94 protein-coding genes and 1 riboswitch (2 of these 95 running past the window's edge) are annotated in these 115,343 nt (G+C 56.6%); of the genes, 63 read left to right on the top strand and 31 right to left on the bottom strand.

The window, feature by feature from the left end:
• Positions 1-935, bottom strand: partial view of a 1-hydroxycarotenoid 3,4-desaturase CrtD gene (gene crtD, locus BLR44_RS08315; RefSeq protein ID WP_089681233.1) — the 5' portion only. The gene continues 574 nt to the left of window position 1, outside the view; 935 of the gene's 1,509 nt are visible here — the first part of the coding sequence; it begins with the start codon at positions 933-935; the stop codon falls past the left edge of the window.
• Between the two features lie 72 nt (positions 936-1,007).
• Here crtD and BLR44_RS08310 point away from each other — a divergent pair, with 72 nt between their 5' ends.
• On the top strand, positions 1,008-1,736 hold the full coding sequence (locus BLR44_RS08310; RefSeq protein WP_089681231.1) for a class I SAM-dependent methyltransferase: 729 nt from the start codon (positions 1,008-1,010) through the stop codon (positions 1,734-1,736).
• A gap of 36 nt (positions 1,737-1,772) precedes the next feature.
• Here the strand turns inward: BLR44_RS08310 and BLR44_RS08305 are convergent, their stop codons facing one another.
• Both BLR44_RS08305 and BLR44_RS08300 read right to left on the bottom strand, forming a co-directional pair.
• Positions 1,773-2,321: a hypothetical protein gene (locus tag BLR44_RS08305; protein WP_245706007.1), complete on the bottom strand. Its 549-nt coding sequence runs from the start codon at positions 2,319-2,321 to the stop codon at positions 1,773-1,775.
• Positions 2,322-2,338: 17 nt separating this feature from the next.
• On the bottom strand, positions 2,339-3,661 hold the full coding sequence (locus BLR44_RS08300; RefSeq protein WP_089681748.1) for an FAD-dependent oxidoreductase: 1,323 nt from the start codon (positions 3,659-3,661) through the stop codon (positions 2,339-2,341).
• A gap of 251 nt (positions 3,662-3,912) precedes the next feature.
• A riboswitch (SAM riboswitch) is annotated at positions 3,913-4,020 on the top strand.
• Between the two features lie 228 nt (positions 4,021-4,248).
• Between BLR44_RS08300 and BLR44_RS08295 the strand changes: the two genes are divergently transcribed.
• The 6 genes from BLR44_RS08295 (at position 4,249) to BLR44_RS08270 (ending at position 12,464) form a co-directional block, all read left to right on the top strand.
• Positions 4,249-5,574 carry an O-acetylhomoserine aminocarboxypropyltransferase/cysteine synthase family protein gene (locus tag BLR44_RS08295; protein ID WP_089681229.1) on the top strand — a complete coding sequence of 442 codons (1,326 nt, stop codon included), beginning with the start codon at positions 4,249-4,251 and terminating at the stop codon, positions 5,572-5,574.
• 134 nt (positions 5,575-5,708) lie between these two features.
• Complete coding sequence (gene metX, locus BLR44_RS08290) at positions 5,709-6,731, top strand: homoserine O-acetyltransferase family protein (RefSeq protein WP_089681227.1); 1,023 nt, start codon at positions 5,709-5,711, stop codon at positions 6,729-6,731.
• A gap of 65 nt (positions 6,732-6,796) precedes the next feature.
• Complete coding sequence (locus tag BLR44_RS08285) at positions 6,797-8,038, top strand: homoserine dehydrogenase (protein WP_089681225.1); 1,242 nt, start codon at positions 6,797-6,799, stop codon at positions 8,036-8,038.
• A 242-nt stretch (positions 8,039-8,280) separates the two neighbouring features.
• Positions 8,281-11,298 carry an AsmA family protein gene (locus tag BLR44_RS08280; RefSeq protein ID WP_089681223.1) on the top strand — a complete coding sequence of 1,006 codons (3,018 nt, stop codon included), beginning with the start codon at positions 8,281-8,283 and terminating at the stop codon, positions 11,296-11,298.
• A gap of 205 nt (positions 11,299-11,503) precedes the next feature.
• Positions 11,504-11,941 (top strand): GNAT family N-acetyltransferase, encoded by a 438-nt coding sequence (locus tag BLR44_RS08275; protein ID WP_245706006.1) that lies wholly within the window; start codon positions 11,504-11,506, stop codon positions 11,939-11,941.
• Positions 11,942-11,978: 37 nt separating this feature from the next.
• Entirely contained in the window at positions 11,979-12,464 is a 486-nt protein-coding gene (locus BLR44_RS08270; protein WP_143017188.1) for a hypothetical protein, read from the top strand.
• 101 nt (positions 12,465-12,565) lie between these two features.
• Here the strand turns inward: BLR44_RS08270 and BLR44_RS08265 are convergent, their stop codons facing one another.
• Together BLR44_RS08265 and BLR44_RS08260 are read right to left on the bottom strand one after the other, a co-directional pair.
• Positions 12,566-12,811, bottom strand: coding sequence for a 4a-hydroxytetrahydrobiopterin dehydratase (locus BLR44_RS08265; protein WP_089681219.1), 246 nt, complete (start codon positions 12,809-12,811; stop codon positions 12,566-12,568).
• A gap of 31 nt (positions 12,812-12,842) precedes the next feature.
• Positions 12,843-13,850, bottom strand: a complete 1,008-nt coding sequence (locus BLR44_RS08260; RefSeq protein WP_089681217.1) for an SMP-30/gluconolactonase/LRE family protein — start codon at positions 13,848-13,850, stop codon at positions 12,843-12,845.
• 125 nt (positions 13,851-13,975) lie between these two features.
• Here BLR44_RS08260 and BLR44_RS08255 point away from each other — a divergent pair, with 125 nt between their 5' ends.
• The 9 genes from BLR44_RS08255 to BLR44_RS08215 all read left to right on the top strand — a co-directional run bounded on the left by BLR44_RS08255 (position 13,976) and on the right by BLR44_RS08215 (position 24,913).
• Positions 13,976-14,563, top strand: a complete 588-nt coding sequence (locus BLR44_RS08255) for a non-canonical purine NTP diphosphatase (protein WP_089681215.1) — start codon at positions 13,976-13,978, stop codon at positions 14,561-14,563.
• Between the two features lie 37 nt (positions 14,564-14,600).
• Positions 14,601-15,236, top strand: a complete 636-nt coding sequence (locus BLR44_RS08250; RefSeq protein WP_089681212.1) for a uridine kinase family protein — start codon at positions 14,601-14,603, stop codon at positions 15,234-15,236.
• A complete protein-coding gene (locus BLR44_RS08245) occupies positions 15,226-15,918 on the top strand; it encodes a potassium channel family protein (RefSeq protein ID WP_089681210.1) in 693 nt (230 codons plus the stop codon). Before BLR44_RS08250 ends, BLR44_RS08245 begins: the two co-directional genes overlap by 11 nt.
• Before the next feature lie 132 nt (positions 15,919-16,050).
• The gene (locus BLR44_RS08240) at positions 16,051-16,410 is read left to right on the top strand and encodes a hypothetical protein (protein WP_143017187.1); all 360 of its coding nucleotides are present in this window, start codon (positions 16,051-16,053) and stop codon (positions 16,408-16,410) included.
• A 180-nt stretch (positions 16,411-16,590) separates the two neighbouring features.
• A complete protein-coding gene (gene secDF / locus BLR44_RS08235; RefSeq protein ID WP_089681207.1) occupies positions 16,591-19,629 on the top strand; it encodes a protein translocase subunit SecDF in 3,039 nt (1,012 codons plus the stop codon).
• A gap of 102 nt (positions 19,630-19,731) precedes the next feature.
• A complete protein-coding gene (locus BLR44_RS08230) occupies positions 19,732-22,353 on the top strand; it encodes a DUF5686 and carboxypeptidase regulatory-like domain-containing protein (RefSeq protein ID WP_089681205.1) in 2,622 nt (873 codons plus the stop codon).
• 145 nt (positions 22,354-22,498) lie between these two features.
• Positions 22,499-22,801 carry a hypothetical protein gene (locus tag BLR44_RS08225; RefSeq protein WP_089681203.1) on the top strand — a complete coding sequence of 101 codons (303 nt, stop codon included), beginning with the start codon at positions 22,499-22,501 and terminating at the stop codon, positions 22,799-22,801.
• A gap of 197 nt (positions 22,802-22,998) precedes the next feature.
• Entirely contained in the window at positions 22,999-23,715 is a 717-nt protein-coding gene (locus tag BLR44_RS08220) for a head GIN domain-containing protein (RefSeq protein ID WP_089681201.1), read from the top strand.
• Positions 23,716-23,830: 115 nt separating this feature from the next.
• Positions 23,831-24,913, top strand: a complete 1,083-nt coding sequence (locus tag BLR44_RS08215) for an anhydro-N-acetylmuramic acid kinase (RefSeq protein ID WP_089681199.1) — start codon at positions 23,831-23,833, stop codon at positions 24,911-24,913.
• Here the strand turns inward: BLR44_RS08215 and BLR44_RS08210 are convergent.
• The 10 genes from BLR44_RS08210 to BLR44_RS08170 form a co-directional block, all read right to left on the bottom strand.
• Positions 24,910-25,407 carry an FKBP-type peptidyl-prolyl cis-trans isomerase gene (locus BLR44_RS08210; RefSeq protein ID WP_176955949.1) on the bottom strand — a complete coding sequence of 166 codons (498 nt, stop codon included), beginning with the start codon at positions 25,405-25,407 and terminating at the stop codon, positions 24,910-24,912. The genes BLR44_RS08215 and BLR44_RS08210 overlap by 4 nt on opposite strands.
• 38 nt (positions 25,408-25,445) lie before the next feature.
• Positions 25,446-26,303 (bottom strand): FKBP-type peptidyl-prolyl cis-trans isomerase, encoded by an 858-nt coding sequence (locus BLR44_RS08205; RefSeq protein WP_176955948.1) that lies wholly within the window; start codon positions 26,301-26,303, stop codon positions 25,446-25,448.
• A 58-nt stretch (positions 26,304-26,361) separates the two neighbouring features.
• Positions 26,362-27,384 (bottom strand): DHH family phosphoesterase, encoded by a 1,023-nt coding sequence (locus tag BLR44_RS08200; RefSeq protein ID WP_089681192.1) that lies wholly within the window; start codon positions 27,382-27,384, stop codon positions 26,362-26,364.
• A 443-nt stretch (positions 27,385-27,827) separates the two neighbouring features.
• Positions 27,828-28,430: a DUF2179 domain-containing protein gene (locus BLR44_RS08195; protein WP_089681190.1), complete on the bottom strand. Its 603-nt coding sequence runs from the start codon at positions 28,428-28,430 to the stop codon at positions 27,828-27,830.
• A 40-nt stretch (positions 28,431-28,470) separates the two neighbouring features.
• Entirely contained in the window at positions 28,471-29,841 is a 1,371-nt protein-coding gene (gene radA / locus BLR44_RS08190) for a DNA repair protein RadA (RefSeq protein ID WP_089681188.1), read from the bottom strand.
• Between the two features lie 156 nt (positions 29,842-29,997).
• Entirely contained in the window at positions 29,998-30,840 is an 843-nt protein-coding gene (gene accD, locus BLR44_RS08185; RefSeq protein ID WP_089681186.1) for an acetyl-CoA carboxylase, carboxyltransferase subunit beta, read from the bottom strand.
• Positions 30,841-30,900: 60 nt separating this feature from the next.
• Positions 30,901-31,188, bottom strand: a complete 288-nt coding sequence (locus BLR44_RS08180; RefSeq protein WP_143017186.1) for a DUF4834 family protein — start codon at positions 31,186-31,188, stop codon at positions 30,901-30,903.
• 186 nt (positions 31,189-31,374) lie between these two features.
• Complete coding sequence (gene carB, locus BLR44_RS08175) at positions 31,375-34,203, bottom strand: carbamoyl-phosphate synthase large subunit (protein WP_089681182.1); 2,829 nt, start codon at positions 34,201-34,203, stop codon at positions 31,375-31,377.
• A 237-nt stretch (positions 34,204-34,440) separates the two neighbouring features.
• Entirely contained in the window at positions 34,441-34,596 is a 156-nt protein-coding gene (locus BLR44_RS28585) for a lmo0937 family membrane protein (RefSeq protein ID WP_143017185.1), read from the bottom strand.
• 39 nt (positions 34,597-34,635) lie between these two features.
• Positions 34,636-34,821, bottom strand: a complete 186-nt coding sequence (locus BLR44_RS08170; RefSeq protein ID WP_089681180.1) for a CsbD family protein — start codon at positions 34,819-34,821, stop codon at positions 34,636-34,638.
• Between the two features lie 186 nt (positions 34,822-35,007).
• On the opposite strand from BLR44_RS08170, the gene BLR44_RS08165 reads away from it, so the two are divergent.
• Positions 35,008-36,015 (top strand): AAA family ATPase, encoded by a 1,008-nt coding sequence (locus BLR44_RS08165; RefSeq protein WP_089681178.1) that lies wholly within the window; start codon positions 35,008-35,010, stop codon positions 36,013-36,015.
• 102 nt (positions 36,016-36,117) lie between these two features.
• On the opposite strand, the gene BLR44_RS08160 is transcribed toward BLR44_RS08165, so the two are convergent.
• Both BLR44_RS08160 and BLR44_RS08155 read right to left on the bottom strand, forming a co-directional pair.
• Positions 36,118-37,743, bottom strand: coding sequence for a T9SS type A sorting domain-containing protein (locus BLR44_RS08160; protein ID WP_143017184.1), 1,626 nt, complete (start codon positions 37,741-37,743; stop codon positions 36,118-36,120).
• A gap of 188 nt (positions 37,744-37,931) precedes the next feature.
• Positions 37,932-40,805 (bottom strand): TonB-dependent receptor, encoded by a 2,874-nt coding sequence (locus tag BLR44_RS08155; protein WP_089681173.1) that lies wholly within the window; start codon positions 40,803-40,805, stop codon positions 37,932-37,934.
• Between the two features lie 359 nt (positions 40,806-41,164).
• Here BLR44_RS08155 and BLR44_RS08150 point away from each other — a divergent pair, with 359 nt between their 5' ends.
• Both BLR44_RS08150 and BLR44_RS08145 read left to right on the top strand, forming a co-directional pair.
• Positions 41,165-44,128 carry a M1 family metallopeptidase gene (locus BLR44_RS08150; RefSeq protein ID WP_089681171.1) on the top strand — a complete coding sequence of 988 codons (2,964 nt, stop codon included), beginning with the start codon at positions 41,165-41,167 and terminating at the stop codon, positions 44,126-44,128.
• Between the two features lie 135 nt (positions 44,129-44,263).
• Complete coding sequence (locus BLR44_RS08145; protein WP_089681169.1) at positions 44,264-45,262, top strand: sugar phosphate nucleotidyltransferase; 999 nt, start codon at positions 44,264-44,266, stop codon at positions 45,260-45,262.
• Positions 45,263-45,264: 2 nt separating this feature from the next.
• Here the strand turns inward: BLR44_RS08145 and BLR44_RS08140 are convergent, their stop codons facing one another.
• Positions 45,265-45,567, bottom strand: a complete 303-nt coding sequence (locus BLR44_RS08140) for a DUF4286 family protein (RefSeq protein ID WP_089681167.1) — start codon at positions 45,565-45,567, stop codon at positions 45,265-45,267.
• Between the two features lie 124 nt (positions 45,568-45,691).
• Here BLR44_RS08140 and BLR44_RS08135 point away from each other — a divergent pair, with 124 nt between their 5' ends.
• The 4 genes from BLR44_RS08135 to polA all read left to right on the top strand — a co-directional run bounded on the left by BLR44_RS08135 (position 45,692) and on the right by polA (position 50,737).
• Positions 45,692-46,354 carry a carotenoid biosynthesis protein gene (locus tag BLR44_RS08135; protein ID WP_218127038.1) on the top strand — a complete coding sequence of 221 codons (663 nt, stop codon included), beginning with the start codon at positions 45,692-45,694 and terminating at the stop codon, positions 46,352-46,354.
• A 104-nt stretch (positions 46,355-46,458) separates the two neighbouring features.
• On the top strand, positions 46,459-46,923 hold the full coding sequence (locus BLR44_RS08130) for a sterol desaturase family protein (protein WP_089681163.1): 465 nt from the start codon (positions 46,459-46,461) through the stop codon (positions 46,921-46,923).
• A gap of 29 nt (positions 46,924-46,952) precedes the next feature.
• Positions 46,953-47,840 (top strand): MerR family transcriptional regulator, encoded by an 888-nt coding sequence (locus tag BLR44_RS08125; protein WP_089681162.1) that lies wholly within the window; start codon positions 46,953-46,955, stop codon positions 47,838-47,840.
• Between the two features lie 71 nt (positions 47,841-47,911).
• Complete coding sequence (gene polA / locus BLR44_RS08120; RefSeq protein WP_089681160.1) at positions 47,912-50,737, top strand: DNA polymerase I; 2,826 nt, start codon at positions 47,912-47,914, stop codon at positions 50,735-50,737.
• A gap of 95 nt (positions 50,738-50,832) precedes the next feature.
• On the opposite strand, the gene BLR44_RS08115 is transcribed toward polA, so the two are convergent.
• The gene (locus BLR44_RS08115; RefSeq protein ID WP_089681159.1) at positions 50,833-54,099 is read right to left on the bottom strand and encodes a TonB-dependent receptor; all 3,267 of its coding nucleotides are present in this window, start codon (positions 54,097-54,099) and stop codon (positions 50,833-50,835) included.
• 669 nt (positions 54,100-54,768) lie between these two features.
• On the opposite strand from BLR44_RS08115, the gene BLR44_RS08105 reads away from it, so the two are divergent.
• Positions 54,769-58,107 (top strand): TonB-dependent receptor, encoded by a 3,339-nt coding sequence (locus BLR44_RS08105; protein WP_089681154.1) that lies wholly within the window; start codon positions 54,769-54,771, stop codon positions 58,105-58,107.
• Positions 58,108-58,184: 77 nt separating this feature from the next.
• Here BLR44_RS08105 and BLR44_RS08100 read toward each other — a convergent pair whose 3' ends face one another.
• Genes BLR44_RS08100 through BLR44_RS08085 form a run of 4 tightly spaced genes read right to left on the bottom strand, consistent with a single transcriptional unit; the run spans position 58,185 to position 61,517 of the window.
• Positions 58,185-58,556 carry a MerC domain-containing protein gene (locus BLR44_RS08100; protein WP_089681152.1) on the bottom strand — a complete coding sequence of 124 codons (372 nt, stop codon included), beginning with the start codon at positions 58,554-58,556 and terminating at the stop codon, positions 58,185-58,187.
• A complete protein-coding gene (locus BLR44_RS08095; RefSeq protein WP_143017183.1) occupies positions 58,556-59,308 on the bottom strand; it encodes a hypothetical protein in 753 nt (250 codons plus the stop codon). Before BLR44_RS08095 ends, BLR44_RS08100 begins: the two co-directional genes overlap by 1 nt.
• 59 nt (positions 59,309-59,367) lie before the next feature.
• A complete protein-coding gene (locus tag BLR44_RS08090) occupies positions 59,368-60,678 on the bottom strand; it encodes a peptidoglycan DD-metalloendopeptidase family protein (protein ID WP_089681148.1) in 1,311 nt (436 codons plus the stop codon).
• Between the two features lie 44 nt (positions 60,679-60,722).
• Complete coding sequence (locus BLR44_RS08085; RefSeq protein ID WP_143017182.1) at positions 60,723-61,517, bottom strand: hypothetical protein; 795 nt, start codon at positions 61,515-61,517, stop codon at positions 60,723-60,725.
• 207 nt (positions 61,518-61,724) lie between these two features.
• Here BLR44_RS08085 and BLR44_RS08080 point away from each other — a divergent pair, with 207 nt between their 5' ends.
• The 12 genes from BLR44_RS08080 to BLR44_RS08025 all read left to right on the top strand — a co-directional run bounded on the left by BLR44_RS08080 (position 61,725) and on the right by BLR44_RS08025 (position 75,384).
• Positions 61,725-62,150: a DUF2141 domain-containing protein gene (locus BLR44_RS08080; RefSeq protein WP_089681144.1), complete on the top strand. Its 426-nt coding sequence runs from the start codon at positions 61,725-61,727 to the stop codon at positions 62,148-62,150.
• Complete coding sequence (locus BLR44_RS08075) at positions 62,147-63,208, top strand: sensor histidine kinase (RefSeq protein WP_176955946.1); 1,062 nt, start codon at positions 62,147-62,149, stop codon at positions 63,206-63,208. The genes BLR44_RS08080 and BLR44_RS08075 overlap by 4 nt, the downstream gene beginning before the upstream one ends.
• Complete coding sequence (locus tag BLR44_RS08070; RefSeq protein ID WP_089681140.1) at positions 63,205-63,972, top strand: LytR/AlgR family response regulator transcription factor; 768 nt, start codon at positions 63,205-63,207, stop codon at positions 63,970-63,972. The genes BLR44_RS08075 and BLR44_RS08070 overlap by 4 nt, the downstream gene beginning before the upstream one ends.
• Before the next feature lie 131 nt (positions 63,973-64,103).
• Positions 64,104-65,840, top strand: coding sequence for a M14 family zinc carboxypeptidase (locus BLR44_RS08065; RefSeq protein WP_089681138.1), 1,737 nt, complete (start codon positions 64,104-64,106; stop codon positions 65,838-65,840).
• A gap of 339 nt (positions 65,841-66,179) precedes the next feature.
• Positions 66,180-68,219: a right-handed parallel beta-helix repeat-containing protein gene (locus BLR44_RS08060; protein WP_143017181.1), complete on the top strand. Its 2,040-nt coding sequence runs from the start codon at positions 66,180-66,182 to the stop codon at positions 68,217-68,219.
• A 182-nt stretch (positions 68,220-68,401) separates the two neighbouring features.
• The gene (locus BLR44_RS08055) at positions 68,402-68,782 is read left to right on the top strand and encodes a RidA family protein (protein WP_089681134.1); all 381 of its coding nucleotides are present in this window, start codon (positions 68,402-68,404) and stop codon (positions 68,780-68,782) included.
• A 6-nt stretch (positions 68,783-68,788) separates the two neighbouring features.
• On the top strand, positions 68,789-69,343 hold the full coding sequence (locus tag BLR44_RS08050; RefSeq protein ID WP_089681132.1) for a hypothetical protein: 555 nt from the start codon (positions 68,789-68,791) through the stop codon (positions 69,341-69,343).
• A 99-nt stretch (positions 69,344-69,442) separates the two neighbouring features.
• A complete protein-coding gene (gene gltX / locus BLR44_RS08045) occupies positions 69,443-70,987 on the top strand; it encodes a glutamate--tRNA ligase (protein ID WP_089681129.1) in 1,545 nt (514 codons plus the stop codon).
• A 53-nt stretch (positions 70,988-71,040) separates the two neighbouring features.
• Complete coding sequence (locus tag BLR44_RS08040) at positions 71,041-71,328, top strand: hypothetical protein (RefSeq protein WP_089681127.1); 288 nt, start codon at positions 71,041-71,043, stop codon at positions 71,326-71,328.
• Between the two features lie 48 nt (positions 71,329-71,376).
• Positions 71,377-72,159 carry a TIGR00266 family protein gene (locus BLR44_RS08035; RefSeq protein ID WP_089681126.1) on the top strand — a complete coding sequence of 261 codons (783 nt, stop codon included), beginning with the start codon at positions 71,377-71,379 and terminating at the stop codon, positions 72,157-72,159.
• Between the two features lie 338 nt (positions 72,160-72,497).
• Entirely contained in the window at positions 72,498-73,214 is a 717-nt protein-coding gene (locus BLR44_RS08030; protein ID WP_089681124.1) for an OmpA family protein, read from the top strand.
• Positions 73,215-73,362: 148 nt separating this feature from the next.
• Positions 73,363-75,384: an OmpA family protein gene (locus BLR44_RS08025; RefSeq protein WP_089681123.1), complete on the top strand. Its 2,022-nt coding sequence runs from the start codon at positions 73,363-73,365 to the stop codon at positions 75,382-75,384.
• An 82-nt stretch (positions 75,385-75,466) separates the two neighbouring features.
• On the opposite strand, the gene BLR44_RS08020 is transcribed toward BLR44_RS08025, so the two are convergent.
• Entirely contained in the window at positions 75,467-76,012 is a 546-nt protein-coding gene (locus BLR44_RS08020) for a hypothetical protein (protein WP_143017180.1), read from the bottom strand.
• Positions 76,013-76,126: 114 nt separating this feature from the next.
• On the opposite strand from BLR44_RS08020, the gene BLR44_RS08015 reads away from it, so the two are divergent.
• From BLR44_RS08015 to BLR44_RS07950, 14 genes are all read left to right on the top strand, one after another.
• Positions 76,127-77,347, top strand: coding sequence for an NAD(P)-dependent oxidoreductase (locus tag BLR44_RS08015; RefSeq protein ID WP_089681119.1), 1,221 nt, complete (start codon positions 76,127-76,129; stop codon positions 77,345-77,347).
• A gap of 140 nt (positions 77,348-77,487) precedes the next feature.
• Complete coding sequence (locus BLR44_RS08010) at positions 77,488-80,301, top strand: 2-oxoglutarate dehydrogenase E1 component (RefSeq protein WP_089681117.1); 2,814 nt, start codon at positions 77,488-77,490, stop codon at positions 80,299-80,301.
• 44 nt (positions 80,302-80,345) lie between these two features.
• On the top strand, positions 80,346-81,929 hold the full coding sequence (odhB, locus tag BLR44_RS08005; protein ID WP_089681115.1) for a 2-oxoglutarate dehydrogenase complex dihydrolipoyllysine-residue succinyltransferase: 1,584 nt from the start codon (positions 80,346-80,348) through the stop codon (positions 81,927-81,929).
• Positions 81,930-81,972: 43 nt separating this feature from the next.
• Positions 81,973-82,335 carry a four helix bundle protein gene (locus BLR44_RS08000; RefSeq protein WP_089681113.1) on the top strand — a complete coding sequence of 121 codons (363 nt, stop codon included), beginning with the start codon at positions 81,973-81,975 and terminating at the stop codon, positions 82,333-82,335.
• Positions 82,336-82,359: 24 nt separating this feature from the next.
• Complete coding sequence (lpdA, locus tag BLR44_RS07995) at positions 82,360-83,757, top strand: dihydrolipoyl dehydrogenase (protein ID WP_089681110.1); 1,398 nt, start codon at positions 82,360-82,362, stop codon at positions 83,755-83,757.
• A gap of 587 nt (positions 83,758-84,344) precedes the next feature.
• Positions 84,345-84,791: a hypothetical protein gene (locus BLR44_RS07990; RefSeq protein WP_089681109.1), complete on the top strand. Its 447-nt coding sequence runs from the start codon at positions 84,345-84,347 to the stop codon at positions 84,789-84,791.
• 109 nt (positions 84,792-84,900) lie between these two features.
• Positions 84,901-85,593: a hypothetical protein gene (locus tag BLR44_RS07985; RefSeq protein WP_089681105.1), complete on the top strand. Its 693-nt coding sequence runs from the start codon at positions 84,901-84,903 to the stop codon at positions 85,591-85,593.
• Positions 85,544-85,945 (top strand): membrane protein insertion efficiency factor YidD, encoded by a 402-nt coding sequence (gene yidD, locus BLR44_RS29060; RefSeq protein ID WP_218127037.1) that lies wholly within the window; start codon positions 85,544-85,546, stop codon positions 85,943-85,945. The genes BLR44_RS07985 and yidD overlap by 50 nt, the downstream gene beginning before the upstream one ends.
• Positions 85,942-86,754, top strand: a complete 813-nt coding sequence (locus BLR44_RS07975) for a hypothetical protein (protein WP_089681103.1) — start codon at positions 85,942-85,944, stop codon at positions 86,752-86,754. The genes yidD and BLR44_RS07975 overlap by 4 nt, the downstream gene beginning before the upstream one ends.
• Positions 86,711-87,574 carry a tetratricopeptide repeat protein gene (locus BLR44_RS07970; protein ID WP_089681102.1) on the top strand — a complete coding sequence of 288 codons (864 nt, stop codon included), beginning with the start codon at positions 86,711-86,713 and terminating at the stop codon, positions 87,572-87,574. The genes BLR44_RS07975 and BLR44_RS07970 overlap by 44 nt, the downstream gene beginning before the upstream one ends.
• A 54-nt stretch (positions 87,575-87,628) precedes the next feature.
• Positions 87,629-88,456 carry a GNAT family N-acetyltransferase gene (locus BLR44_RS07965; RefSeq protein WP_089681100.1) on the top strand — a complete coding sequence of 276 codons (828 nt, stop codon included), beginning with the start codon at positions 87,629-87,631 and terminating at the stop codon, positions 88,454-88,456.
• A gap of 157 nt (positions 88,457-88,613) precedes the next feature.
• On the top strand, positions 88,614-89,633 hold the full coding sequence (locus BLR44_RS07960) for an alpha/beta hydrolase (RefSeq protein ID WP_089681098.1): 1,020 nt from the start codon (positions 88,614-88,616) through the stop codon (positions 89,631-89,633).
• A 77-nt stretch (positions 89,634-89,710) separates the two neighbouring features.
• A complete protein-coding gene (locus BLR44_RS07955) occupies positions 89,711-90,247 on the top strand; it encodes a cupin domain-containing protein (RefSeq protein ID WP_089681096.1) in 537 nt (178 codons plus the stop codon).
• A 46-nt stretch (positions 90,248-90,293) separates the two neighbouring features.
• Positions 90,294-90,749, top strand: a complete 456-nt coding sequence (locus BLR44_RS07950) for an MgtC/SapB family protein (protein ID WP_218127036.1) — start codon at positions 90,294-90,296, stop codon at positions 90,747-90,749.
• A 27-nt stretch (positions 90,750-90,776) separates the two neighbouring features.
• Here BLR44_RS07950 and BLR44_RS07945 read toward each other — a convergent pair whose 3' ends face one another.
• The 3 genes from BLR44_RS07945 to BLR44_RS07935 all read right to left on the bottom strand — a co-directional run bounded on the left by BLR44_RS07945 (position 90,777) and on the right by BLR44_RS07935 (position 94,009).
• Positions 90,777-92,513 carry a GAF domain-containing protein gene (locus BLR44_RS07945; RefSeq protein WP_089681092.1) on the bottom strand — a complete coding sequence of 579 codons (1,737 nt, stop codon included), beginning with the start codon at positions 92,511-92,513 and terminating at the stop codon, positions 90,777-90,779.
• A gap of 267 nt (positions 92,514-92,780) precedes the next feature.
• On the bottom strand, positions 92,781-93,083 hold the full coding sequence (locus BLR44_RS07940; protein WP_089681090.1) for an antibiotic biosynthesis monooxygenase: 303 nt from the start codon (positions 93,081-93,083) through the stop codon (positions 92,781-92,783).
• Entirely contained in the window at positions 93,080-94,009 is a 930-nt protein-coding gene (locus tag BLR44_RS07935; protein ID WP_089681088.1) for an EamA family transporter, read from the bottom strand. The genes BLR44_RS07940 and BLR44_RS07935 overlap by 4 nt, the downstream gene beginning before the upstream one ends.
• Before the next feature lie 97 nt (positions 94,010-94,106).
• Between BLR44_RS07935 and BLR44_RS07930 the strand changes: the two genes are divergently transcribed.
• From BLR44_RS07930 to BLR44_RS07920, 3 genes are all read left to right on the top strand, one after another.
• A complete protein-coding gene (locus tag BLR44_RS07930; protein ID WP_089681086.1) occupies positions 94,107-94,730 on the top strand; it encodes a CGNR zinc finger domain-containing protein in 624 nt (207 codons plus the stop codon).
• A 161-nt stretch (positions 94,731-94,891) separates the two neighbouring features.
• On the top strand, positions 94,892-95,287 hold the full coding sequence (locus tag BLR44_RS07925; RefSeq protein WP_218127035.1) for a Dabb family protein: 396 nt from the start codon (positions 94,892-94,894) through the stop codon (positions 95,285-95,287).
• Positions 95,288-95,365: 78 nt separating this feature from the next.
• Positions 95,366-97,486 (top strand): hypothetical protein, encoded by a 2,121-nt coding sequence (locus BLR44_RS07920; RefSeq protein WP_245706005.1) that lies wholly within the window; start codon positions 95,366-95,368, stop codon positions 97,484-97,486.
• 84 nt (positions 97,487-97,570) lie between these two features.
• On the opposite strand, the gene BLR44_RS07915 is transcribed toward BLR44_RS07920, so the two are convergent.
• A complete protein-coding gene (locus BLR44_RS07915; RefSeq protein ID WP_089681079.1) occupies positions 97,571-98,632 on the bottom strand; it encodes a LacI family DNA-binding transcriptional regulator in 1,062 nt (353 codons plus the stop codon).
• Positions 98,633-98,916: 284 nt separating this feature from the next.
• Between BLR44_RS07915 and BLR44_RS07910 the strand changes: the two genes are divergently transcribed.
• From BLR44_RS07910 to BLR44_RS07890, 6 genes are all read left to right on the top strand, one after another.
• The gene (locus tag BLR44_RS07910) at positions 98,917-101,265 is read left to right on the top strand and encodes a glycosyl hydrolase family 28 protein (protein ID WP_089681076.1); all 2,349 of its coding nucleotides are present in this window, start codon (positions 98,917-98,919) and stop codon (positions 101,263-101,265) included.
• A gap of 12 nt (positions 101,266-101,277) precedes the next feature.
• Positions 101,278-101,457 carry a hypothetical protein gene (locus BLR44_RS07905; protein ID WP_089681075.1) on the top strand — a complete coding sequence of 60 codons (180 nt, stop codon included), beginning with the start codon at positions 101,278-101,280 and terminating at the stop codon, positions 101,455-101,457.
• A gap of 30 nt (positions 101,458-101,487) precedes the next feature.
• Positions 101,488-101,700, top strand: a complete 213-nt coding sequence (locus BLR44_RS28580; protein WP_143017178.1) for a hypothetical protein — start codon at positions 101,488-101,490, stop codon at positions 101,698-101,700.
• Between the two features lie 35 nt (positions 101,701-101,735).
• Positions 101,736-103,658, top strand: coding sequence for a glycoside hydrolase family 88/105 protein (locus BLR44_RS07900; RefSeq protein ID WP_245706004.1), 1,923 nt, complete (start codon positions 101,736-101,738; stop codon positions 103,656-103,658).
• Positions 103,659-103,747: 89 nt separating this feature from the next.
• Positions 103,748-105,448 (top strand): glycoside hydrolase family 28 protein, encoded by a 1,701-nt coding sequence (locus tag BLR44_RS07895; protein WP_089681073.1) that lies wholly within the window; start codon positions 103,748-103,750, stop codon positions 105,446-105,448.
• Positions 105,449-105,823: 375 nt separating this feature from the next.
• On the top strand, positions 105,824-106,363 hold the full coding sequence (locus BLR44_RS07890; protein ID WP_089681071.1) for a metal-dependent hydrolase: 540 nt from the start codon (positions 105,824-105,826) through the stop codon (positions 106,361-106,363).
• Positions 106,364-106,369: 6 nt separating this feature from the next.
• Here the strand turns inward: BLR44_RS07890 and BLR44_RS07885 are convergent, their stop codons facing one another.
• The 3 genes from BLR44_RS07885 to BLR44_RS07875 all read right to left on the bottom strand — a co-directional run bounded on the left by BLR44_RS07885 (position 106,370) and on the right by BLR44_RS07875 (position 111,656).
• Positions 106,370-106,732 (bottom strand): DUF4260 domain-containing protein, encoded by a 363-nt coding sequence (locus BLR44_RS07885; protein ID WP_089681069.1) that lies wholly within the window; start codon positions 106,730-106,732, stop codon positions 106,370-106,372.
• A 139-nt stretch (positions 106,733-106,871) separates the two neighbouring features.
• Positions 106,872-108,539 carry a RagB/SusD family nutrient uptake outer membrane protein gene (locus tag BLR44_RS07880; RefSeq protein ID WP_089681067.1) on the bottom strand — a complete coding sequence of 556 codons (1,668 nt, stop codon included), beginning with the start codon at positions 108,537-108,539 and terminating at the stop codon, positions 106,872-106,874.
• A gap of 27 nt (positions 108,540-108,566) precedes the next feature.
• A complete protein-coding gene (locus BLR44_RS07875) occupies positions 108,567-111,656 on the bottom strand; it encodes a SusC/RagA family TonB-linked outer membrane protein (RefSeq protein ID WP_089681065.1) in 3,090 nt (1,029 codons plus the stop codon).
• Positions 111,657-112,044: 388 nt separating this feature from the next.
• On the opposite strand from BLR44_RS07875, the gene BLR44_RS07870 reads away from it, so the two are divergent.
• The 4 genes from BLR44_RS07870 to BLR44_RS07855 form a co-directional block, all read left to right on the top strand.
• Positions 112,045-112,467, top strand: a complete 423-nt coding sequence (locus BLR44_RS07870) for a hypothetical protein (protein ID WP_089681063.1) — start codon at positions 112,045-112,047, stop codon at positions 112,465-112,467.
• Between the two features lie 4 nt (positions 112,468-112,471).
• Complete coding sequence (locus tag BLR44_RS07865; protein ID WP_089681062.1) at positions 112,472-112,945, top strand: YybH family protein; 474 nt, start codon at positions 112,472-112,474, stop codon at positions 112,943-112,945.
• A 544-nt stretch (positions 112,946-113,489) separates the two neighbouring features.
• Entirely contained in the window at positions 113,490-114,011 is a 522-nt protein-coding gene (locus BLR44_RS07860; protein ID WP_089681060.1) for a YfiR family protein, read from the top strand.
• Between the two features lie 50 nt (positions 114,012-114,061).
• Positions 114,062-115,343: the 5' portion of a TonB-dependent receptor plug domain-containing protein gene (locus BLR44_RS07855; RefSeq protein ID WP_176955944.1), read on the top strand. It continues 869 nt past the right edge of the window; the window shows 1,282 of its 2,151 coding nt (coding positions 1-1,282); its start codon is at positions 114,062-114,064; its stop codon lies beyond the right edge, outside the window.

Genomic DNA, 115,343 nt, shown 5'->3' with positions numbered 1-115,343 from the left:
TAGAAAATCAGCGCCGAACTCGACTTGGGCTGGCGCAGAATCCGGTGCGGATGGCGGCGTTCGGGCAGCAGCCTGCGGTAGGTGCTGACCACGTCGGCATTCGAGACGATCACGCGGAACGGCAGGGGCTTGCCTGCCACCTGTAGCCCGATGGCTTTCCCCCGGTGGGTGAGAATGCGCTCGACCGGCGTGCCTAGCCTGAAGGTTACGCCCTGGCGGCGCGCCAGTGCTACCAGCGACGTGGTGATGGAATGCATGCCCTGGCGTGGGAAAAACGCCCCGATGTTGTGTTCCAGGTGCGGGATGATGTTCAGCAACGCCGGCGTCTGGTAGGGGTCGGAACCGTTGTAGGTCGCAAAGCGGTTGAACAGCTGCACCAGGCGCGGGTCAAGGAAGAAGTCGGCATTCGCGCCGTGCATGGTGGAAAAAAGTCCCAGTTTGGGCAGTTGCCTAATGGCCCGCAGCGCGGTACGGTTCAGAAACGTAGACGGTTTGTGGAGCGACCGAAAAAGGAACAATTCGCCGACCAGCTCAAAGTACGTCCGGCTGCGCCGCAAAAACTGCAACACCCGCTCGGCCGGTTCGCCGAGTTGTGCTTCCACCTCCTGCGCAAAGCGGACCGGATCGGCCCAGGCTGTCAGGCACGTGCCGTCTTCCCAGAAATAGCGGCAGATTTCGTCGAGGCGTTCGTAATCGAAATGGTCGCGAGGCTCTTCGCCGACGAGCCGGAAGAGCGCATCGACCTGGTCGGGCAACGTGAACAGCGACGGACCCGCATCGAACCGGTAGCCATCGCTCGTAATTTCCGATAGTTTGCCGCCGGGATAGGGATTGGCCTCAAACACCGTCACGGCGTAGCCCTGGTGCGCTAGGCGAATTGCCGCCGCTAGGCCGCCGATGCCCGCGCCGATTACGGCCGCTCTAGGGTTTTTCATTGTTGATGCCTCTGATTCATTTCGATACTAACCGCTAAACCTGGCGTAAGTTTGCGCAATTCTACCTGATTGATGAAATCCTCTCTGTTACTCGCCCCGCACCAGGACCCGATGGGGCAGGCCATTCGTGACTTCTGGCAGGGCCAGGCGGACGATGCCATTGTGGTGACTTCCGACCGCGCCGACGACGACGAAATTCCGGTGGCGTATTTGTTCCGGACGTGGGACGAGATGCCTCCGCTGGAACAGGAAGCGCTCCGGGCCTGCCGGGGGCGGGTGCTCGACGTGGGGGCGGCCGCCGGGAGTCATGCGTTGTGGTGGCAGGCACAGGGAGGAGCGGTAACCGCGCTGGACTACTCACCGCTGGCGGTGGAGGTGATGCAGCAGCGGGGCGTGCACGATGCGCGCGCCATGCGGTTTGAGGACCTGCACGACGAAACCTACGATACCGTGCTGATGCTGATGAACGGCGCCGGCCTGGCCGGTACCCTCGGCAGACTTCCGGCCTTTTTGCAACACGCGGCTACCCTGCTGCAGCCAGGGGGACAGATTCTGCTCGACTCTGCCGACATCCTTTACCTGTACGAAGAAGAAGACGGCAGCTACTACCTGGACCTAAACGACCGCTATTACGGCGAGATGCGCTACCAGATGCAGTACAAGGACGCGCGTAGCAAACCTTTCTCCTGGCTGTTTGTCAGCTACGATCTGCTGGAGGATGCGGCCCACGCGGCGGGGCTCCACTGCGAATGTCTCGCGGAAGGCGATACCGACAATTACCTGGCGCGGTTAACAAACTAGTAATGCCTCATTACAAGGCCCATACTGGCTTTACACTCAGTCTAGGTTTATGACTTCTAGTTTTCCTTGTATTACTTGTGTAGCGGTTCTTTTCTCGTGTTCCTTGAGTCCAAACACAGAACTTAGCTTGTCAATCATGTTGCCTTCTTCCTGTTGTGTTACAATCAGCTGGAAATTTGAACGAGATGTATTTGGCTGCTCTTGATAGTAAGATTTGCTGAAGTAGTCCCTCAAGATTTCTATTTTCCAGCGCTCCTCCATTTCCCCAAATTCTTCGATCACGATCAAAATGCTATGGGTGTGGTCAGTCCAGTCTAAGTGGAAGTCCCATATTTGATTCAACGTCCATTTTTTGGGGTTTTGCTCTTTCCAATTGATAGGAACAAATGGGAACAATCTCCTCATGTGCTCTAGGTATTCATCGAAGCGCTCGATGTTGGCTGGAAATCTATAAACCTGTCTATTTGAAGTTTCTACCAAGCTGTTTACTAACTCATGCCTCGCTTCTGCTGATTTGCCTACGATAAGAAGGTGTTTCTTCTCAGTAATTTTTGCCATTGCTTCTACCATACTTTCCCATTCCATCTACTCGATATTTACATCTACCGAAACAGACGCATCGCTTTTTCCAGCGTTTCGGGATGATCCCAGCGGGCTTCCAGGTCGGGTTCTCGCAAGAGTTGTTTCATTACGTCGTCCTGCTTGCGGCCCAGCCGCAAGGCTTCTGCGTAGGGACGGTGGCTGAACGTGACCATCGTATAAAGCGGCACCCACTCGTCGGGATACTGCTGGTGAAGCTGGGCTTCGATCTTTTTGCGGAGCTGAAACTGCGGATCGACCACGCGGTCGCGCATCTCCACGAAGTTTTGCAGCGCCAGTTGGGCGATGGCGTCGGCGTTGGGTTTGCGCTGGCGTTGGTACTGTTCCAGGAAGTGCGGCCAGTCGTCCGGATGGGCTACCATCAACTCGTTCAACACACGGCAGTCTTCGAACCCGGCGTTCATCCCTTGTCCGTAAAACGGCACGAGCGCGTGGGCCGCATCCCCGATCAGGGCCACGTTGCCCCGCACCCACGGGTGACAGCGAACCGTCACCATCGACGAAGTCGGGTTCTGAACAAACTCCTCCTGCAAGTCGGGCATCAGCGGCACCACGTCCGGAAAGTGCTCCTGAAAAAAGGCCGCCACGCGGTCGGGCGAATCCAGCTTGTCGAACTCGTCAAACGGTAAAAACAACGTGCAGGTAAAACTTCCGTCCAGGTTGGGCAGGGCAATCAGCATGAAACTGTGGCGCGGCCAGATGTGCAGCGCGCCGTTGTCGAGTCGCCACTGTCCGTCGGCCGTCGGAGGAATGGACAATTCTTTGTAGCCGTGCGCCAGGTACGACTGCTCGTAGTCAAAGCGATCAGTTTTTTGCAACGAACTGCGCACCGCCGAAAAGGCCCCGTCCGCCCCGAAGATAAAATCGGTTTCCAACGTGTAAGCCGCCGGGTGGCCGGGCGATACCAGCGTAGCCGTCGGTTGCTCGAAATTTACGTCCAGACAGCGTTCGTTGAAGCGCAACTCGGCACCTTCCTGTTCGGCCAGGTCGAGTAGTTTTTCGTTCAGCAACGCGCGCGATACGGAATAAATGCACTGCCCGGTGGTGCCGTAAGGTTGCAGCGCCTGGCGACCGTCGAGGTCGTGGATCATTCGCCCGCGCATCGGCAGGGCGATTTCCCGAATCTGCTCCGCCATGCCGACGCCTTCCAGGGCCCGCCAGCCCCGGTCGCTCAGCGCGAGGTTGATGGAACGGCCCCCCACGACACCCGCGCGGCGCGGATCAGCCCGGCGTTCGCAGACCGTTACGCGGTAGCCACGTTGTTTGAGGTAAATCGCGAGGAGCGAGCCTACCAGCCCCGCCCCGAAAACGGTGATGTGTTTCATAGTCAGCAAGTCGTACGCAAACACGCCGGCGAAGATGCCCGCGTGGTAGCGGTTCTAACTTTTTTGTGGGGACAAAGTAAAGCCATTTTGCAGGGAAATGTAGTGCACAAGGCCGCAGACGCGCCGACTTCGCGTGAAATGACGTCGGCCGGACAAAAGCCCCGGAAGCGTGTGGAAAAGTTTGGCGCTTCCAAACCAGACCCGTAATATTGCAATCACAAGTCAATTCCGCCCGCTACGCTGGTGACATTGGTTTATAAAGAAGAGGGGAGAGACCAGGCTCAACGAACCTCTAGCAACCTCCGCAACCGTGGAAAGGTGCTAATTCCTGGCCTAAAGCAATTTAGGACATATAAGTTAATCGCCATGCCTTTCAACGCCATCTTCACGTTAGTCGCTACGCCACAACCTTCCTGCACAGGCTGTTGTTGTCGCTGATGCTTGTCCGCTGAACCGCCGACCGTTTCCCTCGCCTCCGGCCGGAAACGAAACGCCTACCAAGCGGATTGCAGGGGAACCGTCCGATTCCACCGTGCCTTCTTACGCCTCAATTCCTAGTATTCACCATCAAACACTCCCAACGCATTATGGCTGATCAATTGCATTTCGAAACGCTCCAACTCCACGCCGGCCAGGAAGCCGACCCCACCACGGGTGCGCGTGCCGTGCCCATTTACCAGACCACGTCGTACAACTTTAAAAACTCTGCGCACGGTGCGGCGCTTTTTGCGCTACAGGAGTTCGGCAACATCTACACCCGGATTATGAACCCCACCACCGACGTGTTCGAGAAGCGCGTCGCGGCCCTGGAAGGGGGCGTAGCCGCCTTGGCCACGGCCTCGGGGCAGGCGGCTCAAATGGTGGCCCTGACCAACATTCTGGAAGCCGGCGAGAATTTCATCTCGACGTCGTTCCTCTACGGCGGCACCTACAATCAGTTCAAAGTGGCCTTCAAACGGCTGGGCATCGAGGCCCGCTTCGCCAAAGGCGACAAGGCTGAGGACTTCGAGAAACTGATCGACGAAAAAACCAAGGCGATTTATCTGGAAACCATCGGCAACCCCGAGTTCAACATTCCTGATTTCGAGAAAATCGCTGCCCTCGCAAAACAGTACGATTTGCCACTGGTGGTCGATAATACCTTCGGTGCGGCGGGGTACCTGTTCCGTCCGCTGGAGCACGGCGCCAACATCGTTACCGCTTCGGCTACGAAGTGGATCGGTGGGCACGGCAACTCGATCGGCGGCGTTATCGTCGACGGCGGCAATTACAACTGGGGCAACGGCAAGTATCCGCAGTTTACCGAGCCTTCGGAAGGCTACCACGGCATGAAATTCTGGGAAATTTTCGGTGCAGACGGGCCGTTCGGCAACATCGCGTTCATCATCCGGGCGCGGGTGGAAGGGCTGCGCGATCTGGGACCGGCGCTGAGTCCGTTCAACTCGTTCCTGTTGTTGCAAGGCCTCGAAACGCTTTCGCTGCGGATGGAGCGCCACGTTGAAAACGCCCTGACGCTGGCCAAATGGCTCGAAGCGCACGACGAGGTCGAAGAGGTAAAATACCCCGGCCTGGAAAGCAGTCCGTACCACGCCTTGGCGAAAAAGTACCTGAAACGCGGCTTCGGCGGGGTGTTGTCGTTCAAGATCAAAGGCGGACGCGAGGCAGCCGAGCAGTTTGTAAACAGCCTGAAACTGGTGAGCCATCTGGCCAACGTGGGCGATGCGAAAACGCTGATCATCCACCCAGCCTCGACGACGCACCAGCAGTTGTCCGAACAGGAACAAGCTGCCGCCGGCGTGCATCCCAACGCGCTCCGCATTTCGGTGGGCATCGAACACATCGAAGACATCAAGGCCGATCTGGCGCAGGCGTTTGCAAAAGTGAAGCAAAACCAACCCGAACCGGTCGAATAATTCATAAGCTTATTATGTTGTAATCCTTCGCGTTACCTTTGCTGCCTTCTTTAGAGACGGGCCGGAAGCAACTGAACCAATTTCGAGACGTTGCCGGACGCAGGGCTGCCGGAACGCGAAGGATTACCTTTTACATGGACGCACACATCTACGAACACTCGCAGGAATTGCCGCTCGAACTGGGCGGAACATTGCCAGGCTTTCAACTGGCGTACTGTACGGTGGGGACGCTCAACGCGACCCGCTCCAACGTTATTTGGATTTGCCACGCGCTGACGGCCAACGCCGATCCGGCCGAATGGTGGCCGGGCATGATCGGAGAAGGCAAACTGTTCGACCCGACTACGCACTTCATCGTTTGCGCCAACATCCTGGGTTCCTGCTATGGCTCCACCGGGCCTCTGTCGGTCGATCCGCGTACCGGCCAGCCGTTTTACCATACCTTTCCCCGCATCACCGTGCGCGATATTGTGCAGGCCCACATCCGGCTGCGCGATCACCTGGGCATCGACACCATCGAGCTGTGCATCGGCGGGTCGCTGGGCGGTCAACAGGCCGTCGAGTGGGCCATTATGGAGCCCGAGCGGATCAAAACCCTGATTTTGTTGGCGACCAACGCATTTCATTCGCCCTGGGGGGTGGCCTTCAACGAGTCGCAGCGGATGGCCATCGAGACCGATCCCACCTGGCAGGACAGTACGCCCGAAGCGGGGCTGAACGGCATGAAAACCGCCCGCTCCATCGCGCTGCTGTCGTATCGGAATTACACGACCTACTGGAACGGCCAGATGGAATCCAACTGTGATACGTTCGAAAAATTCCGGGCCAGTTCATATCAGCGGTACCAGGGCGAAAAGCTGGCGAAGCGCTTCAACGCGTACTCGTACTATGCGCTCTCGCTGACGATGGACAGCCACCACGTGGGCCGCGGACGGGGCAGCGCCGAAAAAGCACTGTCGCAGATCCAGGCAAATACGCTTTCGATCGGCATTTCGAGCGATGTGCTGTTTCCCACCAACGAACAATTGTTCCTGTTCGAAAACATTCCGACCGGAACGTTCCTGGAAATCGACTCCGACTACGGGCACGACGGCTTCCTGATCGAAACCGAGCAGCTCACGCGCTGCATCCAGTCCTGGCAGAAGATGCACGAGTGACCGGACCTCGGGAGGCGTGTGCGCACCATATGCAATGTGTAATTTGAAATTTGGATGAGAATCCTATGAAGAAAGAGATTCGAATTGGTTTGTTTGGCTTCGGCTGTGTCGGGCAGGGCCTGTACGACGTGTTGAACGAGAGCCGCGGCATCCGGGCCGAAATCCGGAAAATCGCGGTGAAACATGCGGACAAGCCGCGCAAATTGCCCGCCCATTTCTTCACGACCGACGCTGACGAGATTCTGGACGACCCGGAAATCAACCTGATCGTCGAGTTGATCAACGATCCGGACGCCGCGTTCGACATCGTCAGCCGCGCCCTCCGGAGCGGAAAAGACGTGGTGTCAGCCAACAAAAAGATGATTGCCGAGCACCTGCCCGAGCTCTACGAATTACAAAAGCAATACGGCACGTCGCTCCTCTACGAAGCGTCGAGCTGCGGCAGCATTCCGATCATCCGCACGCTGGAAGAATACTACGACAACGAACTGCTGTTCGGCGTGAGTGGTATTTTCAACGGTTCGTCCAATTACATTCTGACCAAGGTCTATCAGGAAGGCAGCACCTACGAGGCAGCTTTGCGGCAAGCGCAGGAACTCGGTTTTGCCGAAACCGACCCGACGCTCGACGTGGGCGGCTTCGATCCGCTCTACAAACTCTGCATCATTACGGCGCATTCGTACGGCACGTTCATCAAGCCGGAAGAGGTCTTCAACTTCGGGATTCAGTCGCTGGCTGCGCAAGACATCCGCTACGCCAAAGAGAAAGGGTGCAAAATCAAGCTGGTCTGCACCGTGCGGAAGCTGAACGGTTCGTGCTTTACGCTGTTCGTGATGCCCCAACTGGTGCGGTCCGATGACCCACTTTTCCTCGTGGACCGGGAAAACAACGGCGTGGTGGTGGAAGCGGCGTTTTCCGACAAGCAATTTTTCCAGGGAAAAGGCGCGGGTGGCCACCCCACCGGCTCGGCGGTGCTGTCCGACATTTCTGCCAGCACGTACGAGTACCGCTACGAATACAAGAAAATCGCCCAGAACGAAGGGCTGGAATACACCCGCGACGTGAACCTGGAAGTGTACGTCAGCTACGAACGCGAAGAAGACCTGGAAGGGCTGGAGTTTGTCGAGGTGCTGGAACGTTACCAGGGGCGTCAGTCCCACTACGTGATCGGGACCGTGACGCTCGCCTCGCTCTACCGGCACAAGGAAGACCTCCGTACCCGCAACATTTTTATTGCGCTGAACCAACCCAAAGTCACGCTGGCCGAGACCCAACCTGCCGAAGCCAACGCCGTCGCAGTTTCGTGACGAAACCGGCACGCGCCTGACGTACCACGTTTGCCTGACTTACGTTCCGGTAAACGTGGTATGTTTTTTTAGGGGGCACCGGCCGTAAAATTTGTAGAATGGCCCACGATTTGCACACGAAGCGGCGTTAAAAAGCGTAGATAAACATACATGGCATTTTGACGTAAATACTTCAACGCCAACGCATCACCAAAGGAGGGCTTCCGCTTTCTCCTATCTTTATTCCGAAATTTTCTTTTCACATGAAAAAGATCCTTTATATCGTGGGCGGGATCGTGGCATTCCTGCTCCTGGCCGCCGCGCTGATTCCGGTGCTGTTCAAAGACCAGATCAAAGCCCAGGTCGACAAGGCGCTGGCCGAATCGCTCAAGGCCGACGTGTATTACAGCGCCGACGATTTCCAACTGAGCCTGTTCCGCCATTTCCCGAATGCCTCTGTGGGGCTGAAAAACTTTGGCGTGGTGGGCCGCGACCAGTTTGCGGGCGATACGCTCGTCAACGTCGGCGAATTTGAACTGGTCCTGAACCTGATGAGCCTGTTCGGCGATCAGATCACGGTCAACTCGGTCGTGCTGGACCAGCCGCGTATCCTGGCAAAGGTGCTGTCGGACGGCAGCGCGAACTGGGACATCGCCGTCGAAGACACCACGGCCGTCACGACCGATACCGCTTCGTCCGAATTTGCCATCCGCATCAAAGAGTGGAACGTGAACAACGGCGAGGTGATTTACATCGACAACCAGTCGGCCATGTACGCGCACCTGATGGGCCTGAATCACCGGGGCAGCGGCGACATTTCGCAGGATGTGTACGACCTGCAAACCTCGACGCAAGTCGACTACCTGACGTTCGAGTTCGATACGGTCGAGTACCTCAGCAACGACCGGTTGCAGGCCGACGTGACCCTCAACATGAACATGCCGGAGTCGAAGTATACGTTCAAAGACAATACGATTCGCCTGAACGACTTCGCTTTTGGTTTCGATGGCTTTGTACAGATGCCCGATACCAGTGCGGTGGGCGTAGACCTGACGTTCCAGACCCGCGAAACCGACTTTAAAAACATTCTGTCGCTGGTGCCGGGAATTTACACCGACCAGTACGACGACCTCAAAACCGAGGGCACGCTGGCCTTTGACGGCTTCGCGAAAGGTACGTACCGTTACGACGGCACGAGCATGCCTGCCTTTGCGATCAACCTGAACGTGAACAACGGTCGCCTGCAATACCCCGATCTGCCCACGCCGGTCGAGAACGTAAAAGTGGACCTGAAGGTGAACAGCCCGTCGAACGATCTGGAAGAGATGCAGGTCAATCTGAACGAGTTTCACCTCGACATGGGTAAAAATCCGGTCGACATGAAGGCACAGGTCAAAGGCCTGACCAACATGAATGTAGACGCTAACGTGAAGGCCAACGTGAACCTGGCGCAGGTGAGCGAGATCTTCCCGCTGGAGGGCATGTCGTTGCGAGGATTATTTAACCTGAACGCCACCGCCAAAGGTGTGTATAACGACGGTCTGGGTCGCATGCCGCAAATTCAGGCCGACATGAAACTCAGCGATGGCTACGTGAAAACGACCGATTTCCCGGCACCGGTAGAAAACATGGCCGTCGAAGCGACGGTGACCAATACCACGGGCGAAACAGCCGATACCAAAGTGAGTGTGCCGCAGTTTGCCTTCGCACTCGACGGGCAGCCGTTCCGCGGCACGGCCTACCTGGAAAATCCCGACGATCTGTTCTACGACGTAACGGCCAAAGGCACGATCAATCTGACGAAAATCGACCAGATGTTCAAGCTGGAGGAGATGATGGAAATGCCGGGGCTGAAAATCGCCGGGGAGATCAATGCGGATATCGAAACGAAAGGACGGATGTCGGACGTGGAGGCGGAGCGCTACGGCGACCTGCCGACCAGCGGCACCATGCAGGTCAGCAACTTTACTTACGCCGATGCGGATCTGCCTCAGGGCGTCACCATCAAGAACGCGGCCCTGCAGTTCAACCCCGACCGCATGGAAATTACGGAGTATCAGGGTGCACTGGGCAAAAGCGACGTGAGCCTGACGGGCTACGTGTCGAACTACATCGGCTACCTGTTCGGCGAGAACCAAACCATTCGTGGCAAGATGGACTTTCGTTCCAACCAGTTCGACGTCAACGAGTGGATGTCTGACGAGGAAACGAGCGAGACGGATACGGCGGCGGTTACCGAGCCGTTCGAAGTGCCGCAGGACGTGGACTTTACCCTGACAACCGCGATTCAGAAAGTGCTGTACGACAACATGGAGCTGACCAACGTGAAGGGCGACGTAATTGTCCGCGATGGCACGGTACGGATGCAAGGGCTTTCGTTCGGGACCCTGGGCGGCACCATCGTGATGAACGGTACGTACGACAGCCGCAACCTCAGCATGCCGTCGTTCGATTTCGACATGGACATCAATCAGGTATCCATTCCGCAGGCCTATCAGACGTTCAATACCGTGCAGGCCCTGGCGCCGGTTGCCAAAGCAATGTCGGGAAATTTCAACACCAAGTTTAAGCTGGCCGGGAACCTCGACAGTGGCATGAATCCGATGTACAACACGCTGGACGGCGGCGGGCTGATTTCCCTTGTGGGCGCGTCTGTAAAAGACCTGGGCCTGTTGCAAAAAATCAATTCTGTGACCAAGCTGAACGCCCCGACCAACGTCGACCTGCGTGACGTGAAGATCCAGGCCGAAGTCGAGGATGGAAAGGCCGTCTTCAACCCCTTCGATGTGAAAGTCGGCGACTTCAAAATGACCATCGGCGGCAGCAACAGCTTCACCGGGGCCATCGATTACCTCACGCAGGTGGAAGTGCCGGCGGGCAAAGTGGGCGGTGCGGTAACGTCTACGCTTTCGTCGCTGATCGGACAGGAAATCAACGCTCCCGAGAAATTGCTGATGAATTTTAACGTCGGCGGCACCTACGACGATCCGAAGGTGAGCCTGGCCGGCGTAAACGGCGTGGGCGGCAGCGGCACCACCACCAAAGAAGCCGTCACCGAAGCCGTAAAAGAGAAAGTCGACGACCTGAAAGAACAGGCCCAGGCGAAAGCCGACAGTGCCCGGAAAGCTGCCGAAGCCCGGGCACAACAGGAGCTGGAAAAGGCCAAACAGGAAGCGGAGCAGAAAGCCCAGGCCGAGGCCGACCGCCTGAAAAAAGAAGCCGAAGAGCGCGCCAAAAAAGAAGCGCAGAAGTTAAAAGACCGCTTTGGCCTGCCCAAGTAAAGAGGCTGCAAGTCACAGGACGCAAGTTGCATGTTACGGAGGCGCAGGTCATAAGTCCTATTGATCCGAACATTATTTTGTCATTTGGAACGGAGTGAGAAATCTTCCAACTTTTGGAACAAGATTTCTCACTCCGTTCCAAATGACAAGTATTTTTAAGCAAAATAGCTGCTCATCCTTCTCTAATTAGACCGACTTCTCTTTCATGATTCGCATCATTCAGCCCCAGACGCCGGACGAATTACGGCGCTATTACCGGTTGCGCTACGAAGTATTACGAAAGCCGTGGGGCCAGCCGGAAGGCAGCGAGCAGGATAACCCAGATGAGCACACAAGCCAACACTTTGCCGCTCTCGACGAAGATGGTGAGACAGTGGCCGTTTGCCGGCTGCACCTGAACAACGCCGACGAGGCACAGGTCCGCTACATGGGGGTGTCGGAAAAGGTGCGGGGGCAGGGCGTCGGCAAGCAGCTGCTAAGCGCCGCCGAAATGGCAGCGAAAGCGCAAGGCGCGAAGTACGTCATGCTCCACGCGCGCGAAAATGCGGTGCCGTTCTACAAAAGCGCGGGCTACCACATCATCGCCGACAGTTACCTTTTGTTTGGTACCATCCAGCATTACCAGATGCGGAAGGAATTGTGAAGAACATCAATCAGCTTAAAGTTAAAATTTGCAAGCGGTGAACTCACTTGAGGCGAATGGCAAAATAGTCGAAAAGATTTTCAGATTCAATTACCTAATCGACGGTGAGGAGGAGGAGGACGCTGGAATCGTGCAAATTGAGTTTAGCGATGGTTCTGTGCTTGAACTGGATCTGGTTTCTGATGGAGAATCTATTGCAATCAAATGGAAAAATCGCCAGTCTTCGATAGAAGAAAGTCAACTAGATAAAGGGTTCAAGATTCTTTTAACGGAACGAAGTCCGTACTGCCAGCTGAAAGGTAGGAAGGTGGTGCATACTGACGAATTACTGTTTGGGGCTATTGAGCAGGAACTGGATGAAATGGTAATTGCCGGAGTCGGGTTACTGGCTGATGATGGAAGCTTACTGGTTTATTACAATGGAGGCAATTACGCGAAACTCTATTTTAATCAACATCCCCCCTCCCTTGGTAATCCATTCAAGCTGCAATGGCGGCACGGCGGATTTATTGGGGTATCGTAGCTATTTCTCTTTTTCGTAAACGGTGCCATAAAAAACTCATATGTGGCGGAGAAAGATGATTTTACCACGGAGACACGAAGGGCACAAAGAAACAAGGAGTGCTACTGTCCAAACTGTGCGGCGAGTTCGTCGATTTTCTTCGCCAACTTTCGGTCGCGGTCGGTGACTTTGTTGCCGGCATCGTGGGTATTGAGTTCGAAACTGACGGTGTTGTATACGTTGCTCCACCAAGGGTGATGGTCCATTTTTTCGGCGACCAACGCCACGCCCGTCATGAAACGGAACGCTTGGTTAAAGTCCTTGAACTCAAACGTTTTCTTGAGTTTGTCGTCTTCTTCTTTCCACATATTGTTTCTAGCGTAAACGGGCGGGGAAAGGTTACCAGCCGTTGCCCTTTGTTTTGGTCCGGATGCGGCAGAGGTAGTGTTCGGCGGTGATGTAGAGCACGGAGCCGTCGTCGCCCCAGTTGCAGTTGGCCGTGGGGCGGCCCGTATCGATGCGGCCCAGCAGCTTGCCTTTCGGGGAGAAAATGTAGATGCCGCCCGGACCGGTCGCAAACAGATTGCCTTGTGCGTCGACTTTCATGCCGTCGGGCGCGCCGGGGAGTCGGCCCATCTGGTCGGACACGTCGTAAAAGAGTTGGCCTTCGCCCAGCGTGCCGTCCTTTTTGACCGGGAAGGCTTTCCAGATGGCCACCCGGTCGGATTGTGCGACGTAGAGCGTCTTTTCATCGGGCGAGAACGCAATGCCATTCGGACGCGCAAATTCTTTCGTCAGGAGCGTTACCGTTCCGTCGGTCGAGAGGCGGAACACCCCGCAGTAGTCCATCTCCCGGCGCGGATCGTCCTGTTTTTGCGGTAGTCCGTAGATCGGATCGGTGAAATACAGATCGCCGTTCGACTTCCTCACCACATCGTTCGGACTGTTGAACCGCTTTCCCTGGTAGTTATCGGCAAGCGTCTTTTTGCCGCCGTTCGGTTCCAGCCGGGCAATGCGCCGGTCGCCGTGCTCGCACAAAATCAGCCGTCCCTCCGGATCGAGGATCAGGCCATTGCTTCCCGGTTCGTCGCCGTAGTCGCCTATGCCGGTATAGCCCGCCGGTTTCATGAACAGGCTCACGCCCTCGTCGGGGTCCCATTTCATCACGGAGTTGCGCGGGGCGTCGGAGAAAAGCAGGTAGCTGCTGTCGCGCACCCAAACGGGGCCTTCCGTCCAGACGAAACCCGACGCCAGTACTTCGATCTGGGCATCGGCCTCCAGCAAAGCGTCCAGGGCAGGGTCTTCGCGGACAATGTGCCCAAACGTAGGATAGGGGGGCGTGGCCTGTCCGGAGGAGGCTGCCGGATGCAGACAAAGAAGCAGGCAGGAGAGAAACAGAAAGCGCATAGGGTGATGGGGATGAAGCAAGTAAACTTACAAAATTGTAGGACGCGCGACAGAGCCAAACCACGAAGACCCGGAGAACACGTAGAAGCAACAGGGATGGCGGTTCAGTTTGGTAAGTTTGCGGGATGAATCTCCCTCAACTCTGTTTCGCGACCAACAACGCGCACAAACTTTCGGAAGTACGGCAACTACTGGCTGGTCAGTACGACGTGGTGAGCCTCGCTGACATCGGCTGTTTCGACGAACTGCCCGAGACCCAGAAGACGCTGGAAGGCAACGCCCTGCAAAAGGCCCGCTACGTGAAAGATCACTTTGGTGTCGACTGCTTTGCCGACGATACAGGACTGGAAGTGGAAGCGCTCGGTGGAGCGCCCGGCGTCTACTCGGCGCGGTACGCCGGTCCGGCCCGCGATAGCCAGCAGAACATGGCGAAGCTGTTGCAGGAACTCGAAGGCAAGCCGAACCGCCGCGCGCGTTTCCGGACGTGCATCGCGCTGATCCAGGGAAACCAGGAGTTGCTGTTCGACGGAATTGTGGCCGGAGAGATTTTGCGGGCGCAGCGTGGGGCTGCCGGCTTCGGGTACGATCCGGTCTTTCGGCCCGAGCACAAAACCCGGTCGTTTGCCGAAATGCCGGCGGACGAAAAGAACCGGATCAGCCACCGGGGGCGAGCCGTGGCGGCGTTGATCACGCACCTGAAAGCCGAAAAGTAGTTGCAAAACCGCACCCTTTGGGTTTAGCTTTGAACCGATGGCATACCAACCCTACATCGTGGGCATCACGGGCGGAAGCGCCAGCGGCAAGACGCGCCTCCTGCGTCGGCTGCTCGACGTCTTCCCAAAAGAAGACATGTGCCTCATCTCGCAGGACAACTACTACCGGCCGCAGGAAGAACAACCGCTCGACATCAACGGGGTGATCAACTACGATATGCCGGAGTCGATCGACCACGAAGCCTACAGCCGCGACATTGCGGCCCTGCGGCGGGGCGAGACGGTGACGCGCCCGGAGTATACCTTCAACAATCCTGAACTGGTGCCCAGCGTGCTGACCTACCACCCGGCCCCGCTCATTCTGGTGGAGGGGATTTTTGTGTTTTACTACCCGGACGTCTCCCGCCTGATCGACCTCAAGGTGTTTGTGGATGCGCGCGAGCACGTAAAACTGAAGCGCCGGATTATGCGCGACCTGGAAGAACGCGGCTACGGCCTGGAAGACATTCTGTATCAGTACGAACATCACGTAGTGCCGACGTACGAACAGTACATCAAACCGTTTAAATACGACGCCGACCTGATCCTCCCGAACAACGATACCTTTGACAAGGGGCTGGACGTGGTGATCTCTTACCTGAAGCAAAAGATTCAAGCAACGCATGATCAATAAATTCGCGGTGATTGGCCTGGGCCAGTTCGGTTACTCCATCGCCCGTACGCTGGCGCAACGCGGGGCGGAGGTGCTGGCCATCGACATCGATGCCGAGAAAGTAGAGCGCATCAAAGACGAAGTGGCCTACGCCGTTAGTCTCGACGCGACCGACATTCGCTCCCTGCGGGCGCAAAACGTGCAGGACGTCGATGCGGTGGTCGTGGCCATCGGCGAAAACTTTGAGGGACTGTTGCTGACCACCGTGCTGATGCAGGAACTGAAGGTAAAGCGCGTGATTGCCCGGGCGGCTAACGCCCAGCAGCGCATGATTCTGGAAAAGATGGGCATCGAAGAGATTCTTTCGCCGGAAGACGAGGTCGGGAAAACGGTGGCCGAAATGCTGCTGCACCCCAACATGCGCTCGTTCATTCCGCTGCCCGATGAATACGAAATCGTCGAGATCAACACCCCCCGGCGTGCGGCCAACCACACCATTAGCCAGATTGGCCTGCGCGAGCGCTACAACCTGAACCTGATCACCATCAAGCGCACGTTCGAAGAAAAACACGAAGGCGAAACCGTGCTGGTCGAACACATCATTGGCGTACCGAAAGGCGACACCGTCCTCTACGAATCGGACATCATCATTCTGCTGGGCAAAACGCAGGACGTCGACAAGTTTATCGAGGTGAACCGCTAAACGTGGCCTCACGCTCGGCAAAGCTCAACGCTTGATTTTTTCTGAAAATCTTACCTCTACCTGCAACCCCGCCAAAAAAACTTACGTAGCCTTTGGGCTTTCTCTGTCGGGTTTTTGATAGCTTTGCAAACTGTGAAGCCTGAAAAGCAAACAATTATCAGGAAATGGGCCGGGTGGCTGTTGGTGATCCTGGCACTGGTGCGCGTCGGAAGCATCGCGACCGATGGGCTGCTGGTGCATGAGCCGACTGCCAACACCGCGCATGCGTCTGCCCAGGACGATGCGCAGGATGTGCCCGTGCTGAAGGCCGCCATTGAGTCTGAGGCAGTTGTGCCGCTAATTCCGGTGTTGGTTCCGGTGCTGTTGGTCATCCTGGTCATCCAGTTTGTGTTATTGCAGGCGCCGCGCCCCTTTTTCCCTTCGGTCCCGCGGTTTGCCTTATCGTATTTCCGAAATTTATTCCCGCACGCCATCACGGCACAGGCTCCCTAGCCGCCGGTCGGCGTTCCTCACCGGGGCGCCCTACGCGGGGCAGTTTTACTTCCCTTTTGCGTTTTTTCTTGCCTGGCCGACCGTGCCGGAACTCCGCTAGGTCTAGTCGGGTTTACGCTCGAAAGAAGAGCGGGCTTTACACTATCTACTTGATTATCAAACCTTTTATTCCCAATTGACATGCAAAACCGAGCGGTAGTTATTACCCTGGCAGTGGTAGTAGCGCTTCTTTGCAGCTATTATCTTTCATTTACACTCGTGTCGCGGGGCATCCAAAAAGATGCGACCGAATACGCACGGAAAGCCGATGGCGAGGTGGACTTCCGGAAACGGCAATCATACCTCGATTCGATCTGGCGCGAGCCGGTTTACAACTTCTTAGGTGCCGAGTTCACGTACCAGGAAGTGAAGAACAACGAGTTGAAGTTGGGTCTTGACCTGCAGGGTGGGATGCAGGTGACACTGGAAGTGTCGCCGGTCGAAATTCTTCGCGCCATGTCGGGCAATAGCCGCGATCCGCAGTTTTTGCAGGCCCTGCAGCGCGCCCGCGAAATGCAGCAGAACAGCCAGGACCCTTTTGTGACGCTGTTTGTACAGGCTTACGAAGAGATCAACCCGCAGGGGCAGCTGCGCGATATTTTCGCTACCAGCGCCAACCGCGAGCGGATCACTTTCGAATCGAGCAACGACGAGGTAGCACAGGTGTTGCAGAGCGAAGTTGATGATGCCATCGATCGTTCGTTCCAGATCCTGCGGACGCGTATCGACCGCTTCGGAACCACGCAGCCCAACATCCAACGCCTCCCGGGAACGGGTCGTATTCAGGTGGAACTGCCCGGTGCCGATGACGTAGACCGCATCCACAAAAACCTGACGAGCGTCGCGAAACTGGAGTTTCTGGAAGTAGCTGAAGGCGATGAGTTCTTCCCTTCGCTGCAAAACTTCATTGCGTACCTGAGCGAACATGAGGACGACCCCGCCATTGTTTCGATTGTGGGTCAGCGCCAGCGCCCGGCCACCCCGGCCACGGACGGCAATAATCCCTTCGGTGAAGGACAGGAAAACGAAGCCGATCCGTTTGGCGATAGTGCCGCCGATGCCACTACAACTACCGTAGGACCTGCCGACAGCGCAAGTGCCGCCGCCGGCGATACGGCCGATCTGGCCAACCAGCTCGCCACTGCCGATACCATGGCAACCGATTCGCTGCCGCAAGGCTCGCTTTTCTTCGATCTTTTCCAGGTGACGCAACGCGGCGACCTGTTCGTAAACGTTCGCGATACGGCCAAAGTCAACGATCTGCTGGCGCTTCCGCAGGTGCGTAGCATGTTCCCCAGCAACATTGCGTTTGCGTATGATGTGAAGCCTTTCGGCGATACTGAAGAGTTTGTGACGCTGTATCCGGTGAAGCGTACCCGTGGTGGTGTTGCTTCCCTCGAAGGGGACGTGATCACCGACGCGCGCCAGGATTTTGGCGAGAACGGTCAGCCGGAAGTAACCATGCAGATGAACGCTACCGGCGCGAAGAAGTGGAAAAAGCTGACCGGCGAAAACATCGGCCAGCGTGTCGCCATTGCCCTGGACAACCAGGTCTATTCAGCGCCGGTTGTAAACGGCGAAATTCCGAACGGAAGCTCTTCCATCTCGGGGAACTTCGAGTTGCAGGAAGCCAAAGACCTGGCTAACATCTTGAAAGCTGGTAAGCTGCCCGCGCCGACACGTATCGTCGAAGAAGCAATCGTGGGTCCTTCGCTGGGACGCGAGGCCATCAACCAGGGGCTGGTGTCCGTGGCGGCTGGTCTGGGTCTGGTGGTGCTGTTCATGGTGCTCTACTACAGCACCGGCGGTATCGTATCGGATGTCGCGTTGCTAGCCAACGTATTCTTCATCCTGGGCATCATGGCGCAGCCCCAACTGGGTACGGCGCTCACCCTGCCGGGGATCGCGGGTATTGTACTGACCATCGGGATGGCGGTCGACGCCAACGTACTGATTTTCGAGCGGATCAAGGAAGAAATCGCGCGGGGCAACTCGCCTGCCGCGGCCATCAAGCTTGGCTACCAAAAAGCTTTGAGTTCGATCATCGATGGTAACATGACTACGTTGCTGACGGCCATCATTCTGTTCCTGTTGGGAACGGGGCCGATCAAAGGTTTTGCTGTTACGCTGATCATCGGTATTCTCTGTTCGTTCTTCACGGCCGTCTTCCTGACTCGTGTGATCGTAGAGTGGTCGGTGAAGCGTGGACGCGTGCCGAGCTTTGAGACGTCGATCTCTCGTAAAATCTTCAACAACGTACACCTGAACGTAGTAGCCAACCGGAAGAAGGCTTACATCTTCTCAGGATCACTCATCGTAGTCGGGTTGATTCTGATGTTCACCATGGGCCTGAACTTCGGGGTAGACTTCACAGGAGGTCGCTCGTACGTAGTCGATTTCAACGCACCGGTGGTAGCTTCTGATCTGAAAGCCACCCTGACCGACGATTTTGAAAATGCCGGTACAGAAGTGAAAACCTACAATGGGAACTCACAGCTGAAAGTAACGACCAGCTACCTGGCGAACGACGAATCGGAAGAAGCCGACAACCAGGTGCGCGCCGCCCTGCAAAAGGGGTTGAGCGAATACAGCGATCTCAATCCGCAAGTGGTAAGCTCCAGCAAAGTAGGGGCGACCATCGCCGACGACATCAAAAACTCGGCCTTGGAATCAGTCTTCCTGGCCCTGGCCGTGATCTTCATTTACGTCTACGTGCGGTTTAACCGCAGCTGGCAGTTCGGTCTGGGTGCTGTGGTAGCGTTGTTCCACGACGTGCTGACGGTGCTGAGTGCCGTGGCAATTGCACGCGTGCTGGGCTTGCAACTGGAAGTTGACCAGGTGTTTGTGGCGGCGATGCTGACGGTGGTAGGGTACTCGATCAACGATACGGTAGTTATCTTCGACCGCATTCGTGAGTACATCCAGGACAACCCACGACTGCGGGTAATCGACCTGCTGGACGAAGCGGTCAGCAGCACGCTGAGCCGTACCATGATGACGGCCGTTACCACCTTGTTCGTGGTACTGGTGCTGTTCCTGTTCGGTGGAGCGGTGCTGAAAGGCTTCTCGTTCTCGCTGATCATGGGCGTATTGCTGGGTACGTTCTCGTCCCTGTTCATTGCGCCCGGTCTGATCGTCGACACGACCAAGTCAGAAACCAAGACCGCAGTGAAGGCCTAACCTTCCCAATGCATACATTTGAAAAGCAGTCCTCCGGGGCTGCTTTTTCTTTTTCATTAAACCAGAAACGAGTGCACGTTCGTTACCTCTGAAAACTTGCCTATGCCGTTACGCTACGCGCTCCTGGGATTGGGATGGTTGATTAGCCTGGCATCGTGGGCCGGGGGAATTCGGGGGACGCTCTACGATCAGTCCGGTCAGCCCTTGCCCTTCGCCACCGTGTACGTGGCCGGTACTTCGCAGGGCGCTACCAGCAACGCCCAGGGCGACTACGAGCTGAGCCTGCCTCCCGGTACGTATCCGATCGTGTTCCAGTACGTCGGGTATGTAGCGAAAACCCAGGAGGTGACGATTGAGGGGGACGAGTGGGTGGAGCTGAACCTCCGCCTGGCTGCCGAAGTGCTGACCCTGCCGGAAGTGGTTGTCAACGCACGCGATGAAGATCCGGCCTACCCCATCATGCGGCAAGCCATTGCGTGGCGAAAGTACTTTCGTCAGGAGGTTGCTTCGTATAGCGGGAAGACGTATGTAAAGGGCAAAGGCGAGCTAATCGATTATCCCAAACTGCCGATCGTTACGAAAAAACTGCGTGAAAACGGCATTGACACCGGTGTGGTGTTTCTCACGGAATCGGTGGCAGAGGTGACGTTTCGTCAGCCCGATCAGTACCAGGAAAACGTAATCGCGCTGAAAGTGACGGGTAGCGACGAACTGACACCGATCAACCGCACCACCCGCATCAACTTCTACGAACCGCTGGTGGCACGTGCCGTTTCGCCGCTGGCCGACAACGCCTTTGCACACTACACGTTTGCGTTGCAAGGGTCGTTTCAGGACGGAGACCACACGATTCATAAAATTCAGGTGACGCCCAAACGCCGGAAGGCCCGTGCGTTTCGCGGAACGCTTTACATCGTCGAGGGCCGCTGGAATCTCCACAGCCTCGACCTGACCTTGCCCGCCCCGACGATGACGCATCATTTGCGGCAGGTGTTTGCCCCGGTGCAAGAGGGCGTCTGGATGCCGCTGAACCATCAGCTCACGACCCAAGGCTACGCGCTGGTGATGGATCTGTTCCGGGTCGATTTTAAGTTTCAGTACGCTTCCGTGCAGTCCGAATACCGGTTGACGCTCAACCCTGATCGCTTCCGCTACCAACCGAGCGAAGCCGTTGTGGTTTCAATCCCGGACGATAGCACCGCAGTGGCCGATACCGTCGCCGACGCCCCCACCACCCGAAAAGCCTCTGCCAAAGAACTGATGGCCAAAGCGCGGGCGTTGCAGCGACTAAAGGAAGAAGCTGAGCGCGAAACCCGCGAGGAGCGCGCGCGTCCCCCGCAGGATCTGACCATTCAACTCGACTCCGTCGCTACAAAACGGGATTCGACGTTTTGGGAGACCTACCGGCCGGTACCGCTCACGTTGCCCGAACAGAAGGGCTACCGGGTACAGGATAGCATTCAGGCCGTACGTGAGGACCCTTTCTTTCGCGATTCGGTAGAAGCCCAGCGGAACCGCTGGCGGTGGGCCAGCCCCCTGACCGGGTATCAGTACCGTAAACACGGCAGCCCGTGGACGGTCTCCTTCTCGGGCCTGGCGAGTGGTCTACAGTTCAATACGGTGGAAGGTTGGGTCCTGGAACCCTCGCTGACGCTTCGGCGCGAACTCTCACGGCAACGCCAGTTGACCTTCAGCCCGCAGGCGCGGTACGGGTTTGCTGCGCAACGCGGGTATGGACAGGCTGACCTCTCTTACGCGTTTCGTCCGCAGCGGCCCGCCTCGCTGGCCCTGGCCGGAGGGCGCTATGTTGCGCAGCTGAACCCCGCGGGAGCCATTGCGCCCTGGCTGAATACGCTGACAACGTTGCTACAAGAGCGGAACTGGATGCGGCTCTACGCGCACACTTTTGCAGAAGCTCGTTACGCCACCGAATGGGTGAACGGTGTGTACATGGAGGCGACGGCCCGGTGGGAGGCACGAGAAACCCTGATGAATCAGGCCGCATTTCGACTGATCGATTCGCCGCGGCGGGCTTACACCAGCAATGCCCCCACGAACCTGGAGATCGGGGAAGCTACCTTTACGGACCATCGGGCGCTGGTTGGCCACCTGAGCGTGCGTTACGTTCCTAACCAGAAATACATGATCCGCAACGGACGGAAACGCGTGCTGGACACGGACCAGCCGACGTTTCAGGTAGAGTATCGACGGGGTATGTCCGGTTGGCTGGGTAGTGCGGTCGATTACGATTTTCTGTCGGCCAGTGTCGCTCAGACCTTTCCGTTTCGGCGGGCCGGCCTCACGCGCTACTTGGTGCGGGGTGGGGCATTTCTGTCGCACGAGGCCGTCTACTTCCCGGACTTTTACCATTTTCAGGGAAACCAGACGCTTCTCCGGCTGCGCGAGCGTATCGACAACTTCCACCTGTTGCCCTATTATGCTTACAGCACGCGTGACCGGTTCGTAGAGGCGCATGTGGAGCATCGTTTTTCGCGCCTGCTGCTGGCGCGCGTGCCGCTGATCGGTTTGCTCGACTGGCGGGAAGTAGCGCTGGTCAATTACCTGTATACGCCCACCGCGGGACATTACACCGAAATCGGTTTGGGAATCGACGACCTGTTTCAGCTGCTTCGAATCGACTTCGTGGCCGGGTTTCGAGGGACTGCGTATCAGCAGTTTGGCGTACGGCTGGGGCTGGCCTTCCGCATCAGCACCGGCAACTAGCAACCGTTGGGAAAAGGGCGGAGCCATTTTTTTGAAAGCCGTGGCAAAAGAATGCCAGACAAGTCGCTTTAATTTTTTAGGATTTTCCTGATCTTCGTGGCTAAAACGTTCGTAGTATTCATATACTTTATAACCTAGTAGCATTATGTCACAGAAAAGCACGAGTACCTTTGCCAAAGTTTTGTACGGAGTAGGAGCGGCTGGTATAGCGGCCGTCGTTGGCAAGTTGGCCTATGATAAATACAACGAGTACCTGAACAAAGCCTACACCACCGGCAAAATCACCGATGTTTCAGGGAATACCGCATCGTACACGTACGAAGTGGATGGAATCAAATACCGCGGTAGCGTAAGCTTCACGACGGAGCTGAATCCTCAAAACGGCGAGTCCTACATGGTTGAGTATTCGTCCGAAGATCCCAACACCAGCAAAATGCTTTTGGTCTAACCTTCTTCTCCAATCCGTTGGAGGCACCGGTTCCGCTAGGGGACCGGTGTTTTTTTATGCGCAGACCGGCGCCTCCTTTCATCTGCCGGATTTTCGCCTTCGACCGTTACGATTGCCAGTTGAACCGTTCGCGTTTCGCGAAGGCTGTAGGGCCTGTTACTTTCGTAGCATAGAACCTTTACCACCAGTCACCAGCCATGAAAAAGTTTAATTACCTCGCCATACTTCTTGTGAGCATCAGCCTGTCTTCGTGCTACTTCGACTCTCCATTCCCGTGCGTGCGGGGCGAAGGCGAGCGGGTGACAGAAGTCTTCAGCATTGCCAACTTCGAGCGTGTGAGCAACAACATCGACGCGAACGTGTACATCACGCAGGGCGCGGAGTACCACATCGAAGTGGTGGCGCAAGCCAACATCATCGACGAACTGGAGTTCCGGATCAGCGGCGGCGAATTGCGCATCAAGGCCGACCGTTGCCTGCGCAGCCACGATGACATCGACATCTACATCACCATGCCGGAAGTCGAGGCGCTAACGGTCAGTGGTTCGGGGGGGATTTTTACCGAAAATGTCCTCAACGTCTCTGACGTCGACCTGTCCATTTCGGGGTCAGGGGCCATTCGGGCCGATGTGGAGGGAAACTCAGTCGGCAGTCACATCTCAGGTTCGGGCGACATCTACCTGACGGGCGAAGTCGTCGACCAGGAGATCCGCATCTCAGGCTCGGGAAAGGTGCACGCCTTCGATCTGTTCAGTGAGCGCGCCAACGTGCGCATCAGCGGTAGCGGCGATGCCGACGTGAACGTAAGCGAGTACCTAGAAGTCAACATCAGCGGATCGGGCAATGTCCGTTACCGCGGAACGCCACAGCTCGACGTTAAGACCTCGGGTTCGGGCAAAGTAACAAGCGATTAATACTCATATACCTGTTATGTTCCTCTGTAAAAGGCACGTCTTCTGGGCGTGCCTTTTTGCTGATCGCCTTCGGACCGTGCGGTAAGGACCTTCTTTTGTTTATCTTGCGCCCGTTATGAAAAGCTACCGCGTGATTGGCGTAATGTCGGGCACTTCGCTGGACGGCCTCGACATTGCCTTTTGCCTTTTCGAGAAAAAAGGCTCGACCTGGGAGTTCTATATCGATGTGGCCGAGACCATTCCTTACGGGATCAAATGGCGCGAGCGTCTGTTGCAGTTGCCACAGGCCAATGCACTGACGTTTTGCCAAGCCCACCGCGACTTCGGCAATTTTGCCGGCGAGCAGATTCGTTACTTCATGCAGCGCCATCGTGTCGAAGCGGACTTTATCGCGTCGCACGGCCATACCATTTTTCACCAGCCTGACACCGAGCTGACAGCACAAATCGGGCACGGCGCCGCGCTGTATGCGTCGACCGGGCTGCCGGTCATCTGCGATTTTCGGAGTGTCGACGTGGCACTCGGCGGCCAAGGCGCGCCCCTGGTGCCCATCGGCGACCAACTACTTTTTCAGGACTACGGCGGTTGCCTGAACCTGGGGGGCATTGCCAACCTGTCGTTCGACCGGAACGGCAAGCGGATGGCTTACGACATTTGTCCCGTCAACATTGTGTTCAACGAGCTAGCCGAAGCGCTGGGCGAGAAGTACGACGAGGGCGGGCAGATTGCTGCCAGTGGCTCGATCGATGCGAGTTTGCTGCGCAAGCTGGACAACCTGGAGTTTTACTTGCGCGGTTTCCCGAAATCGCTGGGGCGGGAGTGGATCGAAGAGCAGGTGTTTCCACTCTTGCAGGAATCGGGGCTTTCGTGGGCCGACCAGATGGCTACCTTCAGCCGTCATGTCGCCGGGCAGATCGCCTCGGCCATTGCCCAATGGGTGGACGATCCGGAACCGCGCGTGCTGGTGACGGGCGGTGGGGCCTTTAATGCCTACCTGTTGAGCCAGATCGAAATGGAGTTGCAGGGAAAGGTGCAGTTGGTCGTGCCTGACGACAAACTGGTGAGCTTCAAAGAAGCGCTGGTCTTTGCGTTTCTGGGCGTATTGCGCGCCCGCAACGAAGCCAATTGTCTGGCCTCCGTCACGGGCGCGTCAGTAGATAACATCGGAGGGGCCGTTTACGGGCCTCTGCCGTATTAGTTGATTTCGCGGAGATAGATGTCGAAACGGAGGGGCGTGTTGCCGGGGATGGACCCCCGCCCCGACGAGCCATAGCCCAAGCGGGAAGGGATGATCAGCGTTCCTCGTTCGCCTTCACGGAAATAGCGAATGCCGATGTCGAGGCCATCAATCACCTGATTCCGTCCCAAAATAAACTCCAGGTAAGGACGCGTGCCGTTGCCGGTGCTGTCAGCGTTGGTGCTGTCAAAAACCGTTTTGGCCTCGTCCAGAAAATACCCCTTGTACTCTATCTTCAGAATCTCGTCTTCGTCGGGATAAGCGCCCTGCGTCGAATCGGTGATAAGGTAATATACGCCCGATTCGGTCCGGATCGCATCTGCAAACAGTCCCTGATCCTGCAGGTACTTCACAATTTGCTGCGCCTCCTTCTCTTCGGGTGTCTGTTGCGGTGTGCAGGCGGCAATCGCAACAAGCCAAAGCAAAAGCCACCAACCGCGGGTCACGTTCTTCATACTTCTATCAACGTAGTACGCGGTAAAAGTGCGGCGCATTAAGGATTGACTTTCAACAATTCTACATCGAAGACCAGCACCGAGAACGGAGGCGCCAGGTTGCCCAGCGGACGCTCGTTGTAGGCCAGTCGTGACGGAACAATGAGTTTGGCTTTGCTGCCTTCTTTCAGCAGTCCGATGCCTTCATCCCAACCCGGAATGACCTGACCTTGCCCCAATGTGAAGGAGAACGGGCGGCCCCGGTCGTACGAACTGTCGATCTTATCGCCGTTCAGGGTTTTCAGCTCGTAATTCACCTGTACGGTATCGCCCGCTTGCGGCTGGGCGCCGCTTCCGGCTTTTTCGATGACGTAGGCCAGCCCCGATTCGGTCATCTGGGCGTTCAGGTTATTTTTCGCGATGTAATCACTTACCAGACTGTCGTCGATCGGAATGTGCTCTTCGCGCTGACGGTTCATTTCTGCCATTTGTTCTTCTTGTTCAGCTTGCATTTCTGCCTGTGCCTCTTCGGCCGTTTGAACCTTGATCAGGGAAACGGTATAGGCCAGGCGGCTATTGGAATCGATAAAATCAGGCCGGGGCATGCCCTGAAACGCGAACAGCGAATCGGCCTGTACGTAAAATGTTGCGCTATCGCCGGGGCTCATCATGAACAACCCTTCTTCGAGCGAACCAGGGAAGCTCGGCGGCTGCAGCGGAATTTGCAAAGGAGCGGGGTCGTTGTGCGTATCGCGCAGCACGGAATCGCGGCTGTTGGCCAGACGGAAATGAAGCGTCAGGATGTCGCCGGTATCGGCGGGTTCCCCTTCTTCATCTTTGTGAAACGTATATTCCAGACCCGACGTGGTCGTGCCTTTGCGCTCGCCCTTGCAGGACGCCAGCAGAGAAAGTGCCACAAGTGGCAACAACAAATGCTTATACATTAGAAAATAAGTGAATAAACTAATTAAGAGATTAAGGAACTACGTTTTGTAGTTCTTCCTGATGGGCAGGCAGGAGGTTGATGAACTTCTGCACGGTGTCTTCGATCGAAAGATTCGATTTGCCGCCGGCTGCGTTCTTATGGCCACCTCCTTCAAAATGTTCGCGCGCCAATACGTTTACGGCGAAATCGCCGATGGAGCGGAACGAAATTTTAATGGCGTCTTCACGTTCGATGAACACGGCACCTACCACAATTCCTTCAATCGAAAGGGCAAAGTTAACGAAGCCTTCGGTATCGCCGGTGCTGTAGCGGAAGCGCTGCAACTCTTCGGACGTGATCGAGATGTATGCCGTGCGGTACTCGGGCAGCACCACCAGTTTCTCGGAAAGGGCATAGCCCAAAAAGCGTAGACGATTTTCGGAATAGTTGTCGTAAATCAGTTTGTGAATGCGCGCCGGCTCCACGCCCGCCCGAATCAGCTCGGCCACAATGATGTGCACCCGGGCCGACGTAGTCGGATGGCGGAACGAGCCCGTATCGGTCAGAATACCCGCGTAGATGCATTCGGCAATGCCCTTGTCGATCAACTCGCTATCGTCGAGCATGTCGAACAGATCGTACACCAGTTCGCAGGTAGCCGAGGCTTTGTTGTTCCACAACACAAAGTCGGCAAACTCTTCGGGTTCCAGGTGATGGTCGATCTGCACAATGGTTGCCTGGGCCGCGCGGAGCAGGGGCTCGAGATCTTGGGTGCGGGCTAAGCTGGAAAAGTCAAGGCAGAAAATAATGTCTGCTTCGTTGACGAGGCCTTCCACTTGCTCGTGGTTGGTCGCGGCGTCGTACACAATCACCTCCTCGTTGCCCTGCATCCAGTGAAGGAAACGCGGGTAATCGGAAGAGGTAATGACCTGTACGTCGTGGTATTTTTTCTTCAGGAAGTTAGCCAGCGCCAGCGACGATCCGAGAGCATCAGCGTCCGGCTTGTGGTGGGTCGTAATGACCACCCGCTTCGGCGCGCTGATCAGCGCCCTGAAAGCTTCGAAGTTTCGCATGTAGTGTATTAATCGCCTCCGGTAAGAAAACCTCCGTTTAGGGGATTGACAAAAGACAAAATTGCGGATTATTTCACGGAAAAGCAAAGTGTCGCCCGCTTCGCCCCGAACTCGCACCTGATGCTTAGATTTTGAGCGCTCATGGAAACGATTGGGGTACTGGTCCCTTTTCTTGACGTTATTTTACTCCTAAGCGGCATGTAAGTTTTAGCATCTCCAGGTTACGAACTTGTTACCCATTAGTATAATAACAGGCAATCGATGTGTAAAAGTATGTGGATAACCTCTCTTATTCAGGGAGTTATCCACAGGTTGGGTTTTTGTTAAGCTACAATGAAGTCAGTTTTACCTGTACCTTTTGCTATGTTAAGCGAAAGTTATCCTGGAAAAAAGGAAGCAAACTGAGGGTCTAACCCCAAGGATCGAATTGAACTTTGACGTTATTATTTCCGCCAGGCCTTTTCCCAGAAGTAAAAAGCGGGCCGTTCGGCCAGCGGTGGTGGCAGGGGTTCGGATACGTAGCGGATGTTCTCGACGGTGTAAAATGCGTTGGGATTGAAACGACGGATGATTTCCGTCAGCTCGCCCAGTTGCTTGCGGTTGACGACCGCAAAAATCAGGCTGACTGCCCCGCGACTGCCCTCGGCCGCTACGGTCGTCAGGCGGTATCCCGACTCCTGCATCTGTTTAATCAGGGCATCGGCGTCGCGCTGGGTAATGACCCGGACAATGACGTTGCCCAGGGCAAGGCGTTCTTCGATGGACATGCCCACCAGAATGCCGGTGGCAAATCCGCCCGCATACGCCACGTAAGACGCAATGCTGCTGACGTTCTGCAAGATCTGGCTGATGGCGATGAGCCAGATCAGCGCTTCGCAAAACCCCAGCACCGGGGCTAGTCCTTTGCGGCCCGCCATCATGAACATGATGCGGATGGTAGAGACGGAAACATCGCCGATGCGCGCCAGAAAGATGAACATCGGGACAAGCACCCAGTGAAACAGATCCGGATCGATGCCGAGCGTTTCGGCAATTGAACTTTGCATTCCTAAATCAGTTGACGAAGTGCAAAGGTAAGAAGCGTACCTACATGACCCGGTCGAATACCTCGTCGATTTTGCTGACGGCGTGCACCCGAATCGGAAATTGGTCCAGGTTAAGACCTTTGGTGCTGTAACGCGATATGAAGATTTCCTTGAAACCGAGCTTGGCCGCTTCGCGGATGCGGTTTTCGACGCGCGAGACGGCCCGCACTTCTCCCCCCAAACCCACCTCGCCGGCAAAGCAGGTGCTTCCCGAGACTTCACGATCCTCGTACGAGGAGATGATGGACGTGCAGACGGCCAGGTCAATGGCTGGGTCTTCTACCTTCAGTCCCCCTGCGATGTTCAGAAATACGTCCTGAACGCCCAGACGGAAGCCGCCGCGCTTTTCCAGCACGGCCAGCAGCATTTGCAGTCGTTTGTTGTCGAAGCCGGTAGAAGAACGCTGCGGCGTTCCGTAGGTGGCGGCGCTGACGAGCGACTGGATTTCGATCAGCAGCGGGCGGTTGCCTTCCAGCATAGCGCCGATGGTGACGCCGCTCAGGTCTTCTTCACGTTGGGTGATCAGAATCTCGGAGGGGTTGTTGACCTGCCGCAGGCCGTCGCTGACCATCTCGTAAATGCCCAGTTCGGACGTAGAGCCAAATCGGTTTTTGGTGGTGCGTAAAATGCGGTAGCTGCCGTGCCGCTCACCTTCGAACTGCAACACGGTGTCGACCATGTGTTCCAGCACTTTCGGGCCAGCCAGACTGCCTTCCTTGTTGATGTGGCCGATCAGAAATACCGGTACTCCTGTCTCCTTGGCGAACTTCATCAGCTCGGCGGTGCATTCGCGCACCTGCGATACGCTCCCCGCGCCCGATTCCACCAGGCTGGACTGCAACGTCTGGATCGAGTCGATTACCATCAGGTCCGGCTTCAGGGCGTCGGCCTGCTGGAAAATGTTTTGCGTAGCCGTCTCGGTCAGAATGTAACATTCGTCGCCGGACGGGGCAATGCGCTCCGCCCGCATCTTGATCTGTTGCTCGCTTTCCTCGCCCGAGACATACAAAACCTTTTTTCCTTGCAGACTCACGGCGATTTGCAGCATTAGCGTCGATTTGCCGATGCCCGGCTCCCCGCCGATCAGCACCAGCGAGCCGGGCACGATGCCGCCGCCCAACACACGGTTCAATTCCTGGTCGTACGTGGCGGTGCGGTGCTCCTGCTGATACGTGATGTCGCGGATGGCCCGGGGCTTGGCCGCTACCGTGCGGTCAGGCTTACCGGCGGGGCGCCAGTTGCCTTTCTCTTCTTTCTGGACTACCTCTTCCACGTAGGTATTCCACTCTCCGCAGGCGGGACAACGGCCCAACCACTTGGGCGACTGTGCGCCACAGTTTTGACAAAAATAGACGGTCTTGGCTTTGGCCATCCGGGATAAAAGCGTTTTTAGAATGACAGAACAGGAGCAGACGGCTGATGACCAGAACTGCGGACATCGGCCGTCCGAAGGACGCATTGGCCCTGTTGGTTGTAACAAAAAAAACGCTCCGAAAAATCCGGAGCGTTGGTAAGTTCTTGAGGAAAGTTAGCGCAACATGTGGAATAGCGTTGCGAGCCGATCTTTCATTTCTTTACGATGGACGATAAAGTCCAGGAAGCCGTGTTCTAATACAAATTCGGCGCTTTGGAAACCGGCCGGCAGGTCTTTACCGATGGTTTCGCGAATCACACGCGGCCCGGCAAAGCCAATCAGCGCGTTGGGTTCGGCGATATTGAAATCGCCCAGCATGGCAAACGAAGCGGTAACCCCACCGGTAGTAGGATCGGTCAGCAACGATACATAAGGCAGTTTGGCTTCGTGCAGCAGCGCCAGCTTGGCCGAGGTTTTGGCCATTTGCATCAGCGAGTAACCAGCTTCCATCATCCGCGCACCACCCGACTTAGAAATCATCAGGAAAGGCACTTTGCGCTCCAGTGCGCAGTCGATCGCGCGGGCGATCTTCTCGCCAACCACGGAACCCATCGAGCCACCGATGAACTGAAAGTCCATACAGCCGATCACGATGTCGATGCCCGACATTTTGCCGTAGCCCGTCCGCACAGCATCTTTCAGCCCTTTCTTCTGCTGGGCAGTTGCAATGCGTTCCGGATAAGGCTTGGAGTCGACGAAGTGCAGCGGATCGGCCGACGACAGTTCGGCGCTCAGTTCCTCGAACTGATTCTGATCGAACAGCAGTTCGAAGTATTCGGCCGAGCCGATCTGGGTGTGGTAACTACAGTTGTGGCACGTCCAGGCGTTTTCCTTGTGGGCCTGGGCCAGCATCACCGTTTTGCAGGAAGGGCATTTGTACCAAAGACCGTCGGGAGCTTCTTTTTTGTGCTCCGTGGGAGTGACAATCCCTTTCTCCTTTCTTACAAACCAACTCATAGTAAGGGTGAATGGTAAACAACCGACCGAATCGTCGGTGAATTACCGCCAAAGGTACACTTATTTTACTTCTTCGTAATCGACGTAATCGCCTCCCTGGAAAGAGTCGGGTTTTTGTCGCTGCCGCGCTTCGTCCGGAATGTAATCAATGCGGATGTCGCCTTCCGGACGGCTTTGGGGCGGGGGGGGCGTCTGGCCCCGGCGTGTATACGTGCGCTGATAGGTATGAGCCTGCGAGCGGTCGACCGGGCGCTGGCCCGTCAGCCGGGCTACCATCCGGACAACGTAGCCGCTCAGCACGTAAAACATGTATAAGAAGAAAAGAAAGAGAATGACGGTCTTTAGCACGATAATTCAGAGTTTAACGGGAACGTAAGTACCTATCCAAACCAACTACCCGGTAAGATACCGGTTTCGCTTCGGTCTGCGAAGTCGAAAACGTACCAATGGTTACCTACCGGGAACAGCGGAAGGGAAGCCTGCGACGTCTGACGCCCTCGGCTACCCTTCTGCTGCACAGTATAGTTTTATGTATTAACGGCTTAAGTACAAGTTCCGTTCGGCGTAGACCTTCACAAAAAAGTCATCCTCCAGATTTTCGATGAAGTAGATGGCCTCTCCGGTCGATTTCATCTCCGGCCCCAGTTCTTTGTTCACGTTCTTGAATTTGTTGAACGAGAAGACGGGGATCTTGATGGCGTACCCGTCCAGGTGAGGCTGGAAGTTGAAATCTTTCAGCTTGGCTTCACCCAACATGATTTTCGCCGCGTAGTTGACGTAGTTTTCGCCGTAGGCTTTGCAGATAAACGGCACCGTCCGCGAGGCGCGTGGGTTCGCTTCGATCACGTACACCACTTCGTCTTTGATGGCGAACTGAATATTGAGCAACCCGACCGTGTTCATTGCCAGTGCAATGCGACGCGTGTAGTCACGGATCTGGTTCAGCACGTTCTCGCTCAGGTCGAAGGCCGGCAGCACCGCGTACGAGTCGCCGGAGTGGATGCCCGCCGGTTCGATGTGCTCCATGATGCCGATGATGTAAACATCTTCTCCGTCGCTGATGGCATCGGCTTCCGCCTCGATGGCGTTTTCCAGGAAGTGGTCGAGCAGGATTTTGTTGTCGGGCAGATCGCGCAGGATGTCGATTACGTGGTGCTCCAGTTCCTGCTTGTTGATGACGATCTTCATGCTCTGTCCACCCAGTACGTATGAGGGACGCACCAGAAGCGGGAAGCCCAGTTCGTCGGCCAGATCGAGGGCACGTTCAGCGTCTTCGATCACCCCGAATTTGGGATAAGGAATGCCGTTGTCGCGCAACAAGGACGAGAAGCTACCGCGGTCTTCGGCCAGATCGAGGGCTTCGAAGCTGGTTCCGAAAATCTTGATGCCGTAGCGATTCAGTTTTTCGGCCAGTTTCAGGGCCGTCTGTCCGCCCAGCTGTACAATAACGCCTTCGGGCTTCTCGTGCAGGATGATGTCGTAGATGTGCTCCCAGAACACCGGCTCGAAGTACAGCTTGTCGGCCACGTCGAAGTCGGTCGAAACCGTTTCGGGGTTGCAGTTGATCATGATGGTTTCGTAGCCGAGTTCTTTCGCGGCCAGCACCCCGTGCACACACGAATAGTCGAACTCGATGCCCTGCCCGATGCGGTTAGGGCCTGAGCCCAGCACGATGACCTTTTTCCGATCCGAAACCGCCGACTCGTTTTCATCGGCGAAGGTGGAGTAGTAATACGGTGTTTTGGCTTCGAACTCGGCGGCGCAGGTGTCCACCAGTTTGTAGACCCGGCGAATGCCGATATCGTTACGTTTCTTATAAACCTCGCTTTCGAGGCAACGCAACAGGTGCGCAATCTGCCGGTCGGCATAGCCTTTTTGCTTGGCTTCCATCAACAGCTCTTTCGGCAGGGTGTCGAGCGTGAAGTGCTCTATCTCCCGCTCCAGCGCAATCAGCTCTTCGATCTGAGTCAGGAACCAGCGGTCGATTTTGGTCAGTTCCTGGATCGTCTTCATCGGAATGCCCAGCTTGATGGCATCGTAGATGTGGAAGAGCCGGTTCCAGCTCGGGTGCTTCAGGCTGTAGAGAATCTTGTCCTGATCGCGCAGTTCGCGTCCGTCGGCACCCAGGCCGTTGCGCTTGATTTCCAGCGACTGACAGGCCTTTTGTAGAGCTTCCTGGAAGTTCTTCCCGATGCCCATTACTTCGCCTACCGAACGCATCTGCAGACCGAGTTCGCGGTCGGCGCCGACAAATTTGTCGAAGTTCCAGCGCGGAATCTTCACGATGACGTAGTCGAGCGCAGGCTCGAAGAAGGCCGACGTGGTTTTGGTGATCTGGTTTTTCAGTTCGTCCAGGTTGTAGCCGATGGCGAGCTTCGCCGCCACTTTGGCGATGGGGTACCCCGTCGCCTTGGAGGCCAGTGCCGACGAGCGCGATACCCGGGGGTTGATCTCGATCCCCACGATATCGTCGGTTTCAGGATCGACCGCAAACTGTACGTTACAGCCGCCGGCAAACTGCCCGATGCCGTTCATCATCCGGATGGCCAGGTTGCGCATCTCCTGATAAACCGTATCGGGAAGGGTCATGGCCGGGGCCACCGTGATGGAGTCGCCCGTGTGGACGCCCATCGGATCGAAGTTTTCGATCGAACAGATGATGATAACGTTGCCAGCGCCGTCGCGCAGCAGTTCCAGCTCATATTCTTTCCAGCCCAAGATGCTCTGCTCTACCAACACTTCGTGGATAGGCGAGGCGTGCAGGCCGTAGTCGAGCGCCTTGTCGAAATCCTCAGGTTTCTCGACAAAGCCCCCTCCGGTACCACCCAGCGTAAACGACGGGCGGATGACCAGCGGAAAGCCGATGCGCTGCGCAATTTCTTTTCCTTCCAGAAACGAGCGCGCGGTGGCTCCTTCGCAGACGTTGACGTTGAGTTCCTTCATTTTCAGGCGGAACTGCTCGCGGTCTTCGGTCGTCTGGATGGCACGGATGTCGACACCGATAATTTTCACATTATACTTCTTCCAGATGCCGGCCTTATCGCACTCGATGGCGAGGTTCAGGGCCGTCTGGCCGCCCATGGTGGGCAACACCGCGTCGATGGGGTTACCCATCGCCTGGTGTTTTTCCAGAATCTCGACGATGTACTTCTTCTCCAGAGGCCGGAGGTAGATGTGATCGGCCGTGACCGGGTCGGTCATGATAGTGGCCGGGTTCGAGTTGATCAGCGCGACCTCGATTCCCTCTTCGCGAAGAGAGCGAGACGCCTGAGAGCCGGAGTAGTCAAATTCGCAGGCCTGGCCGATGATGATAGGGCCGCTGCCGATGATGAGAACGGATTGGATGCTGTGATCGCGGGGCATGGGCAATAGGTTTCACGAAAGTGGAGGGCTTATTCGCAACGAAACCTGTAGAAGACCGAAGCCCTTCCACAGGTTCATGATATGTGCGATGATCGATAGCCCATTAAAATCCGGCACCAAATGTAAAGCGATTTTGCGTAACAGCCCAAGAAAAGATCGGATTTTCCACAAACAAAAGGCTCCCGTTGCAGGAGCCTTCTGTTAAGATCATCAGAATAAAAAATAACGTCGACGTAGTTACACGGCCCCTCGGATGACGCGGACCAGAATAACGATGACGGCGATGACGAGTAAAATGTGGATGAAGCTACCTACCGCTTCTCCGAAGCCGAGATAACCGACCAGCCACAGAACGATCAGAATGACCGCGATCCATACCAGAATGTTTCCCATGAGGTTTTGGTTTAAGTGTATAGCGTAGGAAGGGAAAAATTAGAGATCGGCAATTACCTTGCGGATTTCATCTTTGGTTTTTCCGGTTTTCTTTTGCAGCCGGCCCAGGAGCTCGTCTTCTTTGCCTTCTTCAAACACCAGATCGTCGTCGGTGAGTTGGCCGTATTTCTGTTTTAGCTTTCCTTTGGTTTCGTTCCAGGAACCTTTTATGCTCAGATTGTTCATCGTGCGTATGCGGGTTAACGTGAAATATAATTACTGTTATTAGTGTACGTACGGCCCTGCAAAGGGTTGCAGCCCGTTGCGGAGCCCGCTGCCGGGGCGATTGCCCCGCGCGGGTATTTGCGTATGTAGGGTGATCCTCGTTACTTTGAGGGTCGTAGTACTGCTATTTTTCAGACTTGCCATTATATGGAGCATTCGTCAATTCCACCGACCGCGGGGACGCCGGCCAACGGCCTTTATCAGGAGAAAATTCAACAGATCTTTCAGGAGGTCGGCAAAGTAGTGGTGGGGCAGCAGTACATGGTCAATCGCCTGCTGATCGGCCTGTTTACCAACGGACACGTGCTGCTGGAAGGCGTGCCGGGACTAGCCAAGACGCTGACGATTAATACGCTGGCGAAGGTGTTGCACCTCGATTTTCAGCGCATTCAGTTCACGCCCGACCTGCTGCCTGCCGATTTGGTCGGCACGATGATCTATAACCAGAAAGTGGGCAACTTCGAAGTGAAGAAAGGGCCGGTGTTTGCCAACTTGATCCTGGCCGATGAGGTGAACCGCTCGCCTGCCAAGGTGCAGTCGGCGCTGCTGGAAGCCATGCAGGAGAAACAGGTGACCATTGGCGAAACCACGTTTCCGCTCGACCGGCCGTTTCTGGTGCTGGCGACGCAAAACCCGGTGGAACAGGAGGGAACCTACCCGCTGCCCGAAGCACAGGTCGACCGGTTTATGATGAAGATTTACGTGAGCTATCCGAGCAAAACCGACGAGTTGGAAGTAATGCGCCGGATGTCGAACATGAGCTTTTCGGCCAATGTGCAACCGCTTCTGACCAAAGAAGACGTGTTTGCGATCCGTGACGCCATCAACCGGGTAACCCTTTCCGAATCGCTCGAGCACTACATCATCGACCTGATCTTTGCGACCCGCAATCCGCGCGACTACGGACTGAACGAAGAAGCGACGTACTTGCAATTTGGGGCTTCGCCGCGTGGAAGCATCAACCTGAACCTGGCCGCCAAAGCCATTGCGTTCTTCCAGGGCCGCGACTACGTGTTGCCCGAAGACATCAAGGAAGTGGCCCCCGATGTGCTGAACCACCGCATCCTACTCAACTACGAAGCCGAAGCCGACGGCATCTCGTCCCGGCAAATCATCGAGCGGGTGCTTAACAAGGTGTCCGTCCACAAGAAATAATCGATTCTAACGCGCGCGTTGCCTTCCGCAGCGCGTGGCAGCCAGATAAAACAAAAAAGCCCGGTTTTGCCGGGCTTTTTCTGTAATAAGGCGTTCGCTCGTTTAGCGAGCCACAATCAGGCGTTTGGTCACAGCGCCTTCTTCCGTTACGATCTGTACCATGTACAGTCCGTTAGAAAGATTGGCGGTGTTGAGTTTCACCACTTCTTGCGTGGCACCCATGTGTTTGTTCACTGCTTGAGTCAACTGACGTCCCGTTACGTCCAGGATGTTGACCTGGATCTGACCCGCTTTTTTCAGTTCAAGTGTCAACAGAACGTTGTCGGCCGTCGGGTTAGGGAACAGTTTCAGCGACGAAGTCGTGATGACGTCTTCGATGGAAGTGATGACCAGACCTGCGAACAAATCGCTTGTGAAATCTGCACCTGTGGCAGCCGGAGAGGTGGCAGCCAGGCGGAAATCAGGGTTGACCAGCGGCAGCGCTTCGTCGTCACCGTACGGGCTGACCATGTCCAGGGCGGCTGTGCCGTCCAGCGAGTCGTTCATGGCCATCAGAATGTCTTTGGTCTCAGCGTTACCAAATACACTGTAATCTGCGTTAGAACCATCGACCGCAACAAACAAGTTGTTGGAAATCAGCGACGTGTCGCCAACGTTGTCGCGCGTAGCAGCATCATCCAAACGGATGGTAGTGCCCCAGTCTGTAACGATCGAGTTGAAAAGAGAAAGGGCCGAGTTACGACGGATGCGAGCACCGCGGCCGAAGTACTGAGAGGCAGAACCACCGCCCAGGCCGTAAGGACCGATCAGGGTCACGTTCGAGAAGATCACCGACGTTTGAGGCTTGGCGTTTGAGCCATTGCCGTCGTTGTCTGATTCGAAACCATTCGAGTCACCCGCTGCATCGGCGTTATCGGGGTCGCGTACACCCAGCGCAAATTGCACGTAGCCACTGTAGCCGTAGTCGGTATCGAAGTCGTCGTCAATGCCGCCGTAAGCGATCAGGTATTTACAGTTGACGGTGCCACCAAACCACTCGAACGAGTCGTCGTTGATGTAAGAACACTGGATGTGGTCGATGGTGGTGCCGGAACCGATACCACCCATGGTCAGGCCGTTGATCTCGTTGTCGGTCGTGTAGATAGCGCCGCCAAATTCGATGCGAACGTAGCTCAGAACACCGCTGTTGTCGGCAGCGTTGGTGCCACCGTAGCTGGAGTACTGGGCATCCAGACCTCCTTCGATGATCGCGCTCGGACGGTTGACCGGTGCATCTCCAAGCAGGATGATCCCGCCCCAGTCGCCCACGTTACGCGAGCCTACGTCGGCTTTCGAGGTGAAAACGATGGGCGATTCTGCCGTTCCTTGCGCGTCGATGAACGAACCTTTGGTGATGATCAGCGAGCCTTTGGTAGCGGCATCTCCACGAATAATACAACCTGGTTCAATGGTCAGCGTAGCACCATTGGTTACATAAACGAATCCTTGCAGGTCTACCACATCTGTGCTGGCCCACGTCTCGTCAGCACTGATGGTGCCCGATTTTACCACGGTAGGCGCAGGATATTCCACGTTTTGGGGGTCCCATTCGGTCCAGCCTGCGGTCCAGTCTTCTGTGCCGACTGGTCCGAAAGCGCCGCGATACGAGGTCTCCGTGAAGAATGGCGTCTGGCTCATGGCCATTCCGGGGAGAAGGGCAGCCATGAGAAGAAGATAAATCTTTTTCATGAAAAAGGTTTGTTAGGTATTCGTGATTGTATTGAGTACGCGCAAAAGTAGATCTTCGTCGCACGTTTGGTGTTAAGGGGCTGTTAAGAATACATTACTGCCATGTTGCGTAACGGTATCTTAAATAAATGCAAAGAGGCATGTACGTAGCGCACATGCCTCTTTGCTTATACTTTTCTGCTACAGAATCAGAAGTTGTAGGACGCTGTGAAGGTAACGCCCGTCCCGACCGTCCGTTCGATGAACGCGTCGTCGTAGCTGTCGTACTTTTCGTTGGCGTTGTTATCGTAATAGAAGATAAACTTGTTGGCCAGGACGTCGCGTACGTTCAGGCGCAGGTTCAGCTTTTCGAAGAAGGTACGCGAGACTTGCAGATCGAGCACGTTACGAGGGTTCTCCAGAATGGTAGGATCTTCGAACGTACCGGCAATGAAGATGCGAGGACCAACGCGGTTGTACGAAGCGCTGACGGACAGATTCAACGTAGGCTCGTCGAAGACCACGCTGGCATTGAACACATAAGGCGACTGGCCTTGCAGCGGTCGTTTCTGAATCACGAGCTCCTTGATGGAAGGATCGGCGTCTTCGAAACTCACCTCCGATTTGATCAACGCCAGGTTGGCGCTAACCGTGAAGTACGAGAGCAACTGAGACTGAGGCAGGAACAAAAACTTGTTGAGGCGGGTACGCAGCTCAACCTCACCACCGTAGTTGATGGCCTGGGTGGCGTTGACGAAGGTTACTTCGTTGGGAAGCAACTGTACGCGCTCAATCGGGCCGTTGAAGTGCTTGTAGAAACCCGATATCGAAATAACCTCGCCGCTGCGGGGGAACAGTTCGTAACGCACGTCACCATTGGTGATTTTGGTCCGCTCTAGCGCCGGGTTCCCGTTGGTAGTGAAGTTGTCCGTGTAATCGTAGAAGCTAAACGGAGCCAACTCACGATACTCGGGACGTGACACGGTTTGCGAGAAAGAAAGCCGCACGTTGGACTTGGAAGTCAACGAGAAAATCAGGTTGGCCGAAGGCAGCCAGTCGATCACGGTAGAATCGACCGTAACGGGCTGTGAATTACGTCCGAAGCCCGAAAGCGTCTGGTTGTAGCTTTCCATGCGCACTCCCCAAATGAGCCGCAGGCGCTCGGTAATCTGGTTGTTCAGCATGGCATACGACGCCTTAGTAACCGAGCCGGCATCGTAACTGTTGTTGGGCAGTGTCGCGTCAAAAATCCGGAAACCGCCGGCTACCGTGTCGCCCTCGGCACTGATCTGGTACCCCAGGTTCGCTGGGTCGAAAATCTGGTCTACCGGCAAGTTCAGCAAGTCGCTGTTGAAGCGCAGTGTGCCGGGCGGGTCAAACTGCGTAAAGCCGAGTTCGCGTGCGGCGAATGCGCGCTGACGGTCTACGTAAAAAGCGCCTACTTTCACTTCGGTGCGCAGTTGATCGAACTTACGGCTGAGGTCCAGTTTCAGCGTGTAGGCCGTCTCGTCCGTGTTGGAACTGAAGAAGTTACCACCCGACGTAGTCGAGGTACCGTTCCGCTGAATGGCGGCTACAAACGTCCGTCCGTCGTCCGAAGGATCGTCGGGTCGGTTGGTCCGGGTATACACCTGGCGACGCAGACTAGGAACGGTGCGGTAGATCGAACTAACGCCTCCGAGCCAATCGATTTTAAGTTTCGAACCCGGCAGAAAATGCTCTCCGGTAAACTGGCTCGTGAACAGGCGGTTGTTGGTATACCAGCGAATGGAAGACTCTTGCTCCTGCGAAATCTGCAAGTCACGGTAGCCACCCCGGCGTACCACAAGGTCGTCTGTGGTGTAATTGAGTGAGTTCTTCAAGCCAAACTTGTGGTTGTCACCGAGTTTGTAGGCCAAGTTGAGCAAGAAACCGGTGGTTACGTTATGGCTGTAGCGATCGTCCAGGAAGCGCTGGCGCAGCACGTAGCGCTCGCCGGGGGCAGACGGGTTCAGGAAGCGTTGCTGAGGCGATTGCGAGTAAGAATAGTCGTTGTTGTTGGTAATCGAGAAGATCGCGCCGAAGTCGTTTCCAAAAACAGGTTTGGAAAACCCGCCGTTGATCTGTGCCGAATAGCCGGGAGCAATGGAAGGAATGCGCGTCAGTGCCCAGTCGTTCCGGAACTGGGTTGCGTACTGAGCCGCCTGAATGGGGTTGGAATTCAGGTTTTCCTGACGCCACGTGTCGCTGGACGGCAGGTTCGAGGGCAGGTCGCGCGAACCGTCGTTCATACCCAGAAAATCCAGACTCCCTTGGGGCGACTTATAAAATTCTTTGAACGTCGTGATGGTGTTAAAACGCGGGCCCGCCGAAATGGAGAAAAAGTTCTCCGTAGGAATGTCCCGGGTCTTAAGCTGAATAACCCCGCCTGCGAAGTCGGCTGGTAGGTCGGGTGTGGCCGTCTTGACGATGTTAATGTTGTCCAGCAGGTTGGAAGGGAACAAATCGAACGAAAACGCCTTCCGGTCCGATTCTGTGCTGGGCAGCGGGGCGCCGTTCAGAAACGCAGTGTTGTACCGGTCGTTGAGGCCGCGCACAATCGCAAATTTATTGTCCTGAATGCTGGCGCCACTGACCCGCTTGATCACGTCGCTCGACAAACGGTCCGGCGTTTTGGCAATGAACTCACGTGCCAGACCGTCCGATACCTGGAGTGCGTTTTTCCGCTCGACCAGCAGAGCATCGGTCGATTCGCGCTCGTATTCGGCGACCACCACGACCTCGTTCAGGGTTTGCGTTTCTTCGGCCAGCGTGATGTTGAGGGGTGTCGTCTCGCCGGCTTTGATGACGACATTATTGAATTTCTTGCTTTGGAACGAAACGTAACTAACGGTAACGTTGTACGTGCCCGGTTCAGCACTGATGACGTAAGAGCCGTCGAGGTCGGTACTGGCGCCGTTGGTCGTGCCGTCGATTACCACACTTACCCCGATCAGTTCTTCGCCCGTGTTTTGGTCAATCACTTTGCCGGCGATTTTCCCGTTCTGCGCCAGCGCGCTCCAGGAAATCCCGAGGGTAAGTAGGATTAAAACAACTTTATTCATGAATTTGTAAGTGTGTTGCAGTGCTTTTACGGTTGGAGGCAGCAATTTTTATACGACCCCCTAAACTCGCCGCAAAGGTACATTGCCTTTCAGGGGGACTGCTTAAATGAATATTATCCTACTGTTAAGCAATTGTTATCAGGACTCGCTGCGGAACAGTACAGTTGGACAAAGGCGTGAAGCGGCTTGCTACTCATGTGCTCCCTCGGCCACCAGTTGGAGCAGGTAACCCGTTTAGCTTCACAGAGTTAGGGACAGGAAATGGAGCCTTTCCTTACAAAGTGTTCTGAAGACAGAATTTTGCAGGGCAAATCAGCGGAGATCCACCTTTCTTTGTGATTGTAACAATATGTAGTCTAATGAGTTGGTTTACCTCCGCCCCGTGGTACGGTCTGGTGATCGGTTGTTTGGTAGGAAGTGCAGCGCAGGCCACCGAGGCGCCCGAGCGTACCTGGCAACAGGAAGCGAATTACCGGATCAGCGCGACGCTCGACGATCAAAAGCATCTCCTCACCGCCGAGGCGACCATCGAATACGTGAACCATTCGCCGCAGACGCTTATGTTTCTGTGGATAGAAGTCTGGCCGAACGCCTACCAGGGGCGAACCACGCCTTTTGCCAGCCAGCAACTGGCCCTCGGTCGGCAGGAGTTCTGGTACGCCCGCCCCGAAGAACTGGGATGGATGGAGGCGCTGGATTTCCGTGTGGGAGAACAGCCCCTGAAGTGGGAATACGAACCCCGTCATCCCGATCTGGTCAAGGTAAACCTGGCCACTCCGCTGAAACCCGGCGAGCGCGTCGTGCTCCAGACCCCCTTCCGGGTGGTGCTGCCCGGTGATTTTTCGCGGATGGGCCATCGCGACCAGGCCTATCAGCTGACCGATTGGTATCCGCAGGTGGCTGCCTACGATGCGCAGGGGTGGCACCAGCGCTCGTACCTGGAGCAAGACAACCGCTATGCGGAATTTGGTTCGGCCGACGTCACATTGACCTTGCCCAAAAACTACGTGGTTGCTGCCACGGGGCGTCTGACCAGCGAGGAAGAGTGGGCGTGGTTGTTGGCGCGTTCCACGCAGAAACTACGCACAGACCGGTTCCCGCTGGAAGACGAATCGCCCGTTTCTGCCGGTGCCACCAAAACCATTCGATTCGTCAGCGATCATACCCATGGTTTTGCGTGGGTAGCCGATAAACGCTTCAACGTGCGGCACGGCGAAGTCACTTTGCCATCCGGGCAGAAGGTAGACACGTGGGCTATGTTTACGAACCGGCGGGCGTTTGCCTGGGAGAATGCTCTCGACGAAGCCGCACAGATGCTGACGACTTACTCGGTCGGGAACGGTGCATACGCTTATCCTTCGCTAGCGATGGTCGAGTTGCCCCTACGCCGAAGTGGAACCATCAACTATCCGGGTCTGGTGGGCATTCCGGCCGCCACCCGAGAAGCCGCTGTTACGACCGCGCTGGCGCATCAGGTCGCCCGGCAATGGTACGGCGGCATGATCGGGCTTGACGGACACACTTCGCCCTGGCTGGTCGATGGACTGGCCGCGGCCGCGCAGGATCGCTACCTCGCCGAGCGGCATCCGAACCAGACCTTGAACGACCTTGCGCCGCAACCGTGGGGCGCTCTGAGTGGGCTGAACGCCTTTCCGCAGGCACGTCGCCACGAGATCGACTACCTCGCGGCTGCGCGTGGCGGTACCGAACAAACGTTACAGACGAATGCTGCCGGTTACCTCCCCGGCAATTACCAGGCCTTTGCCGAAGCAAAAGCCGCCCTGGCGTTTCGCTACGCCCGCCAGTACCTGGGAAACGAAAAGTACGATGCACTGATGCGTCAGTACACAACCGCGTGGCAGTTCCGCCATCCGAAACCAGCCGATGTACAGGCGTTGTTCGAAGAACAGACGGGTGAGACCTGGGATTGGCTGTTTCGCGATCTGTTGCAGACCGATAAAAAACTGGACTACGCCGTGCGCCGTTCGTCCGTGAGCGAGAAGACGGCAACGCTTTATGTAGAAAACGTAGGAAGCATCGCGGGGCCCATCACCGTTTCGGCCGTGCGGGGCGGCAAGGTCGTCCAGACAAAATGGTATCCGGGTTTTACGGGCGTACAAAAAATTGAACTGGCGAACGAAGGGTGGGAGCATCTGGTGATTGACCCTGAGCATCACATGCCCGAGTACAACCGGCAGAACAATACGATCGAGCTGGTTACCGACCGGCGCGTGGAACCCATCCGGGTGCGCCTGTTGCCCACGCTGGAAGACAACCGCTACACGCAACTGTTTATCACCCCCGTAGGGGGCTACAACGCCACCGACAAGGTCATGCTCGGTGCCGCCTTTTACAACAGCATCTTGCCCCGGAAGCCCCTCCGCTACTTGGTAATGCCGATGTGGAGTTCAGGGCAGCGGGGACTGACCGGCTCGTTCCAGGTAGCGGGCGAGGTTCCTTCCATCACCACGTTAGGGCGGATCGATGCGGCTCTCCGGACCGACATTTACGCGGGCTACATTCGCACTCAGCCGCACGTGCGGTTGGCGTTTGGCGATGGATTGGACCTGCAGCAGCCGCAGAAGGAACTGAGCCTGCGCCTGGTGAACATGCGCTTCGGGTTGCAGCAACTGCCCGCCTATCAGGACGGTGCGCCGATTCCGGGCCAGAGCTGGCAACGCTACAACGTCCTGACCACGACTTACCGGATACACCAGCAGAACGCCCTGGAACGGTGGGAGCTGCGCGGGGAGCTGCAGAACAAAGGCGCTGACTTCGCGTTGCTTTCGGCCACCGCCGAGTGGAACTTTCACTACCGGCGGAAAAGCCAGGTGCGCCTGCGCGGCTTTGCCGGAGGCTTCCTGTTGGCACGAAACCTGACCAATGGCTTCCGACTGGGCATGAGCGGCAGTACTGACTACCTGGGGGACCAGATTCTGCTGGACCGCCGCGGTGTTACCGAAACCGTCCCGGCATTTCTGCGCCAGCGTATCGACGACCAGGGGGGATTCCGGGGACTGACTTCCGCGTATTCCCGCAAAGGATTGGTGGCACTGAACGGCGCTGTCGATGTGCCTTACCTGCCGATTAGTGTCTTTGGCGACGTGGGTTACACCCCCGACGGCGGCGGTTTGCTGACCGGCACGGGCTTGTCGCTGCGTCTTCTGCCCGAGATCCTGACGATCGATGTACCGCTGGCCGGTAGCAGTTACGCCGATCGGTTCCCGACAGGCATCGATGACGTGACCAAACAAATCCGGTTTACACTTCACCTGAAGCAACTGACACCGTCCACGATGCTGCGCCGTGCCCTGACGCTGTAACGAACCGAACAAGGCCTTGGCCTTTGAGCATACTAACGCGAACCTCGAATCAAAAGCCGTCCGTTTCTCGAAAGCGGGCGGCTTTGTTTAGTTTTGGGCGTATCCCTCCCCGGAGGTATCATCTTTTTTCTCCCTATGAAAGCAATCATCCCCGTGGCCGGCATCGGCGTACGGCTTCGCCCTCATACCCACACCCAACCGAAAGCGCTGTTGCCGGTCGCCGGAAAAGCCATTCTGGCGCACATCATCGACAGCCTGCACAGCCGGGGCATCACGCAGTTTGTGATCATCATCGGGTACCTGGGCGACAAGATCGAAGAATACGTACGGACGCGCTATCCTCATCTGCACCTGGAGTTTGTGACCCAGGAGCCACGTCTGGGGTCGGCGCATGCGCTGTGGGTAGCCCGCGAGGCCATGCAGAACGAAAAAGAGATTCTGATTCAGTTGGGCGATACCATCGTGGGGTTCGATCTGGAAAAGATGCTGACTACCCCTGGCACCGTTCTGGGCGTGAAGAAAGTGGAGCGACCCGGTTTGTTCGGCGTGGCCGAACAGGACGAAGACGAGGTAGTCACGCGGCTGGTCGAAAAACCCCGCATTCCAAAGTCGAATCTGGCGTTGGTCGGGGTTTATAAGATTGCATCGGCAGAGCGGCTATTGCAGGCCATTGCGTACTTGATTGACAACGACATTCGTACGCAGGGCGAGTACCACCTGACCGACGCGCTGATGCGTCTGGTGGAAGCGGGCGAACGGATGACCACCCAGACGGTCGATAACTGGTTCGACTGCGGGCGGAAGGAAAAGTTGCTGGAAGCCAATGCCATTTTGCTGAACCGGAGAGGACCGGAGACCGAAACGCTACCTTCGTTTCCGAATACCATCCTGATTCCACCGGTGAGCATCGGGGAAAACTGCCAGATCAGCAACTCGATCATCGGGCCGAACGTGGCCATCGCCGACCATACCGTCGTCCATCGGTCGATCATCCGCGATACCATCGTGGGGCACTACAGCGAGTTGGTCCACACCGTGTTGCACCATTCCATCATCGGGAACGATACTTCGCTGAAGGGACTCAGCCAGAGCCTCAACATCGGCGACGACACGGAGATCGACTTCAGTTTGTGAGGCTACTTGCGTTCCATCAGGGTCTGGAACTGCACAAACTGCCCGCCAAAATGGGCTTCGTGTTCCTGTTGAAAGCGGGCGGCGTACAGTTGCTCAAACACGTTGACCTTATCGAAGCTTTCGGCAAAGAGCTGTACGCTGTACGTCACCCCTTCGCTTGCGTAGGCGCCGTGCAGCAGGTAGACGGCCGAGTCGTGGAACAGACCCGTGGACAGAACCGCCGGCAGGTAAGAGGCCTTGAGCCACGCCAGCCACTCTTGTTCTATGCTTTCGTCGACATTATACGTAACGTTGTAAAGAATCATACCGCAAAGATGGGCGATCTGGCGGGAATCCGTCGTCAGATTTTAGGGAGAGGCCCCCGCTGCTAGCCGGGCGTCCGGTTCCAAACATTTGTGCTTTTGCGGAGTTGGTAAAACCATGTCGCTTTTGACTACATCAAATCCTCAGAAAACACTCTCTGGTCTGTATGGCGGGGCCGTAGCGCTCCTCATGGCCACGCACATGGCTGGCCTGATCGGCATGCAGGTGGCTTGGTCACGTCCGTGGTTCCTGCTGCTGACACCGCTGAACCTGCTGCTGACGGCCGGGCTGCTCATCGCCTTTCAGCCGGAACGCAACGCGGCATTTGTACGCTTTACGGCGCTGACGGTGTTCGTCGGTTTTGTGGCCGAACTGATTGGGGTGCAAACGGGCTGGCTGTTTGGGGCGTATGCCTACGGGGCTACGCTGGGACCTAAACTGTGGGGCGTGCCGTTCGTCATTGGTATCAATTGGTTCGTGTTGGTGTACAGCATCGGCGTCTGGCTGTCGTCGTACAACTGGCCCCGGTGGCGGCTGGTGCTGGTCGGGAGTGTACTCATGGTGCTGCTCGACGTGCTAATCGAGCCGGTCGCCATTCGGTTCGATTTCTGGGCCTGGCACGAAGGAGCTGTCCCCTGGCGCAATTACGGCGGCTGGTTTCTCGTTTCTGTGCTGCTGTTCGGGGTGTTTACGGGTAGCGCCTTCCGAAAACAGAATCCGCTGGCGCGCGTGGTGGTGGCCGTACAGGCGGCTTTCTTCCTGGGGCATGCGTTGCTGGCGTGGGTGTGAGCTGCCTACCGGTAAGCGACTAGTTCTGACCACCGGTCGAGTTCCTGCCCGCACACGTGGGAAATCAAACAATTTATAGCGCGGCGTGTTATAGCTTTAAAGATATGTGGCTTGCTTTTGTTACCGTACTCCTCAGCTTTGGTCTGATGGAAGTGGCCTCGTGGGCCATTCATAAATACGTGATGCATGGACCGTTGTGGTTCATTCATAAGACGCATCACGGTGCCGGTCATCACTGGCTGGAACTGAACGACGTGTTCACGATTTTCTTCGGTGGTGTGGCGGTGGTGCTGATGATCCTGGGAGCAGCCACCTTGGACGTGCGCTTCTGGATTGGGATTGGCATTTCGCTCTACGGTCTCGTCTATTTTCTGGTGCACGACTTGTTTATCCACCGTCGCATGAACGTGTTCGGACGCTCGGGGAACCGTTTCCTGAACCGTCTGTACCGTGCTCATCAAATTCACCATCGTTCGCGCGACCGCGACCGCAGCAAAGCCTTCGGACTGCTTTGGGTGAACGATAGCGTTTTTGACGAGGAGCCGCCCCGGTCGGCCCGAAGACCTTAACGATCAACTACTACTTAAACGACAGTCACGTGGGGACGTATTCGATTCGCGATCTGGAGCACCTGTCGGGCATCAAAGCCCACACGCTGCGGATCTGGGAGCAGCGATACAACATCATCCGTCCCAAACGGACGGATACCAACATTCGCTATTACGATGCCGAGGACCTGAAACTGGTACTGAACATCTCGGTCTTGAACGGCCACGGCTACAAGATCTCGAAGATCGCACAGATGTCGCCGGAGGCTATGCAACAGGAAGTGCTGCAACTGGCGCGGCAGGCAACAGGCTACATCGACCAGGTACAGTCGCTGACCATCAGCATGATCGACCTGGACGAAGACCGCTTCGAGCGCATCATGTCGACCAACATCCTGCAGTTCGGGTTTGAAAAAACGATGCTCAACGTCGTCTATCCCTTTCTGCACAAAATCGGCGTCCTCTGGCAGACGGGGGCCATCAATCCCGCTCACGAGCATTTCATCACCAACCTGATTCGCCAGAAGCTCATCGTCGCGATCGACGCACAGGTGGTGCCGCGCCAGGGGCCGGTCAAAACCTTCGTGCTGTTTTTGCCCGAGGGCGAGTTGCACGAGCTCAGTCTGTTGTTTGCCAATTACCTGATTCGCTCCCGGCACCACCGCGTGGTTTATCTGGGGCAGAGTCTGCCGTTCGACGATCTGGTCGGCGCTTGCCGGATGCACGAGCCCGACTTCCTGTTTTCCATCATCACCACCCTGCCCGATGCCGACGGCATTCAGCGGTACGTCACGCGCCTCGGCGAAGCGTTTCCGCAGACGAAAGTGCTGCTGACCGGCTATCAGGTACTGGCGCAACCGCTCGACCTGCCCGCCAACGTGCAGCTCCTGTCGCAGATCGACGAACTGATCCGAATGCTCGAAAACAAACCGCTGTAAATTAGCGCCTACACCCCCGTTTTTTCGCGGAAAGCGATGTCGTCCTTCGCAAAATCCGCTACCTTCGGTACATGAGTCAACCTCCCAAATTATTCCTGTTGGATGCGATGGCGCTGATCTATCGTGCGCATTTCGCCTTCAGCAAATCACCCCGTGTCAACTCCAAAGGCCTGAACACCGGGGCCGTTTTCGGCTTTACCAATGCCTTGCTCGAAATCCTGGAAAAAGAGCGCCCGACCCACATCGGGGTGGCGTTCGAAAGTTCGACCCCGACCTTCCGCCACGAGCAGTTCGAGGCGTACAAAGCGCAGCGCGATGCACAGCCCGAAGACATTTCGGCCGGGATGCCCTACATCAAAAAGATCATCCAGGGATTCGACATTCCCATCCTGAAAGTAGACGGATTCGAGGCCGACGACGTGATTGGCACCCTGGCGCACAAGGCCGCGCAGGAAGGGTTCGAAGTCTACATGATGACCCCCGACAAAGACTACAGCCAGTTGGTGCAGAAGGGCGTCTACCTCTACAAGCCTTCGTACATGGGCAAAGGCGTGGAAATTTGGGGCGTACCCGAGGTGCTGGCGCGGTGGAATATCGAGCGCGTTGAGCAGGTAACCGACATTCTGGGGTTGCAGGGCGATGCGGTCGACAACATTCCGGGGATTCCGGGGGTGGGCGAGAAGACCGCCATCAAGCTCATCGGCGAATACGGCTCGGTCGAGAACATCATCGCCAACGCCGGCGAACTGAAAGGGAAGCTGAAAGAGCGCGTCACCGAATTTGCCGACCAGGCCATTTTGTCGAAACAGTTGGCAACGATCGACATCGACGTACCGATCGCGTTTCAGGCCGATGCGTTCTGCTGTTCGGAGCTGAACCGTGACGCGTTGGCCGAAGTGTTTGAAGAACTGGAGTTCCGCTCGCTGGCACGTCGGGTGCTGGGAGTGGTCGCGCCCGATCCGCCGACCAAAACCCGAAAAAAAGGAAAAAGCGCCGGACAGATGGATCTGTTCTCGGCGTCTTCGGCGGCGGAGGTTGACGTGGCCGAAGAAGACGGCCCCGACACCCTACAACTCACCGGCCGCGACACCATCGAGTCGGTGCGGCACCATTATTACCTGATGGACACGCCCGAACTGCGGCGTACGCTGGTCGAGCACCTGAAAAAACAGAAAGAGTTTTGCTTCGATACCGAAACGTCCGGCATCGATCCGATTGATGCCGAACTGGTGGGGATGTCGTTCTCGTGGCACCCGCGCGAGGCCTACTACGTGCCGCTTCCGGCCGACCAGGCCGAAGCCCGGGCCATTGCCGACGAGTTTCGGGAAGTACTGGAAGACGAACGCATCCTGAAAATCGGGCAGAATTTAAAATTCGACATTACGGTGCTGAACTGTTACAGCATCGACGTGAAAGGCCCGCTGTTCGATACCATGCTGGCCCACTACCTGCTGGAACCCGAAATGCGGCACAACATGGACGTGCTGGCCGAAAATTACCTGAACTACCAACCCGTTTCGATCGAATCGCTGATCGGGAAGCGTGGGAAGGACCAGAAGACGATGCGCGAAGTGCCGGTGAAAGAGGTGGTGGAGTACGCCGGAGAAGATGCCGACGTCACGCTGCAACTCAAAACGGTGTTTGCGCCCCGGCTCAAAGAACAAGGCTACGAAAAGCTGATGTACGAAGTGGAGTGCCCGCTCGTACCGGTGCTGTCCGACATGGAGGCGGCGGGGGTGAAGATCGACCCGAATGCGCTGGCCGAACTTTCGCAACTGCTGAGCGAAAACGCCGCCCAGATCGAAAAACGCATTTACGAAGAAGCCGGCGAGACGTTCAACATCGGGTCGCCCAAACAACTCGGCGAAATTTTGTTCGACAAGCTCAAAATTGCCGATAAGCCCAAAAAAACCAAGTCGGGGCAGTACGCCACCAACGAAAAGGTGCTTTCGTCGTTTGTGTCCGAGCACGCCATTGTGCGCGACATCCTCGACTACCGGGAGTTGCAGAAACTCCGTTCGACCTACGTGGATGCGTTGCCGCAACTAATTCATACCAGCACGGGGCGGGTGCACACGTCGTTCAACCAGGCGGTCACGGCCACGGGGCGTCTGTCGTCGACCAACCCGAACCTGCAAAACATCCCGATCCGGACGGAACAGGGCCGCGAAATCCGCAAGGCGTTTGTGCCCCGCGACCAGGACCACGTCATCTTCGCGGCCGACTATTCTCAGATCGAACTTCGGATTATGGCCGACTTCAGTGGCGACGAAAGCATGATCGAGGCGTTTCGCAAGGGGCTGGACATCCACACCAACACCGCCGCCAAAGTCTACGGCGTAGCGCTCGACGAAGTAACGCCTGAAATGCGGCGCAACGCGAAGACGGTCAACTTTGCCATCATCTACGGAGTGTCGGCCTTCGGACTGGCACAGCGGCTGTACCTGTCGCGGCAGGAGGCCAGCGACATTATCAAATCGTACTTCAAGGAATTTGCGGCGGTGAAAGCCTACATGGACAGCGCCATCGAAAAGGCGCGGCAGGACGAATACGTTTCGACGCTGTTGGGCCGCCGGCGCTACCTGCCCGACATCAACTCCCGTAACCAGACCATGCGCGGCTTCGCCGAGCGCAACGCCATCAACGCCCCCATTCAGGGAACGGCCGCCGACATGATCAAGATCGCCATGATCCGCATTCACGACTGGATGAAGAAAGAAAAGCTACAGTCGCGGATGATCCTCCAGGTACACGACGAACTGGTGTTCGATGCGCACCGCGACGAGATCGACGTCCTGAAAACCCATGTGACGGAGTTCATGAAAAACGCGCTGCCCCTGTCCGTCCCGATGGAAATCGGCGTGGGTGTGGGCGACAACTGGCTGGAAGCCCATTAAGGGCAAACCGAAAACAGACAGACAATACAGACTACAAACCAACAAAAAAGGCGATCCGCAAACCGGATCGCCTTTTTTATGAAGTAAACTACATGTTAGTTGAATAGGTAGCGCAGGCCTAGCTGAGCACTCCAGGTTTGTGACAGGCCGTAGATCGGCTGGAACGTTTGCGTAAGCGGCTGGTTGGTGCCCGGGCGCAGCGCCAGGGTGTAGACAGGCTCGCCTTCCGCGTTGGTGCCACGGTAGTTCAAAATGTTGCTCTGGATCGGCGTCATGGTCACGCCCCAGCTGTTGTTGATCAGGTTCCCGATGTTGAGGATGTCCAGCGAAACCTGAAGCTTGTGCTTGCCATTTTTCGTGATCGGCAGATCGTTCAGGAGACGGAAATCGAAGCGGTGCAGCCAAGGCAGTTTTGCGCCGTTGCGATCAACCACCTCACCGCGCTTCTGGCTGAGGTAATCGTCCTGATCAACGTAGTTGAAGAACAAATCGGCTTGCTCTTGCGGCGTATACGTTTCGTCGCCGCTGGTGAACTCCTGGAAGTTGATTTCACTGGCATCGCGCGGCACGTAGATCAGACGCTGGGCATTGTCGCCAAAGTCGCCCGAATACGTGTAGCTGAAACGACCGGCTTCGCCGCCGTTGTAGAACAGCGAGATGGTGGTGTTGTTCTTTTGGTACGACAGCACACCCACAAAGCGGTTCGGCTGATCGAAGCGTGTGAAGCTGATCTCCGGATCGTTGCGGTTTTCTTTCACCACTGCCGACCAGAGTGAAATCGCCTGCGAACCGCCATCCAGGCCGTAATCGCGTGAGCGGCTGCGGGTATACGCCAGGCTGACGTAGAAGCCACTGTTGAACTGCTTTTGCAACTGTGCGGTCAGCGAGTAATAATCGCCTTGCTTGTCGGCGTTGGTCAGGTAAAACACGTTGCGGAACTGCTCGCTATTCGAGTACTGCGAGTAGGTAGGACGCTGGTCGGCGCCATTCAGGGTAGCATCCGGCTCGGCCAGCACCGGGTTAACGGCGATCGGCGTAGAGACGTCGCGGCTGTAGATCCCTTCGAGCGTACCCGTAATGCCGAACGGCAGCTGCTGGTCTACGGCCAGGTTGCTCCGCCAGGTCTGGGGCAGTCTGAAATCGCGGTCCGTAATGTTCAGTTCGTTGCTGAGTTGTGCTTCGCCCGGCTGCGGCCGGTTGGCGTTGATGTCAGGGTTGAACAGAATACCTTGGTCGATCACCTCCTGGCCTTCGTACCCTACGCCGCCGCGGATCACGCCGCTGCCGTTCACCTGGTTCGAGAGCCACACAAACGGAATACGACCCGAGAAGATACCCGTACCGCCGCGTACTTGCGTCGTACGGTCGCCGTTCACGTCCCAGTTAAACCCGACACGTGGCGAGAACAACGGCTTCACTTTCGGGAACTCAGCAACGTTCGGAACGATGGTTGAACCGTCGATCGGATTGGTAAACGTTACATTCAGCGCATCCAAAGCCTGGTTGCGCGGCAGGTTCATCGGGTACGAAGGCAGGTCGATGCGCAGACCACCCGTCAGCTTGAGGTTGGGCGTAACCTGAAATTCGTCTTGCGCATAGACACCGATCTGGCTGAAACGCGTCTGGTCGGTAGGAGGCGTCGTGCTGCCGTCGAAAGCGTACGACTGTGCAAACGCATCGGGGTACACGTTAGGGTTGCGGTTAATCACCGACTCCACAAAGGAATCGTAGCTGTTGAAGCGGTAGAAACCGTTGAAAACCGGGTTGAACGCGTTGTCGAACGTCATGTATTCGTAGTTCACCCCGAACGTCATCGTGTGCGCTCCCGAGAATACCGTCAGGTTGTCGGTAATGTTGAAGATCTTGTTCTCCAGGAGGTTACCTACCGAATACAGTTCGTTCCCGATCGAGAAGTAGTACTGAAGTTGTCCGGCGTCGTTCGGTTCCATCACTTCCACAAACGGGAAATCCTGCTCGCCGGGGATGCCGCGTCTAGGGTCAGTCGTTGACGTGTACCCTACGTTCAATTGGTTGGCGATTTTGTTGCTCAGGCGAGAGTTCAGTTCGCCCGTAATCGAAGAAACCTGAACGTCGTTCGTATAGTTGGTATTCCGGAAATTCATCGCCTCAATGCCCGTCCGGTCCGTATTGCGGTAGCGGGTGCTGATGAAGCGTACGGAGTTGCCGTTGGTCGGTATGTCACGGAAGGCCGTATAGATGTTGTACCGGACCGACGCTTTGTGGTTCTCGTTAATGTTCATGTCCAGACGCGCGTTGAAACGCTTGCCTTCGGAAGCGAACGAGTAGCCTTCGTAAGCACCGGTGTTGTATCCATACAGGCTTTGCAACTGCTGGCTTACGAAATCGAGGCGCTCGGCCGGTACGCGCGAGATGGTAATGCCGTCGGGCGTTTCGCCGGGGCGCAGCGCACGTTTCTGGAAGCTCGGTACCTGTTCTTTCTCCTGCTCGTAGCTCACAAAGAAGAATAGTTTGTTCTTCAGGATGGGGCCACCAAGACGCACACCGTAGATGGTGTTACGCGACTCGCCTTTGCTCAGCAACTGGTCGTCGACCTTGTCGCCTACCAACTGGTCGTTGCGGAAAAAGACATAAGCCGATCCTTCAAATTCGTTGGTTCCCGAACGGGTAATGGCGTTGACGTTGGCTCCGGTAAAGCCACCCTGACGCACGTCGTAAGGCGCCAGGTTCACCTGTACCTCCTGAATGGCATCGAGCGAAATGGGATTTCCTCCGGCAAACTGCGACGAACCCAACCCGAAGTTGTTGTTGTAGATGTTACCGTCGATGGTGTAGTTATTGAAACGATTATCGCGGCCGGCGAAGCTGGTTCCGTTGCTCTGCGGTGTCAGGCGCGTAAAATCGTTGATGTCGCGCGAGATAGTCGGCAATGCCTGAATGCGCTCCTGGTCGATGTTCAGCGCGGCGCCTGTCCGCTCCGAGTTGAAAACATCGCTTCCTTCGGCCGTGATGACGACCTCCTCAAGCTGCATGTTATCTTCTCCTAGCGTAATGTCCAACGTGACTGCGTTACCTAAGCCCAGGTTGATGCCTGTGCGCACTTCGGGCTGGTACCCGACAAACGAAATCTCCACCCGGTAAGGGCCGCCCACCCGCATGCCGGGGATCGAAAAGCGGCCGTCGGTCTGCGTAGCGGCTCCGTAGCGTGTGCCCGAGGGCTCGTGCACGGCAACGATCGTAGCTCCGGGAAGTCCCTCGCCACTGGCGTCGGTCACCTGCCCCACCAACGAGGAGGTTGTGACACCTTGTGCCCAACCCGTCTGAGTGCTGAAAAAGATCAGCGAAAGCGTCAGAAGCCTGACAACTGCGTAAACATTTTTCATTAAATGATAAGCTTGTAAAAGGATAAAATTGACCCCGCTGCATGGAGCCAAAAAACCACCAATTTTTCTGCCGCAAAGGTAGCTCATGCGTAAGATAAAGGGGGGAAGGTTTATTATTTTTTTGTTAACAATAAGCAGCAGCAATCCCTGTGTTCTCTTTATCAGGGCCAAGCCTCATAAAATGGTCTTTTTAAAAAGTAATAAGATCGTAAAAAAAGAGTTGTTCGTGTGGTTTTTTTTACAGGAAAAAAGATTCATAACAACATACGTTGGGACTGGATTTTGCACCGGATCGCACGCGGGTCACCTATGATCGGCCCATCCATCATCAATTCTTCTGAATTGAAATAGTTATATTTTGGATGTGTTTGGAAAAGCGCTGCGGATCGGGTTCGTCGCCGCATGCTTCCGGCCTTGCTGTTGTAATCTTCGCATGATCCGTTTACTTTTATAAAGTCCTTCTCGTGGCGTATAGCGTCCGTTTTACTCTCTTCCACCACGCTACCGATTTAACAATTGCTTCATCTGCGGATGACGTTACTTTCCGGACAATCGTCTACTTTCGCGGCGAAATTGCAATGTGTGCAACGTTAGAATATTGCAATAACCATTTTTTTATATCTCGTTCTAGTTAAAGTATCATTCACTTTCCCTTTCCTTGTTTTTTGCATGAAAAAACAATTATTCATTCTAATCCTGATCTGTCTAGGGTTCGGGATGGGTCTCCCGCGTGGCGTATGGGCACAGGGGGTAACCACCGCCAGCATCAGTGGCACCGTGGCAGATCAAACGGGCGAATCGCTGCCGGGGGCAACCATCCTGGCCCGGCACCAGCCCACCGGTACGGAGTACGGCACCATTACCGACGCCAGTGGTCGGTTCACCCTCCAGAACATGCGGATTGGAGGCCCTTACCTGATTCAGGTATCGTTTGTCGGGTATGCGCCGCTCGAAGAAAATAACGTAAACCTCTCGCTGGGCGAAAACCGTCGCTTTGCTTTTACGCTGAGCGAAGAGAGCACGCAACTGGCAGAGATCGTCGTGACCGGCCAGGCCGACGACGTGTTCAACTCCGGCCGGACGGGGGCGGGCAGTAACTTCTCGAACGAGGAGATTACCCAATTGCCCACCATCAGCCGCAGCCTGAGCGATTACACGCGCCTCACGCCGCAAGCGGGCGCCAACAACACGTTCGGCGGACGCAACGCGGGCTACAACAACATTACGATCAACGGTGCGCTGTTCAACAACGTGTTTGGCCTGGCCGGAACCATCGGGGGACAAACCAACTCGGAGCCGATTTCGCTCGACGCCATCGAAGAAATTCAGGTCAACCTTTCGCCTTACGACGTAACGCAGGGCACGTTTACCGGCGCGGGCATCAACGCCGTGACGCGCAGCGGTACCAACGAGTTCTCGGGCTCGCTCTACTACTTCACGCGGAACTTTGGCGACTCGCCGTTTATCGGCAAGAAACTCGATGGCAGCGACAGTCCGCTGCCTAGCTTCACGCTGAACAACAAGGGCTTCCGGGTGGGCGGCCCCATCCTGAAAAACAAACTGTTTTTCTTCGTAAACGGTGAGATGCAGCGCCGCGGCGATCCGCCTTCGCCCAACTACGTGGCGTCGCGGCCCGGCCTGTCCGGTAGCGATGTGTCGGCGGTGTCGGCGGCCGATCTGGACCAGTTGAGCACCTTTTTGCGGGAGAAATACGGGTACGATCCCGGTCCTTATGAAAACTACACGCTCCGTTCCGACAGCGATAAGCTGACGGCGCGGCTGGACTTCAACGTATCGAAGAATCACGTCCTGACGCTCAACTATTACTACCTGAAGTCGTACCGCGACGTGAACCCCAGTTCGAGCGGCGCGCTAAGCAACGGGCGGGGGCCTTCCAACACGAACCTGCCCTTCCTGGCGGCGTTCTACCGGATCAACAACAACATGAATTCGATCATCGGGGAGCTGAACAGCAACCTGGGGAACAAACTGTCGAACAAGTTTCAGGCGGGCTTTACGGCCATGCGCGATTTCCGCGAAAGCAGCGGGGGAATTTTTCCGCTGGTGGACATCGGCAACGGCAGCGGTCTGCAATCGACGGCGTTCGGCTACGAGCCTTTTTCGGCAAACAACATCCTGAATACCAACACGTTCCAGATTTCGGACAACGTGACCTATTTCGCCGGCAAGCACACGCTGACGCTGGGCACATACAACGAGTTCTACAAGTTTGAAAACGGGTTTGCGCCGACCTACTACGGTCAGTTTCAGTTCAACACGTTCGAGGACTTTTACAACAGTGCCAATGGCGTGACCAACCCGGATTCCATTTCGGCCACTAACCCGAACGGCTACGTTTCCGGCCCGCTGCGCTATCAGTTGCGGTGGTCGACCAATCCGGACGGCTCGTTCCCGCTGGTAGAAACCAAAGCCAGTCAATTGGCTTTTTATGCACAAGACGAATTTCAGGCCACGCCTACGCTGCGCATCACGGGCGGCTTGCGCGTCGACATTCCCATCATCAACCAGGAAATTGCGCGGAACGAATCGGCCGCTGCGCTTTCTTTCCGGGATGGCTATCAGATCCTGACCGATCGCGTGCAGAAGTCGCAGTTGTTGTGGTCGCCGCGCCTGGGCTTTAACTGGGACGTGAAAGGAGACAAATCAACGCAGATCCGGGGTGGTACGGGCATTTTCACCGGTCGTGTGCCGTACGTGTGGATCTCGAACCAGGCCAGCAACAACGGCGTGCTGTTCGGCTCGCTTGATGCCCGCGGTACGGTCGATGCACCGCTCTATCAGTACCAGTTCAATCCTGACGTGAATGCCTACATTCCGCCCGACCGTCTGCCGAACAGCAGCTACAACCTGGCGGTTACGGACCGGAACTTCAAGTTCCCGCAGGTGTGGCGCAGCAACCTGGCGATCGACCAGCGCCTGCCCGGTGGCCTTGCCATCACGGTAGAGGGGGCCATCACCAAAGACCTGAATTCTGTGTACCACCAGAACATTAACCTGCCGGAGTCGAGCCTGCGTTTGCAAGGGCCGGACAACCGCTACATTTATTATACGGTAGATTCGTTGGGAAATCCGGCGCGTGCCAACTCGCGCATCAACAGCGCGGTGACGGACGCCATCCTGATGCGGAATACCAACAAAGGGTATTCGTGGTTTACCACGGTGCAGGTGCAGAAAACGTTTATGAGCGGGTTCTTCGCCAGCCTGGCGTATACCTACACCGATTCGCGTTCGGTGAACGACGGGGGGTCGATTGCCCAGTCGATCTGGCGCGATCGGCAGATTTCCGGCGACCCGAACGACAACGCGGTGAGCTACTCCAACTTCCTGCGCAAGCATTATGTCGTGGGCAGTGTGTCGTACAAAAAAGAGTACCTGAATTCGATGGCGACGACCGTTTCGCTGGTCTACACGGGTGCGCCGGGCCTGAGCGCACCGTTTGGCGCGCGCTACTCTTACACGTACTCGCGTGACCTGAACGGCGACGGACAAACCAGCAACGACCTGATTTACGTACCGGCCAACCAAGGGGAAATCAACCTGGTGGACATCCGGAACAGCAGCGGCGACGTGACCTATTCGGCCGCGCAACAGTGGGCCGATCTGGATGCCTTCATCAGCCAGGACCCCTACCTGCAAAACCGCCGTGGGCAGTATGCCGAGCGGAACGGAGCGCAATATCCGTGGCAGAGTCAGTTCGACTTCCGCGTGTTGCAGGACTTCTACGTGAACGCCGGAGGCAAACGCAACACGTTACAGTTGAGCCTGGACATTTTCAACGTGGCGAACCTGCTCAGTTCGCAATGGGGGCTGCTGCGCACGCCGACCCGCTCGGGCCTGATCGATTTTACCGGCTTCGATGCAGAGGGCAACCCCACATATCAGTTCCCGATGTTACGGGGCGAGCCGTTGCGTGAGTCTTTCCAGGTCGATCCCGGTCTGCAGTCGCGTTGGGCCATGCAAGTCGGGCTGCGCTACATCTTCAATTAAGCTTCGAACCTTTCTTCATACAAAAAGGCCGCTCCTGAAAAGAAGCGGCCTTTTTCGGTTTATCACGAAGATCTATTTTATTTTTCCACGGCACAGTGGGGGCGGTAGCGCCAGTTCAGCCAGAAGGCCACGGCCACCAGCAAACCGCCGAGGCCCGCGACCACGTGTGTGAACGCATGGTGTTGCAACAGAAGGTGCCCGCCCAGAATGCCCAGAAAGCCCAATCCTGCTAGCCAGAGTGCCCCCGGCCGGTGGTGCTGCTGAAAATCTTTACCAAGGGTATAGGCGGCAATCGGGAGGCTGATGAGCATCAGACCCCATTCAAGGCGCTGGTCGGCGGCCCATTCACTGCCTACCAGCGGCAGGACCGTCAGCAGAAGCGGTAGCGTGATGCAGTGTACGGCGCACAACAGCGATACAGAAAAGCCAAGTTTATGGTGGTGATCCATCAGGGATGCGAGATTTTGAGTCGGGTCCAACGTTTAATTTCCTGTTGTTGCAGGTCGCGTACCGTTACTTCCAGCGTGTACAAACTGTCGGCAGTAAGCGAATCGGCCTGTAGAAACAGGCTGTCGACAAAGTCGTACGTCGTGAGGTTTTCGACGGGGAAGGTGTGGTGATAAGCGGCCACCGGCGTCGAGTCGCGCGTAACGAACAGGCGAAGCGCCAGGCTGCTGAGTCCTTCCTGATCGGAAACGGTGCCACGCGCCACCAGCGTATCGCCAACCGAAGTCGACAACTGCGTCCGGCTGTTGATGGGCGCCCGGAGCGTCAGGACAGGGAACCGCGGATTTTCCAGCGTCAGCGTATGCGTCAGCGAGTCGGAACGAGCCCCTTCCGCATCGATGCCCACCACACTTAGCTGATACGTACCGGGAATTTCGTCGGTGCTAAACACCAGCGAATCCTGCTGATCGACAATCTGCCCGGCCAGCGGCACCTGAAAGGTGTAAGCGGGGTAACCGTACGGCGAACTGCGAAACAGCAGCGTATCGAACACCGGCTGGACCGCCCAGTCGTAGGACGCCAGGCCCTGGTCGTCCACAAACTTTAGAGACAACCGGAGCGTGTTCGGCACACTCAGCGTAGTAGGCAACGTGCCGGTCTGTAAAATCAGGGGCCGGTCGCTCGGGCCATTGCCCGGCTGGCAGGCGCTCAGCACCATGCACAAAAGCCCGATTCCTAAAGCGGATAAACGCATACAGCAAAGGTAACTACTTGCAACGTGGTTGCAAATACGTAAGCGAAAGAAAAAGGGTTTCAGCTTTTGGGTTGCTGCACCCATCCCCATTGCCCGGCGACGTCGGCCAGGGCGAAATCATTGAATTCTGCCAGGATGGCGACCGAAGTTTCGGTCGGGAGGTATTGGATCAGCGGCGCGTCCGGTCGCGGCGTATCCAGCAACGGCCGGGAAGCGTCGGACGTAACCCATTGCCGGATGGGGCGGGTGAGGGGTTCAACCAGCGTGTGAAAAAGATAGCCTTCGGTGCCGTCGGGCAGGCGAATGCGTTCCCAGTCGCCGGTCGCTGCCAGCACTTGCAGGGGCGTGTGCGGTGTGCAGGTACGGATCACGGTATGGTCGGTGCCGGGGCCGGTGCGAAGGTTGACCGACTGGCGACCGGTGCGTTGCCACGCGAGCGGCACGGTGGGCGTCGTGGCAGGGGCGATGGTCTCCTGCGGAAACTGCTGGACAAAGGCGTACGGATCAATCGCGCCCTGCCCGAACCGGTAGATGCCGAAATGCAGGTGTGGCGGTGTGGTGCGCGCGTTGCCGGTGTTGCCGACGAGCCCTACCGTATCGCCGGGCGTGACGCGCTGCCCTATCTGCACCAGCTGGCTGTCGAGGTGCGCGTAATAAAGGCTTTGTCCCCGTTCCAGGTCGGTGATCCAGACCACTTTGCCGCCCAGCCGCGTTGTGCCGACGCGACTTACCCGGCCGTTGACGGCCGCCAGTGCCGGCGTGCCCCGTTTGGCAAAAATATCGATGCCTTCGTGGCGCCGTCCGCCGCCGTCGCGCGCCGCACCCCAAAAGCTCTGCACACTGCGGTTCGAGCCGCCTTCGACCGGAAAAGACAAGACCGGTTGTTGCGTGATGTAGATGTCGTAGCGACCGCTGCGCAGCAGCTCGGGCTGCACGCGGATCAGGTACGCACCGGTTTCGTCGACTTCGTATTCGAAGGTCAGCGAGGAGTCGGCCGAGACGAGGGGCTTCGCCTTCTGGTCCTCCTGCCGGAAAAGGTCGACAAACACGTCCAGCGGTTGATTTGCTTCGGTTTCTACTTTTACCCGCAGCTTTTGGCCTTCGGGTAGCGCCACCCGGTAGCTGAGTGCCACGGCTTCGTTGGCCGGAAAGTAACCCGACTCCCGGTAAGGAAGGTCGATTTCCAGCGAGTCCCGCAAGGCACGTTCGCCGGCCGCTAGCCAGGCTTGTCCCAGGGCGGTTTCGTCGAGCTGCACCTGTTGCAGGGCGCGGGCGTATTTTTCGTAAGGGGTGGCGGGTTGCAAAACCCGGCGGAGCGGAGCGCCTCCACACCCCGCGAGCCAGAGGGTCAGGAAGCAAAAAAATACCATTCGTTTCACGGAAGTAGTACCGTAAAAACGGGGCTAAAGTTCCCTTAATTGCCTGAGCGCGAGCGGATGTCGATCAATTGCAGCTTGGCCCGTTGCAGTTCCTCTTCGTACACTTCGGCTTCGTTTTCCAGGGTACTGCGGAGTTCGCGCAGGCGCTCGATCTCGCGCAGGTTGCCTTCCGTTTTGGCGAGCGACTCCGGATTGCGCTCGGCGTTGGGGTCTTTTTTCAGCGCTTTGGCAAAGGTGCGTTCACTTTTGCGGTTGTCTTTTTCCAGCGACCGGGCTCCCTGTTCGGCTTTGCGGATCTGTTTGCGGGTGTCTTTCAGCAAACTCGTCTTTTCTTTCACCAGATTCTCGTAATACTGCCGGTAATAGACGTCGAGGAAACGGTTGACGACCTCTTCGAACTGAAAAAATTCCTGCGGATACTCGCGGCTGTTCAGGAAAATGTCGTACCCGATGGCGTAAGCCACGGCCAGTTGCGCCTGCCCTTCGTCATTGTACACCACGCTGAGCAGATCGCCCCGCTTGTCGGTGACGGCGTAGAGGTTGATCTTTTCGGCTTGCAACAGATTGCCCTTCTTCTGCAATTTGATGTCCAGCTTCTTACGGGTGTAATCCGACCAGATTTTGCGCAGTTGATCGTAATCGCCCTCCACCCGCGCCACGAGGGCCGTGGTCGGCTTGCCGTCCATCATGAAGTCTTGTTCAATGGCGCGGCGCTCCAGCTGCAACTCCTGGGCGCGTAATGGGCCGAGGGCGCACCCCACCAGGAGACACCACAGCAACAAAGTCCTGACAAACAGACGGAAGGCGTAGGGAGTAGAGAGCCGGAGCATGACAGAAAGGCGAGTGATTTGAGAAGGTAAAATAAGAAAAATGTGGGAAGTGATGTGTTAAATTTCCGCAAAGCCCCACCGTTCGGCCTTCGCTTCCGACCTTTGGGTAAGGAAATCGGACGGTTGAGCAGGCGGGTGGCCGGGGCGCTCGTCCTAAAAAATCAAGTTTGTTTGTCAACCAACTACGCGTGTGCGGGTTTTAGCTTCATGAACTATTGGAAATACCTCCTCCTGACCGGCATTGTGTTGCAGGTCGGCATGGCGCGGGCGCAAGGCACCCTGACGCTGGAAGTGAAAGGATTGAAACAGGAAACGGGTGCGCTCTACATCGCCCTGTACAATAAACCAGAAGGCTTTCGCGAGGCCGACGCGGCCTACAAAAAGCTGATTGCTCCCGTTAAGGGAAACCCGGCTGTGGTGGACCTGGGCGGGTTACCAGCCGGCACCTACGCCGTCACGCTCTTCCACGACGAAAACGACAACGGCGAATTGGATACCAACATGATGGGCATCCCCAAAGAGGGGTACGGCTTCTCGAACAATCCGAAGATCCGCTTCGGGCCGCCCGATTTCGGGGAATGTACCTTTACGCATGGCGACGCCGCACAAACCGTCTCCGTGCAAATTCAATGATTGCATCGAAACGTCGCACGTCCCAGGACCGGCGGGTCGAGTGGATCGGTATTCCGGTGCTGGGCATGGTGCTGTCGCTGATTTTCGGCGGGCGGTCGCTGTCCTGGTCGAGCATGCTGTCCATGATGGTGATCTTCACGCTGTTCACCGCCTTTGGCTGGATCGGCAACGGCCGGATCGTCGACGCCCTGCGTGCACGTTTTCCTTCCATTCAACAGACACCGCAGCGGCTGCTGTTTCAGATCCTGGCCTGCACCGCCTACACGGTGGGTGGCTACGTGCTGCTCTACCCGATTCTGGTCCGGGTCGTGTTTCAGGTACCGCCCGAGCTGCCCGGCCTCGAGAGTGTGGTCTTTACGCTCATCATCACGACGGCCGTTACGTCCATTTTCGAGGCGACGTATTTTTTTCAACGCTGGAAACTGTCGGTGGTGGAAAGCGAGCAGTTGAAACGGCAGACGGTTCAGTCGCAACTGGAATCGCTCAAGACCCAGGTCAGCCCCCATTTTCTGTTCAACAGCCTGAACACCCTGGCTACGCTCATTCCCGAAGATCCGGCCTTGTCCGTGCAGTTTGTCGAGAAGCTCTCGGAAGTATACCGCTATCTGTTGCAAAACCGGACGCAGGAAGTGGTGCTGCTGGCTACCGAACTGAATTTTGTCAACGCTTACCTGTTTCTGTTGCGCATTCGCTTCGCCGAGAGCCTGCGGGTCGACGTGGCGGTGCCTGACGAAGAACAGCGCGCGGCTTCGGTGCCGCCCATCGTGGTGCAGATGCTGGTCGAAAATGCCGTCAAGCACAACATCGTCTCCCGGCAGCGTCCGCTCTACTTGCACATCGGCGTGGAAGGCGACGCCTTGGTGGTGCGCAACACGCTTCAGCGGAAACCCGTGCGCCCCGAAGAGTCGACCGGCGTAGGGCTGGCCAACATCCGCACACGCTACCGCTTTTTAACGAATCAGGAACTAATCCTTCAGGAGACCGACCGGGAATTTATCGTGCGCCTGCCGTTGCTGCGGGTGGTGCAACCGGCCGAACGCGCTCATCCTTACGCATGAAACTGTTGATCGTCGAAGACGAGGCCCCGGCGGCCCGTCGCTTGCAAACGCTGCTGTCGGAAGTGGCGTCCTCGGCCGAAGTGGTGGAGGTGCTCGACAGCGTCGAGGGAACTGTAGCGTGGCTGAAGCATCCGCAGCATCCGCCAGTCGATCTGCTGTTGTTCGACATTCAGCTGGCCGACGGACTTTCGTTCGAGATTTTCGAACAGGTGCCGGTGCCTTATCCGGTGATTTTCACCACGGCCTTCGACGAATACGCCCTCCGCGCGTTTCAGGTCCACAGCGTCGACTACTTGCTCAAGCCCGTGTCGGCCGAAGCCTTGGCGCGGAGCCTGGAAAAGTTTCGGCAGCACTACGCCGCCGCGCCCTCGTTCGATGTGAAGGCGCTGTTGCAAACGTTGCAGACCGGGGCCGGGCAGACTACGTACAAAAATCGCTTCCTGGTCAAGCTGGGCGAGCGTCTGCTGTCGGTGAGTCAGGAGGAAATCGCCTACTTCACGTCCGAAGAAAAAGTGGTGGTGCTCTACACGAATACCGGCCGCAAATACGCCATCGACTACACCCTCGACGACCTGGAAAAGTTCCTGGACCCTAACCTCTTTTTCCGGCTGAACCGGCAGTTTATGGCCCGCGTCAATGCCCTGGAGAGCATTCACACTTACTTCAACGGCAAGCTGAAAGTTTACCTGACGCCCGCCACCGACCGCGAGGTGATGGTAAGTCGCGACAAAGCGCCGCTGTTCCGCGAATGGCTGGATCGGTAAATCGTGAAGGGAAGAGGTTGTGATGTCGCGGTGGGGGGATTCATCAGGCGTTTCCTCCGGTGGGCCGTTGAATCGGCAACTTTCTCACCTGCAAGGCGATAACTCACGTGAGGTGCGTTATCTTCGCTCTTATGATCCTGCGTACGTTCCTCTTCGGTTTCCTGCTCTTTTCTACGGCCATGGCACAATCCCTGCAAACGCCCTACGAACGGGGCAACGGCAACCAGACGGCAACCTACGAGGAAGCGATTCAATTTGCCCGGACGCTGGCCGACGCGTCGCCGCGTATTCAGGTACTGGAATACGGCACGACCGACATCGGCAAGCCGCTGCACCTGATTGTGTACTCGCAGAGCGGCGAGTTCGACCCCGCGCGCCTGAAAGACCAGGGAAAGGTAATCTGGCTGATCAACAACGGCATCCATCCGGGCGAACCCGACGGCATCGACGCCAGCTTGATGTTGATGCGTGACTTCATCCGGCAGAAATCGTTGCGTCGCCTGCTCGACAACGTCGTCGTGGCTGTCATTCCCGTCTATAACGTGGATGGTGCGCTGAACCGGGGTAGCTACAGCCGCGCCAACCAGAATGGCCCGGAAGCGTACGGCTTTCGGGGAAATGCCCGCAACCTGGACCTAAACCGCGATTTCATCAAAACCGATTCGCGGAACGCGCGCACGTTTCATGAAATCTATCACGCCTGGCAACCCGACGTTTACCTGGAAAACCACGTGAGCAACGGCGCCGACTATCCGTACGTGATGACCTACATCGCGACGCAGAAAGACAAGCTGGGGGGCGCGATGGGCCAGTACCTCGACGAGGTATTCGAGCCGGACCTGAACCGGTCGATGACCGACCGGGGCTTTCCGCTGACGCCCTACGTCAACCACTTCGGCCCGGGACCTGTTGACCAGATCGTGCAGTTTCCGGACCTGCCGCGTTACTCGACCGGCTATACGGCCCTGTTCGGGACGCTGAGTTTCATGACCGAGTCGCACATGCTGAAGCCCTACGCCCAACGGGTGACAGGGACGTACGAGTACATGGTAGCGACGCTGGAACTGGTGCACCGCGATGCCCGTCGTATCCGGCAGATCCGGCAGGAAACCGACGCGCGTGTCCAGCAACAGTCCGAGTTTGCGTTGCGCTGGGAACCCGATACGTCGCAGTACCGACCGCTGCGTTTTCAGGGTTACGTGGGCGAGATGGTCACGAGTCGCATCAGCGGCCTGCCGCGCCTGACGTACGACCGCAACCGCCCCTACGAAGACACCATTCCGTTTTACAACTACTACGTGCCGAGCGTGATGGTACAAAAGCCCTACGCGTACGTAATTCCGCAGGCTTGGTGGGACGTGGTGGAACGCCTGGAACGCAACCAGATCCGCCTGCAACGGTTCGAGCGGGACACAACGCTGGCGGTGGACGTGTACTACCTCGACGCGTTCGAGACGTTGCCGCGCCCGTTCGAGGGACATTACCTGCATCACAACACGGAAGTGCGCACCGAAACACAAACGTTGCCCGTGTACGCAGGCGACTACCTGTTGGTGCTGGACCAGCCGGGCAACCGCTTTGCGGTAGAAACCCTCGAACCGCAAGGTCCTGACTCGTTCTTTAGCTGGAATTTTTTCGACAGCGTGTTGCAGCAGAAAGAGGGCTTTTCGGATTATGTGTTCGAAGAGATTGCCGAACAATTGCTGGCCGACGACCCGGCACTCCGGCGTGCGTACGAAGCGAAAAAAGAGGCGGACGCTGCCTTTGCACAAGACCACCGTGCACAACTGGATTTTTTCTATCGCGCCTCGCCCTACTTTGAGCCCTCGTACCGGCGTTACCCGGTCTACCGGCTGTTGCATCCATAGCGCCGCTTTTGGGGATGCGTAGTTCTACGCCTTTTCGCCCGAAAAGAGGAATTTTCCGTGTAAATGTTTTTGCTTTCTAAGTGGTGTTGTTACTTTCGCAACGTACGGCGCAGTGAATTGCAGTCCACTACCCGTCCACTCATCGCCCTATACTCACTCGACGCCTTCTTCAGAAGGCAGTTCACTCCTTTCTAGCGAGTGAGTAAGGCCCTAAAGGGGTCTGTAAATAATGTTTAATCGCTGGATTACGGCTCTCGCAGAGTCGATTCTCCCGACACGTTCGTCGCGTGCCGATCCAGTCATTTTCTATTTACTTATTCCAACTTCCAACCCCCTCTTATGATGAGACAGCTAACGCTATGTGGACTGTTGATCGGCCTGGTGCTGTTCAACGCGTGCGAAAAGAAAACAACCGAAGAACCCAAGCCGGGTCGCCCGCCGGTGGCCGATGCAGGCGACGATTTTACCGCGCCGATCAGCGCCGACATTGTGCTGGACGGCAGCGGCTCTTACGATCCCGACACCAATCAGCTGACCTACCAGTGGACCGTGAAATCGTCTCCGTCGGGCAGTAACCCCACCCTCAGCGATGCCACCAAAGTGAAGGCGAAACTGGTGGCCGACGCTACCGGCGACTACACCATTCAACTGGCCGTGAGCGACGGGGTTCACCCGGAAGTGACCGATGACGTCGTTGTTACGGTGACCGACGTGGAAGCGTTGTTGATTGACCAGCGCATCGAAAGCGACCTGGTCATCAAAGACTTATTTTCCGATCCCAACACGCCTGACTGCATTGTAGACGGCGATATTTACGTGTCGGCCGCCCTGACCGTCGAGCCGGGGGTGGTCATTCAGTTCCAGCCCGAGTCAGGTTTCGCCACCAAAGAGACCGGATCGCTATCGGCCGTGGGCAATGCCACCAAGCCCATCGTGTTCAAAGGAACGTCGGCGAGCCCCGGAAGCTGGTCGTCGATCCTGTTCGACTCTAACAATCCGGCCAACAAGCTGGAGTACGTCACCCTCGAGTACGGCGGGTTCCAGGAATATTACCTGGGCAACCAGGAAGCAATGGTGATTGTGGGTGACGCGGCCCGCGCCGACATCAAACACTGCACCTTCCTCAACAGCCAAAATTATGGCCTCTACCTCTACGATGAGGCGGTCAGCGTCATGCTGGAAGACAATCAATTCCTGGGCAACGAAGGCCCGGCAGCTTACCTGCACGCCAGCCAGATGGCGTGGATGGACAAAGCCTCGGATTACGCCGGCGAAGGCAATGCCAACGGCAAGCAGTTTTTGCAAGTGGCCGCCAGCAACGTGGAAAAATCGGCGACGTGGCCGGCGCTCAACGTGCCGTTTCGTATTGCAGGCACTGCGAAAACGACCGATGCGTCGGTGGTGGTGACCGTAGAGGCGGGTGCCCGCATCCAGTTCGAAGGCGACGACGCGGGAATCTGGGTAGACAAAGGCGCCCTGAAAGCAGTGGGCACTGCCGCCGCACCGATCGTCTTTACCGGAGCTGTCGAAAGCCCCGGCGCCTGGTCGGCGCTGTACTTCAGCACAAGCAACGCCAACAACGAATTAAGCTACGTAACCGTAGCCTACGGCGGATCGGGGTATTACTACACGGGCAACCGGGAATCCAGTGTAACGGTCGACAAAGACGCTCGGCTGACGATCACGAACTCGACCATCGGCTACAGCAAAAATTACGGCCTGTACGTTTTTGAAGAAGGCGAACTGGAGGCGTTTGGCAATAATACCTTCGAAGGCAACGAGGGCGCGCCCCTCTACCTCAACTCCAACAGCCTGGGCATGCTCGATGCGGCCAGCGACTACAGCGGCGACAGCGCACCCAACGGGCTACAGTTTGTGGAAGCCGACAACCGGGAAGACATCGACAAAAGCGCTACCTGGCAAAAGCTCGACGTGCCGTTCCGCATGGTGGGCACGCACAAGATCAACGCCACCGATGTGGTGATTGAAGTGCGCCCCGGCGCCATCCTGAGTTTTGCTGACGAAAATTCGGGCATATGGGTCGAAAAAGGAGCCTTTAAAGCAATTGGTACTGCCCAGGAGAAAATTCAGTTTGTGGGCGTGAGTCCCGCCAAAGGGGCCTGGTCGGCGCTTTACTTCGACACCAACAATACCCATAACGAGTTGCAGCACATTGTGGCGGAATACGGTGGCTCCGGCTATTACTATACCGGTAACAAAGAGTCGATCATCACGGTCAGCGGCAACGGGCGGTTAAAGCTGACCAACAGCACCATCCGCAACAGCCGCAACTACGGCGTGTACGTTTACAGCGGCGGCACCCTGACCGAAAGCGGCAATGCTTTTTCGGGCAATGCCGTCAACGTAGAAAGCAAGTAACGTCGCCCGCCCTGCCATCGTGCGACGAAAGAAGCGCAGCCGCTCTACGGTTGCGCTTCTTTGTTTTTAAAGTGCGGACACTTTTGTAGTTTTCCGCTCATCTCGATATTCTTTGTACTTTTGATTTACCTGTTGTCGCGTCGCTCAACCGCGCGGCGATGGCAGTCCGTCCGCATGTGTCTATGAGTAAAAAAGTGATTCGTACCGAGCAGGCGCCCGCGCCGATCGGCCCCTACAGCCAGGCCATTGCCGCTCAGGGATTTTTGTTTGTGTCCGGGCAAATTGCCCTGAACCCCCGCACGGGCGAACTGGTGGGGGGCACCATTCCCGAAGAGACGCATCAGGTCATGAAGAACCTGGAGCAGATCCTGCAGAAAGCCGGGAGCAGTTTCGAGAAGGTGGTAAAATGCACCATCTTCGTCAAAGACATGAATCACTTCAGCACCGTCAACGAGGTGTACGGCCAGTATTTTCAGCAGCAACCGCCCGCCCGCGAAACGGTGGAAGTGAGCCGCTTGCCGAAAGATGTCAACGTGGAGATTTCCTGTATCGCGATGATGTAACGAACCATGGCGCGCCGACCTGTCGAAAAAACCGATGCTTTTACTGCGGGTGAAGCTCCTCACGCCGGCTGGTTTCTGATTGACGATTGGATGAATTTTTTACCTCGACAGACGCGCACGATTGTTCTTCCTCATCCGGCCGAACACGTGATGGCCAGCATCCGGCGGGTGGTGCGTCCGCCCCATACCGCCGTCGACGCCTCGTCCGACTGGCTGTTCAACGGTGTGGTGTCGAACCGCAGTTTCAGCGTGTCGCGTAAGCTCAGCGCGTACCAGAACTTTCTGCCCATGATGAACGGCCACCTGGAAGATACCTCGCTGGGCAGTATTTTGTTCGTGCGCTACCGGATGTTCGGCAGCTCATTGATGTTCCTGATTTTTTCTTCGTGCCTGATCATGGCCGTGGGGTTGTTCTTCCTGATAATGGATTCCAACCTGCCCTATTTTCTGTTTTCGCTGGCGCTGCTGGCCATCAACTACGTGGTCGCCATTGCCAGTTTCAACCGCCAGGTCAGCATCAGCCAGCGCCTCCTCGAAGGCGCCCTGAATCACTTTTTGTAAGCAAGGTCCGCCCGGCCCGCCCAGCCTTCCTGCCGCCGAAAATCCCCGACTTCCCGACGTAATCCTTACTTTTGCGTCCGTTCGAAAAGCTACATTTTTATGGATCAACCTGTACGAGTGCGTTTTGCCCCCAGCCCTACCGGGCCCTTGCACATTGGAGGCGTGCGCACGGCATTATATAATTACCTGCTGGCCCGCAAAACGGGGGGCACGTTCATTTTACGCCTGGAAGACACTGACCAGAATCGCTTTGTGCCGGGCGCGGAAGCGTACATTCTGGAGGCGCTGCAATGGTGCGGCATCATGCCGGACGAAGGTCTGTCGGTGGGTGGCCCCTACGCGCCTTATCGTCAGTCCGAGCGTAAAGACATGTACCGTCAATACGCCGAGCAATTGGTGGACGCCGGGCACGCATACTACGCGTTCGATACGCCGGAAGAGCTGGAAGCGATGCGCGAGCGGTTGCGCGAGGCGAAGGTCGACAATCCGCAGTACAACGCCATCTCGCGAATGCAGATGAAGAATTCGCTGACGCTTTCGGCCGAAGAGGTCAAGGCCAAACAAGAAGCGGGCGAGCCGTACGTAGTTCGCCTGAAAATTCCCCGCAAGGAAGAAGTCCGGCTTTACGACATGATTCGCGGCTGGGTGCTGGTGCATTCGAGCACGATGGACGACAAAGTGCTGCTGAAAGCCGACGGTATGCCGACCTACCACCTGGCCAATGTGGTGGACGATTACCTGATGAAGATCACGCACGTGATCCGGGGTGAAGAGTGGCTGCCCTCTGCGCCGTTGCACGTGTTGCTGTATCGCTATTTGGGCTGGGAGGACGTGATGCCGCAGTTTGCGCACTTGCCCCTGCTGCTGAAGCCCGACGGCAACGGCAAGCTCAGCAAGCGCGACGCCGAAAAGCACGGGTTCCCGATTTTCCCGCTGGCGTGGACCGACCCCAACACCGACGAACAGGCCGCCGGCTTTCGCGAAGAAGGTTACCTGCCCGAGGCGCTCATCAACTTCCTAGCGCTGTTGGGGTGGAATCCAGGTACCGAACAGGAGCTGTTCACGATGGAAGAACTCGTCGAGGTATTTTCGCTGGAGCGTATCAACAAAGCCGGGACTCGTTTCGACATCGAAAAAGCCAAGTGGTTCAACCAGCACTACCTGCGGCAGCGGTCAGTGCCCGAACTGGCCGCGTGGCTGCGCGACGACCTGGCGGCGCGTCAACTTTCGGTCGCCGACGAGGTCGTGCAGAAAGTTGTAGAAATGGTGCAGGAGCGCATCACCTTTCCCCAGGAAATGTGGCAGGAAAGCTATTATGTGTTTGAAGCGCCCACCCAATACGACGACAAAGTGGTGGCTTCGCGCTGGACCGCAACGGCCGTGCAGGTGCTCGAAGCGTTTGCCGAAGCCCTCAGCGACCGCACGACCCTGAGCCCCGACGAGACGAAAGCCCTCCTGAACGAAGTGCTGGAAAAGCATGGCGTTAAAATGGGCAAAGTGATGCAGGCCCTGCGCCTGGCCGTGACGGGTGTGGGCGGTGGCCTGGACCTGATGCAACTGATCAGCCTGTTGGGGGGTGCTGAAACGGCGCGTCGCATCCAGCACGCCGTGGCGACCCTGAAGCCGCACGAGATGGAGAAGTAAAACAGGAGGCAACCAGTCCGGGCGCGAATTCGTTGATTTCAAAAACGACTGTTATGGCAAAAAGAAAACCGAGTAAACCGAAAGAAGACGAAAAACCGCGCGTACACCCGGACCTGGAAGGCTTCGACATCAACATCAACTCCCTGGGGGAGGTGACCACTTCGTTCGACATCGACAAGATCAACCTGTTTTTGAACAAACACGTGGACGACAAGAAGTTGCGCGACCGCAACGACGTTCCGGGTAAAGACATTGAGGCAGAAGACGAGGCACTGCACGAGGAAGACGATGACGAGTTGCCGCCGATCGACTGGGAGAATTTTGAGGAAGACCCTGACTAAGAAAGTAGATTTTCCTTTCTTTGTGAGCAAACCCTTTGATGCTCCCTCATGAAAAGATCCCACGAAGTAGACTACAAGATTTATGGCAACGACATCCAGGTCGTTGAAGTAGAACTGGACCCGCAAGAGACCGTCATTGCCGAGGCCGGCGCTATGCTCTACATGGAAGACGGCATTCAGTTCGAAACCCGCATGGGTGACGGTTCTAACCCGAGCGGCGGCTTTATGGACAAGCTGTTCTCGATGGGATCTCGCCTCCTGACAGGCGAGTCGCTCTTCATGACCCACTTTACCAACCGTGGCTACGGCAAGCAGCACGTGGCCTTTTCGGCTCCGTATCCTGGTACGATTGTGCCGGTTGATCTGGGGCAGATGATGCGCCAGGAGCTGATCGTACAGAAAGACGCCTTTCTGTGTGCCGCCCTGGGAACCCGCATTTCCATCACGTTCAACCAGCGCATCGGCACCGGCTTTTTCGGCGGCGAAGGATTTATCCTGCAAAAGCTCCAGGGCGACGGCATGGCTTTCATTCATGCTGGGGGGACGCTGATCGAACGCCAGCTCAACAACGAAACCCTGCGCGTGGATACGGGCTGTGTGGTGGCGTTCGAGCCGCAAATCGACTTCGATGTGCAGCGCGCTGGTGGTCTTCGGTCGATGATTTTCGGTGGCGAAGGCATCTTTCTGGCTACCCTGCGCGGCACGGGTCGGGTGTGGCTGCAGTCCATGCCCATCAGCAAACTGATTCAGGCGCTGTTGCCCCACGGCAAAAACCGCGGCAAAGAAGGGGGAAGTGTGCTGGGCAATCTGGGCGACCTCTTCGAAAGCTAGCTGGCTCCGAACCTTACATCGCGTTTATCAAGGTATTTTTAGGCCCTCGTTCCTAAAAATCTTTGTGTCAGGAACATACCTTAACTAAGCTCGCCTGAAATTGTATATTTTTGGCGAGCATATTGTGTTATATCGATCTGGTTCAAGAATCTTCAAGATCTTTGTACTATATTTAACTAGATTCTATACAATTATTTGATGGCTTACCTTACATCTGAATCTCAGTTGCTCTTGGTTACGTATCTCTAGGACCAACTCAGTATTCAGCCTTACACAAAATCAGTTTTCGATTTCGTGGGTCTTCTCTAGGAACACTTCCACTTCGCAAAGTACAGCTTATGAGTACCTTTAACCTTATCGCCCTTTCGCTTGTCCTCACCCTCTTTGTACCCGGAGCAGAGCAGGCGCGTTCGCAAAAAAATACCAGTGCCGAGCCTGAAGACCTGCTCCATGTGCAGGGCAAAGTGACCGATGGCAAGAGTGGCGAAGTGATTGACGCCCACCTGGAATATTATAAGTTACCCGACAGCGATAAAGTCGGCATTTACAACACCGAAAGCGGTACGTTCGACCTGCTGATGTCGGGCAATGCCGCATACGAGTTGGAAGTGGTAGCCCAAGGCTACATTCCTTACCAAGAAAGCCTGGCGCTGTACGATCATGCCGGAAAGGAGATGGTGAAAAATATTGAGTTAGTGCCTCTGAAAAAAGGTGATGTGCTGCGGCTCGACAATCTTCTTTTTGAACAGGACGAGTTCTACATTACGGAGAGTTCGTACCGGGAACTGGACCGGTTGGTTCGGATGATGGAAGTGAACCCCACGCTGGAAATCCGCCTGGAAGGGCACACGGACATTCGGGGCAACCCGCGGCGTAACTACCAGCTTTCGAAAAACCGTATTATGGAAGTAGGCCGGTACCTGCAAGAACGCGGCATTGACAAAAATCGACTGGAGTTTAAGGCGTTTGGCGGAAGCGAGCCGCTTGTGCGCGAAGGATCGTTAGAGCAACGTGCGGCCAACCGGCGAGTGGAAGTGCGCATCATGAAGATCTGAGCCACGCCCTGATTTGTAATGGAAGTGACAGATTTTCATGGAGTTCGATATTTTTTTTATTATTGTCAGGCAAAAATCCAGACATGGATTTGAATAGTTAGCCACGGGAGTTCCCGTGGTTACGTGCTTATACACATCATACAGGAATATGACAAGAAAGTTTCTTCTACTATGTACGCTATTGCTTCTGGCGAGCGCGGTGCATGCCCAAGAGGTGCAATGGGCCTCTAAGGTGCTCGATTTTTCATCTGAACTCTCGCCGAACGAATACAGCGCTAAACAGGCTTTGGGCAAACCCAACGTGCTGCCTGCCGGGGGCGACGGTCCTAACTCGTGGGTAGCGAAAAATCCCGATAAGGATAACTTTATCAAAGTTGGCTTCAGCACCCCTATCAAAATCCAGCAGATTGCCGTAGGCGAAGCTTTCAACCCCGGTGCTGTGTATCAGGTGTTTACTTACGATGCGCAAGGAAAAGAATACCTGATCAATACGTTTACGCCGCGCCCCGTAACGCGCTCGGCACGTATGTTCAACGTCTTTTTTAACGAAACGGAGTACGAAGTAGCGGCCGTAAAAATTACCCTCGACGGAGAGGCCGTGCCGGGCTACAACGCCATCGACGCCATCGGCATTTCGAATTCGCGTGTGCCCATCGATGCTGAAATCAACATCCTGGAAAACATCAACCGCGATCTGGTACCAGAGCGTTTGAGCGAAAACGTCAACAGCCAGTACAAAGAACTGAAGCCGTTGCTGTCGCCCGATGGGAAAACCCTCTTCTTCAGCCGGCAGCACCACCCCGAAAACATCGGTGGGGTAGACGACCCGGAAGACATCTGGTACTCTGAACTGGACGCCAATGGCGAATGGGGAAAAGCGAAAAACGTAGGTGCGCCGCTCAACAACGGTGGCCCGAACTTCATCAGCTCTGTCACGCCCGATGGCAATACCATGATTGTGGTACTGGGCAACGAATACGCCAAAGGAGACAAAATGCGGGCGGGGGTATCGATCTCCCGGAAAACCGCCGATGGTTGGACCAAACCTGAAAATCTGAAAGTAGAAAACCTGTACAATTTTAACGACCGCGCCAACTTTTACATGTCGAACAGCCGCAAGGTGCTGTTGATGTCGATTGAGCGGGAAGACAGCCGCGGAAGCCGCGATCTGTACGTAAGCTTCACCAAAGACGACGGTTCCTGGACGGAGCCCCTCAACCTGGGCGATGACATCAACACCGCTGGCGAGGAATCGAGCCCTTTCTTGGCGGCTGACGAAAAAACCCTTTATTTCTCTTCAGAAGGCCACAGCGGCTACGGCGGTGCCGACATTTTCGTGTCGCGGCGCATCGACGAAACCTGGCAAAACTGGACGGAGCCCGAAAACCTGGGGCCAGAAGTCAACTCGTTAGAAGACGATATCTTCTTCAACATCCCGATCAACAGCGACTTCGCCTACTACTCGCGCGGTGTGAACGAAAACGACGCCGACATCTACCGCCTCGAGCTGCCCATGATCTACCAGCCGGCCCCGGTGGTGGTCGTGAAGGGCAAAGTGCTCAACGTCAAGACCAACGAGCCTATCGAAGCCAACATCATTTACGAACAACTTCCCGAAGGGAAAGAGGTAGGAGCAGCGAACTCCGAGCCCACCACGGGCGAGTACCAGATTGCCCTTCCGTATGGTGCTACCTACGGCTATTTGGCCGAAGCGCCGGGGTACATGTCACTTAGCGCCAACATTGATCTGAACAGCATTAAGAACGAAGCTGGCAACGAGATTGAACAAAACCTCTACCTGGTGCCTGTCGAGAAGGGAGCCACGTTCACCTTCAACAACATCTGGTTTGATTTCGACAAGGCAGTGCTCAAAGACATGTCCATGTCGGAATTGCGTCGGGTTACGAACTTCCTGAACGAAAACCCTTCAGTGAAAATCGAGATCTCCGGCCACACGGATTACATTGGTTCCGATGCTTATAACAAAGCGCTTTCGCAGCGCCGCGCCGAGGCCGTTTACAGCTACTTAGTGAAGAACGGCATTGCCAAAGATCGTCTCACGGCCAAAGGCTACGGGGAGGAACGGCCCACCGCTTCGAACGAAACCGAAGAAGGACGGGCGCAAAACCGTCGGGTAGAGTTCTCGATTCTGGAAATGGAAAATCTCTGAGAGTCCTCAGAGTGATAGTATAAAAAGGAAGGCCCGGATGTGATCACATCCGGGCCTTCCTTTTTATTTAAGACAACTTAGGCTAAGCGCGCGGTACCGGAATGAGGACGGGTGCCGTCGTTGGTTCCGGCATAGCATCCAGCGCTAAGGTAGGTGCTTTGGCTTTCGGGCGTGCTACAATTACCTTATCACGCAACAGGTGTACGATCAGAATGTCGAGCGACACCATCGACATCACCACAAAGTTTGGGATGGTCGGTGTGTAGATCGGCAAGCCCGTCACAAAAAGTAACGCGCCCACATGCGCCGGCTGGCGCAGTTTCCGAAGGTATTTCGATATCTTGCTGTTGTGGTTTACGCCCTGGCCCTCAGTTACTTTGCCGCGCTGCGCGTAGTAAAAATGAAATGCCGCACGGGCGAAAATCAGGGCACCGACAAGCATCAGCATCAGGCCGATCATGCGGAACAGGAGGCCAAACGTAATCAGGGTAGGAGAGGCTACCTGGCTATGGATGTAGAACAGGGGAAGCAGAAGTGCTGCAAACAAAACGTTGGTGCTCAGTACATAACCTCGGTAGGCGTCCGGAAAAAAGCGCAACACGCCGTGCTTGGCAGCGTGCGAGGTCATGAATATATGCAGGGTAATGAAGATCAACCAAGCAAAGTATAATATAGAACTGTTCATGTACGTGTGAATTTCGTTTTCTTCTTCTAACGCAAATCGTTTTATTACGGTTAGTCTATGACGGCAATAAAAATTGGAATCCTGGCGGAAGGCAAGGTACCCATCGATCGGCGCGTGCCTCTTACGCCCTTGCAGTGTGTTGAAGTACAGGAACAGTTTCCGGGCGTCAAGGTGGTGGTGCAGGCCAGCCCCATCCGCTGTTTTGGTGACGAACAGTACCGTGAGGTCGGTATTGCCGTGGAACCCTCCGTGGCCGACTGTCCCTACGTGTTTGGGGTGAAGGAGGTGCCCATCGATCAACTGATCGAGAATAAAACCTATTTTTTCTTTTCGCACACGACCAAGAAACAACCGTATAATCAGGCGCTTTTGCAGACGGTGCTCCAACGGCACATCACGTTGGTGGATTACGAGCACCTGACCGACGGCGAAGGAAGGCGCATCATCGCGTTTGGGCGCTACGCAGGGCTGGTCGGCACGTACAACGCCCTACTTACCTACGGAACCCGCTTTGGCCTCTTCACGCTCAAGCCGGCGCACCAGTGTTTCGACCTGGAAGAAATCTGGCAAGAGCTCGCGAAGGTGCAATTGCCCCCGGTGAAAATTGTGGTGACCGGTGCGGGACGCGTCGGCAAAGGCGCGGTCGAAATTCTGGACGCCGTACACGTAAGGCGTGTTTCGCCCGAAGAGTTTCTGGCTCAGCAGTTCGACGTGCCGGTTTTTACACAACTGCACTCCCGTCACTATTACCGCCGCCTGGACGGCAAGGACTGGAACGATGTGTACTTCTACAACAACCCGGCCGACATGGCTTCGGTGTTCGGGCCGTATGCTAACGCGGCCGACGTTCTGGTGGCCGGTGCCTACTGGGACCCGCGCGCGCCCCGGCTGTTCACGCTGGAGGATGTCGCCAATCCAGCGTTTCGCCTCAAAGTGATTGCAGACATTACCTGCGATATAGAAGGATCGATTCCCACTACCGTGCAGGCGTCCACCATCGAGATGCCGCAGTACGACTTCGATCCCCTAACCCGAACGGTGCAGCGGCCTTTCTCGCACGAGCGACACGTAACGGTGATGGCCGTCGACAATCTCCCCTGCGAATTACCGCGCGATGCCTCGCGTGACTTCGGTCGGCAGTTGATCGATAACGTACTGCCGGCCCTGCTGCTGGACGATCCGACGGGTATTATCCAGCGTGCGACGATTGCGCAGAGGGGGCACCTGACCCCGCCGTATCATTACCTGAAAGATTATGCTTTCGGGACGGAGATGTAAAATAAATCGTACTTTGCACCGAACATTCTACTAAAAGCTACCGTTAGAGGAGTGGTATATTTGTGTAATCGATTACTAGGTTTTAATCTGACTTTTCAATCCACTACTTTTGCGGACTTGTCAATTTTTCCACCATTATCATGGATAGTTATTCCTACCTCAGCAACGCCGATGTAAGCTACATCGACGAGCTTTACCTCCGCTACAAAGAAGATGCTACCTCCGTTGACATCAGTTGGCAGCGTTTTTTCGAAGGGTTCGAGTTTTCAAAACAATTTAGTGAAGAGACGCCGCATACCAACGGCAACGGCAGTAGTGGGCACGAGAAGGGCGCTAATGGCGCAGCACTCGGCGTTGAACCGGTAGGCCCTTCGGTCGGCACCGGCCAGGTGGATTCCATCAGCAACAAAGAAATTCTGGTACAGGCGCTGATTCACGCGTATCGCTCGCGTGGACATTTGCGTTCCAAAACCAACCCGGTGCGGCAGCGCCGCGACCGCAGAGCCCTCCTCGATCTCGAGGATTTTAATCTGAGCGACGCGGACCTCAATACCGAGTTTGATGCCGGGGAAGAACTGGGCATCGGGCGTACTTCGCTGCGCAACATCATTGCCGCTCTGAAGCATATTTATGAAGGCACGGTAGGCTTCGAATACATGTACATTCGGGAGCCCAGCGTACTGGAATGGTTCAAGCACAAAGCCGAAAAAGAAGCGCTGGAGTTCAATCCGGTGCTGGAAGAGAAAAAGCGCATTCTGGAGAAGCTGAACGAAGCGGTTGTGTTCGAGAACTTCTTGCACACCAAGTACATCGGACAGAAACGCTTTTCCTTGGAAGGGGGAGAGACGACCATCCCGGCGCTGGATGCCATCATCACCCGTTCGGGCACGCTGGGCGTGAAAGAGATCGTGATCGGCATGGCGCACCGCGGTCGCCTCAACGTGCTGGCCAACATCATGGGTAAGACCTACGAAAACATTTTTAGTGAGTTCGAAGGCAACGCCACGCCCGACCTGACCATGGGCGATGGAGACGTGAAATACCACATGGGATATTCCAGTGAGGTAACAGTCCCGACCGGCGAAAAAGTATACCTGAAACTGACCCCGAACCCATCGCACCTGGAAGCGGTCGACCCGGTGGTAGAGGGCTTTGCGCGCGCCAAAGGCGATGCAGAATACGAAAGCGACTTCGATAAAATTCTTCCCATCCTCATTCACGGCGATGCCGCCATTGCGGGGCAGGGAGTGGTTTACGAAGTAGCACAGATGTCTAAGCTGGCGGGCTACTATACCGGCGGCACCATCCACTTTGTGATCAACAACCAGGTGGGTTTTACCACCGACTTCGACGACGCCCGGTCCAGCATTTACTGTACCGACGTGGCGAAAGTGATCGACGCTCCGGTGATTCACGTAAACGGCGACGATCCGGAAGCGGTCGTGTTTGCCTCTAAAATAGCCGCCGAGTTTCGTCATGAATTCAACCGTGACATCTTCATCGACATGGTGTGCTACCGTCGGCACGGGCACAACGAAAGCGACGAACCGAAGTTCACTCAACCGACGCTCTACAATGTCATCTCCAAACATCCGAACCCACGCGAAGTCTACAACAAGCAGTTGATTGACCGGGGGGACGTAGATGCGGAACTGGCGAAGTCGATGGACAAAGAGTTCCGCGCCTTGCTGCAAGATCGCCTCAACATGGTGAAGCAGCAGCCGCTGCCGTACTCTTACCAGAAAACCGAGCAGGTGTGGCAGGAGTTGCGTCGCTCCACACCCGAAGACTTTGAGCAGTCGCCCGAGACGTTCGTTTCGGACGAGGTCGTGGCCAAAGTGGGCGAAGCCCTGGTGAACCTTCCGAAAGCCTTCAAGCCCCTCAAGCAGGTCAGCAAGCTGCTGAAAGAGCGGCAGCAGATGTTTTTCGAGAGTCAGGAACTGAACTGGGCAGCCGGCGAACTGCTGGCCTATGGCTCGCTTCTGCTGGAAGGGCACGCCGTACGGTTGAGCGGACAGGATTCGCAGCGCGGTACGTTCTCGCACCGCCATGCGGTGTTGCACGACGCGAAAACCAACGAGGCATACTACAGCCTGAACCACATTGACCCGTCGCAGAGCGAAATGTTCCGGGTTTATAACTCGTTTCTGTCGGAATATGCCGTGCTCGGGTTTGAGTTTGGCTACGCCATGGCTCGTCCGAAAGCCCTGACCATCTGGGAAGCACAGTTTGGCGACTTTGCCAACGGGGCGCAGGTGATGATCGATCAGTTTGTGGTCTGTTCCGAAACCAAATGGCAGCGGATGAACGGCCTTGTTATGTTGTTGCCACACGGTTACGAAGGGCAGGGACCGGAACACTCCAGCGCGCGCCTGGAACGCTTTTTACAGCTTTCGGCCGAGTATAACATCGTGGTGGCGAACGTCACCACGCCGGCGAACTTCTTCCACCTGATGCGCCGTCAGGTAAAATGGCCGTTCCGCAAACCATGTATCGTGATGTCGCCCAAATCGTTGCTGCGTCACCCGAAAGTGGTTTCGCCGATCAGCGACTTTACAAGTGGTCGTTTCCAGGAAGTGTACGACGACGCGTATGCAAACGATCCGAGCCAGGTGAAACGCGTCCTGTTGTGCTCAGGCAAGGTCTACTACGACCTGTTGGAGCGCCAGCAGCAGGATGAGCGGAAAGACGTCGCCATCGTTCGGATCGAGCAACTGCATCCGTTCCCGAAAAAACAGATCGAACGCCTGGTGTCGCGCTACGCCAAAGAAACAGAGCTGGTGTGGGTGCAAGAAGAACCCGAAAACATGGGTTCGTGGGCGTACATGCTGCGGATGTACCGTGAGCGCCACCTCGAACTGATCTCCAGACGCGTCAGTGCTTCTCCGGCCACCGGATACGCCAAAGTCCATGCCCAGGAACAGGCGCAAATCGTTGATCGTGCGTTTGCCTGAACGAAAATCTATCACTCTATAAAATCTAACTAACCTACTCACGAATGAGTTTGCAAGAAGTAAAAGTCCCGGCTGTCGGGGAATCCATCACAGAAGTAACCGTGGGGACCTGGAACAAACAGGACGGCGACCATGTGGAAGTAGATGAAGTGCTTTGCGAATTAGAATCTGACAAAGCCACGTTCGAACTGAATGCTCCGGTGGCGGGTACGCTGACCATCAAAGCCCAGGAAGGCGATACGCTGGAGATCAATGCGTTGATCTGCACCATCGATACCGACGGCCAGGCGGGTGGTTCTGACGAACAGCCGGCCGAAAACGAAAGCGCGAAAGCAACCGAGGGAGAAGGCTACGGAGATTCGACCGGCGAAGCAGAAGAAGCAGCCGGGACAGGAAAGGTCCTCGAGATGCGCGTTCCGGCCGTAGGAGAATCCATTACGGAGGTCACCATCGGGACCTGGAATAAACAGGAGGGAGATTTTGTAGAGTTTGAAGAAGTGATTTGCGAGATTGAGTCGGACAAAGCCACGTTCGAACTCAACGCCGAAGCGGCAGGTATTTTGCACATCAAGGCGCAAGAGGGTGACACGCTCTCGATCGGCGACCTGATTTGCACCATCGAAGCCAAAGCCAAAGGAGGTGCCAGCAAGGCTGCTGCTCCGGCGGCACCGCAGGCCCAGACTGCCTCAGCGCCCGCGGCTTCCGGCGAGAAAACATACGCCACAGGCCATCCGTCGCCCGCGGCCGGAAAGATCCTGGCCGAAAAAGGCATCGATCCCCAGGCCGTGAAAGGTACCGGTGTCGATGGACGCATCACGAAAGAAGATGCCCTCAAGGCACAAAAAGCCGCTGCTGCGGCCAAAGCCGCTCCGGCGGAAAAACCTGCCGAGAAATCGGATGCTCCGGCCGCAGCGCCCGCTCCCGGTGAGCGTAACGAGCGCCGCCAGCGCATGTCGTCGCTCCGCCGCACGGTTGCGCGTCGGCTGGTGTCGGTGAAGAACGAAACGGCGATGCTGACCACCTTCAACGAAGTGGACATGAAGCCGATCATGGACTTGCGTGGCAAGTACAAAGAGTCGTTCAAGAAGAAGTTCGAAGTGGGCTTGGGCTTTATGTCGTTCTTCACGAAGGCCTGTTGTCAGGCGCTGCAGGAGTTCCCGGCGGTGAACGCCATGATCGACGGCGACGAGATGATTTTCCACGATTACGTCGACGTATCCATCGCTGTCTCTACGCCGAAAGGTCTGGTGGTACCCGTAATCCGCAATGCCGAATCTATGGGCTTCGCCGACATTGAAAAAGAAATCATCCGCCTTGCGACCCGCGCTCGTGATGGCAAGCTCACCATCGAGGAAATGCAGGGCGGCACGTTCACCATCACCAACGGTGGTGTGTTCGGTTCCATGCTTTCTACGCCGATCATCAACGCGCCTCAGTCCGGTATCCTGGGCATGCACAACATTGTGGAGCGTGCCGTGGTGATCGACGGGCAGATCGTCGTTCGTCCCATGATGTACGTGGCCCTCAGCTACGATCACCGCATCATCGACGGCCGCGAATCGGTCAGCTTCCTGGTCCGCGTCAAAGAACTCCTCGAAGATCCTGCCCGGCTGTTGCTGGGAGTATAGCACACGTTGAGAATTTAGAGTGATGAGTTAAGAGTTAGAAGGAATGGCAGATAGCATTATTGCGAAGAAGTCCTATGATTTTGCTCTGCTTATCATTCGTACAGCTCAACAGCTTCGCCATCAGCACAAAGAATATGTGCTGACAAAGCAACTCTTACGCAGTGGTACCTCTATCGGAGCAAATGCAGAAGAGGCTACTTCGGCTGAGTCACGTGCGGATTTCATTCATAAAATGTCGATTGCGTTGAAAGAAGCGCGCGAGACTAGCTATTGGCTGAGGCTTCTGCATGATTCAAACTATCTTTCAGACGCAGATTTTTATCAAGTTCATGAGCAATGCCGTGAGATCATCAAGATTTTAAGCAGTATCATCTTGACGACTAAGAAGTCTGCGAATAACTCATAACTCTTCACTCATAATTCATCACACATGTATGACGTTGTTGTGATCGGTTCAGGTCCGGGGGGGTACGTGGCGGCCATTCGCTGCGCACAACTCGGGCTGAAGACCGCGATCATTGAAAAATATGCCACGCTGGGCGGCACCTGCCTGAACGTCGGGTGCATTCCTTCCAAAGCCATGCTCGATTCGTCCGAGCATTATTACAATGCTGCGCACACGTTCGAGACCCACGGCATCGAACTGAAAGACCTGAAGGTCAATCTGCCGCAGATGATTCAGCGTAAGCGCGAGGTGGTCGACCAGACGACGGGCGGGATCGTCTTCCTGATGAAAAAGAACAAGATCGACGAGTTGCACGGAGTCGGGTCGTTTGTCGACAAGAACACGATCAAGATTGCGAAAGAGGGCGGCGAGACGCAGGAGATCAAGACCAAAAACGTGATCATCGCGACCGGCTCGAAGCCGTCGTCGCTGCCAGGCGTGACCATCGACAAAAAGCGGATCATCACTTCGACCGAAGCTCTGGAGTTGCAGGAAGTGCCCAAGCACCTGATCATCATCGGGGCGGGCGTCATCGGCGCCGAAATGGGTTCCGTTTACGCGCGGCTTGGCGCAAAAGTGACTTTCCTGGAGTACTTCGGATCGATGATCCCGACGATGGACGGCACGATGGGTAAGGAATTGCAAAAGGCGCTGAAGAAGCTGGGAATCGAGTTCAACTTCAACCACAAAGTAACCTCTGTCGAGAACCAGGGCGACACCGTTGTGGTGAAAGCGGACAACCCGAAGGGCGAGTCCGTTACGTTCGAAGGCGACTATTGCATGGTGGCCGTAGGGCGCCGTCCGTACACGGAGGGGCTGAACCTGGAAGCCGCCGGCCTGAAAACCGACGAGCGCGGGCGCATTGCCGTAAACGATCATCTGGAAACAGAAGTGTCGGGCATCTATGCCATCGGTGACGTGATCCGGGGGGCGATGCTGGCGCACAAGGCCGAAGAAGAAGGCGTGCTGGTGGCCGAAACGCTGGCGGGACAGAAGCCGCACATCAACTACCTGTTGATTCCGAACGTAGTCTATACCTGGCCGGAAGTGGCTGCGGTGGGCCATACGGAAGAAGAACTGAAGAAAGCGGGCCGGGCGTACAAAACGGGAGCCTTCCCTTTCAAGGCCTCGGGAAGGGCGCGCGCCAGCATGGACACCGACGGGCTGATCAAAGTCCTGGCCGACAAGGAAACCGACGAGATCCTGGGGGTACACATGATCGGGCCGCGCGCCGCCGACATGATCGCCGAGGCCGTTGTTGCGATGGAATTCCGGGCTTCGGCCGAAGACATCGGACGCATGAGCCACGCGCACCCGACTTTTACGGAAGCCTTTAAAGAAGCGGCCCTGGCTGCGACCGACAACCGGGCACTGCACGTATAGTCCGTATACAAGACTTTTGAGTAAATCCCGTTGGAAACAGCGGGATTTTTTGTTTCTTACCCGACCGGTTTTAAAGCTGAGAGAAGAGACGCCGATCGAAAGGACGAACCCCCAAGATGTCGCAAAATTACAATTCAACTCGCGGAAGTAAGCCGATCTTTGTTTCCTGTGGCCAATCGCTCGGCGGTAGCTGTGATGCTCGGCAGTTCAACTACGATGTAGCCGGTCGGGGGGCACGAAAACTGATCTTTGTCCGCATGCGCATGTAATAAATTGTAGTGTTTTAAATCATACGGATGCGGTCGGTTTTTCTTCGTTTTCTTACAAATTCTATAAAAAGATTCTTCTGGAGAAAGGGAGTGGGTGGGGCAAGGGCGAAAAGCAAGGATTCCGCATCAGAAACGCAACTACAGGGAAGAAACTTTCGGGCAAATGCCAACCCTGGTCTGCCACATACTCTTCTTAAAGGGGGCACGTGCGCCACGATCCTAAGGGAAAACTAAAGAAAAATTAATCGTGAAAAACTTCTTGAATTATATCGCATTATTTCCAAACTTCGGCCGCCACTAAACTCAAATTTCTCAATTATGAACAAACTGCTGCTTACGTTACTGCTTTGTCTCTCGGTCGGTTGGGCCTCTGCCGCTACTGAAACGGATCTGTTTGAAGTAGATGAGCAAACCATCGACCAAGAGTTTGCACAACTCGACCGCCTGGAAGGGTATCTGCTGGAAAACGGAGGAACCTACACCGAGGTCTCGCAAAATGCGGGGCACTTGCTGGAAGGCATGAATCTCCAGACCAACAACGTATACGATGTCTTGTCGGCGGCCTCTGCTCAGTCCGATTCGCCGTTAGGCATTCCGCCCTTTCTATGGGGCTTCTGCTTGGGCGTAGCGGGGATCGCGGTGGTGTACTTTATCACCGAAGATACCGACATGACCAAGACGGCCTTGTGGGGATGCTTGGTGTCTTCAGCACTCTGGGCGATTCTGTACATCGTTCTGTTTGCCACCAGCGCCGCTACCTACTAGGGTAAAAAAACATGGATCGATCTGGGAAGGAGTGCAGGCATTTCTTCCCAGATCTTTCATTATCTGCACGATCAAACCTCCGATCGTGCTTATGTGGATCACAAACGTTATGAGGAACAAGGCACTTCTGTGGCTGGGATGGATCTGGCTCCTGGGCGTCGGAAACGTGGCGGTGGCACAGAACTACCATCGCATCAAAGCCGACTTTACAATCAAGGAGAAAAAACCGGACAGCACGGCCTCGCTGGTGATGGGAACGGTATATTACGACAAGTTTGAAAAGAACATCGTCTACGAAGTAACGTTTCCGGAGCGCGAAACCTGGGTGCACGCCGATACGGTCGTGTACCGGCTGGTCGGCGGAAAAGTTAAATCGCGCCAGTCGTTGCCGAGCCTGATGGAGTTTACGTTGTTTCATCTGGCGCTGAACCAGCGGTTAGCCGACTTCGGCATGAAGAACTCCGTGTTTCAGATTGAGGACGTCAAACAACAGGAAGGGAAAGTCCTGACCACGTGGGCACCGCCCGAAGCCCTGGCCAAGCAGTTTGGCAACGTGGTGGTCGCCCAGCAGAACAAGCGTCTGGCGGGCATCGCCGTTTTTAACACCGCGGGCACCTTGTTAAGCCAACAGGTCGTTAAATCGTACCTGCAAAGCGGTAACTTTTGGTTTCCCGAAGAGATCGTGCAGGTCTCGCACCTGGACAATGGAAAGAAACACTACCGGGCCACCTCGTTCCGGAACTTAGTCGTTAATGAAAGCAGCAACGATCTTTCTTATCGCCCTGCTGGCCTGGACTACTAGCCAGACTCAGGCGCAGCCCCCCGCATCTGACATTCCGTACGCCACCCTTCGTGAAGCGGCCGGTAAGCCGCACGTGCACCGCTACCACTACACAGGCACGCGCGCGCGGGGCGTCAAGAAAGTGATGGTCGGGATGTTTCTGTTCTACAAAAACTTTATCTCTTCGCAAGACGGGCAATCGTGCCAGTTTACGCCGTCGTGTTCGGAATACAGCGTCGAGGCCATTCGTACCTACGGCCTGCTGAAAGGATACGCCGCTACGTTCGACCGACTGACACGCTGCCACGGCTTTTCACGGAAACAATACGCTCACGATCCTCAAACGGGGCTTTCGCTCGATCCGGTACAGTGAGGTTTTTCATCTGGGGACTTCTTTTCTGGACCGGCGGGCTTTGTGCGCAAGATCTCTTCGACTTATCGCATACTACCCGCTATGCCCATTACCTACTGCAGGATCGTCGGTATCGTGCCGCGCAGGTCGAATTTCAGCGGGCGTTGCAACTGGCTCCCGGCGATTCGCTTCTGGTACAAGGGCTGATGCGCAGCTACCGGTGGGACGATCAGGCCTGGCATGCGCTGCAAGCGGCGCGTGCTTACTATCCGGACTCGATGAACGTACCGGGCATCATCGCCGAAGAACGCCTGCAAAGCCTGCTGGATGTGCGTATGTATCCCACACTATACACCACCGCATCGTCCGTAGCCCACTTTCCGTCGGAACGCCGCCAGCACTGGCAGGTGGGGGCCTTGCTCATGCAGCATCGCTGGACGGAGGCACAGGAAGCGTTAACCCAGGCTTCTCCCACGGTGATGACCCAATGGGCCCCCCTGGCCGAACAAGGCATGGCCATCCGCTACAAGAAACCCGGGTTAGCCACCGGAATGTCGATGGTGGTGCCCGGTACGGGACGGATGTACGCAGGCCAGTGGGCCGATGGCTTGCTGTCGATGCTCAATGTCGGCATCTTCTCCTGGCAGGCTTACCGGGGCTTTCGCGACCGGGGCGCCCGGAGCGTATACGGGTGGATTTCCTCCCTGTTTGGGGTAAGTTTCTACGTAGGCAATGTGTACGGTTCGCATCGGGCCGCCGTCTTATACAATGAAAAACAAAATCAGCGTGTTACCAACGAAGTGGAGCGTCTGCTGGGCGATCGCCATTAGCCTGGGAAGCCTTTGTACGCTGCGGGCGCAGACGGCCGCCTGGGTGCAAGTCCAGGCCGACAGCCTCTTTGCGGCGGGCCACTATGCGGAAGCCATCCCTCTCTACGACCGGTTGCTTTTTTTCGAGCCCGAGGCCTCGCACGTAGCGCAGTCGAATTTGCACCTGGCCATCAGCTATTTTGAAACGGGGCAGTTCGAGCGAGCCGCCTACTACTACGATGCAGCTTACTTTGCTGCGACCAGCGATAGCCTGCAAGAATCCATACTGCTCGAAAAAAGCCTGAGTTATCTGCTGGCCCAGCACCCAAAGGAGGCACTCATCGAATTGCTGAGTCTACCGGAAACGGCCGAGCCTTACCGTCGACAAGTATTCCTGGGGCTTACCTATTTTCTGTTGACCGACTATGATCAGGCCGAAGTGGCCTTTGCGGCGATATTTCCGGACACCTGCCTGACCTCCGTGCAGGAAGTGCTGGACGATGCCCGTCGCACCGACCGGCGTTACCGTGCCGCACGTGCGCAGTTCCTTTCCGCATTGTTACCCGGCTTGGGGCAAGCCTACATCGGCGATTGGCGCAGTAGTGCCAATTCTTTGGTCATCAACGGCGCGTTTGCCTATCTTTTTGTAGCTACCGCCTTGAACTACAGCTGGCTCAGTGCGGCGATGTCGGTGCTGCCGTGGCTGCAACGCTACTACATCGGGGGGATCAAAAAGGTAGGTGTACTGGCGCGCGACCGCGGGGCGAACCGCCGCCAGGACTTGTACCGGGAGTTGGTCGATCTGCTGCCGCAACTGGAAGCCGCCTGCCCCCGCCCGTAATCTGCATTCTCTTCAACCCTTCTTTCTTTCTACGCGCTAGCGCACCCGATGCTTATGGAAAAGCTGCCTGCCTATCCTTTTTGTGATCTACACCTGGCACAAAGGCTGGAGCGGACCGAAGCCGCCAGCAATGCCCATTTTGTCGAAGCCCGTGCCCGCGTATTTCCCCGGTGCCAGGCGACCTGGACCGAAGTCGCCGGAGCCTACGCCATGTTCGACGGAGTGGAATCACCCCTGACACAAACCTTCGGGTTGGGGCTGTTTCAGCCCGTGACCGAGGCCGTGCTGGACACGCTCGAACAATTTTTCGAGATACGAAATGCCCCGGTATTCCATGAGATCAGCCCGCTGGCCGATCCGGCCCTGTGGCCTTTGCTTACCGCCTGCGGCTATGCCCCTGTGGAATTTACCAGTGTGCTGTACCGACCCATCTGGCCGGAAATGGACCTGGGAAAACCGCGCAACGCGCGCCTGCAGGTGCGACAGGTCGGGCTTGCCGATCAGGAAACGTGGCAAGCCACCGCCGCCCTCGGCTGGAGCGAATACCCGGAAGTCACTGACTTTATGCAAGAGGTAGGTCAGGTGACCGCAGCCATCGAAAGTGCGGTGCAGTTTCTGGCGGAATTGGAAGGAGAACCCATTGCCGCGGCGGGCTTGCATCTACAGGGTACCGTCGCCCTGCTGTCAGGGGCCAGCACCGTTCCGACCGGCCGGAATCAAGGGGCGCAGTGGGCCTTGCTGGAGCGCCGTCTGCAGTATGCCGCTGCCCAGGGCTGTACGCTGGCGATAATGGGCGCTTCGCCGGGGAGTCCATCACAGCGAAACGCCGAACGCCACGGGTTTCGCATTGCCTACACCCGCTGCAAATGGCAAAAAATATAGGATGTGGCCCGGTTTTGCTAACTTCTGCGTTGCTCTATGGAGGAAACTAGAAGTAGCCGCCTGTAGAGGACAAACGGTGTCTGACGTTTTTAACAGTTACGAAACATTTAAGGGCTAAAACTCGATAAATGAAGCGTACTCTTTTAAACAGATCGCTATGGCAACCCCCACAAAGCAAATGCAACGGGTGCTGGATGTATACGGCAGTTTTAATGCGCCACCGCTGGAAACGCTTTCCCCGAGTAACGCGCGAAAAATGCCGACGCTCAAAAACGCAGTAGAAGAAATGGCCGCCGAAAGTTTGGGCGCACGGGCCACGCAGTTGCTCAAACCCATGCCCGAGCCGGTGGGCAAAGTCAGCCACATCGTGATGCCCAGCTCCGAGGGCGACCTCCTCGCGCGGGTTTATACTCCCAAAGGCGACGGACCTTTTCCGGTACTGGTCTACTTTCACGGGGGCGGGTGGGTCATCGCCAACCTCGACGTCTACGAGCCTTCCTGTCGGGCTTTGTGCAATGCCGCCGGGTGCATTGTGGTGTCGGTTGCCTACCGGCAGGCCCCCGAGCACAAGTATCCGGCCGCCGTCAACGATGCTTACGCAGCGACCCAATGGGTGCTTACCAACGCGCGCCAGCTGAACGGCGATCCAACCCGCGTGGCGGTCGGGGGCGAAAGTGCTGGTGCGAACCTGGCTACGGTTACCTGTCTGAAAACGATACGCGAAGGGGGGCAGAAGCCCCTGATGCAGTTGCTGATCTACCCGGTGACCGACGCCCGGATGGCGTATCCTTCTTACGAAGAGCACCGCGAGGCTGTGCCCCTCCATGCCGCGATGATGCCCTGGTTCTGGCAGCATTACCTGGAAAACGAGGTAGACGGACAGCAGCCCTACGCATCGCCGGTACTGGCCGACGAAGATGACCTGAACGAACTACCACCCGCCACCATCATCACCGCCGAGATTGATCCCCTGCGCGACGAGGGCGAAGCGTATGCCCAACGCCTCAAAGAAGTAGGGGTGGCCGTGGAGGCCAAGCGTTACGAAGGCGTGACCCACGAATTTTTTGGCTTGGCTGGCGTCGTGGATACGGCCCAGGAAGCCCTTGCGTATGCCGCTACGCATCTGAAACGCGCATTTGAGCGCCAATCGACGACAGACGCTGCCTCGCAGGCCTAGCGAGGTTTTCGTGCAACTCTGGCGGGGGAGATTTCTCCTCTGCCATCTCTCTTCTCCAGTCTATACCGATACATTTCATGGCAGCATTTCCTGTCTCTTCCACCCATACCATCGCGCATCTTTTTCACGACGATGGCATTTTTCCAAACAATGAAGCGTGCCCCCTGCTGCTGTACCAGGGAGCTTTCGGGGCGTCGGATCAGCCAATGGCCGACGATATGGAAGCCACGTTTGCCGATCATAACTGGCGTAACGCGTGGCGCAACGGCATCTATTCGTACCACCATTACCACAGCACATCGCACGAAGTGTTGGGCATCGCGCAGGGATCGGCGCAGGTGCGGCTGGGCGGCGATAAGCACGGCAAGACCTTCGACGTAAAGGCGGGCGACGTGATCGTCATTCCGGCGGGCGTAGCGCACAAAAACCTGAGCAGCAGCAGCGACTTCCTGGTCATCGGAGCCTATCCTGACGGCCGTACCTGGGACATGAACTACGGTCGGGCAGGCGAGCGCCCCCGCGTCGAGCAGAACATCGCGCAGGTACCTTTGCCGGACCACGATCCGGTTTTTGGGGAGAAGGGACCTCTATTGACCCACTGGCAGGCTTCTTAGAATAATCCCAACATCTCTTCATGGTTTTCGCGTACGAAAAACCGTGGTGGCAGAACTAGCGCTTCTCTTACGACTGGTCATCTCGTTGGCCCTGGCCGGTGTACTCGGCTGGGAACGCGAACAGGCCGGCAAGTCAGCGGGGATACGGACCCATATGCTGGTGGGGATGGGAGCCACCTTTTTCGTAATTCTCGGCGAGCTTTTCATCGCGCGGTTTCAGGAGTATGGCGAAAGCCTCAGGTTCGACCCGGTGCGGATTGTCAGTGCCGTGGTCACAGGCGTGAGTTTTCTGGGAGCGGGAACGATCTTCATTTCGCGTGGTCGCGCCCGGGCGCGGGGACTGACCACAGCGGCGTCGGTGTGGGTCACAGCGGCCGTGGGCATTGCCGTCGGGCTGGAACGCTACGTGCTGGCGGTGGGTAGCACCATGCTGGTGCTGATTGTATTACGGGTGTTGAACCAGATTGATGGGGAGGCCAAAGAAGAACAGGAAGCGGACTAGCCTCAGAAGCCGTTGTGTCCCACGGCGTTAGTGAGCAAGCGTTGCCGAGTTTTGTTGCATGTGCAGGTGCGAAACGGCCACCGCGAGCGCCTCACCGACCTTTTCTGCCAACTCGATTTCCTGCGGCTCGAAAGGATGAAACGAAGCTAGTTCCATCGTGCCATAGGCCACGCCATCCGTCATCAACGGCATCACCAGTAAGCATTGCGGCCGTGCGCCACCGGTTCCTGATTTTACCTGCACGTAGTCGGCCGGGAGCTCGGTCAGCACCACTTTTTGTTGTTCCAGGTAAACCTGCCCGGTGATGCCTTCGCCGGGGTAAATTTCTTTCCGCAGGAATTTCTTCCGATCCCAGGCATAGCAACTTTCCAGGCGAAGCACCGGCCGGCCGTCTTCGTCGGTCTGACGCACAAAAATCCCGCCCATCACCGCGCGAACGCGTTTGATCAACTGACTGAGGACATGTGTGTAGACATCGTCCTGTTGTTGCCGGATCAGCGAAGAGAAGAAGGAAACGCCATCCAGCACAAAACTGCGTCGCTGTTCCTCCAACTGAATGTTTTTCAGGTCGGTCCGCATCCGCAGCAGCGCTTCCCCGATCTGATCTTCTTCACTCAGCTTTTCGAAATCGCGGTCAAATTCGCCCTGCCCGATCGAATGCGCAAAATGGGCATAGCGTTGCAGTCCCGCGTTGAGTTGGTTGAGCGAGTGCCCTACGGCGGCCAGTTCGTCTTCGCCGGACACGGGGGCCGACGCCGAAAGCTTGCCCTTTGCCAGCGCCACAATTCTGTCCTGCACCACCCGGATGCGGGACGTGAGCTTCCGCGAGAACACAAACGCCAGGACGATACCCAGTACGATTTGGGCACCGAACAACAACAGCAGCATGGCGAGGTCGAACCGGATGGCCTGGTTGATCCGGTTTTGTAGCTGATCGCCCATCTCGTGCGCGGCCACTTCCATCGCCTCGGCCTCCTGCGTCAGATCCGCCAACAGGCCCGAGTCGTGGGTCAGGCCAATCGCCTGTTCGGCTTGTACAACCTCGTGAAAATAAGCCGCATACGCATGGGCCAGAGAAAGCACGTGGTCGATGCTGTCCTGAGGAAATTCGCGCGCGTGCAGGTGACGCGCCGTCCGGGTGCGAAATGCGCCAAACGCTTCATCAAATTTTTCGGTATAGCGCAGGTCCCGGCGCAACATAAAATCTTTCTCGTGCCGGCGCAGCATCAACATGCCTACGGTGTCGTACGGGTAAGGCATCTGTTCGATCTGATGGATGGCGTCGCGGAGTTGACCGACCTTCCCATGATCTTTGAAGCCTCTTGCCAACAGCTGTGCAAAGAGCTGATCGAATTTGGCTACGTAAGCCGCACTGTGGCTGCGCAGGGAACCGATGGCGTTTGCGGAGGCGGTGGGATCGAGAAAAGGACTGTGTTCCAACTGGTCCAGCGACCGGCGAATGCCTTCGACGTGGGTCGCGATTTGCGTGGCATGCGGACTCGACTGGGTGGTATAAAAGTCTTCGTTGGTGACTTCGGAGGTAAGAAATTCCTTTTCGTTTTTGCGGATCTCCAGCGTCGAAAGCCGAACGGTCGACGTCAGCTGCGCCAGTTCGTGCAAGCGTTGCAGTTTCTGTACCGAACGAAAGGTCCAGATCGCCAGGGCCAGCGACATGAGCATCAACAGCCCGAAGGCCCGGAACATTTTGAGCCGGATACTTTGGTTGACGTTAAGGTGAAGAAAACGAGCGTTCGCGAGTGCCATGTCAATCGGTGTAAAGAAGCAGCGGTGATCACGCCTTTGGGAGCAGAAGGGGTGAGGTGCCGTAGTGCAGGGGAGGTCAGTAGGTGGTGTTTCGGCAGCCAAGATAAGGCATCGGGCTGCGCGGTAAATTGACCTTTTGCTTTAATTCTTACTATGTTCATATCTCGATGTGTTCTTCACGCAGAAGCGGCTTTTCAACGCATTGAGAATCAACCGGGTCGGGCGGGCGCTCACGTCGCAAAAGTTTCCCGTAACGGACCGATGGGGCTACTCCCGGACCAGAACCTCGTAATGATATACCGGCTCGAACTCCACCAAAAATGCCGCATCTTCCGGATAATAACGGGCGGTCTGGTAGTCCGCGCCGGCAAATGCCTGCAGGGCTTCGACCGAGTCCCAAAGGGTGATCAGCAGAAAGTGGGTGTAATCGGCCTCGTCGCGGCGCAACACCTGCACGCCCCGGTTGCCGGGCGTATGCTGGTAGTCGGCAAGGCCGGTTTGTTGCAGATACGTGTAATAAGCGTCGCCCTTCGCGCGAGGGACTTTGCCGTGCCAGGTGCGTGCGATCATGGGCGGAAGGAAAAAAGGCGGAACGCCCGGATGGGGGCGTGGTAGCGGATGAAAAATACGGCGACCAGAATCAGGCACATGGCCATCAGCATGCGGACATTGAAAACCTCGTCGGCCATCACAACGCCCAGCACCACCGCCACCAGCGGATGCACAAACGTATACGTTCCCACTTCCGACGCGGGGCGGACTTTCAGAAGCCAGATGTAACAGATGTAGCCCAGTACGGAACTGATCGCGACCATGTAGGCCAGGGCCAGCCAACTTTCGGTCGTGACGTTGGTGAAGGCGAAACCGGTGAATTCGCCCGTCACAGCACTGGCGACGAACAGCAGCGCTCCGGCGGAGGTCATCTGAACGGCCAGCGCCATAAACATCGACACCTGCCCTGCAATCCGCTTGGAATAGAGTGAGCCGTAGGCCCAGGTCACCGCACTGAAGACCAACGCCGCCAACCCCAGGTAAAACCCGGACGAATCGGTCGTCGGGATGCTCGCGCCGGAGAGGAACACCACCCCCGCCACGCCCAGCACCAGCCCGACCAGCAGCGGCCAGCTCGAAAAATTGGCGCGCCAGTTGGGCACGTCCAGCACCACCATCCAGATCGGCACGACCGATACCAGGATCGAGGCCAGACCGGACGAAATGTACTGCTCGCCCCAGACCAGCGCTCCGGTGCCGCAGACGTTGAGCCAGAATCCCTGCTGAGCCGCCTGCCCGATCTGGCGCAGCGACGGCATCCGTTCACGACGGCCGAATGCAATCGGGAAAAGCAACAAGCCTGCGATGAAAAAGCGCAACCCAGCGGCCATAAAGGGCGGGACGGAATCGATCGCAAAGCGGATGGCGATGAAGTTGGCTCCCCAGATAAAATAGATCACCCCGTAGGCGAGCAGCAGCGTGCGAGTAGAAGCTTCCTGTTGCATAATTAAAACCAGTAAAATGGTTTATGATGGTGTAAAAGTAGCGAACGGTATTTAACCGGCAAAATGGATTTTAGAGGTTGTGCTGTATCTTTGTGGCATGCGCACGTTTGAGCGAACCATCGAAACGACAGAGCTGGACGGTGGGTGGTTGTGTCTGAATTTTACGAACACGGTCCGAAACCGGAACGAGCAACCCCGGCACGATTACCTGCGGGGCGTACCCGAGTGGCTGTTGTGGGTCAAGCGGCTAGAACTCGTGTCGGCGCAGGAATTTGCTCAGCTCCAACAGTTTGCAGAAGCGCATCCCCAAGTGGCAGAAGCTCAAGTTGGGAAGATTCTGGCGTTTCGCGAAATCGTGTTTGCGGTATTTCACGCCGTCGCTCAGGATCAGGCCCCCCCGCCTGAGGTCCTGGCGGCCTTCAACGCTACTTTATCCGCAAGCCTGGCGCAGTTGCGTGTCGCCGTTTTGCCGGAACGACACGTGTCCGAGAGTTTTCGGGCGGAGAAAGTCGATCTGCTGACGCCCTTCCATCCGGTCGTGAAGTCGGCCTACGACTTGCTCCACGCCGACTGGCTCGGGCGCGTCAAGCTGTGCGGCAACTGTGGCTGGCTGTACGTGGACCGGAGCAAAAACAACAGCCGGAAGTGGTGCAACATGCAGACCTGCGGCAACTCCGAAAAATCGATGCGCTACTACCGGAAGCACCGGCAGGCGGAGTAACGGCTTCGATGGTTTGAGCATGGCTGGCGCTACATCAGGGGTGGGTTTGGCACCTGTCCTGCAAGCCGAACGGCGGAAAAAGACTCAGGTAAATAAATTTTGATGAAATTGTGCGCCCATCTTTTTCCTGTATTTTACGGAACGCAATCCATCTTACACCTATGAAAGCCTTATTCACCTTTGTTTTACTGTTGACCGTTACGCCCCTCCTGCTTGCCATGACGCCCACCGATCCCCCCAAAGAAGACCAGGTCCGCCACATCGTAATTTTCAAGTACAAACCTGGCGCTACCGAGGCGCAGATCAAGCAAGTGACCGATGCCTTTGCCGCGCTGAAAGGGAAGGTGCCCGGCATCGTAGCCTTTGAGCACGGCGTCAACAACAGTCCGGAGGGAAAGAACCTGGGTTTTACGCACGTTTATCAGTTGACGTTTAAAGATGCAGCGTCGCGCGATGCGTACCTGCCTCACCCCGACCACAAGAAGTTCGGCGAATTGCTGGGCAAGCTACAGGTGGTGGAAGATGTATTTGTCGTCGACTACGCCACCGGAAAATAGCCTGCCGCGCCGCGCGCCATTTCGTGGAGTATAGATAGGCAGCCCGCGACTCTCTTTTCAGACAACGTACGGTTACTCATGCTCACATTTGCTTCCCTCCGCAGGGGGGGGATGGTAGCGGCGCTGCTGTGGCTGCCGTTCGCGACCGCCCTGGCCCAGGAGGCTCCCATCGACCGGATGGCGCTGGTCAGCCGGCATCATCCCACCCTGCAGGCGCCCGATGCGCTTTCGCCGTTCTCGGTCGGGAACGGCAACTTCGCCTTTACGGCCGATGTCACCGGCCTGCAAACCTTCCCGGACTTTTACCGCACCGGCATTCCGCTCGGGACGCAGTCGAGCTGGGGATGGCATCGTTTTCCGAATCCGGAAAATTACCAGACCCGCGAAACGCTCGAAGACTACGATACCTACGGGCGGCCGGTGCCCTACGCCAGCAACCAGCGCGTCCCCGCCGCGGCGTGGCTGCGTGCCAATCCGCATCGTCTGGACCTGGCGCAGATCGGGTTTGTGTTCGTGCGGGAAGACGGTACCGAAGCAACGCTCAACGACGTAACGGCCGTCGACCAGCACCTGAATTTGTGGACCGGCACACTGATCAGCCGCTTTGAAGTCGCGGGCGAAGAGGTGGAAGTACACACGGCCTGCCATCCGGAACGGGATCAGATCGCCGTGCAGGTACGCTCCCCCCTGATCGAAGACGAACGGCTGCGGATTCGCTTCCGGTTTCCGTACGGTTCGGGAGAGTTCGGGAAAGAAGCCGGTACCTGGGATCAACCAGAAAAGCACGTCACGTTGAAGATCGGCTCCATCGCCAACCGCACCAACCTGCAACGCATTCTGGACGAGGACATGTACTACGTCAGCATCCTGCACGGCGAGCACAGCGAGTTCCGCGAGGTAACGTACCATACGTTTGAGCTCCATCCCGGTACGGACGACGCGTCCTTTGCGTTTGCAGTGGCCTTCAGTCCCGAAACCCTCGACCCCGACCTGCCCGACGCCACCACTACCCAACAGGCCAGCGAAGACCACTGGGCGGAATTCTGGAGTACGGGGGGAGCCATCGATCTTTCGGAGAGTACCGACGCCCGTGCCAACGAGCTGGAGCGGCGCATTGTGCTGTCGCAGTACCTGACGGCCATTCAGTGCGCAGGCGATATGCCGCCGCAGGAAACCGGTCTGGTCTTCAACAGCTGGTTCGGAAAATCGCACCTGGAAATGCACTGGTGGCACGCCGCCCACTTTGCCCTCTGGAACCGGCTGCCGTTGCTGGAACGGAGCCTGGGCTGGTACCAGCACATCCTGCCCAAAGCCCGCGAGACGGCCTGGCTGCAGGGGTATGCCGGTGTGCGCTGGCCCAAAATGGTCGGACCGGAAGGGCGCGACAGCCCCTCGTCGGTCGGTACGTTGCTGATCTGGCAGCAACCGCATCCGATTTACTTTGCAGAACTGTGCTACCGTGCGCATCCTGACCGCGCCACGCTGGATCGGTACAAAGAGATGGTTTTTGAGACCGCTGCGTTCATGGCTTCGTACGCGCACTGGGATCGCGAGCAACAGACGTTCGTGCTGGGGCCGCCGGTCATCCCGGCGCAGGAAAGCCATCCTGCCAAAACCACGGTAAACCCCTCGTTCGAGCTGGAATACTGGCACTGGGCACTCCAAACGGCACAGGCGTGGCGCGAACGCCTCGGGCTGGTGCGCATCCCCGACTGGGATCGGGTCATCGAGCACCTCGCGCCCCTGCCGCAGCAAGGCGACACTTACCAGCAGGCCGAAGACGCGTGGATCATCCGCGACCATCCCTCCGTGCTGGCAGCCTTGGGCGTATTGCCCGGCGCTAAAGTCGATCCGGCGATTATGCGGAACACGTACCGGAAAGTGATGGACGACTGGGACTGGCCGTCGACGTGGGGGTGGGATTATCCGGTGATGGCGATGACCGCCGCCCGACTCGGCGAAGGCGACTGGGCCGTGGATGCGCTCCTGATGGACGTGCAGAAAAATACGTACCTCGTCAACGGACACAATTACCAGGACGAACGTCTGCCGATTTACCTGCCCGGCAACGGCGGATTGCTGATGGCGGTCGCCATGATGGCCGCGGGTTGGGAAGGCGGCCCCGACGGCGACGCACCCGGATTTCCGCAGGATGGTACCTGGAAAGTTCGATGGGAAAACCTCCGGGCCATGCCGTGACTTCTGGCTGGCAGACACAACGCTCCCTAGCAACTACATAACGCTTGTTTGACTTGTCGTTACGCCACTGGAACGTGGGAAGGGTTACGGCACGCGCAGGGCTTCCGGACTCGCCGCCGCTTCCGGAGTGCAGCGTTTGCCCGCCGTCGAAGCGCGGGGAATCAATTGCGTGGGGAGTTTTTGTACTTCATTTTTCACCACAGATTTCCCGGCAATTACGTCCAGTAGAAGTTCTGCGCCCGTGCGCCCCATCTCGAATGCCGGCTGCATAACGGTCGTCATGGCGGGAGAAAGCAGATGTGCCACCTGCAGGTTGGTAAACCCGACGAGTGCCACTTCTACCGGAATAGCAACCCGGTTTTCCTGCAACGTCGCCAGCGTGGTGAGGGCCAGCCGGTCGCTGGTGGTAAAGATGGCATCGGGGCGAGGCGACAGGTGCAAGAGCGATTCAACGTTCCGGCGAATGTCCTCTTCGCGGAAGCCACAGTGTCGCACCAGCGAAGCATCGGCGGTAAGGTCGTAGCGTTCCAACGCCGCGTAGTAGCCCTCCAGCCGCTCGTCGGTAATCGACAGCGAAGGCGAATTGCTCACCACGGCGATGCGCTTCCGTCCCGACAAAATCAGGTGTTCGGTGGCCTGGTAGGCCCCTTTGTAATTGTCGGCCACCACTTTGAGCGTTTCGAGCTGGTCCGATACCCGGTCGAACAACACAATGGGCAGGCCACGTTCCTGCCAGCATTGCAAGTGCGCCACGTCGCGGGTTTCGTGCGAAAGCGACACCAACAAGCCGTCGACTTTAATGGCCGCCAGGTGGTTGATCGAATCCACTTCCCGGCGGTGCGACTCGTGGGTCTGGAAAATAACGACGTGGTAGCCCCGGCTGTAGGCCAGTTCTTCGATCCCGTTGATCGCCTGCGAGAAAAAATGGTTGGCGATTTCGGGCACCACCACTCCGATGGCTTTGCTGAAACTTCCCTTCAGGCTCAACGCAATCGGGTTGGGGCGGTAGTGCATCTTCTCCGCATAGTCCAGTACCAACCGCTTCGTCTCCGGATTGATCTCGTAGCTGTCACGCAGGGCGCGCGATACCGTCGAGGTCGAAATTCCCAATGCCTGTGCTATGTCTTTGATCGTGGTGGTTTTCACGCCCCTGTCGTTTAAAAATGATTCAAGTAACTCGTAAGGTATACGTTCCTCAATACACACAAATTTTAGGTTTAGTTTAAAAAGCTTGGTGCCGAACCCGAATTTTGGCATCGTTCCCGGCATCGTTTGCATAAAAAATCAGGCCCGAACGCTTTCGCCCACGCGGGGGGTGGGTTATTTTCAAGGGAAATGCCCTCTATACAGAAGAGTGCTTTTGTGTACCAACTACGTTTTAGGAAAAGTGCTTCCCGGGCAATCGCCCGCGCCTTTCCTTCTGCATTTTTATGAGACAACCTACCCTCTTCCGCCTGCTGGTCGCCGTTGGCCTTTTGTTTTCGTTTCAGCTGAAAGAAACGCAGGTCCGCATTTTTATGATCGGCGATTCGACCATGGCCAACAAACCCCTCGACGAAAATCCCGAGCGGGGCTGGGGTCAATTGTTCCCGACCCTGTTCGATTCGACGGTGGCGATTCAGAACCACGCGGTGAATGGCCGCAGCACCAAAAGTTTCCGCGACGAAGGCCGGTGGGATTCGGTGATGGTACAGCTGCAACCTGGCGACTGGGTCTTCATTGAGTTCGGACACAACGACGAGAAAAGCCAGGACCCTTCGCGCTACGCCTCGCCGAAAGACTACCAGAAAAACCTGGAACGGTTTATTAAAGAAGCGCAAGCGAAAGGCGCGCGTCCCATTCTGCTGACGCCCACCGTGCGCCGGAAATTCAACGCGAACGGCCAGTTGGAAGCAACCCACGGCGACTATCCCGACGCCGCCCGCAAGGCCGCGAAAAAAACAAAAGTGCCGATGATCGACATGACCGTGCTGACGCGCGAGTTGGTGTCGGGCCTGGGCGACGAAGCATCGAAGCGGCTCTACCTCTGGATGCCGGGCGGCGTCTACGACCGCGCCCCCGACGGCAAACAGGACGACACCCATTTTTCGGAATACGGCGCGCTGCACATGGCCGGCCTGGTCGCCCGCGAACTTCAAAAGCAAGGCATTCCTTTGGCAGAACACCTGAAAACCACCGCCTTCGCCGACCTACGGGCCTACGAACTGCCCCTGATCGACGAGCCCCACTTCAAGAAAGATACCTTCGACATCCGCCAGTACGGCGCGAAACCGGACGGCGTCACGCTCAACACCGACGCGATCAATCAAGCCATTGCGGCCTGTTCCGAAAACGGCGGCGGTGTCGTCCACATCCCGGCGGGACTGTGGCTGACCGGTCCGCTTGCCCTGAAAAGTCACGTCAACCTCTATGCCGCCGAGGGGGCGCTGGTGCAGTTCAGCGACGATCCGGCCGACTATCCGCTCATCGAAACGAACTGGGAAGGAATGGACGCCATCCGCAACATGTCGCCGATCTACGGCAAGGGCCTGGAAGACGTGGCCGTGACCGGTCGGGGCCTTTTCGACGGCGGCGGCGATGCGTGGCGCCCCGTCACCAAAGGCAAGATGACCGAAAGCCAGTGGACCAATCTGGTCGCCTCCGGGGGCGTGGTGAACGAAGCGGGCGACACGTGGTACCGCTCCGAACAAGCGCTGCGCGCCTCGAAGACCACCAAACCGGGCGTGATTGCGGCAGGCTATACCCTGGAAAACGCGCAAGAGGTCAAAGACTTTCTGCGGCCCAACATGGTCAGCCTCATCGAATGCAAGCGTGTGCTGCTGGAAGGCGTCACGTTCCAGAACTCCCCGGCATGGTGCCTGCATCCGCTCCTGAGCGAGCACGTCACGCTACGCGGCCTGACGGTGCGCAATCCGTGGTACGGCAAGAACGGCGACGGCGTCGACCTGGAATCGACGCGCTACGTGCTGGTGGAAGACTGCACCTTCGACGTGGGCGACGACGGCATCTGCCTGAAATCGGGCCGCGACGAAGAAGGGCGCAAGCGCGGCATCCCGACCGAAAACGTGATCATCCGCAACTCGACCGTATTCCATGCGCACGGCGGCTTTGTGGTGGGCAGCGAAATGTCGGGCGGTGTACGGAACATCTATGCGTCGAACTGCACCTTCGTGGGAACCGACATTGGCATCCGCTTCAAAACGACGCGCGGCCGGGGCGGCGTGGTCGATCAGGTTTACCTCACGGACATCAACATGGCCGACATCCTGGGCGAAGCGATCCTGTTCAACATGTACTACGCCGCGCAGGACCCCGTGGCACTGGTCGGTGAGAACCGCGCGCTGCCCGACATGAAGCCGGAACCGGTGAACGACGGCACGCCGCAGTTCAAAGACATTTTCATGCAAAACGTCTTCTGCCGGAGCGCGGCCAAAGCCATCACGATGCGCGGCCTGGCCGAAATGAACATCCGGAACGTACGGCTTGAAAACGCCGTGCTCCGCGCCGACGAAGGCGCGACCATCGCGGAAACCGACGGCCTTACGCTGAAGAATGTCCAACTGGTGCCGCTGAAAGAACAGACCGCCTTTCACATCCACAACAGCCGCAACCTGGTGCTCGAAAACGTGCGCGTCGGCGGCATGGCCCAACGGTTGCTGAGCGTGACCGGCTCGCGGACGGGCACCATTCAGGTAGTCGACGCCTCGGGCGAGAGCCCGCTTCAACCGAACGAATACGGCGAAGGCGTCTCGGCCGACGTAGTGCAAAGCGGTCGATAACTCTAAAGAGCGATGAAAAATCTAGGATTCAACGTATACCTGAACGGAAAGCTGATCAGCACCAACGGCATTAACGCTGACGGCGTGGTAACCCAAATCGTAACGTTAAGGACGGATGTTGAAAACGATGAGCAGTCGCTGGAGTTGTACAGCGGAGGCTACCTCAGCAAAGAGGATGCGCACTACAAGTGAGTTCAACAAGAACTGCAGGAAGGCGATGCGGTGACGATCGAAGTGGTAGAAGGGATGGAATACGATGAGCCTCTCACCGTCTCGCGCGATAGCCAGGCGTTTATACTGGAAGAAAAAATAAAGGCTTATTATCGCTTAAAAGAAGAGTTATTAAACGAAAGACCACCTGAAAGATTAACCCCGCTTGGCGTAGTTTCTAAAGGGGCCTTTAGTATGCTTGTGTGTGGAACAACTCTATGGTAACGAATCCCCTAATCTCCCGAACTGACCCATCACCCATGAAGAAGTTGCTAGTTTTTCTCTGTTTCCTGTGTCTGGCTCCGTCGCTCCGGGCCCAAGCGCAAAAGCCCTGGTCGGTGCGCATGGCCGAGTCGCTGATGGCCAAATATCCAGACAGCATCGTGATCGGCGACAAGACCTACACCCGCTGGGATTACGAGCAAGGGTTGGTGCTGGAAGCGCTGCGGCGTGTCTGGCGACGGACGGGCGACGGGAAATACTACGATTACATCAAGCACGACATCGACCTGTTTGTGCAGGACGACGGCACGATTACTACCTACGATTTCGAGTCGTTCAACATCGACAACCTGCCGCCCGGACGCGCCTTGCTGATGCTTTACGAACAGACCGGCGAGGCGAAGTACAAAAAGGCGGCGTACGAACTGCGGCGGCAACTGGCCGAACAACCCCGCACGAAAGAGGGCGGCTTCTGGCACAAAAAGCGCTATCCGTACCAGATGTGGCTGGATGGCCTCTACATGGGCGAGCCGTTCTACGCGGAGTTCAGCCAGGTATTTAACGAACCGGAGAACTTCGACGACATCGCGCGCCAGTTCGAGCTGATCGAAAAGCATCTGGTTGACGAAAAAACAGGCCTGTTGTACCACGGCTACGACGAAAGCCGCCAGCAGAAGTGGGCCGATCCTAAAACCGGCCGTTCGCCGAACTACTGGGGCCGGGCCATCGGGTGGTACGCCATGGCGCTGGTCGATGTGCTCGACAACTTTCCGAAGGAGCATCCGAAGTACTCCTCGCTGGTGAGCTACCTGCAACGCTTAGCTCCGGTACTGGTCAACTATCAGGACGACTCGGGGTGTTGGTACCAGATTGTCGACCAGGGCAGCCGCCAGGGCAACTACCTGGAAGCGTCGGCCTCCAACATGTTTGTCTATTCACTGTTGAAAGGCGTGCGGATGGGCTACCTCAATGCCTCGTTCCTGGCCCCGGCCCAGAAAGGCTACCAGTGTATTCTGGATAACTTCATCGACGTGGCGCCGGACGGCATGGTCCACCTCGACAAGACGGTCAGCGTCGGTGGGCTGGGCGGCAATCCGTACCGTTCGGGCAGCTACGACTATTACCTCAGCGAACCGATCCGCCCCGACGATCTGAAGGGCGTCGGGCCGTTCATTAAAGCGAGTGTGGAAATGGAAATGGTCGACGAGCAGAAGGTCGGGAAGGGCCTGCGCGTGGGCCTGGATTACTATTTTAACCACGAAGTGCGCAACACGAAAGACGGCAAAAAAGAGCGCTACCACTACACCTGGGAAGATCCGACCAACTCCGGCTTCAAACTCTGGGGCGAAACCTTCCAGCACTTCGGGGCCACCATTGATTCGGTGGCGACCGCGCCGACGGCCGCCAGCCTGAAAAATGTCGATGTGTACATCATCGTCGATCCGGATACCAAGAAAGAAAGTCCGAACCCGCATTTTGTCGAAAAGAAAGACATCAAAGCCCTGGAGACCTGGGTAAAAGCGGGTGGGGTGCTGGTGCTGATGTCGAACGACACGTCCAACGTGGAACACGTGCATTTCAACGAACTGGCGAAAGCCTTCGGCATGCAGTTTCTGCCCAAAAACCTGAACATGGTGAAAAACAACCAGTTCGAACAGGGACTGGTCAAGACGCCCGCCGGGCACCCGATCTTCCAGGAACCGTTGAATCTCTACCTGAAGGAAATTGCGCCGCTGTCGGTGAAATCGCCCGCCGAAGGCGTGCTGACCCATCACGGCGAAATCCTGATGGCCGTGGCGAAAGTGGGCAAGGGAACCGTATTTGCCGTGGGCGATCCGTGGCTCTACAACGAGTACGTCGACGGACGAAAACTGCCCGGCACTTTCCAAAACTTCGAAGCGGGTAAGGCACTGGCGAAATGGCTCTTGGAACAAGCCGGTCCGGCGTCGGACAATCCGTAAAAGAGTAGAGTTACGAGTTTAAAGCTTAAAGCGGCTGGAGACGACCTTTCAGCCCGATGTAGAACAAGTCTTCGACTTGCATAACCACTATGAAACAAACGATTTTTTCCCTCGGACTGGCTACGGCCCTGTTGGCAGCCTGTCAATCGACTGCTCCTTCGCAAGGCAACAACGAAGCCGTTCGGGACCAAACCACCGATGTCGACCTGTACACCGACCTGCCGTTCGAAATGGACGAGATCGTGGTACCGGAATTTCCTGACTACAGCGTCAACCTGGCCGATTTTGGGGCCGTGGGCGACGGGCAGACCCTCAACACCGACGCCTTTGCCAAGGCCATTGCCGACGTGTCGGCAAACGGCGGCGGGCGCGTGGTGATTCCGCGGGGCATCTGGCTGACGGGACCGATCGTGCTGCAAAGCCACATCAACCTGCACACAGAACGCGGGGCGGTGGTGATGTTCAGTCCCGATTTTGACCTCTATCCGCTGATCGAAACCAGTTTCGAAGGCCTCAGCACGGTGCGTTGCCAGTCGCCGCTGTCCGGAAGAGGGCTGGAAAACATCGCCCTGACGGGTGATGGCGTGTTCGACGGCTCGGGCGACGCGTGGCGGCCCGTCAAAAAATCGAAACTGACCGCTTCGCACTGGAAACAACTGACCTCGTCGGGTGGGGTCGTGAACGAGAAAGGCGACATCTGGTACCCGAGCGAAAAAGCGCTACGCGGCAGTCAGGGAGCCAACATGAACGTGCCCGATGCCAACGACATGTCAGAATACGAAGCGATTAAAGATTACCTGCGCCCCGTGATGGTGAGCCTGGTGAGTTGCAAAAACGTCTTGCTCGACGGCCCGACGTTCCAGAACTCGCCGGCGTGGTGCCTGCATCCGCTGATGTGCGAAAACCTGACCGTCCGCAACCTGACCGTCCGCAATCCGTGGTACTCACAGAACGGCGACGGCCTGGACGTGGAATCGTGCAAGAACGTGGCGGTCTACAACTCGAGCTTCGACGTGGGCGACGACGCCATCTGCATCAAATCCGGCAAAGACGAAGATGGGCGCAAGCGCGGCATCCCGACCGAAAACCTGATCGTGAAAAATTGCACCGTCTACCACGGACACGGTGGTTTTGTGGTGGGTAGCGAAATGTCGGGCGGCGTGAAAAACGTGCACGTGACCGACTGTACTTTCCTGGGTACCGACGTCGGGCTGCGCTTCAAAAGCACGCGGGGCCGCGGCGGCGTGGTCGAAAATATCCACATCGCGAACATCGACATGGTCGACATTCCCGCCGAACCGATCCTGTTTAACCTCTTCTACGGCGGCACGGCCCGCACCGAAGAAGACGCCTCCGGGCCCGCGCAGGAAGCCGCGGCGGTGCCTCCCGTTACGGAAGAGACGCCCCAGTTCAAAGACATTTACATCAAGGACGTGGTGTGCCGGGGTGCCGGACAGGCCGTGTTGCTGAAGGGACTGCCGGAAATGAACATCAAAAACGTGAACCTGGAAAACATCCGCATCACCGAAGCGGGCAAGGGAATTCTGTGCAGCGAGGCCGACGGCGTGACGATGAAAAACGTGGTAATCGAACCGAAACACGGCCCGGTCCTGCATTTGGAAAACAGCCGGAACGTGCAGGTCGCCGGACTCGAATATCCCGACGGGCAAGAGGCCATTGTGCAGGTGGACGGCACCCAGACCAAAAACATTTCGCTCCAAAACGCCGGTGGTCCGGAAGGCCTCACCCTCGGCACGCAGGTCGAGAAGGCAGAGGTGAAGATGCAATAGGGGAAAGCATCGGGAGCCAGATAGATCTTACGTGGCTCCCGATGCTTTCTTGGAATCGTGGCATGAATCCCTTGCAGCAGTAAGGATTTTCATGCGTCCCGCCTCCACCGCATTTCATAAGACGATCACCCTTTTTTTCATAGCTGCCGTTTTCGTACCGCGAATCAGCAGCCATAGACACGTCCCGAGTTTGCCGAGGGAGGCCGGGATGCTGACGAGCATGGGGATCAGCGTGTTCTGGTAAGGAGGGGCATCAAGATGCCGAAGAAGTCGATCAGGCAGGCCCTGCCCGAAACGAACAGAAAAATGTGCGTTTCAGACGAACGGCAGGATGCTATCTTTGGCAAAATGCCCATTTGACGCTGTTCTCTGCATATGCCTTCCATCTTCTCGCACGCCATCTTTGCCGCTACCCTGGGCAAAGCCACCCTTCTTCACCGAACGCTTTCGACCCGGTTCTGGGTCATGACCGCCCTCTGTGCCATGCTGCCCGATGCCGACGTGGTGGGGTTCGCCGTCGGCATTCCGTACGACAGCCTGTGGGGCCACCGCGGGTTTACCCATTCCATTGTTTTTGCGCTGCTGGTCGGCGTGGTGATGGCCTTCGTGGTGTTTCGGGACCGGCGTTCTAGGCCGCTGACCCCGGCAGGACTGGTCGCTTACTTTACCTTGGTTACCTTGTCGCATCCCCTGCTCGATGCCTTCACGAGCGGCGGATTGGGGGTGGCGCTGTTCGCACCGTTTTCGGGGGAGCGCTACTTCGCGCCGTGGCGGCCCATTCGGGTGTCGCCCATTGGAGCGGACTTTTTCAGCGCGCGTGGCCTGGCGGTCATTGCAAGCGAACTGGTGTGGATCTGGCTGCCCGCATTTGCGTTGCTGGGCCTTTCGTGGTTCGTGCGGAAAGCACGGCGTTAAGCGACTTTACACGGCAGGCTTCTCATTCAGGTTGCCCAGGTGGGTGTGTTTGAAATCGTCCGGGTATTTCAAACCATATCCCAAGATGCGGTCCAGGCTGGAATGGCCGTAGAGGATCGTGCCGATCAGCATCGCGAGCGGCATGCCACTGAACCAGCCCAAGGTTCCCAGCGCGAGCGCCAGCCCTTTGTGATGCCCCAGATTATACACATACGCGCCGATGCGAGGGTTGATGGCATAGCCGATCATGCTGAGATCTGGCGCGAGAATCAGCACCGGAAACCACCACCAGGCGTAAGGCAGTTGACTGAAGACTACGATAGAAAAGAGAAACTGAGTCAGTTCTTCGAGGCGGAGGAGCGTTTTCATGACGGAGCGGCGTTGGGTGCTACGGCAAAGATGGCCGCGAGGGCGCACAAAAGCGCTACTTCCTGACCCTGGTGAGGGCCTAAAAAAAGAAGGCTGCAGATCGCTCCGCAGCCTTCTCGGTTTTCTAAAGTACCTGGGCTTAATACCCCGGATTCTGACTGACGTCTGCGTCGTTCAGGTCGATGGCGTTCTGTGGAATCGGGCGCAGAATTTTCAGCGCTCCGTTGGTGCCCCGGAATGGATCAAGTCCTGAGTTGACAATCGCGCGGATGTCGCGGTTGTAAAGTTCGGTCCGTTCTACCAGCGTGCCCGTCCGTTTCAGGTCATTCCAGCGGTGGTATTCGCCCAGCAGCTCGCGGCCGCGTTCGTCCAAGATGAAGTCGATGTCGACATCGGCGGCCGTAATCATCATCTCACTTTCGGTACCTGGCTTGGCGGCGCGGCGACGCACTTCGTTGATGCGCTCGGCGGCGGTTCCCAGGTTACCCGTTTTGAAGTAGGCCTCCGCGGCAATCAGGTACGTTTCGGCCAGTCGCGCCAGGTAGATGTCGCGTGTGCTGCTGCCGCTTCCCGAGAAACGCGCCGTCGGGTCGTCGAATTTGCTGACGATGGGCGTGGCGGCGTCCAGAACGGTCGAGTTTGAAGCTTCCCAGGCCGCTGAATACGGGCGCAGTTCTGTGTTGGCACGATGTTCCAGATCGGCGGCACGCCAGGCCGTGGTGTCGTCCAGTTCCCACTTCGGCACGTAGTAGTACCGGATGTTGAGGTCGCCCAGGCTTTCGTTCCGGTCGTAATAGTCGTAGTACCGGTCGTAGAAATAGACCATGAACGAGTTATCGAAACGGCTGTCGTTTTCGGTGAACAAATCGAACGTGTACATGGTCGGCACCAGCATGTAGGAGCGATAGGGATAGCCGTTCTGTTGCCCCTCACCACCTAAGTATGGCCCGAAGTAGTAGTTCTGCATGTTGCCGTCGTCGAGCGGGTCCTGAATGGACGCGATGTCGTACTGGACCGAGAACAGCACCTCTTCGTTCACTTCGTTGCCCGGGAAAAACAGATCCCGGAACGACAACGTCAGCGCTTGTCCGGCAATGGCTTCGTCGGCATACTGAGCGGCTTTCGTGAAGTCGTCGGCCGCAGCGAAGGTTTCGTAACCGCGCGTCAGGTGCACCTTGGCGAGGTAATGACGAATCACTCGTTTGTTCACCTTACCGAAGGCCTGCGACTCGGGCACCAGGTTCATGGCTTCGTTCATTTCGTTCAGAATGAACGTGTAGACCTCTTCGGCCGAGTTGCGGGTGAACGACGTGCCGTTCTCCGCATAGGCATAGACGTCGGTTACAAGCGGCACACCCCCAAACTGCTGCACCAGCAGGAAATAATAGTACGCCCGCAGAAACTTCATCTCCCCCAGCAACACCGGCAGGTTGTCGGTCGCGGCCGTTTGCCCGTTGGTGTGGATGGCAATGTTGCAGGTCTGAATGGCCTGATAGACATTGGTGTAGAACGTGGTGACTTCGCCGTTGCTGGCCGTCAGGGTCAGGTACTCGCTGATGCCCGGCGGCTGGTCGCTGCGCCCTTCCACGTACATATCGGTACCGGCACAAAAGACCCACGGCTCGTTGCCGTACACGTCGCGGAGCGTCGAGTAAGCCGAGTTGATCAGCGAAAGGTAGCCATCCTGGGTTTGGTAATACTCGTCGATCAGTACGTTGCCGAGATTTTCTTCCTGGATGTAATCCTGGCAACTGCCCAGGGACAAAAACGCCCCGGCCAGTGCTGCATATAAAAATGACTTTTTCATTTTCGAGAAACTAGTTGGTGGAAGAGGTTAGAGTTTGAGATTGATGCCGAACTGATACGTCACGGTGCTGATGCCGCTACGGCCCAGATTAGCCTCGGCCCACTCCGGATCGAACCCGTCGTATTTGGTGAAGACGAAGGGGTTCAGCACGTTGGCGTACAGGCGCAAGCTCTTCAGTTTGAACCGCTCCAGCACCGGCGACGGCACATTGTAGCCCAGCACGATGTTTTTGACCTTGACGTACGAGGCATCTTTGTACGCCCCTACGCCCGACTCGCCGCGCCAGTACGAACCGACGTTGTTCGGCATGGGGTACTCGTTCGAGACGCGGGTGGGCGTCACGTCGTTCGGGCTCATGTAGTAGTCCACGTCCAGTTTGGCGCGGCCCCGGTCGGTGAAGTTCAGGAACTCGTCGTGGAAGGGGCTGAACACCTGCTTGCCCTGGACGGCAAACAGCGAAAGCGAAAGGTCAAATCCTTTGTAGGTCACCTGGGTGTTGAAACCACCCTGCCATTTCGGGAACGGCGAACCGATGATGGTGCGGTCGGCCGACGTAATGGCGCTGTCGCTGTTGATGTCCTTGATGCGCGGCTGTCCGGGCAAGGCGTTGTAGCGGCGTGCCAGCTCGCGGTCGCTTTCCTGCCAGATGCCGTCGAACACGTACGTATAGTTCACGTCGATGGGCTGCCCGATAAACCACTGGTTCCCGACCATGTCTTCCTTGCCGTTGATCAGCTCCACAATCTCGTTCTTGTTGCGGGTGAAGTTGAACGACGTGGTCCACGAAAACGCGTCGGTGCGGATGTTGACGGTGCGCAGGGCAATTTCCACCCCTTTGTTGCGGACCGACCCTACGTTGTCAAACAGCGACGTCCAGCCCGACTCGATCGGCAGGTTGCGTTCGATCAGCAGATCGCTCGACAGTTTGTTGTAGACGTCGACCGTACCCGAAATGCGTCCCTGCAACAGGTCGTAGTCCATCCCTACGTTTACCTCGCGGGTTTTCTCCCAGGTCAGCAGCGGGTTGACCACCCCGCTCGGTGCCAGACCGCCCGCCACGGAGCCGCCGTAGTCATAATAGCGCTGGGTGTTGGCGTACACCTGCGTGATGTAAGGGTCCACGTTGTTGTTCCCCGTGAAGCCGTAGCTCAGGCGCAGCTTCAGGTTCGAAATGGGCGTGATGTTCTGCATGAACGACTCTTCCGAAATCCGCCAGGCCAGTGCCGCCGACGGAAACGCCCCCCACTTGTAACCTTGGGCCAGTTTAGACGAGCCGTCCCAGCGCGAAGCCACCGTCACGAAGTACCGGTCGCGCCAGTTATAGTTCAGGCGACCCATGTACGAAATGAGCGACACCTTGCTGTAGTTGGTGCTGATCTCCTGGATGTTGTTTTTGTCGGTGGCGGCCGTCCCCAGGTTGTAGTAGAGCGAGTTGAACGGCAGGTTGATCACGTCGAGGTAGCTGCCCTCCAGTTGGTTGTAATAGAGGCTGTACAGACCCGTGAACGTGAAGTTGTGCCCGTTGTAGTTCTGGTCTACCGTCACGACGTTATCCCAGTTGTACGAGAAATACTCGTTGCGCTCCATGGAGCCCGACGGGTTGCCCTGCTTGTTGCGCTCCGTATTGGGACCGTAGTAAATGCCCACGCGCTCGTTGCGCAGGTTGGGCGCGAACGTGCTGCGGAGCCGTAGCCACGACACGGGCGCGTACTGGAGGTAGAGGTTACCCACACCCGTAAAGGTCCGCGTGTTGTTCCGCGAATCCATCATTTCCCAGAGGGGGTTCACCGAGCTGGTGAACGAAATGCCCGCGTACTTGCCGGGCTGGTACAGCAGGTTGCCGAGGCTGTCGTAGGGTGTGACGAGCGGCGACATGCGGAAGGCATTCAGGATGGCGTTTTCGCTGCCGATTTCGTGCGTGGAGATCGACAGGTTCACGTTCGCTCCGGCCGACCATTGGTCCGAAATCTTGTGATCTACCGCCGCTTTGAAGTTGTAACGGTCGTATTCTTCGTTGATGATGTTGCCCTTCTCCTTTTGGTAACCGCCGCCCAGCGTGTAGCTCATGCCGTTGCTGCTGTTGCCCGATACGCTCAGCCAGTGGTTCATCTGAAGGCCCGTTTGTAGGAAGTAGCCGGGCCAGTCGGTCGTTTGGTTGGCCGCAATCCGCTGGCGCAGCACGTCGCTGTCGGCAATGCCCCCGACGGTGTTGTCGTACGGTTTGCCGCTGATCAGCGGGCTGGCGATGTAGGCATTCTGGCGGTACTCCCACCATTCCTGCCCGTCCATAAACTCCGGCAGCCGGGCCGCTTCGCGAACGCCCACGTAGCCGTCGTACGAAATGGTCGCGCCGGGATTGCCGCCCGCATTCCCCGATTTGGTCGTGATGATGACGACCCCGTTCGAGCCGCGCGAACCGTAAATGGCCGTCGACGAGGCATCTTTCAACACGTCGATGCGGGCGATGTCTTGCGGGTTAAGGAAGTTGATGTCCGGCACAATCGAGCCATCCACCACGAAGAGCGGATTGCCCCCCGCCAGTGAGTTCACCCCCCGGATCTGGAACGTGTAACCGGAACCGGCCTGCCCCGAACTGGCCGAGATGTTGACGCCGGGCAACTGGCCCTGAATCGATTCGACCGGGCTGGTTGCGCCCCGTTCTGTAATCTGCTTGGTTTCGATGGAGGTGATGGCCCCCGTCAGGTCCGATTTCTTTTGCGTACCGTAGCCGACCACGACCACTTCGTTGAGCTGTTGCACATCCACCGCCATGTCGACGTTGATGGTGGCGCGCCCGTTTACCGGAATTTCCTGCGACTCGTAGCCGATCGAACTAAAAACGAGCACGGCATCGCCCGAAGGCACCTGAAGCGAATAGTCGCCCTGGACGTCGGTCACGGTGCCGGTAGACGTCCCGCGAATGGAGATGTTGACGCCGGGAATGCCCTCACCGCTGTCGGTGACTTTTCCTTTTACGGTGAGGCTCTGCGCCCAGCCGGGGAGAGAGCTTCCCGCGAGCATCAGAAAACAAAGCAGGCCAAGGGCAATGCGTGAGCCAGAGAAGGACAAAACCTTCCTGCCCCATAGCCCCGGCTGAGGGGTATGAGCTGCTGTCATAAGAATAGATTGTTTGAATGTTAAACGATACGATTGAAAGACTCTGTAAAGGCGGTTTTCAGCAACTAGATTGGGTGATAAGCTTCAAAAAAAAGAATTGTAAAAAACTGATTAATCAGACAAAGAAACCTAGGAATCAGCTTGTTGAAATGATGTAAATCTAAGTGATGGCCTCAGAAGAGAATAGCGCTCAGGGCGAAAAAAACTATGCAATCGTTATCGGGAACGTTGCCGGAAGCTAATGTTATGAACGCCGCCGCCGTGGCCTTCGTCAAAAGCCGGTAACTCTCCGTCCGAACCTTACATGGCCCGCCCCGATTGCACCGTCTTGCCCGTTGGGCGAGCTGGTACCGCGTGCTATTTTGCCGGGCAATTATCCCGAAAGCATATGACCCTCGACGGAACCTGGTTTGGATTTTATGAATACGGTGCCTCGTACGGGCTGCCTTTTTTCGCACAGCGTGTGCCCGTGCGCATTACGTTTACCACCTCTGCCGAGGGCATCGCGGGCGTCTGTCAGGAAGAGGCCACCGACCTATCGGTAGCGCGCGAAGCCAACCTACGAGGCTTTCTGGAAGGGCAGGTCGTTTCGTTGGTCAAGACCTATGCCGAGGTCGGGGCCGTACCCGATGCAAACGCGGCCTTGCTGGGCGAGGTAGAGGAAACGGAGGTGGAATACAACGGATTCCTCGATGCCGAGCGGAACAGCCTCTACGGCGAGTGGGTCATCTACGCCCTGAACGAAACGGGTCCTGACGGGCTGCCGTTGGTAGAAGGCCACGGCCTCTGGTTACTGACACGAGAAGCGTAAACCCATGCGAGTCAAACATCTAGTGTTCATGCTGGGGCTGCTGTGGGTGAGCCAGGCCTGCCAGCCCCAACCCGAGACCGACGTGCAGGCCGTGGCCGATACGTTGGCGAGGCGTGCCGCCGAATTTTCGCGCGCCTACGAACGAGGCGATCTCGACGCCATGCTGGCCGTCTATACCAACGATGCGGTGATCTTTCCGCACAACATGGAGGCAATTCGTGGCAAAGAAGCCCTTGGAAAGTACTGGAGGTTGCCCGACGGGCGGCAGATCACCCACCACCAGAGTACGTCCGAAGGCGTGGAAGTGCAGGGCAACCTGGCCTCCGACCACGGTCACTACGAAATCAGCGGCCGGAACGGCGCGCAGGAGTGGGGACCGGTGCACGGCAAGTACGTGATCGTCTGGCGGCGCGAAGCCGATGGACAATGGCGCATGCACCTCGACATGTGGAACGGACGTCCCTTCCCCGGCGATTGAGCAGGACCCTTCTCCAAATTACTTTGGTTCGTGCAGTGGCGTCAGAAATGGTCTAAAGCACGTGTGGCCTTACTCACTGATCTTACCCGGACCTACTTTTACGGCGGACTTACCACGCCGTTGACTCAGCACGGCCCTAGTACCCGGCTGTTGTTCCATTCCCTTTCTCCTTCGTAGGACCGGCGCTGGCGCCCGAACCCACGAACTTTCGCCCTTGCCTTCCTGACATCGAACTCCCTCGGTACAGACTGACCGGTGACATAAGGCCGTTTTGACCAGTTCAGCCCTTCCTGAAAGTTGAATTTGTTGTACTATTTATTTTAATAATATACTTATTCTGTCGTGTCTCTGGGGGCTGGCTGTTGCCGAGGAGAGGCGGGCGTGCTCTAGTGAACGCTCAAACAGTATTTGTGTGGGTAAAATTAAACTAAATAGCCTGATTGTTATAAATAGCTTGACGGAGCACGCATGTAGGTTTCCTTTAAATGAATTAATTCAATAATTAATTGATCTATTCAAATTTGAGGAAAATTTAAATGTACTCATGTTTAGATCGAAAAAGTTACTTCTTTCGCTGGTGCTGATGCTGGGTGGAGGGCTGGGAAAGGCCGGATTGCTGCGAGCACAAGCTTCAGAAGACAAGGTAAAGGCGGTATTCATTTACAGCTTCGTCAAGTACGTGGAGTGGAATCATCCGGGCAGCATCATTACCATTGGGGTGTACGGCAACGACGACGTGCTGTCGATTCTTCAAAACGACCTGCCCGGCAAAAAACTGCAAGGCAAGAGTATTGAGGCGCGGCGCATCCAGAGTGCGTCAGAGGCACAGGAGTGTCAGGTTGTCTATCTGCCGAAGACCAACTCGGCGCACCTCTCCGAAGTGGTAGCGGCGACGCGTCGTAAAGAGTCGCTCGTGGTCACCGAAGAGGACCTGGCTGCCCAGGGAGCCGGGATCAGTTTTGTAAAACACGACTCCAAACTGGGCTTTGTCATTAACAAAAAGGTATTGGAGTTGAATCAGCTCAAAGTCGTGCCTACGCTCTACAACGTAGGCAAGGTGCTCTGATACCAGGCTCCGCTCAACGGATGTGAAACAAGCGCAACATGAAATTCCAGATGAAAAAACGAAATACATTACTTACGATAGTCGGCCTGGGGGCCTTAGTGCTGAACGCAACTCCCGGCTACGGGCAGGAGCAGAACAATGCAGATTTGTTCGAGATGTCGTTGGAAGAATTGATGAACGTGGAGATTGTCTCGGCCAGTAAAAAATCAGAAAACGTATTCAATGCTCCAGTGTCGAGCTACTCCATTACGCGGGAAGAAATAGCCCGTTCGGGAGCAAGCTCCATTCCGGAAGCGCTGCGGCTCTGTCCGGGCGTTATTGTGCGGGAAACGTCCAACGGAAACTACGACGTGCATTTGCGCGGACTGGATAACACCGCGCAGTATACGCGGACGTTGGAACAACAAAACCGGTTGACGCTGGTCATGATCGACAACCGTCCGGTTTTCAACTACGATCAGGGAGGGACTTTCTGGGAATCGTTACCGATCGACCTGATCGACATCGAACGTATCGAAGTAGTGCGCGGCGCAGTCGCTCCGCTTTTTGGGCCGAATGCCGTCACGGGGGTGATTAACATCATTACGCGCACGCCGGATCAGAAAGGGCCTCATGCCGTCGCGAACGCACAGATTGCGCCGGGTCAAACCCAGGTGGCGAACCTGGCCGTAGGCTACGGACTCAACGAAAAGCTACACGTTACGCTCTCGGGCAACTACCAGAAGCGCGATCGGTTCGACGACCTGTATTACTTCTACCAGAGCGATACGTTCTCGTCCGATCTGAGCGAAGTACCCGATGCGGCCCTGTTTTACCCGGACCCGTCGCTGGCGCAGAACAAGTACGGAATCAACGCATTCGTCAATTATGAAGCCAACGACCAGGTGAGTCTCGACCTCTCGGCAGGGCTCCAGGACGCTGAATCGCAGAAAGTATACGTGAGTAGCCTGACGCCACTGGGCACCAACGGCATCTCCAGTAAGTACCTGAACCTAGCCAGCCGCGTGTACGGAGTGGGTACGCGTGTCTCGTACAATACGGGTTACAGCTTCGTAGATCACGAAGGCGGGATCGAATACAACTTCCGAACGGCCGATGCGGTGGTCGACTACCGCTGGCAACTGAGCGATCGCCTGAGTGTGCGTCCGGAGTTCAACTACCAGCACATTGAGTACGATCAGTTGAACACCACGTCCCAGATAAACACGTATGCCGGTTCGGTGCAGGTCGATTACCAACTGCTGGACAACTGGCGGCTGATGGGGGCTGGGCGGGTCGACAAATTCGACATCCTGAAGGACGCGTATTTTTCGTACCAGTTGCTTTCTACCT

It is taken from the genome of Catalinimonas alkaloidigena (genome assembly GCF_900100765.1).
GTDB classification, from domain to species: Bacteria; Bacteroidota; Bacteroidia; order Cytophagales; family Flexibacteraceae; genus Mooreia; species Mooreia alkaloidigena.
The sequence above is the reverse complement of the archived record's forward strand: the minus strand, read 5'-3'. Positions and strand labels throughout refer to the sequence as shown.

What these genes read in the sequence shown, in the direction of transcription:
- BLR44_RS08300 (WP_089681748.1), bottom strand. Translation starts at nt 3,661, where the DNA reads ATGAAACACATCACCGTTTTCGGGGCGGGGCTGGTAGGCTCGCTCCTC.
- BLR44_RS08030 (WP_089681124.1), top strand. Translation starts at nt 72,498, where the DNA reads ATGAGTACCTTTAACCTTATCGCCCTTTCGCTTGTCCTCACCCTCTTT.
- BLR44_RS08085 (WP_143017182.1), bottom strand. Translation starts at nt 61,517, where the DNA reads ATGCTCCGGCTCTCTACTCCCTACGCCTTCCGTCTGTTTGTCAGGACT.
- BLR44_RS08115 (WP_089681159.1), bottom strand. Translation starts at nt 54,099, where the DNA reads ATGAAAAATGTTTACGCAGTTGTCAGGCTTCTGACGCTTTCGCTGATC.
- BLR44_RS07885 (WP_089681069.1), bottom strand. Translation starts at nt 106,732, where the DNA reads ATGAAAACGCTCCTCCGCCTCGAAGAACTGACTCAGTTTCTCTTTTCT.
- BLR44_RS08040 (WP_089681127.1), top strand. Translation starts at nt 71,041, where the DNA reads ATGGCAAAAAGAAAACCGAGTAAACCGAAAGAAGACGAAAAACCGCGC.
- BLR44_RS08160 (WP_143017184.1), bottom strand. Translation starts at nt 37,743, where the DNA reads ATGAAAAAGATTTATCTTCTTCTCATGGCTGCCCTTCTCCCCGGAATG.
- BLR44_RS07900 (WP_245706004.1), top strand. Translation starts at nt 101,736, where the DNA reads ATGAAGAAGTTGCTAGTTTTTCTCTGTTTCCTGTGTCTGGCTCCGTCG.
- BLR44_RS08255 (WP_089681215.1), top strand. Translation starts at nt 13,976, where the DNA reads ATGAATCTCCCTCAACTCTGTTTCGCGACCAACAACGCGCACAAACTT.
- BLR44_RS08020 (WP_143017180.1), bottom strand. Translation starts at nt 76,012, where the DNA reads ATGACCTCGCACGCTGCCAAGCACGGCGTGTTGCGCTTTTTTCCGGAC.
- BLR44_RS08195 (WP_089681190.1), bottom strand. Translation starts at nt 28,430, where the DNA reads ATGCAAAGTTCAATTGCCGAAACGCTCGGCATCGATCCGGATCTGTTT.
- BLR44_RS08025 (WP_089681123.1), top strand. Translation starts at nt 73,363, where the DNA reads ATGACAAGAAAGTTTCTTCTACTATGTACGCTATTGCTTCTGGCGAGC.
- BLR44_RS08015 (WP_089681119.1), top strand. Translation starts at nt 76,127, where the DNA reads ATGACGGCAATAAAAATTGGAATCCTGGCGGAAGGCAAGGTACCCATC.
- BLR44_RS08295 (WP_089681229.1), top strand. Translation starts at nt 4,249, where the DNA reads ATGGCTGATCAATTGCATTTCGAAACGCTCCAACTCCACGCCGGCCAG.
- carB (WP_089681182.1), bottom strand. Translation starts at nt 34,203, where the DNA reads ATGCCCCGCGATCACAGCATCCAATCCGTTCTCATCATCGGCAGCGGC.
- BLR44_RS08070 (WP_089681140.1), top strand. Translation starts at nt 63,205, where the DNA reads ATGAAACTGTTGATCGTCGAAGACGAGGCCCCGGCGGCCCGTCGCTTG.
- BLR44_RS08200 (WP_089681192.1), bottom strand. Translation starts at nt 27,384, where the DNA reads ATGCGAAACTTCGAAGCTTTCAGGGCGCTGATCAGCGCGCCGAAGCGG.
- BLR44_RS28585 (WP_143017185.1), bottom strand. Translation starts at nt 34,596, where the DNA reads ATGGGAAACATTCTGGTATGGATCGCGGTCATTCTGATCGTTCTGTGG.
- BLR44_RS07945 (WP_089681092.1), bottom strand. Translation starts at nt 92,513, where the DNA reads ATGGCACTCGCGAACGCTCGTTTTCTTCACCTTAACGTCAACCAAAGT.
- BLR44_RS08010 (WP_089681117.1), top strand. Translation starts at nt 77,488, where the DNA reads ATGGATAGTTATTCCTACCTCAGCAACGCCGATGTAAGCTACATCGAC.
- BLR44_RS07940 (WP_089681090.1), bottom strand. Translation starts at nt 93,083, where the DNA reads ATGATCGCACGCACCTGGCACGGCAAAGTCCCTCGCGCGAAGGGCGAC.
- lpdA (WP_089681110.1), top strand. Translation starts at nt 82,360, where the DNA reads ATGTATGACGTTGTTGTGATCGGTTCAGGTCCGGGGGGGTACGTGGCG.
- BLR44_RS08170 (WP_089681180.1), bottom strand. Translation starts at nt 34,821, where the DNA reads ATGAACAATCTGAGCATAAAAGGTTCCTGGAACGAAACCAAAGGAAAG.
- BLR44_RS07880 (WP_089681067.1), bottom strand. Translation starts at nt 108,539, where the DNA reads ATGAAAAAGTCATTTTTATATGCAGCACTGGCCGGGGCGTTTTTGTCC.
- BLR44_RS08285 (WP_089681225.1), top strand. Translation starts at nt 6,797, where the DNA reads ATGAAGAAAGAGATTCGAATTGGTTTGTTTGGCTTCGGCTGTGTCGGG.
- BLR44_RS07875 (WP_089681065.1), bottom strand. Translation starts at nt 111,656, where the DNA reads ATGACAGCAGCTCATACCCCTCAGCCGGGGCTATGGGGCAGGAAGGTT.
- BLR44_RS08245 (WP_089681210.1), top strand. Translation starts at nt 15,226, where the DNA reads ATGATCAATAAATTCGCGGTGATTGGCCTGGGCCAGTTCGGTTACTCC.
- BLR44_RS08130 (WP_089681163.1), top strand. Translation starts at nt 46,459, where the DNA reads ATGTGGCTTGCTTTTGTTACCGTACTCCTCAGCTTTGGTCTGATGGAA.
- BLR44_RS08000 (WP_089681113.1), top strand. Translation starts at nt 81,973, where the DNA reads ATGGCAGATAGCATTATTGCGAAGAAGTCCTATGATTTTGCTCTGCTT.
- BLR44_RS08145 (WP_089681169.1), top strand. Translation starts at nt 44,264, where the DNA reads ATGAAAGCAATCATCCCCGTGGCCGGCATCGGCGTACGGCTTCGCCCT.
- BLR44_RS08305 (WP_245706007.1), bottom strand. Translation starts at nt 2,321, where the DNA reads ATGGAATGGGAAAGTATGGTAGAAGCAATGGCAAAAATTACTGAGAAG.
- accD (WP_089681186.1), bottom strand. Translation starts at nt 30,840, where the DNA reads ATGAGTTGGTTTGTAAGAAAGGAGAAAGGGATTGTCACTCCCACGGAG.
- BLR44_RS08260 (WP_089681217.1), bottom strand. Translation starts at nt 13,850, where the DNA reads ATGCGCTTTCTGTTTCTCTCCTGCCTGCTTCTTTGTCTGCATCCGGCA.
- gltX (WP_089681129.1), top strand. Translation starts at nt 69,443, where the DNA reads ATGGATCAACCTGTACGAGTGCGTTTTGCCCCCAGCCCTACCGGGCCC.
- BLR44_RS07925 (WP_218127035.1), top strand. Translation starts at nt 94,892, where the DNA reads ATGAAAGCCTTATTCACCTTTGTTTTACTGTTGACCGTTACGCCCCTC.
- BLR44_RS08140 (WP_089681167.1), bottom strand. Translation starts at nt 45,567, where the DNA reads ATGATTCTTTACAACGTTACGTATAATGTCGACGAAAGCATAGAACAA.
- BLR44_RS07860 (WP_089681060.1), top strand. Translation starts at nt 113,490, where the DNA reads ATGTTTAGATCGAAAAAGTTACTTCTTTCGCTGGTGCTGATGCTGGGT.
- BLR44_RS08080 (WP_089681144.1), top strand. Translation starts at nt 61,725, where the DNA reads ATGAACTATTGGAAATACCTCCTCCTGACCGGCATTGTGTTGCAGGTC.
- BLR44_RS08100 (WP_089681152.1), bottom strand. Translation starts at nt 58,556, where the DNA reads ATGGATCACCACCATAAACTTGGCTTTTCTGTATCGCTGTTGTGCGCC.
- BLR44_RS08165 (WP_089681178.1), top strand. Translation starts at nt 35,008, where the DNA reads ATGGAGCATTCGTCAATTCCACCGACCGCGGGGACGCCGGCCAACGGC.
- radA (WP_089681188.1), bottom strand. Translation starts at nt 29,841, where the DNA reads ATGGCCAAAGCCAAGACCGTCTATTTTTGTCAAAACTGTGGCGCACAG.
- BLR44_RS07990 (WP_089681109.1), top strand. Translation starts at nt 84,345, where the DNA reads ATGAACAAACTGCTGCTTACGTTACTGCTTTGTCTCTCGGTCGGTTGG.
- BLR44_RS07955 (WP_089681096.1), top strand. Translation starts at nt 89,711, where the DNA reads ATGGCAGCATTTCCTGTCTCTTCCACCCATACCATCGCGCATCTTTTT.
- BLR44_RS07930 (WP_089681086.1), top strand. Translation starts at nt 94,107, where the DNA reads ATGCGCACGTTTGAGCGAACCATCGAAACGACAGAGCTGGACGGTGGG.
- BLR44_RS07910 (WP_089681076.1), top strand. Translation starts at nt 98,917, where the DNA reads ATGAGACAACCTACCCTCTTCCGCCTGCTGGTCGCCGTTGGCCTTTTG.
- BLR44_RS08090 (WP_089681148.1), bottom strand. Translation starts at nt 60,678, where the DNA reads ATGGTATTTTTTTGCTTCCTGACCCTCTGGCTCGCGGGGTGTGGAGGC.
- BLR44_RS07895 (WP_089681073.1), top strand. Translation starts at nt 103,748, where the DNA reads ATGAAACAAACGATTTTTTCCCTCGGACTGGCTACGGCCCTGTTGGCA.
- BLR44_RS08150 (WP_089681171.1), top strand. Translation starts at nt 41,165, where the DNA reads ATGAGTTGGTTTACCTCCGCCCCGTGGTACGGTCTGGTGATCGGTTGT.
- BLR44_RS08215 (WP_089681199.1), top strand. Translation starts at nt 23,831, where the DNA reads ATGAAAAGCTACCGCGTGATTGGCGTAATGTCGGGCACTTCGCTGGAC.
- metX (WP_089681227.1), top strand. Translation starts at nt 5,709, where the DNA reads ATGGACGCACACATCTACGAACACTCGCAGGAATTGCCGCTCGAACTG.
- BLR44_RS07965 (WP_089681100.1), top strand. Translation starts at nt 87,629, where the DNA reads ATGGAAAAGCTGCCTGCCTATCCTTTTTGTGATCTACACCTGGCACAA.
- BLR44_RS08225 (WP_089681203.1), top strand. Translation starts at nt 22,499, where the DNA reads ATGTCACAGAAAAGCACGAGTACCTTTGCCAAAGTTTTGTACGGAGTA.
- BLR44_RS08275 (WP_245706006.1), top strand. Translation starts at nt 11,504, where the DNA reads ATGATTCGCATCATTCAGCCCCAGACGCCGGACGAATTACGGCGCTAT.
- BLR44_RS08075 (WP_176955946.1), top strand. Translation starts at nt 62,147, where the DNA reads ATGATTGCATCGAAACGTCGCACGTCCCAGGACCGGCGGGTCGAGTGG.
- odhB (WP_089681115.1), top strand. Translation starts at nt 80,346, where the DNA reads ATGAGTTTGCAAGAAGTAAAAGTCCCGGCTGTCGGGGAATCCATCACA.
- BLR44_RS08155 (WP_089681173.1), bottom strand. Translation starts at nt 40,805, where the DNA reads ATGAATAAAGTTGTTTTAATCCTACTTACCCTCGGGATTTCCTGGAGC.
- BLR44_RS07890 (WP_089681071.1), top strand. Translation starts at nt 105,824, where the DNA reads ATGCCTTCCATCTTCTCGCACGCCATCTTTGCCGCTACCCTGGGCAAA.
- BLR44_RS08230 (WP_089681205.1), top strand. Translation starts at nt 19,732, where the DNA reads ATGCCGTTACGCTACGCGCTCCTGGGATTGGGATGGTTGATTAGCCTG.
- BLR44_RS07960 (WP_089681098.1), top strand. Translation starts at nt 88,614, where the DNA reads ATGGCAACCCCCACAAAGCAAATGCAACGGGTGCTGGATGTATACGGC.
- BLR44_RS08280 (WP_089681223.1), top strand. Translation starts at nt 8,281, where the DNA reads ATGAAAAAGATCCTTTATATCGTGGGCGGGATCGTGGCATTCCTGCTC.
- BLR44_RS07920 (WP_245706005.1), top strand. Translation starts at nt 95,366, where the DNA reads ATGCTCACATTTGCTTCCCTCCGCAGGGGGGGGATGGTAGCGGCGCTG.
- BLR44_RS07870 (WP_089681063.1), top strand. Translation starts at nt 112,045, where the DNA reads ATGACCCTCGACGGAACCTGGTTTGGATTTTATGAATACGGTGCCTCG.
- secDF (WP_089681207.1), top strand. Translation starts at nt 16,591, where the DNA reads ATGCAAAACCGAGCGGTAGTTATTACCCTGGCAGTGGTAGTAGCGCTT.
- BLR44_RS08055 (WP_089681134.1), top strand. Translation starts at nt 68,402, where the DNA reads ATGAGTAAAAAAGTGATTCGTACCGAGCAGGCGCCCGCGCCGATCGGC.
- BLR44_RS08210 (WP_176955949.1), bottom strand. Translation starts at nt 25,407, where the DNA reads ATGAAGAACGTGACCCGCGGTTGGTGGCTTTTGCTTTGGCTTGTTGCG.
- BLR44_RS08095 (WP_143017183.1), bottom strand. Translation starts at nt 59,308, where the DNA reads ATGCGTTTATCCGCTTTAGGAATCGGGCTTTTGTGCATGGTGCTGAGC.
- BLR44_RS08065 (WP_089681138.1), top strand. Translation starts at nt 64,104, where the DNA reads ATGATCCTGCGTACGTTCCTCTTCGGTTTCCTGCTCTTTTCTACGGCC.
- BLR44_RS08050 (WP_089681132.1), top strand. Translation starts at nt 68,789, where the DNA reads ATGGCGCGCCGACCTGTCGAAAAAACCGATGCTTTTACTGCGGGTGAA.
- BLR44_RS07935 (WP_089681088.1), bottom strand. Translation starts at nt 94,009, where the DNA reads ATGCAACAGGAAGCTTCTACTCGCACGCTGCTGCTCGCCTACGGGGTG.
- BLR44_RS08250 (WP_089681212.1), top strand. Translation starts at nt 14,601, where the DNA reads ATGGCATACCAACCCTACATCGTGGGCATCACGGGCGGAAGCGCCAGC.
- BLR44_RS07985 (WP_089681105.1), top strand. Translation starts at nt 84,901, where the DNA reads ATGAGGAACAAGGCACTTCTGTGGCTGGGATGGATCTGGCTCCTGGGC.
- BLR44_RS08310 (WP_089681231.1), top strand. Translation starts at nt 1,008, where the DNA reads ATGAAATCCTCTCTGTTACTCGCCCCGCACCAGGACCCGATGGGGCAG.
- BLR44_RS08265 (WP_089681219.1), bottom strand. Translation starts at nt 12,811, where the DNA reads ATGTGGAAAGAAGAAGACGACAAACTCAAGAAAACGTTTGAGTTCAAG.
- BLR44_RS07905 (WP_089681075.1), top strand. Translation starts at nt 101,278, where the DNA reads ATGAAAAATCTAGGATTCAACGTATACCTGAACGGAAAGCTGATCAGC.
- BLR44_RS08060 (WP_143017181.1), top strand. Translation starts at nt 66,180, where the DNA reads ATGATGAGACAGCTAACGCTATGTGGACTGTTGATCGGCCTGGTGCTG.
- yidD (WP_218127037.1), top strand. Translation starts at nt 85,544, where the DNA reads ATGAAAGCAGCAACGATCTTTCTTATCGCCCTGCTGGCCTGGACTACT.
- BLR44_RS07865 (WP_089681062.1), top strand. Translation starts at nt 112,472, where the DNA reads ATGCGAGTCAAACATCTAGTGTTCATGCTGGGGCTGCTGTGGGTGAGC.
- polA (WP_089681160.1), top strand. Translation starts at nt 47,912, where the DNA reads ATGAGTCAACCTCCCAAATTATTCCTGTTGGATGCGATGGCGCTGATC.
- BLR44_RS08220 (WP_089681201.1), top strand. Translation starts at nt 22,999, where the DNA reads ATGAAAAAGTTTAATTACCTCGCCATACTTCTTGTGAGCATCAGCCTG.
- BLR44_RS08105 (WP_089681154.1), top strand. Translation starts at nt 54,769, where the DNA reads ATGAAAAAACAATTATTCATTCTAATCCTGATCTGTCTAGGGTTCGGG.
- BLR44_RS08035 (WP_089681126.1), top strand. Translation starts at nt 71,377, where the DNA reads ATGAAAAGATCCCACGAAGTAGACTACAAGATTTATGGCAACGACATC.